The 86,080-nt window shown below is 71.0% G+C and carries 71 protein-coding genes; 46 read left to right on the forward strand and 25 right to left on the reverse strand.

The features are described 5' to 3' along the window. Window positions 1–294: 294 nt before the first annotated feature. The 6 genes from AB0G17_RS30350 (at window position 295) to AB0G17_RS30375 (ending at window position 6,476) form a co-directional block, all read left to right on the forward strand. A complete protein-coding gene (locus AB0G17_RS30350; protein ID WP_361389689.1) occupies window positions 295–1,536 on the forward strand; it encodes a hypothetical protein in 1,242 nt (413 codons plus the stop codon). A 101-nt stretch (window positions 1,537–1,637) separates the two neighbouring features. Then, window positions 1,638–2,246 (forward strand): TlpA disulfide reductase family protein, encoded by a 609-nt coding sequence (locus AB0G17_RS30355; RefSeq protein WP_266982375.1) that lies wholly within the window; start codon window positions 1,638–1,640, stop codon window positions 2,244–2,246. A 16-nt stretch (window positions 2,247–2,262) separates the two neighbouring features. After that, a complete protein-coding gene (locus tag AB0G17_RS30360; protein WP_361389808.1) occupies window positions 2,263–3,051 on the forward strand; it encodes a cytochrome c biogenesis protein CcdA in 789 nt (262 codons plus the stop codon). A 2-nt stretch (window positions 3,052–3,053) separates the two neighbouring features. Next, complete coding sequence (locus AB0G17_RS30365; RefSeq protein WP_361389692.1) at window positions 3,054–4,832, forward strand: cytochrome c biogenesis protein ResB; 1,779 nt, start codon at window positions 3,054–3,056, stop codon at window positions 4,830–4,832. Next, window positions 4,829–5,920 (forward strand): c-type cytochrome biogenesis protein CcsB, encoded by a 1,092-nt coding sequence (gene ccsB, locus AB0G17_RS30370; RefSeq protein WP_361389694.1) that lies wholly within the window; start codon window positions 4,829–4,831, stop codon window positions 5,918–5,920. Before AB0G17_RS30365 ends, ccsB begins: the two co-directional genes overlap by 4 nt. Window positions 5,921–5,960: 40 nt before the next feature. Next, on the forward strand, window positions 5,961–6,476 hold the full coding sequence (locus tag AB0G17_RS30375) for an SRPBCC domain-containing protein (protein ID WP_361389696.1): 516 nt from the start codon (window positions 5,961–5,963) through the stop codon (window positions 6,474–6,476). Window positions 6,477–6,486: 10 nt separating this feature from the next. On the opposite strand, the gene AB0G17_RS30380 is transcribed toward AB0G17_RS30375, so the two are convergent. Then, entirely contained in the window at window positions 6,487–6,768 is a 282-nt protein-coding gene (locus AB0G17_RS30380; RefSeq protein ID WP_361389698.1) for a PLD nuclease N-terminal domain-containing protein, read from the reverse strand. Between the two features lie 89 nt (window positions 6,769–6,857). On the opposite strand from AB0G17_RS30380, the gene AB0G17_RS30385 reads away from it, so the two are divergent. From AB0G17_RS30385 to AB0G17_RS30395, 3 genes are read left to right on the forward strand one after another with little or no spacing between them, the layout of a single operon-like run. Continuing rightward, the gene (locus AB0G17_RS30385) at window positions 6,858–8,312 is read left to right on the forward strand and encodes a menaquinone biosynthesis decarboxylase (protein WP_361389700.1); all 1,455 of its coding nucleotides are present in this window, start codon (window positions 6,858–6,860) and stop codon (window positions 8,310–8,312) included. Further along, entirely contained in the window at window positions 8,309–9,211 is a 903-nt protein-coding gene (gene mqnP / locus AB0G17_RS30390) for a menaquinone biosynthesis prenyltransferase MqnP (protein ID WP_361389702.1), read from the forward strand. Before AB0G17_RS30385 ends, mqnP begins: the two co-directional genes overlap by 4 nt. A 38-nt stretch (window positions 9,212–9,249) precedes the next feature. Continuing rightward, window positions 9,250–9,960: a UbiX family flavin prenyltransferase gene (locus AB0G17_RS30395; RefSeq protein ID WP_361389704.1), complete on the forward strand. Its 711-nt coding sequence runs from the start codon at window positions 9,250–9,252 to the stop codon at window positions 9,958–9,960. On the opposite strand, the gene AB0G17_RS30400 is transcribed toward AB0G17_RS30395, so the two are convergent. Next, window positions 9,957–10,082, reverse strand: a complete 126-nt coding sequence (locus AB0G17_RS30400; RefSeq protein ID WP_361389818.1) for a hypothetical protein — start codon at window positions 10,080–10,082, stop codon at window positions 9,957–9,959. The two genes, AB0G17_RS30395 and AB0G17_RS30400, sit on opposite strands and share 4 nt — an antisense overlap. A 136-nt stretch (window positions 10,083–10,218) precedes the next feature. On the opposite strand from AB0G17_RS30400, the gene AB0G17_RS30405 reads away from it, so the two are divergent. The 4 genes from AB0G17_RS30405 to AB0G17_RS30420 all read left to right on the forward strand — a co-directional run bounded on the left by AB0G17_RS30405 (window position 10,219) and on the right by AB0G17_RS30420 (window position 13,016). Continuing rightward, the gene (locus AB0G17_RS30405) at window positions 10,219–10,671 is read left to right on the forward strand and encodes an Lrp/AsnC family transcriptional regulator (RefSeq protein WP_361389706.1); all 453 of its coding nucleotides are present in this window, start codon (window positions 10,219–10,221) and stop codon (window positions 10,669–10,671) included. Window positions 10,672–10,722: 51 nt separating this feature from the next. Next, complete coding sequence (gene mqnE / locus AB0G17_RS30410; RefSeq protein ID WP_361389708.1) at window positions 10,723–11,901, forward strand: aminofutalosine synthase MqnE; 1,179 nt, start codon at window positions 10,723–10,725, stop codon at window positions 11,899–11,901. A gap of 106 nt (window positions 11,902–12,007) precedes the next feature. Then, window positions 12,008–12,304 (forward strand): DUF4229 domain-containing protein, encoded by a 297-nt coding sequence (locus AB0G17_RS30415; protein ID WP_361389710.1) that lies wholly within the window; start codon window positions 12,008–12,010, stop codon window positions 12,302–12,304. A 58-nt stretch (window positions 12,305–12,362) separates the two neighbouring features. Then, on the forward strand, window positions 12,363–13,016 hold the full coding sequence (locus AB0G17_RS30420; RefSeq protein ID WP_361389712.1) for a TetR/AcrR family transcriptional regulator: 654 nt from the start codon (window positions 12,363–12,365) through the stop codon (window positions 13,014–13,016). A 172-nt stretch (window positions 13,017–13,188) separates the two neighbouring features. On the opposite strand, the gene AB0G17_RS30425 is transcribed toward AB0G17_RS30420, so the two are convergent. Then, entirely contained in the window at window positions 13,189–16,488 is a 3,300-nt protein-coding gene (locus AB0G17_RS30425) for a ricin-type beta-trefoil lectin domain protein (RefSeq protein WP_361389714.1), read from the reverse strand. 670 nt (window positions 16,489–17,158) lie between these two features. Between AB0G17_RS30425 and AB0G17_RS30430 the strand changes: the two genes are divergently transcribed. Further along, the gene (locus AB0G17_RS30430; RefSeq protein ID WP_361389716.1) at window positions 17,159–23,599 is read left to right on the forward strand and encodes an RHS repeat-associated core domain-containing protein; all 6,441 of its coding nucleotides are present in this window, start codon (window positions 17,159–17,161) and stop codon (window positions 23,597–23,599) included. Then, window positions 23,596–23,961: a hypothetical protein gene (locus AB0G17_RS30435; RefSeq protein ID WP_361389718.1), complete on the forward strand. Its 366-nt coding sequence runs from the start codon at window positions 23,596–23,598 to the stop codon at window positions 23,959–23,961. Before AB0G17_RS30430 ends, AB0G17_RS30435 begins: the two co-directional genes overlap by 4 nt. 169 nt (window positions 23,962–24,130) lie before the next feature. On the opposite strand, the gene AB0G17_RS30440 is transcribed toward AB0G17_RS30435, so the two are convergent. Further along, entirely contained in the window at window positions 24,131–24,358 is a 228-nt protein-coding gene (locus tag AB0G17_RS30440; RefSeq protein ID WP_361389720.1) for a DUF397 domain-containing protein, read from the reverse strand. Next, complete coding sequence (locus AB0G17_RS30445) at window positions 24,355–25,188, reverse strand: helix-turn-helix transcriptional regulator (protein ID WP_361389722.1); 834 nt, start codon at window positions 25,186–25,188, stop codon at window positions 24,355–24,357. The genes AB0G17_RS30440 and AB0G17_RS30445 overlap by 4 nt, the downstream gene beginning before the upstream one ends. Window positions 25,189–25,309: 121 nt before the next feature. Here AB0G17_RS30445 and AB0G17_RS30450 point away from each other — a divergent pair, with 121 nt between their 5' ends. After that, window positions 25,310–25,738, forward strand: a complete 429-nt coding sequence (locus tag AB0G17_RS30450; protein WP_361389724.1) for an ATP-binding protein — start codon at window positions 25,310–25,312, stop codon at window positions 25,736–25,738. Here the strand turns inward: AB0G17_RS30450 and AB0G17_RS30455 are convergent. Further along, window positions 25,722–26,630, reverse strand: coding sequence for a helix-turn-helix domain-containing protein (locus AB0G17_RS30455; protein ID WP_361389810.1), 909 nt, complete (start codon window positions 26,628–26,630; stop codon window positions 25,722–25,724). The two genes, AB0G17_RS30450 and AB0G17_RS30455, sit on opposite strands and share 17 nt — an antisense overlap. A gap of 172 nt (window positions 26,631–26,802) precedes the next feature. Here AB0G17_RS30455 and AB0G17_RS30460 point away from each other — a divergent pair, with 172 nt between their 5' ends. Continuing rightward, entirely contained in the window at window positions 26,803–27,396 is a 594-nt protein-coding gene (locus AB0G17_RS30460; protein ID WP_361389726.1) for an MBL fold metallo-hydrolase, read from the forward strand. Window positions 27,397–27,838: 442 nt separating this feature from the next. Here AB0G17_RS30460 and AB0G17_RS30465 read toward each other — a convergent pair whose 3' ends face one another. Further along, window positions 27,839–29,050 (reverse strand): lipase family protein, encoded by a 1,212-nt coding sequence (locus AB0G17_RS30465; protein ID WP_361389728.1) that lies wholly within the window; start codon window positions 29,048–29,050, stop codon window positions 27,839–27,841. An 85-nt stretch (window positions 29,051–29,135) separates the two neighbouring features. Continuing rightward, window positions 29,136–30,158, reverse strand: a complete 1,023-nt coding sequence (locus tag AB0G17_RS30470; RefSeq protein WP_361389730.1) for an AraC family transcriptional regulator — start codon at window positions 30,156–30,158, stop codon at window positions 29,136–29,138. A 95-nt stretch (window positions 30,159–30,253) separates the two neighbouring features. On the opposite strand from AB0G17_RS30470, the gene AB0G17_RS30475 reads away from it, so the two are divergent. After that, complete coding sequence (locus tag AB0G17_RS30475) at window positions 30,254–31,918, forward strand: AMP-dependent synthetase/ligase (protein ID WP_361389732.1); 1,665 nt, start codon at window positions 30,254–30,256, stop codon at window positions 31,916–31,918. An 88-nt stretch (window positions 31,919–32,006) separates the two neighbouring features. Here AB0G17_RS30475 and AB0G17_RS30480 read toward each other — a convergent pair whose 3' ends face one another. After that, entirely contained in the window at window positions 32,007–32,210 is a 204-nt protein-coding gene (locus tag AB0G17_RS30480; protein ID WP_003967102.1) for a cold-shock protein, read from the reverse strand. A gap of 260 nt (window positions 32,211–32,470) precedes the next feature. Between AB0G17_RS30480 and AB0G17_RS30485 the strand changes: the two genes are divergently transcribed. Continuing rightward, complete coding sequence (locus AB0G17_RS30485; RefSeq protein ID WP_361389734.1) at window positions 32,471–33,319, forward strand: menaquinone biosynthesis protein; 849 nt, start codon at window positions 32,471–32,473, stop codon at window positions 33,317–33,319. A gap of 28 nt (window positions 33,320–33,347) precedes the next feature. Here the strand turns inward: AB0G17_RS30485 and AB0G17_RS30490 are convergent, their stop codons facing one another. Further along, the gene (locus AB0G17_RS30490) at window positions 33,348–34,400 is read right to left on the reverse strand and encodes an alpha/beta hydrolase-fold protein (protein ID WP_361389736.1); all 1,053 of its coding nucleotides are present in this window, start codon (window positions 34,398–34,400) and stop codon (window positions 33,348–33,350) included. A gap of 248 nt (window positions 34,401–34,648) precedes the next feature. Here AB0G17_RS30490 and AB0G17_RS30495 point away from each other — a divergent pair, with 248 nt between their 5' ends. The 5 genes from AB0G17_RS30495 (at window position 34,649) to AB0G17_RS30515 (ending at window position 40,838) form a co-directional block, all read left to right on the forward strand. After that, window positions 34,649–36,370 carry a serine/threonine-protein kinase gene (locus AB0G17_RS30495; RefSeq protein ID WP_361389738.1) on the forward strand — a complete coding sequence of 574 codons (1,722 nt, stop codon included), beginning with the start codon at window positions 34,649–34,651 and terminating at the stop codon, window positions 36,368–36,370. A 350-nt stretch (window positions 36,371–36,720) separates the two neighbouring features. Next, a complete protein-coding gene (gene mqnC / locus AB0G17_RS30500; RefSeq protein WP_361389740.1) occupies window positions 36,721–37,920 on the forward strand; it encodes a cyclic dehypoxanthinyl futalosine synthase in 1,200 nt (399 codons plus the stop codon). 16 nt (window positions 37,921–37,936) lie between these two features. After that, complete coding sequence (locus AB0G17_RS30505) at window positions 37,937–38,479, forward strand: hypothetical protein (RefSeq protein WP_361389742.1); 543 nt, start codon at window positions 37,937–37,939, stop codon at window positions 38,477–38,479. Window positions 38,480–39,207: 728 nt separating this feature from the next. Beyond that, complete coding sequence (locus AB0G17_RS30510) at window positions 39,208–39,903, forward strand: demethylmenaquinone methyltransferase (RefSeq protein WP_361389744.1); 696 nt, start codon at window positions 39,208–39,210, stop codon at window positions 39,901–39,903. A 23-nt stretch (window positions 39,904–39,926) separates the two neighbouring features. Further along, a complete protein-coding gene (locus AB0G17_RS30515; protein WP_361389746.1) occupies window positions 39,927–40,838 on the forward strand; it encodes a glutaminase in 912 nt (303 codons plus the stop codon). A 293-nt stretch (window positions 40,839–41,131) separates the two neighbouring features. On the opposite strand, the gene AB0G17_RS30520 is transcribed toward AB0G17_RS30515, so the two are convergent. Then, window positions 41,132–41,632 carry a GNAT family N-acetyltransferase gene (locus tag AB0G17_RS30520; protein WP_361389812.1) on the reverse strand — a complete coding sequence of 167 codons (501 nt, stop codon included), beginning with the start codon at window positions 41,630–41,632 and terminating at the stop codon, window positions 41,132–41,134. 217 nt (window positions 41,633–41,849) lie between these two features. Here AB0G17_RS30520 and AB0G17_RS30525 point away from each other — a divergent pair, with 217 nt between their 5' ends. Further along, entirely contained in the window at window positions 41,850–43,136 is a 1,287-nt protein-coding gene (locus AB0G17_RS30525) for a geranylgeranyl reductase family protein (protein ID WP_361389748.1), read from the forward strand. 196 nt (window positions 43,137–43,332) lie between these two features. Here the strand turns inward: AB0G17_RS30525 and AB0G17_RS30530 are convergent, their stop codons facing one another. Continuing rightward, entirely contained in the window at window positions 43,333–44,154 is an 822-nt protein-coding gene (locus AB0G17_RS30530) for a C40 family peptidase (protein WP_361389750.1), read from the reverse strand. Window positions 44,155–44,981: 827 nt separating this feature from the next. Here AB0G17_RS30530 and AB0G17_RS30535 point away from each other — a divergent pair. The 14 genes from AB0G17_RS30535 to nuoN all read left to right on the forward strand — a co-directional run bounded on the left by AB0G17_RS30535 (window position 44,982) and on the right by nuoN (window position 61,068). Further along, window positions 44,982–45,341, forward strand: coding sequence for an NADH-quinone oxidoreductase subunit A (locus AB0G17_RS30535; protein ID WP_007383963.1), 360 nt, complete (start codon window positions 44,982–44,984; stop codon window positions 45,339–45,341). A gap of 17 nt (window positions 45,342–45,358) precedes the next feature. Then, entirely contained in the window at window positions 45,359–45,913 is a 555-nt protein-coding gene (locus tag AB0G17_RS30540) for an NADH-quinone oxidoreductase subunit B (RefSeq protein WP_067163033.1), read from the forward strand. Then, window positions 45,910–46,635: an NADH-quinone oxidoreductase subunit C gene (locus AB0G17_RS30545; RefSeq protein ID WP_361389752.1), complete on the forward strand. Its 726-nt coding sequence runs from the start codon at window positions 45,910–45,912 to the stop codon at window positions 46,633–46,635. Before AB0G17_RS30540 ends, AB0G17_RS30545 begins: the two co-directional genes overlap by 4 nt. Continuing rightward, window positions 46,635–47,969 (forward strand): NADH-quinone oxidoreductase subunit D, encoded by a 1,335-nt coding sequence (locus AB0G17_RS30550; protein WP_361389754.1) that lies wholly within the window; start codon window positions 46,635–46,637, stop codon window positions 47,967–47,969. Before AB0G17_RS30545 ends, AB0G17_RS30550 begins: the two co-directional genes overlap by 1 nt. 26 nt (window positions 47,970–47,995) lie before the next feature. Then, window positions 47,996–48,808: an NADH-quinone oxidoreductase subunit NuoE gene (gene nuoE / locus AB0G17_RS30555; RefSeq protein ID WP_361389814.1), complete on the forward strand. Its 813-nt coding sequence runs from the start codon at window positions 47,996–47,998 to the stop codon at window positions 48,806–48,808. Continuing rightward, the gene (nuoF, locus tag AB0G17_RS30560; protein ID WP_361389756.1) at window positions 48,808–50,178 is read left to right on the forward strand and encodes an NADH-quinone oxidoreductase subunit NuoF; all 1,371 of its coding nucleotides are present in this window, start codon (window positions 48,808–48,810) and stop codon (window positions 50,176–50,178) included. The genes nuoE and nuoF overlap by 1 nt, the downstream gene beginning before the upstream one ends. Continuing rightward, on the forward strand, window positions 50,175–52,676 hold the full coding sequence (locus AB0G17_RS30565) for an NADH-quinone oxidoreductase subunit G (RefSeq protein ID WP_361389758.1): 2,502 nt from the start codon (window positions 50,175–50,177) through the stop codon (window positions 52,674–52,676). The genes nuoF and AB0G17_RS30565 overlap by 4 nt, the downstream gene beginning before the upstream one ends. A 61-nt stretch (window positions 52,677–52,737) precedes the next feature. Continuing rightward, window positions 52,738–54,096, forward strand: a complete 1,359-nt coding sequence (gene nuoH / locus AB0G17_RS30570) for an NADH-quinone oxidoreductase subunit NuoH (protein ID WP_361389760.1) — start codon at window positions 52,738–52,740, stop codon at window positions 54,094–54,096. After that, window positions 54,089–54,733, forward strand: a complete 645-nt coding sequence (gene nuoI, locus AB0G17_RS30575) for an NADH-quinone oxidoreductase subunit NuoI (RefSeq protein WP_361389762.1) — start codon at window positions 54,089–54,091, stop codon at window positions 54,731–54,733. The genes nuoH and nuoI overlap by 8 nt, the downstream gene beginning before the upstream one ends. Continuing rightward, entirely contained in the window at window positions 54,733–55,545 is an 813-nt protein-coding gene (locus AB0G17_RS30580; protein ID WP_361389816.1) for an NADH-quinone oxidoreductase subunit J, read from the forward strand. The genes nuoI and AB0G17_RS30580 overlap by 1 nt, the downstream gene beginning before the upstream one ends. Next, window positions 55,542–55,841 (forward strand): NADH-quinone oxidoreductase subunit NuoK, encoded by a 300-nt coding sequence (gene nuoK / locus AB0G17_RS30585; protein WP_067163047.1) that lies wholly within the window; start codon window positions 55,542–55,544, stop codon window positions 55,839–55,841. The genes AB0G17_RS30580 and nuoK overlap by 4 nt, the downstream gene beginning before the upstream one ends. 14 nt (window positions 55,842–55,855) lie before the next feature. Then, window positions 55,856–57,802 carry an NADH-quinone oxidoreductase subunit L gene (nuoL, locus tag AB0G17_RS30590; RefSeq protein WP_361389764.1) on the forward strand — a complete coding sequence of 649 codons (1,947 nt, stop codon included), beginning with the start codon at window positions 55,856–55,858 and terminating at the stop codon, window positions 57,800–57,802. Window positions 57,803–57,805: 3 nt separating this feature from the next. Next, window positions 57,806–59,416 (forward strand): NADH-quinone oxidoreductase subunit M, encoded by a 1,611-nt coding sequence (locus tag AB0G17_RS30595; RefSeq protein WP_361389766.1) that lies wholly within the window; start codon window positions 57,806–57,808, stop codon window positions 59,414–59,416. After that, on the forward strand, window positions 59,413–61,068 hold the full coding sequence (nuoN, locus tag AB0G17_RS30600) for an NADH-quinone oxidoreductase subunit NuoN (protein ID WP_361389768.1): 1,656 nt from the start codon (window positions 59,413–59,415) through the stop codon (window positions 61,066–61,068). Before AB0G17_RS30595 ends, nuoN begins: the two co-directional genes overlap by 4 nt. 145 nt (window positions 61,069–61,213) lie before the next feature. Here nuoN and AB0G17_RS30605 read toward each other — a convergent pair whose 3' ends face one another. The 6 genes from AB0G17_RS30605 to AB0G17_RS30630 form a co-directional block, all read right to left on the reverse strand. After that, the gene (locus AB0G17_RS30605) at window positions 61,214–63,889 is read right to left on the reverse strand and encodes a fumarate reductase/succinate dehydrogenase flavoprotein subunit (RefSeq protein ID WP_361389770.1); all 2,676 of its coding nucleotides are present in this window, start codon (window positions 63,887–63,889) and stop codon (window positions 61,214–61,216) included. Between the two features lie 11 nt (window positions 63,890–63,900). Next, window positions 63,901–64,677 carry an ABC transporter ATP-binding protein gene (locus AB0G17_RS30610; RefSeq protein WP_361389772.1) on the reverse strand — a complete coding sequence of 259 codons (777 nt, stop codon included), beginning with the start codon at window positions 64,675–64,677 and terminating at the stop codon, window positions 63,901–63,903. Then, a complete protein-coding gene (locus AB0G17_RS30615; protein ID WP_361389774.1) occupies window positions 64,661–65,521 on the reverse strand; it encodes an ABC transporter permease in 861 nt (286 codons plus the stop codon). The genes AB0G17_RS30610 and AB0G17_RS30615 overlap by 17 nt, the downstream gene beginning before the upstream one ends. After that, on the reverse strand, window positions 65,518–66,876 hold the full coding sequence (locus tag AB0G17_RS30620; RefSeq protein ID WP_361389776.1) for an ABC transporter substrate-binding protein: 1,359 nt from the start codon (window positions 66,874–66,876) through the stop codon (window positions 65,518–65,520). Before AB0G17_RS30620 ends, AB0G17_RS30615 begins: the two co-directional genes overlap by 4 nt. A 14-nt stretch (window positions 66,877–66,890) precedes the next feature. After that, window positions 66,891–67,118, reverse strand: a complete 228-nt coding sequence (locus AB0G17_RS30625; protein WP_329401229.1) for a ferredoxin family protein — start codon at window positions 67,116–67,118, stop codon at window positions 66,891–66,893. A gap of 63 nt (window positions 67,119–67,181) precedes the next feature. Beyond that, a complete protein-coding gene (locus AB0G17_RS30630; protein WP_361389778.1) occupies window positions 67,182–67,952 on the reverse strand; it encodes a GntR family transcriptional regulator in 771 nt (256 codons plus the stop codon). Window positions 67,953–68,154: 202 nt separating this feature from the next. Between AB0G17_RS30630 and recQ the strand changes: the two genes are divergently transcribed. Beyond that, the gene (gene recQ / locus AB0G17_RS30635) at window positions 68,155–70,050 is read left to right on the forward strand and encodes a DNA helicase RecQ (RefSeq protein ID WP_361389780.1); all 1,896 of its coding nucleotides are present in this window, start codon (window positions 68,155–68,157) and stop codon (window positions 70,048–70,050) included. Between the two features lie 172 nt (window positions 70,051–70,222). On the opposite strand, the gene fahA is transcribed toward recQ, so the two are convergent. Further along, window positions 70,223–71,446, reverse strand: coding sequence for a fumarylacetoacetase (gene fahA / locus AB0G17_RS30640; protein WP_361389782.1), 1,224 nt, complete (start codon window positions 71,444–71,446; stop codon window positions 70,223–70,225). Window positions 71,447–71,575: 129 nt separating this feature from the next. Then, the gene (locus tag AB0G17_RS30645) at window positions 71,576–73,573 is read right to left on the reverse strand and encodes a CocE/NonD family hydrolase (RefSeq protein WP_361389784.1); all 1,998 of its coding nucleotides are present in this window, start codon (window positions 73,571–73,573) and stop codon (window positions 71,576–71,578) included. A 270-nt stretch (window positions 73,574–73,843) separates the two neighbouring features. On the opposite strand from AB0G17_RS30645, the gene AB0G17_RS30650 reads away from it, so the two are divergent. Continuing rightward, window positions 73,844–74,854: a polyprenyl synthetase family protein gene (locus AB0G17_RS30650; RefSeq protein ID WP_361389786.1), complete on the forward strand. Its 1,011-nt coding sequence runs from the start codon at window positions 73,844–73,846 to the stop codon at window positions 74,852–74,854. Between the two features lie 11 nt (window positions 74,855–74,865). Here AB0G17_RS30650 and AB0G17_RS30655 read toward each other — a convergent pair whose 3' ends face one another. After that, complete coding sequence (locus tag AB0G17_RS30655) at window positions 74,866–75,540, reverse strand: hypothetical protein (protein WP_361389788.1); 675 nt, start codon at window positions 75,538–75,540, stop codon at window positions 74,866–74,868. Between the two features lie 568 nt (window positions 75,541–76,108). Here AB0G17_RS30655 and AB0G17_RS30660 point away from each other — a divergent pair. The 4 genes from AB0G17_RS30660 to AB0G17_RS30675 all read left to right on the forward strand — a co-directional run bounded on the left by AB0G17_RS30660 (window position 76,109) and on the right by AB0G17_RS30675 (window position 80,380). After that, entirely contained in the window at window positions 76,109–77,359 is a 1,251-nt protein-coding gene (locus AB0G17_RS30660; protein WP_361389790.1) for a DUF2092 domain-containing protein, read from the forward strand. A 226-nt stretch (window positions 77,360–77,585) separates the two neighbouring features. Further along, window positions 77,586–78,533, forward strand: a complete 948-nt coding sequence (locus tag AB0G17_RS30665) for an ABC transporter ATP-binding protein (RefSeq protein WP_361389792.1) — start codon at window positions 77,586–77,588, stop codon at window positions 78,531–78,533. Between the two features lie 106 nt (window positions 78,534–78,639). Beyond that, window positions 78,640–79,626, forward strand: coding sequence for an ABC transporter permease (locus AB0G17_RS30670; RefSeq protein WP_361389794.1), 987 nt, complete (start codon window positions 78,640–78,642; stop codon window positions 79,624–79,626). Between the two features lie 148 nt (window positions 79,627–79,774). Then, window positions 79,775–80,380: a TetR/AcrR family transcriptional regulator gene (locus tag AB0G17_RS30675; RefSeq protein WP_361389796.1), complete on the forward strand. Its 606-nt coding sequence runs from the start codon at window positions 79,775–79,777 to the stop codon at window positions 80,378–80,380. Here AB0G17_RS30675 and AB0G17_RS30680 read toward each other — a convergent pair. The 4 genes from AB0G17_RS30680 to AB0G17_RS30695 all read right to left on the reverse strand — a co-directional run bounded on the left by AB0G17_RS30680 (window position 80,346) and on the right by AB0G17_RS30695 (window position 85,457). After that, a complete protein-coding gene (locus AB0G17_RS30680) occupies window positions 80,346–80,921 on the reverse strand; it encodes an NAD(P)H-dependent oxidoreductase (protein WP_361389798.1) in 576 nt (191 codons plus the stop codon). The two genes, AB0G17_RS30675 and AB0G17_RS30680, sit on opposite strands and share 35 nt — an antisense overlap. 158 nt (window positions 80,922–81,079) lie before the next feature. Next, window positions 81,080–82,483, reverse strand: coding sequence for a M28 family metallopeptidase (locus AB0G17_RS30685; RefSeq protein WP_361389800.1), 1,404 nt, complete (start codon window positions 82,481–82,483; stop codon window positions 81,080–81,082). A gap of 971 nt (window positions 82,484–83,454) precedes the next feature. Next, a complete protein-coding gene (gene rarD, locus AB0G17_RS30690) occupies window positions 83,455–84,444 on the reverse strand; it encodes an EamA family transporter RarD (RefSeq protein ID WP_361389802.1) in 990 nt (329 codons plus the stop codon). Window positions 84,445–84,569: 125 nt separating this feature from the next. Beyond that, window positions 84,570–85,457: an NAD(P)H-binding protein gene (locus AB0G17_RS30695; protein ID WP_361389804.1), complete on the reverse strand. Its 888-nt coding sequence runs from the start codon at window positions 85,455–85,457 to the stop codon at window positions 84,570–84,572. Window positions 85,458–85,582: 125 nt separating this feature from the next. Between AB0G17_RS30695 and AB0G17_RS30700 the strand changes: the two genes are divergently transcribed. Continuing rightward, window positions 85,583–85,990 (forward strand): helix-turn-helix domain-containing protein, encoded by a 408-nt coding sequence (locus AB0G17_RS30700; RefSeq protein WP_361389806.1) that lies wholly within the window; start codon window positions 85,583–85,585, stop codon window positions 85,988–85,990. Window positions 85,991–86,080 lie beyond the last annotated feature (90 nt).

Here is an 86,080-nt window from a genome sequence, read left to right on the forward strand (position 1 = left end):
CCACCGAGATCTACCCCCATAATTCAACACTCTTTCCCTACCCGCCGCTTTCCCTATCTCACGGCGTTCGGCGCCTGAGCCGGTACGGGGTGGTGCGCGCCGGACGGGACCGGCGCGCACCACCCCGCGCCCCCTCGTCGCGCTACGTACACCGGAACTGACGACGCGTACGATTTGCGAAGTTTTGTGCGACTGTACGGAACCATCGCGGGCCCACAGGCATCTCATCTGATGTCCACAGGGGCTGTGGCCGGTGTGGACACCGGGGACGACGATGCGATGGGGACGAACGGTATGCGTGGGATCAGTCGAAGGGGAATGCTCGGGCTCGGACTGGGGGCCGCGGCCGCGGTCGGTGTGGCCGGTTGCGGCGGTGGTGACTCGGGCGGCGGCAAGGCCGCCGGCAGCGGCAGCGGCGACGGCAAGGGCGCCCAGGGCTCCGGCAAGAAGGCCGACGCCAAGCTCATCGGTGACGGCTCCACCGCGGACACCGGCAAGCAGCCGCACCAGCCCCCCAAGCCCGTCCCCCTCGAACCCGGCCAGACCCCGCCGCAGTTCGTGGTCTTCTCCTGGGACGGCGCCGGCGAGGTCGGCAACGGCCTCTTCCCGCGCTTCCTCGACCTCGCCAAGGACCACGGCGCCTCGATGACCTTCTTCCTCTCCGGGCTCTATCTGCTGCCCGAGTCGAAGAAGCGGCTCTACCACCCGCCGAACAACAAGCCCGGCGCCTCCGACATCGACTACCTCAGTGACGACCACGTCAAGGCGACCCTCACCAATGTGCGCCGAGCCTGGAACGAGGGCCACGAGATAGGCACGCACTTCAACGGGCACTTCTGCTCCGGCCACGGCGACGTCGCCAAGTGGACCCCGGCCCAGTGGCAGAGCGAGATCGACCAGGCGATGTCGTTCGTGACCAACTGGAAGACCAACACCGGCTGGACCGACGAGGAACCGCTCCCGTTCGACTACAAGCGCGAGCTCGTGGGCGCCCGCACCCCGTGTCTGCGTGGCCAGGACAACCTGCTGCCGACCGCCCAGAAGCTCGGCTGGCGCTACGACGCCTCCTCGCCCGGCGGCACCCAGGTCTGGCCGGTCAAGCGCCACGGCCTGTGGGACCTCCCGCTCCAGGCGATCCCCTTCCCCGGGCACAAATTCGAGGTCCTCTCGATGGACTACAACATCCTCGCCAACCAGTCGAAGAATTCGACCAAGGCGCCGCCGGCGAACTACCCCGGCTGGCGCAAGCAGGCCACCGAGGCGTATCTCAAGGGATTCACGCGTGCCTACGAGTCGAATCGCGCGCCGTTCTACATAGGCAACCACTTCGAGCAGTGGAACGGCGGCATCTACATGGACGCCGTCGAGGAGGCCCTGAAGGGGATGGCGGGCAAGAAGGATGTCCGCCTGGTCTCCTTCCGGCAGTACTGCGACTGGCTCGACGTACAGGACCCGAAGGTGCTCGCCAAGCTGCGTACGCTGGGCGTCGGCCAGAAGCCCACGGGCGGCTGGAACGCGTTCCTCCAGCAGGCGTGAGGCAGGATCCGCGCGGCTCCTTAGGCGGTCTTGACAAGGGTCTTTACGGGCACTCAGGGGGGTGCCCAAGATCCCCCAAACGGTCATGCGAAACTTTTCACATGTCCGTGAGTCCTGCCCTTCCCCGTCGCCGCGCCTTCCTGCTGGTCACGGCAGTCGCGGCCACCGGTGCGCTGACCCTCACGTCGTGCGGCTCCGGTGGCACGTCCGGCGGCTCGGGCGACACCAAGTTCGTCACCGGAACCGGCGGCATCTCCACCGTCGCCAAGAGCGGCCGGCACGCCGCCCCCAAGCTCTCCGGCGAGACCGTCGACGGCAAGCAGCTCGACGTAGCCGATCTCAAGGGCAAGGTCGTCGTGCTGAATGTGTGGGGCTCGTGGTGCGCGCCCTGCCGGGCCGAGGCGCCGTATCTGAGCAAGGTCGCCAAGGAAACCCGCTCGAAGGGTGTCGAGTTCGTGGGAATCAATACCCGCGACACCGACAAGGGCCCGGCCGTCGCGTTCGAGAAGCAATTCGAGGCGGACTATCCGAGTCTGTACGACCCGATCGGCAAGCTCATTCTCCGCTTCCCGAAGGGAAGCCTGAATCCGCAGGCCATTCCGTCGACGATCGTGCTCGACAAGGACGGAAAGATCGCGGCGCGGGCGCTGATGGCGCTCGACGACAAGAAGCTCCACCAGATGATCGACCCGCTGATCGCGGAGAAGTGATTCCGTGGACGCGTCCCTGACCGTACTCGCCGCGCAGTCGACCATCGCCGCCCAGGCGTCGCCCGGCGTGAACGACACGGTCCTGAGCGGGGCCCTGCTCGTCGCCCTGCCGGTCGCCGTGCTCGGCGGGCTGATCTCGTTCTTCTCGCCCTGCGTCCTGCCGCTGGTGCCCGGCTACCTCAGTTACGTGACGGGGGTCACCGGCACCGACCTCGCGGAGGCCAAGCGCGGCCGGATGGTCGCCGGGGCGAGTCTGTTCGTCCTCGGGTTCACCGCCGTCTTCGTCTCCGGCGGGGCCCTCTTCGGCTTCTTCGGCCAGACGCTCCAGGACCACAACGGCACGCTCTCCAAGATCCTCGGCGTGCTCATGATCCTCATGGGCGTCTTCTTCATGGGCCTGATGCCCTGGCTCACCCAGCGCGAATTCCGGTTCCACAAGCGGCCGGTGACCGGGCTCGCGGGGGCGCCGATACTCGGCGCCCTCTTCGGCGTCGGCTGGACGCCGTGCCTGGGGCCGACGCTCACCTCGGTGAACGTGCTGGCCATGGACCAGGCGAGCGCCGGCCGCGGGGCCATACTGACCGTCGCGTACTGCGCCGGTCTCGGGCTGCCGTTCGTGCTGGCGGCGGTCGCCTTCCGCAAGGCCCTCGGCGCCTTCGGCTGGGTGAAGCGGCACTACGCGTGGGTGATGCGGACCGGAGGCGTGATGATGATCGCGACCGGTCTGCTGCTGCTCACCGGGGCCTGGGCGGAGCTCATCCAGCAGGTGCAGGTGTGGTCCAACGGCTTCCAGGTGGGTGTCTGAACATGAGCAAGACCGAAGCGGCCCCGGAAGAGGCGTCGCAGACGGCGGCGGAACTGGCCGAGGCCGGTGCCCGGGAGCGGGCCGCCGACGAACGGGACCTCGGCGCCGCCGGGTCGCAGCTCTCCACGGCTCCGGCCGAGGACCTCGCCGGCGGCCCCGTCGGCATCGGCGTGCTCGGCTGGGTCCGCTGGTTCTGGCGGCAGCTGACCTCGATGCGGGTCGCCCTCGTCCTGCTGCTGCTGCTCTCCCTCGGCTCGATCCCCGGCTCGCTCATCCCGCAGAGCAATGTGGACGAGCTGAAGGTCGCCGACTTCCAGAAGCGGCACGACACGATCTCGCCGGTCTACGAGAAGCTCGGCATGTTCCACGTCTACAGCTCGGTGTGGTTCTCCGCGATCTACATCCTGCTGTTCGTCTCCCTCATCGGCTGCATCGTCCCGCGCACCTGGCAGTTCATCGGCCAGCTGCGCGGCCGCCCGCCGGGCGCGCCCCGGATGCTGACCCGGCTGCCCGCGTACACCACGTGGCGTACCGAGGCCGAGCCCGAGCAGGTGCGCGCGGCCGCCGCGGCGATGCTGAAGAAGCGCCGCTTCCGTACGCACGTCGTCGGGGACGCCGTCGCCGCGGAGAAGGGCTACCTCCGCGAGGCCGGAAACCTGATCTTCCACGTCTCGCTGATCCTGATCCTGGTGGCGTTCGCCGTCGGCCAGCTCTTCAAGTCCGAGGGCGGCAAGCTGATCGTCCAGGGCGACGGGTTCTCCAACACCCTCACCCAGTACGACGACTTCAAGTCCGGCTCGCTGTTCAAGTCGGACGACCTCGCCCCGTTCAGCTTCACCCTGGACCGCTTCGACGCCACGTACGAGCGCAGCGGGCCCAACCGCGGCACCGCCCGCGAGTTCGTGGCGCACGTCACCTACTCCGAGGGCGCCGACGGCAAGCCGCGGAAGAAGGACATCGAGGTCAACAAGCCGCTGGTGGTCGACGGCTCCAAGGTCTACCTCCTGGCCCACGGCTACGCGCCGAGCGTCACCGTCAAGGACGGCCGCGGCAAGACCGTCTTCCACGGCGCGGTGCCGCTGCTGCCCATCGACAACAACATCTCCTCCAGCGGCGCCATCAAGGTGTACGACGGCTACACCGACGCCAAGGGCAGGTGGGACCAGCTGGGCTTCGCCGCGTTCTTCGTGCCGACCTACGGCGGCAAGGGCAACGGGACGATGTTCTCCCAGTTCCCGGCGCTGGACTTCCCCGTCCTCAACGTCGGCGCGTACCACGGAAGCCTCGGGGTCAACTCCGGGCTGCCGCAGAACGTGTACCAGCTGGACACCGACAAGATGAAGCCGTTCAAGGACGACCAGGGCAAGGTCCTCAAGAAGACCCTGCTGCCCGGCGAGACGCTGGACCTCCCCGAGGGTGCCGGGTCGATCACCTTCGACAAGGACATCAAGCAGTGGGCGAGCTTCCAGGTATCGCAGCAGCCGGGCAACAACCTCGCCCTGACCGGCTCGGTCCTGGCGATCGCGGGCCTGGCCGGCTCGCTGTTCATCCAGCGGCGCCGGGTCTGGGTCCGCGCCGTGCCCGGCAAGGACGGCGTCACCGTCGTCGAGATGGCGGGGCTTGGGCGGAGCGAGTCCGCGAAGCTCCCCGAGGAGCTGGCCGATCTCGCGGTCACGCTCATTCCAGAGGCGCCGACCGCGCCTGATCCCGCACCTGAGCCCGCCCAGGACCAGGTGGCCGATTCCGCCGAACCTGCCGAAGCCGAAGGGGCCGAGAAGTGATCCTCGCCGCCACAACCAACGAGAGCCTGGCGCACACCAGCAACTACCTGATCTATTCGGCGATGGCGGTCTATCTGCTGGCCTTCTTCGCGCACATGGCGGAGTGGATCCTCGGCAGCCGCAGCAAGGTCGCCCGCACCGCCGCCGCGCTCACCGCCGACGCCGCGCAGCAGGACGGCGCGGGCACGGTGAAGGTGCAGGTCGCCAAGAAGGGCGGCGGCACCGCCGTCCTGGAACGCCCCAAGGTCGTCACCCGCTCCTCCTCCGGCAACCGTGACGTGCCGGACGGGCCGGGCGCGGCCGGCGGCGATGTGAAGGGCGACCTCTACGGCCGTATCGCCGTGTCCTTCACCGTCCTCGCGTTCCTCGTCGAGGCCGGCGGGGTGCTCACCCGCGCGCTGTCCGTGCAGCGGGCGCCGTGGGGCAACATGTACGAGTTCAACATCACCTTCTCCACCGTCGCCGTCGGCGTGTACGTCACGCTCCTCGCGCTGAAGAAGAACGTGCGCTGGCTGGGCCTTCCGCTGGTCACCTCGGTCCTCCTCGACCTCGGTCTCGCTGTCACCGTCCTGTACACCGCCAGCGACCAGCTGGTTCCCGCCCTGCACTCGTACTGGCTGTGGATCCACGTCTCCACCGCGATCTTCTGCGGCGCGGTCTTCTACGTCGGCGCGGTCGCCACGCTGCTCTACCTCTTCCGGGACCGGTACGAGGCGAAGCTCGCGGAGGGCGGCAAGCCCGGCAACTTCGCCACCTCGGTGCTTGAGCGGCTGCCGGCCGCGGCCTCCCTGGACAAGTTCGCGTACCGGGTCAACGCGGCGGTCTTCCCGCTCTGGACGTTCACGATCATCGCGGGCGCGATCTGGGCCGGCGACGCGTGGGGCCGCTACTGGGGCTGGGACCCCAAGGAGGTCTGGTCCTTCATCACCTGGGTCGCGTACGCCTGCTACCTGCACGCGCGCGCCACGGCGGGCTGGAAGGGCCGCAAGGCCGCGACGCTGGCGCTGCTGGCCTTCGGTTGCTGGCTCTTCAACTACTACGGCGTCAACATCTTCGTGAACGGCAAGCACTCGTACGCGGGCGTGTAGCCGACGGGCGCCGCGCGTCTGTTCGGGTGAAACTGGTGCCATGACGGATGTGATCCCTCATGGCACCAGTGAGAACCACGACGGCGCCTGGCTCCTCCGCTACGAGCTCCATCTGCCCCACACGCGGACACGGGTCTGGGCGGCCGTCGCCACCCCCGAGGGCCTGCGCGGCTGGCTCTGCGCCGCCGACGTCCTCGAACCGCGCCTCGGCGGCGCGGTGACGCTGCGCTGGCTGAACGCCGGGCCGGAGGGCGTCCACTCCGGGCACGTCACCGCCTGGTTCCCGGAGCGGGTCGCCGAGTACACGGTGGACCTGCACGGCCGTATCCGCTTCCACCTGGAGCCCGACGGCCCCTCGGCGACGGTGCTGCGCTTCACCAACGAGTTCCCCGGCGACGACGCCCTGCGCCTGGACTGCCTGGCTGGCTGGCACCAGCACTTCGACTTCCTCGTGGATGCGCTCGCGGGCCGTCCGAAGGACTGGTCCACGTGGTCGGCGGGGCGGTGGCAGGAGCTGCGGGCCGCGTATACGGGGTCTTCTACGGGGTCTTCTTAGGCCCGGGGCGTTACGGCTGCGGGTCGTCCTTCGGGGGCCGGTTCAGGCTCGCCAGGAACTCCGGGTTGTCGTCCGGGGCCGTCCAGCCGCCCCGGGCCGTGGACACCCGGCGCGGGCGGCCCGCGAACAGCCAGGCCACCGGCCCGACCAGCACCTCGCCGAAGAGCAGGATGACGATGACCCACACCACCTTGGGGAGGCCGCGGACCTCCTCCTCCGGGGTGTTCAGACAGTCGATGAACGCGTAGATCCACAGCGCCAGGACCAGCAGGAACGGCAGATACCTGAGCATGTTCGGGAGGTCCCCCCAGGGAACGGCGGCGGGGCGTCCGGCAGCCCCGGTGACCGGCCCAGGGTAACCGGTGCACGATACTTGACCCCATGGCTTACGACGATCTTCGCTCGCTCCTGAGGGCGCTGGAGCGTGAGGGCGACCTCATCCGCATCAAGGCCGAAGTCGACCCGTACCTGGAGGTCGGGGAGATCGTCGACCGGGTCAACAAGGCCGGCGGGCCCGCGCTCCTCTTCGAGAACGTCAAGGGCGCGTCGATGCCCCTGGCCATGAACGTGTACGGCACCGACCGGCGCCTCCTGAAGGCCCTCGGGCTGAAGTCGTACGAGGAGATCAGCGAGAAGATCGGCGGGCTGCTCAAGCCCGAGCTCCCGCACGGCTTCGTCGGGGTCAGGGAAGCCTTCGGCAAGCTCGGCTCGATGGTCCATGTCCCCCCGAAGAAGGTGAAGGACGCCCCGGTCCAGGAGGTCGTCCTCACCGGTGACGACGTCGACCTGGAGCAGCTGCCCGCGCTGTTCACCTGGCCGGAGGACGGCGGCTCCTTCTTCAACCTGGGGCTCACCCACACCAAGCACCCCGAGACCGGCGTGCGCAACCTCGGGCTCTACCGGCTCCAGCGCCACGACAAGCGCACCATCGGGATGCACTGGCAGATCCACAAGGACAGCCGCAACCACTACGCCGTGGCGGCCAAGAAGGGCGAGCGGCTGCCCGTCGCCATCGCCTTCGGATGCCCGCCCGCCGTCACGTACGCCTCCACCGCGCCGCTGCCCGGCGACATGGACGAGTACATGCTGGCCGGGTTCATCCAGGGCAAGCGCGTCGAGATGGTCGACTGCAAGACCGTGCCGCTCCAGGTCCCGGCGCACGCCGAGGTCGTCATCGAGGGGTGGCTGGAGCCCGGCGAGATGCTGCCCGAGGGGCCGTTCGGGGACCACACCGGCTTCTACACGCCGCAGGAGCCCTTCCCGGCGCTCACCATCGACTGTGTGACGATGCGTCGGCGCCCGCTGCTCCAGTCCATCGTGGTCGGGCGGCCGCCCACCGAGGACGGGCCGCTGGGCCGCGCCACCGAGCGGTTCTTCCTGCCACTCCTCAAGGTCATCGTCCCGGACATCGTCGACTACCACCTGCCGGAGTCCGGCGGTTTCCACAACTGCGCGATCGTCTCGATCGAGAAGAAGTACCCGAAGCACGCGCAGAAGGTGATGCACGCGATCTGGGGAGCGCACATGATGTCGCTCACCAAGCTGATCGTGGTCGTCGACGCCGACTGCGACGTCCACAACCTGCACGAGGTGTCCTGGCGGGCCCTCGGCAACACCGACTACGCCCGTGACCTGACGGTGGTCGAAGGCCCGGTCGACCACCTCGACCACGCCTCGTACCAGCAGTTCTGGGGCGGCAAGGCGGGGATCGACGCGACCGCGAAGTGGCCCGAGGAGGGCTACACCCGGGACGGCGGCTGGCCGCACATGGTCGAGTCGGACCCGGACACGGCGGCGATGGTCGACCGCCGCTGGAAGGAGTACGGCCTCAAGTGAGCGCCTCAGCCGCAGCAGTCCCGCAGCCCGGCCGGACCAGGGCGTTCCTGCGCCTGGTCATGATCGAGCACTCGGTCTTCGCGCTGCCCTTCGCCTACATCGCCGCCCTCACCGCGATGTTCCAGCTCGACAGGGACGTCCACTGGGCCAAGCTGCTCCTGGTCACCATCGCCATGGTGGGGCTGCGGACGTTCGCGATGGCCTGCAACCGGATCATCGACCGCGAGATCGACGCCCGTAATCCGCGTACGGCCTCCCGCGAGCTGGTCACCGGCGCGGTGACCGTGCGCTCCGCCTGGACCGGCGCGCTCGTCGCCGTCGTCGTCTTCCTCGGCGCGGCCGCCCTGCTCAACCCGCTGTGCCTGGCGCTGGCGCCGATCGCCGTGATCCCGATGGTCGTCTATCCGTACGGGAAGCGGTTCACCAACTTCCCGCACGCGATCCTCGGTCTGGCGCAGGCGATGGGCCCGGTCGGCGCCTGGCTGGCCGTCACCGGCGAGTGGTCCGGGGACGCGGTGGTCCTCGGGCTCGCGGTCGGCGTCTGGATCGGCGGGTTCGACCTGATCTTCGGCAGCCAGGACGTCCAGGCCGACCGCGCCCACGGCGTGAAGTCGGTGCCGGCCCGGTTCGGCGTCCCGGCCGCGCTGTACGGGGCGCGCGCCTGTCACGTCGTCACCACGGCCCTGCTGGTCTGGTACGCGCTGGCCACCGACGCCGGGGCGTTCTTCTGGACCGGGCTGGTGATCGTGGCGGTGGCGTTCGTCTACGAGCACACGATCGTCAAGCCGCACGACCTGTCCCGCCTCAACCGGGCGTTCTTCACCACGAACGGGTTCATCGGGATCTCGCTGTTCCTCTGCGCGCTCCTCGACCTGCTGGTGCGCGGGCTCTCGGTGTGAGAGTTCCCGCCCCCGGGTGGCCGGATAGGCTCGGACACGTGGAGCAGGTGAACGTACACAGTCAGCGAGAGACCGCGCGGCCGCGCACGCCCTGGGTCGTCGGCGTCTCCGGCGCGTCCGGGACCCCGTACGCCGCCGCTGTCCTGCGCGGACTGCTGGACGCGGGCGAGAGCGTCGACCTGGTGGTCTCGCGCGCCTCGCGGCTGACCCTGCTCGACGAGACGGGGATCGCCTTCCGTGACGCGCACTGGCGCGAGGATCTCGCGGCGTGGCTGGCGCGGGGGGCGGACGGGAAGCCCGGGACCTTCGGCCTGGACGAGGCTTCCCTCGAAGGCGTACGGCACTGGAGCGCCGGGGATCTCGGCGCCGGGCCGTCGTCCGGTTCGTATCCGGTGAAGGGGATGCTGATCGTGCCCGCCAGCACGGCCTGTGTGGCCGGGGTGGCGCTGGGGCTTTCGAAGGACCTGTTGCAGCGGGCGGCGAGCGTGACGCTCAAGGAGCGGCGCCGGCTGGTGGTCGCGGTGCGGGAGACGCCGCTGAGCGGACAGACCCTCAGGCACCTGGTGACGCTGGACGAGGCGGGCGCCGTGGTGCTGCCCGCCTCTCCGGCGTTCTACGCGGGGGCGACGCACATCCAGGATCTGGTGGACTTCGTCGCGGGGCGGGTGCTGGACGCGGCGGGTGTGCCGCACAGCCTGTACCGCCGTTGGGAGGGAGAGCTGGGAGGAGGCTCCCGCCCTTCCGGTTAGCGCTTCTTGGCGGCGCGCTTGAGGGCGCGGCGCTTCGGCGCGGTGGGCTGGTGGGCACGCGAGCGGTTGGCCAGGTCCTGAAGCTCGCGCATACGGGCGTAGGCCATCTCGATCGTGTACACGGTGTCAACACTCCTGAAAGATCGTCTTTGATCTGCTGAAAGTTCTACTGAAGGATTCACAGGGTGTCGGCCCTGTGTACCTTAGATTCTACACCTAAACTCGCGGTATTGCTGAACAATGGAAGGCTTCAGGCATATGGACGCCGTGGACAGGCAGCTCATCCAGGCTCTGCGGGAGAACGGCAGGGCCTCGTACGCCGAGCTCGGCCGGCTCGTCGGTCTCTCCGGGCCCAGCGTCACCGACCGCATCAACCGGCTTGAGGCGGCGGGCGTCATCACCGGCTACCGCGCCACCGTCGACGCCGCCTCGCTCGGCCTCGGCGTGACCGCCCTCATCGGCATCTCGCTCTCCGACGCCGCCGACCACGAGGACGTGGCCCGCCGGCTGCGCGATCTGGAGGAGATCGAGGACTGCTGGTTCATCGCGGGCGACGACTCGTACATGCTCAAGATCCGCGCCTCGGACGTCGACGGCCTGGAGAAGACCATCCGCCGCCTCGGCTCCACCAAGGGCGTCTCGCGCACCCGGACGACCATCGTGCTCTCCACCAAGTGGGAGAACCGGGTCGGCGAATTGCCCGAGCAGTAAGGGGCGTAACGTGGTGGAGGCTGTGTACGGAGATATTTGGGAGGCCGCCGCATGACCGCGTCCATCGCCGATGTGGGCTTCAAGCGCGAGCTGGAGGCGAAGGTCAGGGCCGGTGAGCGGCTGTCCCGCGAGGACGGCATCGCGCTCTACGAGTCGGACGACCTGGCCTGGCTCGGCGGCCTCGCGCACGAGGTGCGCACCCGCAAGAACGGTGACGTCGTCCACTTCAACGTCAACCGGCACCTCAACATGACGAACGTGTGCACCGCGTCCTGCGCGTACTGCTCGTTCCAGCGCAAGCCGGGCGAGAAGGACGCGTACACGATGCGCATCGAGGAGGCCGTCCGCCTCGCCAAGGCGATGGAGAGCGAGAGCCTCACCGAGCTGCACATCGTCAACGGGCTCCACCCGACGCTGCCCTGGCGCTACTACCCGCGCTCGCTCAAGGCCCTCAAGGAGGCGCTGCCGAACGTCGGCCTCAAGGCGTTTACGGCGACCGAGATCCACCACTTCGAGACGATCTCGGGGCTGACCGCGTCCGAGATCCTCGACGAGCTCATCGAGGCGGGCCTCGAATCGCTCACCGGCGGCGGCGCGGAGATCTTCGACTGGGAGGTCCGGCAGCACATCGTCGACCACGCCACCCACTGGGAGGACTGGTCGCGGATCCACCGCCTCGCCCACGAGAAGGGTCTCAAGACCCCCTCGACGATGCTCTACGGGCACATCGAGGAGCCCCGCCACCGCGTCGATCACGTCCTTCGCCTGCGCGAGCTCCAGGACGAGACCGGCGGCTTCCAGGTCTTCATCCCGCTGCGCTACCAGCACGACTTCGTGGACATGAAGGACGGTAAGGTCCGCAACCGGCTCCAGGCGCGCACCACGATGGCGACCGGCGCGGAGGCCCTGAAGACCTTCGCGGTCTCCCGTCTCCTCTTCGACAACGTGCCGCACGTGAAGTGCTTCTGGGTGATGCACGGCCTCCAGACCACCCAGCTCGCGCTCCAGTTCGGCGCCGACGACATGGACGGCTCGGTCGTCGAGTACAAGATCACGCACGACGCGGACAACTACGGGACGCCGAACAAGCTCACCCGCGACGACCTCCTCGACCTGATCCGGGAGGCCGGGTTCCGTCCGGTGGAGCGCAACACCCGGTACGAGATCATCCGCGAGTACGACGGCCCGGACCCGGAGCTGCGCGAGTCCCCCCAGGCGATGCGCCTCTGAGGTCCGCGCTCTTCGGGCGCTCTTGGGGCGCTCCCCCTGAATTGATCGAATAAGGGGCGTGCTTCACTGGTCGGGCAGGATCGCCGTACAAGAGAGAAGGTCAGCCGTGAACATCGCCAAGCCGAGCGCAACCGTCCGGTACACCGCGATGCGCGTCGCCGTCTTCGTCGCCTGTCTGGTGTTCGTCGCCGCCCTGGTCCACGTCGGGGTCATGCCCGCCGGTCTCGGGGACGCCAACGCGGTCTGGGTCGTCCTGCTCGCGCTGGTCCTCTCCGCGCCGCTCAGCTTCGTGCTGCTGCGCAAGCAGCGCGACGAGATGTCGGCGCAGATCGTCACCAAGGTGGAGTCGGCGAAGGCCCGCCTGGAGGCGAACCGCACCCAGGAGGACGGCGCGGTCCAGTAACCGCGCCGCCGTACCCTTACCCGGGAGCTGGACAGCGGCCCGGGGAGGATGCGGACTGATGGGTGCGGATGGGGGCGCGGGCAGGTCCCGGCGGATGCCGCGGGCCGTGCGCGAACAGCAGATGCTGGACGCGGCCGTACGGACCTTCGGCCGGCTCGGGTACCGGGCCGCCTCCATGGACGAGATCGCCGAACTCGCGGGCGTCTCCAAGCCGCTCGTCTACCTCTACCTCAACTCCAAGGAAGACCTCTTCACCGCCGTGATCCGGCGGGAGGCCCGCGCGCTCGTGGAGGCGGTACGGGCCGGGGTCGAGCCGAGCCTGCCCGCCGACGCCCAGCTGTGGTCCGGGCTGCGGGCCTTCTTCGCGCACGCCGCCGAACACCCGGACGCCTGGGCGGTGTTGCACCGCCAGGCGCGTATCCACGGGGAGCCGTTCGCCGCCGAGGTCGCGGTGATGCGCGAGGAGATCGTGACGTTCGTGACGGCCCTGATAGGCGCGGCGGCCCGCGAGGCCCACGCCACGGACGACCTGCCCACCCGCGACGTGGCGGGCCTGGCCCAGGCCCTGGTGGGCGCGGCCGAGTCCCTGGCGGGCTGGGCCAACGAGACGGAGGGCGTCTCGGCGAAGGAGGCGGCGGCGACGCTGATGAACTTCGCGTGGGCGGGGCTGGGGAACCTGATGCGGGGGGCGCGGTGGTCGCCCCAGGGGTGAGCCCGGCCCCTCGAACGGCGGGCCGTCCCCGCCGTTCACGGGTGCGCGTAGGTCACTCGCCCGCCGCGATGCGCTGGTCGTGACGGCGGCGGCGGGCGGATGCCGCACAGGTGAACAGCGTGCGCCCGCCCCCGGTTCTCCGGGGACGGGCGCACGGCCGTTTCGTTGGGAGCTAGAAGAGCCCCACCACGTCCTGTACCAGCGCCGCGTCGCCCACGACCGTGGACGTGCCGTGCGCCGTCGGTGTGCCGGGGTAGAAGCGCAGGCCGCCAGGGGCCGCCTTGAAGACCGCCCAGAAGTCGGGGGTCTCCTGGCCCGTGGTGGGCACGAACTTCAGGTACGTGCCGGTGTCGACGACCGTGCCCTGCGCGTTGCCCGCGCCCGCGAAGAACGGGATGTTCGTCGACTGCCAGGCGCTCGGGCCGTAGACGGTACGGGCGCCGATGCCGTACGTCGTGTTGCCCGAGGTGTCCGCGGTGCGGGTGCCCGGGTACAGGAACAGCTTGCCGTAGTCGGCGTGGGTCGTGTCCGTCGTGATGTTGCGGCCCAGCAGGTCGGGGATGCCGTCGCCGTTGACGTCACCGGGTGCGGTGAAGTCGAAGCGGTCCCAGGAGGTGAAGCCGAACTGCTTGGCGGGCAGCAGCTTGTACGAGCCGGGCTCCGCCGCGAGCGGGCCCTCGGCGGTGCCGGAGTACAGCCACATCCCCTCGCCCTCCTGGACGATGAGGTCGGCGCCGGGCATGCCGTCCGCGTCGCGCGGGGTGAGGACCTGGCCGGTGCCCGCCCAGGTGCCGGGAACCGCCCAGTCCTGGGTCGCGGCGCCGTCGCAGTTCAGGAGCTGCACGGGCGTGCTCTTGACGACGGCGCCGCCCGCCGTGTCCAGGCAGCGGCCCGAGCCCTGGTTGAGCAGGGAGCCGTCGCCCCGGTCGAGCCACCGCTGGGCCGGGCTGCCGTCGCAGTCGGCCAGCTGGACCGCGGAGGCGAGGTCGGTGCCCGCGGCGGCCGCGCACTTGCCGAGCACCTTCAGGGCGCCGCCGGTGAGCTGGAAGTCCTGGGCGGTGGTGGCGTTGCAGGTGTAGAGCTGGAGCGGGGTGCCGTTGGCGGTGGCCGCCGACTTCACGTCGAGGCAGAGGCCGCCGGGGCCGGTCAGCGGGCCGTTGTCCTTGCCGGTGGGCCGCAGCAGCTCCTTGCGCTGGGTGGTGAGCGGCATCCCGTTGCCGTCGCCGGGGTACAGGTACAGCTTGTTGCCGATCTTGACGAAGAAGTCCTCGTACCCGTCCATCGTCTGGCCGTCGGTGGCGGCGATGAAGTCGCCCCGGTGGGCCAGGCGCGCGCCGTTCCAGCCGCCCGAGGCGAGCGTGCGCGGCGCCTTCAAGGTGCCGTCGCCCTTGCCGGCGAGCAGCCGCAGCGTGCCGTCGGAGGCGGTGGCCAGCAGGTCGACCTGACCGTCGCCGTCGAGGTCTCCGGGCAGGTCGCCCTGGACCCGCCCGGCCGCGTCGTGCACGTACAGGGGCTTGTTGGTGGCGATCAGGGTGGTGTCGGTCGGGGCCGAACCGCCGCTGTACGCCGAGGTGTTGCCCGCCTTGTCGTACGCCTGGACGTGCAGCCTGTTGTTGGGCCACAGGCTGGGCCTGACGGTCACCGTGGCGGTGCCGTCGGCGCCCGCCTTCACATACGTACCGCTGGGGCACTTGAGGGTGGAGACAGACAGCGGCTGGTTGAGCGTGTAGCAGAAGCCGTCCACGCCGCCCTGGTCGGTGGCGGCGAACTTCACCGTACGGTCGGTGCGCGCGGGCACCTCCGCCACGTCCAGCGCGTGCCCGTCGGTGGCGGACACGGTGGGCTGGGAGGGGGCGGCCTTGTCCACGCCGAAGCCGCAGGCCGCCGTCCACGCCGAGGTGTCCAGGCCGTCACGGGACTGGACGGTCCAGGTGTAGCGCTTGCCGGTGGTCAGCAGTGAGGCGTCGATCCGGGCCTGGGCGGTGCCGCCCGCGGTCACGGTCGAGGTGGGCGAGGCGACCACCGCGCCCGTGTCGTACTCCTTCAGCTGGAAGGCGCCGGTGATCTGGCCGCCCTCCGGGTCGGAGATCTTCGCGGTGAGGGTGAGCCCGTCGTTGCCGACGACCGGGAAGGCGGCCGGGTCGGTGGCGCAGGCGATCGGCACCAGCCCGTCGGCGCCCGGCGCCCAGGAGCCCTGGAAGGCGGCCGAGGAGTCCACCTTCGGCGGGCTGTTGTACGTGATCTCCAGGCTCGGGTCGTTCTGGAACTTCTTCCAGCTCTGTTCGTTGCCCTCGAAGTCCTGGCGCGAGCGCAGGCCCAGCGTCATGTCGTTGTCGCCGGCGTCCGCGACCGCCTGCACGGCCGTCTTGATCGTGTCGGCGTCGAAGTCCTCGCCCGCGGCGGCGCACTGGGTCGAGGACCAGCCGTGGGCAAACGTCTTCTCCTGGAGGGTCTGCTTCCAGGCGGGCTGGTTGTTCCAGGTGGTGGCGGAGGAGATGGGGCCGGTGAGGCCGAGCTCCACCGGGGTCTTGGTGCACGACCACGAGTAGCTGTTGAAGACGTTGAACTTGGCCGAGAGAATCTTCGACCCGGCCAGGCCCTTGGTGTTCAGCTGGAAGTACGAGCGGGCGGTGCCGTTGGTCGAGTTCTCGTGGCCCACGCGCGCGAGCTTGTCGCTGAAGGTGCCGCCGTTCCAGTACGCGGTGTTGGCGATCGAGGAGTTGCCCGACTGCTTGTACGCCATGGCCCAGTTGTTGCGGCCGCCGCCGGAGAAGATCGGGTCGATGACGACCGGGAAGACCGTCCCGGGGTCCTTCAGCATCGCCGCGTCCGGGGTGATCCGCAGCCGGTCGGCGGTGACCTTCGTGCCCATCGCGACGAGCTTGGGGGGCGCGGTCTCGGCGCTCGGGCGCCCGCCGCGGACCAGCCCGGCCACCGCCTGCTTCGGCAGGTGCGAGGAGTCCCACATGGTGGGGGCGGGGGCGCTGAACAGGGGGGCGCCGGAGCGGCTGTCGGTGGCCGTCAGATTGCCCTTGGCGTCCGCCTTCAGGCTGGTGCCCGCGGTGTGCAGCGCGAGCGAGAGCTCGGCCAGGCGCGGATGGGCGGCGGCCTCGCGGGTCTTGACGACCAGGTGCTGGGCGAAGCCGTCGACGTCGGCCCGCAGGGTGAGGTCGACGCCGGGCAGCACCTCGGGGTAGAGGGCGGTGTCGCCCTCGACGCGGGGCTGCGGCAGGGCGTCCGGCCAGGAGACCGAGAGGGTCCGGCCGCTCTTCGTCATCGTGGCGAGCGGGCCGGTGCCGCCGCCGGAGAAGGAGATGCCGAAGGTGGCGGCGGCCGGGGCGATACGGCCGTCGGCGCCCTGCTTCAGCGTGGCGTCGGCCGTGCGCCAGGCGCCGCCGACGCGGGCGAAGGCGGGGCGCACGTACTGGCGCATGGTGAGCGACCCGTCCGGGTTGGCCAGCACCTGCGTCATCTCGTCGCGGCGGTCCAGGATCTCGACCTGGCGGCCGGTCTGGCGTGCCTGGGCGAGTGCCTGCGTTGCGGCTTTATCGGAAGCGCTGGTCCCGGAAGAGCCGATTCCGGAAGAGGTGGTTCCGGAAGACGTGGTTCCGGAAGTCTTGGCTCCGGACGTGGTAATTCCGGAAGTGGAGGTTCCGGAATTACCAATTCCGGCCACGGAAGCGTTGGTTCCGGGTGTGCTTGTCCCCGTCTGTGTTGCGTTGTTGGCGCTCTCGTCCGCAAACGCCGTGTGTGCCGCGGCCAGTTGAGCAAGTCCGCCCGCGCCGAGCGCGGCTGCCATCAGCGCGGCCGGCAGCCGTCTGCCCCGGCGCATGTGATGTCCCCTCACCAGTCCCCACCCTCATATCAGTTAATGCTGCTTGCCAGAGCGGGAGCGTAACGCCGGAATAACGTCCGAACTGGCCCCTTCGCACCTTTGGGGGAGCCTTTGAGTGTGTATGTTTCGGCGATCGTTCTCCTCTCGTTACATCCCGTCTCAACTGCGGTGTTCGCGCGGCGAATTGTTCTTCCGCCCGTAAATTCCTTGGTGTTAAGTTCCCCCAGGCGCCCCTCCGTTGGGGCGCCTTTTGAGCTGAATACGCAGAGTTGGAGAGTTCCACGTGACTCGTTCAAGGGTGGGGACATTGAGATACGACGAGGACTCGGGCGGAGGCAGACGCCGCCGCGCCACGGCGGCGCTGGGCGCGCTCACGGCGAGCGCGGTGCTGGTCACACTGCTGCCGAGCGTCGCGGCGGCCGCCGGGAAGGTGGACTTCTCGCTGCGCTCGGTGCAGAAGACGGCGTCGGTGCGGGGCTCCGAGCTGGGGAAGGGCGGTTCCACCGCCACCAGCGAGACGGCTCGGCGTGCCTGGCGGGCGCCCAAGGTGACGTGGCCGAAGGCCGGGGACAGCGAGGTCGACCTCAGTGGGGTCGCGGCCGATGCGTTGGCAAAGAGCGCGGCGGGGCGGAGCGTGGCCGGATCGCGTCATGCGGCCGCGCCGGGGAGCCCGGTGGGGGTCGCGCCGCTCGCGCCGAAGGCGGCCAAGGGGGCGCAGGCCCAGGCCGCCAAGGGGGCGCCCGCCAAGGTTCGGGTGCGGATGGCGGACCGCAAGGCCGCGGACCGGCTGGGCCTGGACGGTGTCGTGCTCGGAGTCGCGCGTGACGACGGCGGGGCCGGGGCCGGTCGGGCGTCCGTACAGCTCGACTACCGGGCGTTCCAGGGCGCGTACGGGGCGGACTGGGCCTCCCGGTTGCGGCTCGTGCAGCTGCCGGCGTGCGCGCTGACGACGCCGGACCGGGCCGAGTGCCGGACGGTTCAGCCGCTGGCTTCCCGGAACGACACGAAGGCCGGCGTCCTGACCGCCGACGTGGGGCTCGGGCCGGACACGGCGGCGGGCACGGGAACGAAGAGCGCGGCCGCGGCAGGGGCCTTCACCGTGCTCGCCGCCACCGCCACCCCCGACGGGGCCAACGGGGACTTCAAGGCGACCTCCCTCTCTCCCTCCGGGAGTTGGACCTCCGGGGGTAACGAAGGCGGGTTCTCCTGGCAGTACCCGCTCCAGGTGCCGCCCGTTCCCGGGGACCTGACCCCCAAGCTCGCCCTCGGGTACTCCTCCTCGTCCGTCGACGGCCGTACCGCCTCCACCAACAACCAGCCCTCCGCGCTCGGCGAGGGCTGGGCGATGGAGATGGGGTTCATCGAGCGGCAGTACATGGCCTGCAAGGACGACAACGGGACGGGAACGAACGCCCCCGCCAAGTCCGGTGACCTGTGCTGGCGTTCCGACAACGCCGTGATGTCCCTGAACGGCGCCTCGACCCCGCTCGTCAAGACCGGCACCGGCGACGTCTGGCGCCCCGCCGACGACGACGGCTCCCGTATCGAGCGGGTCAAGGGCACCGCCACCGACACCAACAACAGTGACGACGACAACGAGTACTGGAAGGTGACCACGCTCGACGGCACCCAGTACTGGTTCGGCAAGAACCGCCTTCCCGGCTGGGCCACCGGCAAGACCGAGACCGGGTCTACGTACACCGTCCCGGTCTACGGAAACCACACCGGCGAGCCCGGTCACGCCACCGCCTTCACGGACTCCGTCCGCAACCAGGCCTGGCGCTGGAACCTGGACTACGTGGTCGACCCGCACGGCAACGCGATGGCGCTCTTCTACACCCAGGAGAAGAACGCGTACGCCAAGAACTCCGGCGGCTCCACGACCACCAAGCCCAAGGCGGACGCGAGCTACACGCGCGGCGGCTACCTCGACCACATCGAGTACGGCCACCGCGCCGGACAGGTCTACGCCGCCCAGCCCGCCGCCAAGGTGAACTTCGCCATGGCCGACCGCTGCCTCGGCACCGCCACCGACTGCGCCTTCGACAAGGCGCACGCCTCCAACTGGCCGGACACCCCGGTCGACGAGGTCTGCACGGTCGGCGCGGACTGCCTCAACGGCTCGCCGTCGTTCTGGTCGAAGAAGCGGCTGACCTCGGTCACCACCCAGGTGCTCAAGGGCACGGGGTACTCCGACATCGACAGCTGGACCTTCGGCCAGAGCTTCCCCGGCACCGGTGACACCGGCGGCAACGGGCTGTGGCTCGACTCGATCACGCGCACCGGCAAGGCGGGCGGAACCGCCCTGTCGAACCCGGCCGTGACGTTCGGCGGCACCCTGATGCCCAACCGCGTGGACGCCTCCGAGGGCCGCCCGCCGCTGAACAAGTACCGCATCACCCGGGTGACGTCGGAGTACGGCGCCGACACCCTCGTCGAGTACTCGCCCACCGAGTGCACCTACGCCGCCCCGCCCGCCGAGGCGACCAACACCAAGCGCTGCTTCCCGACCTGGTGGACCCCCGAGGGCGGCAGCGAGCCGGTCAAGGACTGGTTCCACAAGTACGTGGTGACCAAGGTGACCGAGGACGACAAGGTCGCGGGCACCGACTCGGAGGTGACCGAGTACGAGTACCTGGGCGGCATCGCCTGGGCCAAGGACACCAGCGAGTTCACCCTCGACAAGCATCGCACGTACAGCGACTACCGGGGATACGGGAAGGTCCGCACCCGTACCGGCACCACCAACAAGACGCTGGAGGAGACCACCTACCTCCGGGGCATCGACGGCGCCCAGGTGGCCGACTCCTTCGGCACGCTCTACACCGACGCCGAGCAGTACAGCGGCAAGGAGCTGGAGAACGCCAGTTACGACAAGGACGGCGGCAAGATCGTCGAGTCGTCGGTGGACAAGCCGTGGTCGAAGCTGACCGCGACCCAGACCCGGCCGGGCACCACCGATCTGCACGCCTACCAGTCGGACACCGACACCAGCACGGACCGGACCCTGCTCGACAACGGCAGCTGGCGCACCACCCGCTCGTCGGCCACCTTCGACGCGTACGGCCAGACGCTCACCTTCTCGGACGAGGGCGACCTCGCGGTCTCCGGTGACGAGCAGTGCACCCGCACCACCTACGTCACCCCGGACGCCACCAACCACCTGGTGTCCTACATCGCCGACGAGCAGAAGAGCTCCACGGCCTGCGCCACCCCCGCCTCGCCGTCCACCATCACGGCCGAGACCCGCACCACGTACGACACCAGCGCGTACGGCGCGGCTCCCGTGTCGGGCAAGGCGCTGGCGTCCAAGATCGAGGAGCTGGACCGCTACAACGCGGGCGTCCCGGTCTACGTCACCACCTCCACGGCGCTCTACGACGCCTACGGACGGATGACGTCGACCACCGACGCGGCCAACGCCACGACCACCACCGCCTACACGCCGTCGTCCGGCGCCCAGCCGACGACCGTGAAGACCACCGACAACAAGGGCTTCACGACCAGCGTCGACCTCGACGGTCTGCGCGGGCTGACGGTGAAGGCGACCGACGCCAACGGCCGGGTCACCAGCCAGGAGTACGACGCGCTCGGGCAGCTCACCGCCGCCTGGAAGCCGGGCCGGACCAAGCCCGCCTCGGCCGACGTCACCTTCTCCTACCTGGTGCGCAACGACGGCCCCACGGCCGTCACCTCCAACACGCTGCTGGAGAGCGGCAAGTACCGCAAGGCGGTGACCCTCTACGACGGTCTGCTCCGCAAGCGGCAGACCCAGACCGAGGCGTACGGCGGCACGGGCCGGCTGATCACGGACAGCTTCTTCGACAGCCAGGGCCGCACCTACAAGGACAACGCCGAGTACTACAACGACCAGCCGGTCGCCACGACCCTGTTCGCGGTGGCCGACAGCCAGGTCCCGGCGCAGACCGTGACCGAGTTCGACGGCATGGGCCGCACCACGGCGTCCATCGCGCTCACCAAGGGCACCGAGCGGTGGCGCACGACCACCACGTACGGCGGCGACTGGACGGCGACGGTTCCGCCGAGCGGGGCCACCGCCACCCTGGTGATCAACAACGCCCACGACAAGCCGGTCGAGCTGCGCCAGTACAAGGACGGCAACCCGGTCATCGGCGCGAGCGCCGACAAGTACGAGGCGCTGAAGTACACCTACGACAGCTCCGACCGGCTGACCAAGCTGGTCGACGCGGCGGGCAACACCTGGTCGTCCACGTACGACCTGCGTGGGCGCCAGGTCACCTCGTCCGACCCGGACAAGGGCGCGGTCACCACGACGTTCACGCCCGACGGCAAGACGGCGACGACGAAGGACGCCCGGGGCACGGTCCTCGCCTACACCTACGACGAGATCGGCCGTCCCACCAGCCTGCGCAAGGACAGCGTCACCGGCCCGAAGCTGGCCGAGTGGGCGTACGACTCGCTGGCCGGCGGCAAGAAGATGCTCAGCTCGTCGACCCGCTGGGACAACGGCAACGCCTACACCACGGCCGTGAAGGGCTATGACGCGGCGGGCCGGGCCACCGGTTCGGTGATCACCGTCCCGGCGGCCGAGGGCAAGCTGGCGGGCACCTACGAGTTCGGCTCGACCTACACGCCGAACACGGGCCTCGCCAACACCACGGCCTTCCCGGCCGGCGGCGGGCTGCCCGCCGAGACGGTCCGCCAGGGCTACACGGACTACGGCCTGGCGACCACGGTCGGCAACGGCACGGACGTGTACTCGCTGGGCACCCAGTACTCGCCGTCCGGCGAGATCCTCCAGACCGTGCTCGGCGCGGTCGGCGGCCGCACCGTCCAGACCTTCACCTACGAGGAGGACACCCGCAGGCTCAGCAGCGTGGTCAACGACCGCGAGTCGCAGGGCCCGCAGACCATCGACAGCAAGGTCTACAGCTACGACCCGGCGGGCAACATCACCCGCATCCGCGACGACCGCGACGACAAGTCGGTCACCGACACGCAGTGCTTCACGTACGACTTCGCGGCGCGGCTCTCGCACGCGTGGACGAGCACGGACGACTGCGCGCTGAAGGCATCCACGGACGTGCGCCCGAAGGTGGGCGGCATCGACCCGTACTGGTACTCGTACACGTACGACACGGTCGGCAACCGGGCCTCCGAGGTCCAGCACGACGTCAGCGGCGACGCCGCCAAGGACGTGCGGCGCGGCTACTCCTATCCGCAGCCGGGCGAGACCCGTCCGCACGGCATGGACACGGTCGCCATCACCGGACCGGGGGCGCGCACCGACTCCTTCGAGTACGACGCGTCCGGCAACACCACCCGCCGGGTGACGTCCGCCGGTGACCAGAGCCTGACCTGGGACGCCGAGGGCAACCTGGCCTCCTCGACGATCGACGGCCAGACGTCCACGTTCCTCTACGACGCGGACGGCTCCCGGCTGATCCGCCGCGACCCCGGTGCGGTGACCCTGTACCTGGGCGCCGAGGAGCTGACGCTGACCAAGGCCGGCAACGCGGTGAGCGGTGTCCGCTACTACTCGGCGGGCAACTCGACCGTCGCGCGCGGCTCGGACGGCTCGATCACCTACCTCCTCAGCGACCACCAGGGCACCGACGACGTGGCGGTGGACTCGGTGAGCCTGTCGGTCACCCGGCGCGCCTCCGGCCCGTTCGGCACCCCGCGCGGCACCCAGCCGCAGTCGGGCTGGCCGGGCGACCACGGCTTCGTGGGCGGCACCACCGACAAGTCCACGGGCCTGACCCACATGGGGGCGCGCGAGTACGACGCGGCCAACGGCCGGTTCGCCTCGGTGGACCCGGTCATGGACCTGTCGGACCCGCAGCAGATCAACGGGTACGCGTACGCCAACAACTCGCCGGTCACCGACAGCGACCCGAGCGGCGCGTTCCACATCGGGCACATCTTCAAGAAGATCAAGCACGCGGTGAAGAAGGCGTACCACGCGGTCAAGCGGATCGTGCGCCATGTGGTGCACAAGGTCGCCAAGCGCTACACGCCCTACTACCGCGCCCTGCGCGCCATGTGGTCGCACGGCGAGAAGGGCACCCAGTTCGGCCATTTCAAGGTGGGCAAGGGGCCCGACCGGGGCATCATCATGATGAAGTTCTTCATCCACACGAAGGACGCGATGAAGATCCCGGGCCTGGGCTACCAGCTGCTGGGTGACAACCGCGAGTACTCGACCGACCCGGACGCCGCGTACCGCATGGTCCTGTTCTGGAACACGGCCACCGGCGACGTGACCTTCAAGGTCTCGCCGTCCCACACCAGGCCGTCGACCAAGCACATCTCGTCGTACCTGCTCAGCCAGGCGGGCGGCGGCGCGGGCTACGACATCGAGTCGCCGTCGAGGATGATCCCCGCGGACCCGCTGTCGCTCAACGACTACCCCTCGGAGTCCGTCACCGGCCGCAACATCGTGAACTACAGCTTCCTCGGCCAGTACCACTCGAACTCGTCGAAGCTGGACCTCGGCATAGCCGGGGTGAACAGTCTGATGCCCCTGTTCTCGGTCGACACCCACGTGACGATCGCGGCCAACAAGGGCTCGGTGACGGTGACCAGGAAGGGAGACCATTACCCGGACATGGAGGTCGTCCAGTACCGTCGCACGCAGCCGCCCACGGTGGTGGCCCACGACCGCATGGACCACGTGTCCGGCCTGGACTCGATGCCCTGGTACGGCAACAAGGACATGCGGTACTGGAACTCCGCCCAGTGTCTGAAGGATCCGCCGAAGTGACCCACGCACCCTGGTTCCCGAGATGCGCGGCCCGCTATGTGCCGCTCTGCGCGGCCGGCTGGTTCCTGGCGATGGCACTGACCCCGCGAGGGGCGCTGTCCTTCGGGGAGCAGCTGGCGGACGGCGTGAACCTGATGCTGTTCGTGGCGGCGGTGTCGCTGTTCCTGCTCCTCCTCCTGGGCCTGCTCAAGAGGTACGGGACACCGGGCGGCTTCCGTACGGTCGCGGCCTTCCTCCTGCTCATGCCGGTGCTGCCACTGGCACTGGGCGGCGGGGGAGCGCTGTTCGGGATCATGCTCCTCACCCAGGTGGTCTTCGCGACGGCGGTCATGCCGAAGCCGGAGCTGCTGGTGGTGAGGTAGCTGATGTGGGGGAGGGGCCCGGCGCCGAGGGTGGCGCCGGGCCCCTCCTCGTTTCGGAAGTACGCCCACGGCCGAAGGGGTTCCGGGGCGGGATCGATTCCGTCTCCGGCGCGACAACCTGGCGGCTGCGCCGACTTACAAAGTCGGCGCAGCCGCTTTTTTTGTTGTTCTACTGTGTGGCGTACGTGACGAATTCGGCCCAGGCGGACGGGAGTACGGTGATTTCCGGGCCGGGTGTGTTCTTTGAGTCGCGGATGTGGATGGCGGAGGGGTGAGCCGCGACTTCGACACACTCGCCGCCCTCGCCGCTGCTGTAGCTCGACTTGCGCCAGTCGTAGGCCACTTCTATACAGTCCCCGCCCTCGGCGCCGCTGTATGTGCTCTTGAACCAGTTCATGCGTCTCCCAGCATCTTCTCGATCAGGGCCAGTGACTCCCGGGGCGTGAGAGCCTGCGCCCGGATGATCCCATAGCGAGTGATGATGACGCGGACCTCTTCGGGATCCGTGATCAACCGAGGGTGGCCCTGGATCTCCGTGTACGCAACCTGCCGCCCCTTCTTGGTAGTTAGCAGGTTGAACGGGCCGTCGATGCCAGGGCAGTCCTCACGGTCCGTCGGCATGACCTGGAGCTCGACGGTCCGCAGTTGGGCGATGCGCAGGAGCTGCCCGAGCTGTTCTACCCGGACGGCACGCCCACCAATGGGCTGTTGCAGGACAACCTCTTGGAACACGAAGCTGAACGTCGGTGCGGGCCAGGTCTGAAGCACCTCTTGGCGGGCGAGTCGGTCGGCCACGCGCTTCTCGATGGTCTCGTCGCTGAGCAGGGGCCGCCGCTGGGTGAACAGCGCCCGTGCGTACGCCTCGGTCTGGAGCAGCCCGTGCACGGCCTGGGTGCCGTAGTGGTGCAGTTCGAGGGCCTCGGCCTCCAGGAGGGCGTAGTTCCGGTACCAAGCCGGATGGCGCGTCCGCGCCTTCGCCTGGGCCCGCTCGATCGACTTCTTCGCCGCGATCAACACCCCGCCCGCGTTCAGGATCTTGTCCGCCTTCTCCAGGAAGTCCGGCTGGGTGATCCGTACGCCGCGTTCCATCGCCGAGATCTGGCTCTCGGTGTACCCCACCAGGCGGCCGAACTCCCGCTGGGTCAGCCCGGCCCGGATACGCAGCACCTTCAGCTGTTCGCCCACGGCGGTGAACAGCTCCGAGATGGTGTCTTCTTCGTCCTCCACGCACGTCTCCATGGGTCACGGGCGACGACTCGTACAGGGCGCTCGCCGGACCCGTACAAGAAAGCCGGTGTCGCGCCGACGCCCTTGTTCAGCGTACGCACATCTCGTCACGCTCGGTGACATGAATCCCCAAATCACCACCCCCACAACCGAGTTCGTGCGGCGATTCACCAGTACGCGCCGAGGGGCCCGGCTCGCCCGGGTGCTGTCGCTCGGGCAGCTCGACGCCTGGGGCGTACCGCACGGCAGCGAGGCGTCCGACGCCGCCGCCCTGGTCGTGGCCGAGCTCGCGGCGAACGCCGTGCTCCACGGGCGCGTACCGGGCCGGGACTTCGAACTCCGGCTCGTACTCGGCACCGTACTGCGCATCGAGGTGACCGACACCAGGACCGAGGGGCTTCCGCGCCGCCCGGAGGTCGCCGGGGACGCGGAGGGCGGGCGGGGTCTGCTGCTCGTGGAGGCGCTGGCGAAGGCGTGGGGGGTGGACGAGCGGCCGCCGGGCAAGACGGTGTGGGCGGAACTGGACCTGGGCGCTACGGCGCGTTCGTGAACGAGCGGCGGTACGAGCGGGGCGGCACTCCCCGGCGGCGGACGAACTGCTCACGCAGGACGGCGGCGCTCCCGTAGCCGACCCGGCGGGCGATCTCCTCGACGGGCAGGTCCGTGGTCTCCAGGAGCTCCTCGGCGCTGCTCAGACGCAGACCGCGCAGCCAGGCGTGCGGGGTGGTGCCGGTCGCGGCGGTGAAGCGGCGGGCGAAGGAGCGTTTGCTCATCAGGGCGCGCCGGGCCAGCTCCGCGACGGGAAGCGGCTCGTGGAGATGTGCGCGGGCCCAGGCCAGGACCTCGGAGAGCCGCTCGTCCTGGCCGTCCTCGGGCACGGGGGCGGCCAGGTACTGGGCCTGCCCGCCCTCGCGGTGGGAGGGCAGCACCATGTCCCGGGCGACGGCGTTGGCCGTCGCGGCTCCGCACTCCCGCCGCAGCAGGTGCATGCACAGGTCGAAGCCCGCGGCGGCTCCCGCGCCCGTGATCACCTGTCCCTCGTCGATGTAGAGGGCGTCGGGCTCGACGGTGACGTCCGGGTGGCGGCGGGCCAGCAGGTCGGCGAACCGCCAGTGGGTGGTGGCCCGCCGGCCGTCGAGCAGTCCGGCGGCGGCGAGCGCGAAGGTGCCGACGCAGTGGGCTGCGACGAGTGCGCCGCGGTCGTACGCTTCCGAGAGCGCGTCGAGTACGGCGGGGGCGGGCGGCGTACGGAACTCCGCCCCCGGGAGGGCGATCACGAGATCGGCGGCGGCGAGCCGGTCCAGACCGTGCGCGATGGCGAGGGGGACGCCGAGGTCGGTGGGGACGGGCCCCGGGCGCTCGGCGCACAGGGCGAAGTCGAAGCCGGGCAGCGCCTCCCCGTGTGGGCCGAACACCTCGCTCACGATGCCGACGGCGAGCATGCCGACTCCTGGCGGGACGTACGCGGCGACGGTGGTGAAGGGCGGCACGGGGGCAGTCTGGCAGGTGACAAGTGGTGCGGCAGGCGGGTGGCAGGCGGGGTGGCACGAATCCTGCGATCGGTGGCAGATGTGCCACTCGTGGAGGGTGGGCCCGGCCGGAAAGATCAAAGCCATGACAGACGCACCGCTCGGCCGCAGCGCCGAATACACCGTTCTGACCACCGGTTACGTCGGCTCCACCGGCCCGGGGGTGGCCGCCACCGTCTCGTACGTGAGGGACGGGGACCGGCACGTGGTCTTCGACCCGGGCATGGTGGCGAGCCGCGACGACATCCTCGGGCCGCTCGCGGAACTGGGGCTCGGCCCCGACGACATCACCGACGTGGTGCTCAGCCACCACCACCCGGACAACACCATGAACGTCGGCCTGTTCGGCCGGGCCCGGGTGCACGACCACAAGGTGGAGTACGCGGGCGACCAGTGGCGCAACCGGGACGCGGAGGGCTACGAGCTCACCCCGTCGCTCCGGCTGATCCGCACCCCGGGACACAGCCCCGAGGACATCACGCTGCTGGCGGGCACGGACGCGGGTGTGGTGGCGTTCGCGGGCGACCTGTGGTGGCACGCGGAGGGCCCGGCGGACGACCCGGTGGCCCCGGACCGCGAGGTGCTGCGGGCCTCGCGGGGGCGGGTGCTGGCGGTGGCGTCCCTGATCGTCCCCGGCCACGGCGCGCCGTTCGAGCCGTCCGCCACGGTCCCACGCTAGGTCTTGGCCCGGGGTTCGTCTGCGGCCCGGTGGCGGGTTGCTCGCGACCCTTTTTGCCCGGTGTTCATCTGCGGCCCGGTGGTGGGTTGCTCGCGCCCCTTATCGGCCCGGGGTGTGTCTGCGGCCCGGTGGTGGGCTGGTCGCGCAGTTCCCCGCGCCCCTAACCCCTCTGTACCTGCGGGTCGTGGTCGGTTGCTCGCGCAGTTCCCCGCGCCCCTGAGATGCGCCCCTTCGGGGCGCCCAGGGGATTGCCGCGCAGCGGCATTTTTAGGGGCGCGGGGAACTGCGCGACCAGCCACATACGGTCTGCGGACGAAGGGGGGTTTAGGGGCGCGGGGAACTGCGCGAGCAACCGACCACCGGCCCGCAGACCAACACCGGGCCAAAAAGGGGCGCGGGGAACTGCGCGAGCAACCCACCACCGGGCCGCAGGTGAATGCCCCTAACAGTTGCCCGGGGACGGTTTCCCCGTGAAGCGGTCCGACAGCCAGTCGGCCGCAGGCAGTGCCCCAACCGTCACCCCACCCACGTGGCCCAGCAGCGGCAGCCCGTGCCACGACACCGACGCCCCCCGCCCGCACCAGTCATCCCGCAGGCCACGCCCCACCCCGTACGGGATGAGCTCATCCAGAGTCCCGTGGTACAGGTACACCGGCGCGTCCGGCGCCACCGTACCGAGCCGGGACTCGTTCAGACGGGCCTGCCAGTCCGCCTGCTCCAGCGGGTTCTTGACCGTCAGGTCGGTGACCTTCTTGAAGGAGCCGACGACGGTGTCGACCGCCACGCAGTTCGACTTGAAGTAGTCGACGAGCGCCTTGCCCGCCGTGTTCAGATACGTGTCGAGCTTCAGCTCGGGGAAGGCCGCGTCCTGGCCCGCCGCCGCCATGAAGATCAGGCCGGAGCCGAGCCCGCCGTCGTTGGAGTGCGCGACCGCCATCAGGTCCGCCGGGACACCCCCCGTCGCCGTGCCCTTGACCTTGAGCTCGGGCGCGTACGACTTGTGCAGCTCGGCCGCCCAGCTGCTGGCCTGGCCGCCCTGCGAGTACCCCATGATCCCGACGGGGGAGTCGCCGGAGACGCCGGGAACGCCCAGGCGCTCGGCGGCGCGGGCCGCGTCCAGCATCGCGGTTCCCTCGGCCCGGCCGACTGTGTACGTGTGGTCGCCGGGGGTGCCCAGGCCCTCGTAGTCCGTCACCGCGACCGCCCAGCCGCGCTGCACGATCTGGTTGATGAGGGTGGCCTCGACGGCGGTCCCGTACGGGAAGCCCGCGCTCGGCGCGCAGGAGTCGCCCAGGCCCACCGTGCCGACGGCGTACGTGACGAGCGGGCGCGGGCCGGTCCGGCCGTCGTTGGGCACGATCACCGTGCCGGAGACGGTGTTGGGGGCGCCCGTGGCGGTGGTGGAGCGGTAAGTGATGTGCCAGGCGCTGGTGTTGGTCCACTGGCCGGGCAGCGGATGGAACTCGGTCGGGGCCGAGCTGACGACGTCCCCGGGGCGGACCGAGGGGCCGTCGTCGGTGGAGGCGAACGCGGTGGGGGTGGCCGCGCAGAGGAGGAGTCCGGCGGCGAGCACACCGGCTGCTCGGGTCCGGACGGGCGGGATGGACGGTACGGGCGGGACGGGCGGAACGGGGGGGATGGGCAGGGTGGGCATGACGGCTCTCCCAACGTCCGTGGGGGTGGGGGCAGTTGAGGAGACCGTAGTGACTGACCAGTAGGTACGGCGCTGACCGTATCGCTCACCTTCGCTGGCCCAGCCGATACGCCCCCGGTGTCGTGCCCGTCCAGCGCCGGAACGCCCGGTGGAACGAGGTGTCCTCGGAGAAACCGAGCCGCGCCGCGAGTTCGGCGATCGGCTCGCGCCCCTCGGCCAGCCCCGCGATCGCCGCGTCCCGCCGCACCGCGTCCTTGAGCTGCTGGAACGAGGTGCCCTCCTGCTGGAGGCGGCGCCGCAGGGTGGCCGGGGAGAGGGCGAGCCGGGCCGCCGTCTCGTCCAGCGACGGCAGCCGGGGCGAGGCGAGCAGCGCGCGGCCGAGGTCGCGGTGGACCTGCTCGCCCACGGTCGTCCCGTACGCCCTGCGGCTCAGCAGTTCGAAGGGGGAGCGCCGCAGCATCTGCTCCAGCGCCGCCTCGTCCCGTACGAGCGGCGCGGTCAGCCAGCGCGCGTCGAACACCGCCTCCGTCACCGCTTCCGTACCCGCGTCCGTGAAGCGGACCGGGCAGCCGAACAGCGACGGGTACTCGTCCTGGTGCGGGGGCGGCGGATAGCCGAACGACGCCCGCAGCAGCGGGATGCGGCGGCCCACCAGCCAGCTGCACAGCCGGTGCGAGATGATCAGCAGGCACTCGGTGAGGAACCGGTCCTCGTCCCGCCCGAGCTCGTTGCGTACGGCGAAGACCGCCTCCGGCCCGTCCGCCGTCAGGGCCAGCTCGGGTCCGCCCGGGAAGAGCCGGTAGAACGCGATCCCGCGCCGCATCGCCCCGCCCAGATCGCGGCAGCCCAGCGAGGCGTAACACATCATGGCGAACGTTCCGGGGCGGCTCGGGGCCGGGCCCAGCCCGAGGAACTCGTCCTGGGTCGCCCGGTACAGCGCCCGGAAGAGCAGCGCGAACTGGGCGGGCGTGACCCGCGCCCGGTCGTCGCCGAGCAGCAGCGGCGGGATGCCGGCGGCCTGGAGGAGCGGCACGGTGTCGATGCCGCGCCGCTCGGCGCCGCGCAGCACGGCGCGTACATGGTGCACGGTGATCGTCCCCTTGCCCATGGCCAACGACCGTAGCGGGATTGAGCGGTGCGGTCAGCGGGGGTGACGTTTCCCGTCATCCCCGGTGGCCCACGGGCGTCCCTACCGTCGGGTACATGACGGAACCGAGCGCACTACGCCCCAGGACGCTGGCCCTGTTCGCGGAGTGGACGGCCGAGCGGCACGGCTCCCGCCCGGCCCTGCGGTTCCGCGCGCCGGACGGCGGCTGGACCACCCTGACGTACACGGCCCTGCGCGACGCGGTCCGCCGCACGGCCCGCACCCTGCTCGCCCACGGCCTGCGCCCCGGCGACCGCGTGGCGATCCTCGCCGAGACGAGCCCGAGGTGGACCCTCACCCAGCTGTCCTGCCTGGCGGCGGGCGCGGTGGTGGTCCCGGTGTACCCGACGGCGGGCGACGAGGAGGTGAAGTGGGTCCTGAGGGACTCGGGGGCGAGGTTCGCGGTGTGCGAGACGGAGGAGCAGAGGGGGAGGGTGCGGACCTTGTCGGGGGTGGAGGAGGTGTTCCCGCTACCAGAACTGTCGGCCCGGGAGGCGGGGCGCGGGGCCGTGACATGTGCGGCTCCGCCAAGCCAACCCGTCCCGCCGGACCACCTCCTGGCCACCCAGAAAGCCGTCCGCCCGGAGGACACCGCCACCCTGGTCTACACATCCGGCACCACCGGGCCCCCCAAGGGCTGCCGCCTCACCCACGCCAACCTGGGCGCGATCCAGGACGCCACCCTCCCCCTCCTCGAGGGCGGGCCGGGCGACCGGACGTACCTCTATCTCCCCCTCGCCCACCTGCTCGCCCAGCTCACCCAGTTCTCCACCCTCCTCAACGGCGGCGAACTCTGCTACTTCGGCGGCCGCGTGGAGGACGTCGTGTCCGAGCTGGCCGAGGCGCAGCCCACCCACCTCCCCTCCGTACCGAGGCTCTTCGAGAAGGTGCACCAGGGCGCCCTCGCGCTGGCCGAGAAGCTCCGGATCACCGACGAGCAGGAGCTGTTCGCGCTGGTGCGGGCGGCCTTCGGCGGCAGGCTGCGCTGGGCGCTCACCGGCGGCGCCCCCATCGCCCCCGCCACCCTCGACTTCCTGCGCGCCGCCGGGATCGCCACGTACGAGGGGTACGGCATGACCGAGTCGGCCGGCGTGATCACGCTCAACCACCCCGGCGCCGTCCGGTACGGCACGGTCGGGCGTCCCATCGACGGCTGCGAGGTGAGGATCGCCGAGGACGGCGAGGTGCTGGCGCGCGGCGCGAACGTCTTCTCCGGCTACCACGCCAACCCCGCCGCCACGGCGGAGGCGCTCGACGCGGACGGCTGGCTGCACACCGGCGACCTGGGCGCCCTGGACGCCGACGGCTTCCTGACCATCACCGGCCGCAAGAAGGACCTGATCATCACGTCCGCCGGGAAGAACCTCGCCCCGTCCGAGGTCGAGCTGGCCATCGAGCGGTCGCGGTTCGTCTCGCACGCGGTGATGGTCGGCGACCGCCGCCCCTATCCCGTCGCCCTGATCACCGTGGACGCGGCCGAGGTCGCGGGGAGGGACGCGGCCGCCGTACGGGCCCTGGTCCAGGAGGCCGTGGACGACGCCAACGCCCGCGTCTCGCGCCCCGCCCGTATCCGCGCCTTCGCGGTCCTGGCCGAGGACTTCACGATCGAGAGCGGGGTGCTCACCCCGACCCTGAAGGTCCGCCGCAGGGCGGTGACGGAGCGGTATGCCGAGGAAATAGAACGGCTATACGAAACCAAGGCGTACGAAACCAAGGCGTGAGGAGACAAAGGCAGGAGCCCTTTCCGTACGTCGCCGTACGGAAAGGGCTCCTTGGGTACTGCTAGTCAGCGATCGCCGACCCGGGCAACTAGGCCGGGGTGACGTTCTCCGCCTGCGGGCCCTTCGGACCCTGCGTGACGTCGAAGTTCACGACCTGGTTCTCCTCGAGGGAGCGGAAGCCAGACGCGTTGATCGCGGAGTAGTGGACGAAGACATCCGGGCCGCCGCCGTCCTGGGCGATGAAGCCGAAGCCCTTTTCAGCGTTGAACCACTTGACGGTTCCGGTAGCCATAAGCCCTCCTTGGGCCAAAGGGTTGCCCTGCTCCAGAACCTGCAAACAAGTCTGAAAACTACAAAAGCCTGCGGGTTACATGCTCCGCAGGCTCTGTACTGCAAGGGAAACCAAACTGCAACTTGCGAGGAGCGTAGCACGCGATATCGGGGCTGCGGTAGAGGGAAAGATCACGTCACTCGGACGTTTGGCGGGCCCTCGACGCGGTGACGAACCTACCCGCCGTAGCTGGACAAACCGGACAGGTCTAGTCTCGCGATGTGGACCAAACAACCACCCGGCCACGGGTCGGGCACATCCAGTTCCTCAACTGTCTGCCGCTCTACTGGGGGCTCGCCCGGACGGGCACCCTGCTGGATCTGGAGCTCACCAAGGACAGCCCCGAGAAGCTGAGTGAACAGCTCGTCCGGGGAGACCTGGACATCGCGCCGGTCACCCTCGTGGAGTTCCTGCGCAACGCGGACGATCTGGTGGCCTTTCCCGACCTCGCGGTCGGTTGTGACGGGCCCGTCATGTCCTGCGTGATCGTCTCGCAGCGGCCGCTGGAGGAGCTCGACGGCGCCCGGGTGGCGCTCGGCTCCACCTCGCGCACCTCCGTACGCCTGGCGCAGCTGCTCCTCGCCGAGCGGTACGGGGTCGAGCCCGACTACTACACGTGCCCGCCCGACCTCGGCATGATGATGCAGGAGGCGGAGGCGGCGGTGCTGATCGGGGACGCCGCGCTGCGCGCCTCGCTGCACGAGGCCCCGCGCCTGGGCCTTGAGGTCCACGACCTGGGAGCCATGTGGAAGGAGTGGACGGGTCTGCCGTTCGTCTTCGCCGTGTGGGCGACCCGCAAGGACTACCTGGCCCGCGAGCCCGGGGTCGTCCGCGAGGTCCACGACGCGTTCCTCGCCTCCCGCGACCTCTCCCTGGAGGAGGTCGCCAAGGTCGCCGAGCAGGCCGCCCGCTGGGAGGTCTTCGACGCGGAACTGCTGGAGCGCTACTTCACGACGCTGGATTTCCGGTTCGGCGCCGAGCAGCTCAAGGGCGTACGGGAGTTCGCCCGCCGGACCGGTCCGACCACCGGGTTCCCGGCGGACGTCGCGGTGGAGCTGCTCGCCCGCTAGGCGGAGGCGGGGGCGAGGGCGGGCGCGGTCAGGACGACGGGATCGGGGCCTGCAGCCGGCTGCTGATCCACTGCATGGTCCCGTCGCCCATCCCCTTGATGTAGGTGTGGGCGTTGTGCTTGCCGCCCTGGATCACCTGGAGATGGGTCTTGACCGGACCCTTGCCGTACTTGGCGATGAAGGCGTTCAGGCTCGCCATGCCGCCCTCCTTGGTGCCGATCTGGAAGGCGAGATCGACCTCGGGGCCCTTCTTGTCGATCAGGTCCTGGGCGAGCTTCTCCGGGTTGTTCGCCTGCTTCTCGGCCTCGTGTCCGGCCCACAGCGGGGAGTCCGGCACGGTGTCGGGGCCCGAGGCGATCACGGCCTTGAACTGGTCGGGACGCTTGAGCACGGACTTCAGGCCGACGAAACCGCCGGAGGAGGAGCCCATGAACGCCCAGCCGTCGCGGGACTTGAAGGTGCGGAAGTTCGCCTTCACGAAGTCCGGCACGTCCTCGGTCATCCAGGTGCCCATCTTGGGGTGGCCCGGTATGTCACTGCCGTCGTAGTAGTACTTCGCGTCCGGGTTGAGGACCGGCATCACCACGACGAACGGGACGCTCTTGCCCTCCTTGGACCACTGGGTGATGCTGCTCTGGAGCTTGAGGTCGGTGCCCATCCAGTAGTTCTTGGGGTAGCCGTTGCCGCCGGGCAGGGCTATGAGCACCGGGAAGCCGCTGGCGGCGTACTTGGGGTCGAAGTACTGCTTCGGCGCCCAGACCCACACCTTGCCCGTGAAGCCCGACTTCTTGCCGTGCAGCGTGGTCACGCCGATCTTGGTGCCGTCGTCCAGCGTGTTCTGCGTGGTGAACTGCGCCTTCGGACCGGTCGGCAGCAGGGTCTTCGCGGCGACCTCGGAGACCTTCTCGTCGCGCGCCTTGTCCTGCCCGGGGTCGGCGGCGCCGCTGCCCTTGGGCGCGGGCGTCCGCGAGGCCCCCGGGTTGTCGAAGTTCACCGGCTTGCCCTCGTCGGAACAGCCGGAGACCAGCGCGACCGAGCCGAGGACGGCGGCGGCTATGAGTGCGGTGGTACGGCGATTCATGCGGTGCTCCGAGACGGTTTGGGGCAGTCGGCGGCCGGTTGTGGGGGTTTCCCAGGGGGTTCCCGGCGGGTTCCCGGGGGTTTCCCGTGGAAGTCTCCTGGGCGGACTTCCCAGAGAGAGACGGTCCGGCGTTCGAATCGGTTCGCCGTCGTACGTGCCGGATCGGCTCCGGCCGAGTGATCCGGCGCACGTCACGCTCTACCCTGCTGTGCGACCGTACTTGACGGCATGGGGGAGAGCAGATCGCGATGCAGCCGCTCGAAGCCGGCGAACCACGCACCATCGGCGCCTACCGGCTGCTCGGCAGACTCGGCGCGGGCGGCATGGGCCGGGTCTATCTGGGCCGCAGCGCCGGTGGCCGCACAGTCGCCGTGAAGGTCGTCCACCCGCACTTCGCCCTCGACGAACAGTTCCGCGCCCGGTTCCGCCATGAGGTGGAGGCGGCCCGCCGGGTCGGCGGCGCCTGGACCGCGCCGGTACTGGACGCCGACCCCGAGGCGGCGGTGCCGTGGGTCGCCACCGGCTATGTGGCGGGCCCCTCGCTGACCCAGGCGGTCGCCGCGCACGGCCCGCTGCCCGAGCACGCGGTACGGGCGCTGGGCGCCGGGCTCGCGGAGGCGCTGGCGGCGGTGCACGCGCTCGGCCTCGTCCACCGCGACGTGAAGCCGTCCAACGTGCTGCTCACCCTCGACGGCCCCCGCCTGATCGACTTCGGCATCGCCCGCGCCACGGACGGCACGGCCTCGCTCACCGCGACCGGGGTCTCGGTCGGCTCGCCGGGCTATATGTCGCCCGAGCAGATCCTCGGCAAGGGCGTCACCGGCGCCGCCGACGTCTTCTCGCTGGGCGCGGTGCTGGCGTACGCGGCGACGGGCGAGCCCCCGTTCGCGGGCGACTCCTCGGCCGCGCTGCTCTACAAGGTGGTCCACGAGGAGCCCGAGCTGGACGCCCGCCTCGGCGGCGAGCTGCGGGCGGCGGTGGACGCGTGCCTGGCCAAGACGGCGACGGCCCGCCCCGCCCCCGCCGAACTCGCCCGCCGCCTCGCCCCGTCCGGCGCGGCCGCGCTGGTGGCGGCGGGCTGGCTGCCGGGGGCGCTGGTGGAGGAGGTCAGCCGGTCGGCGGTGCGGCTGCTCGACCTGGAGGCGGAGGCGCCGGACGCGGACGCGTCGGGCCCGGTGGCGTTCACCAGCCCGGCGGTGGGGGTGTTCGGGCCGCCGGACGCGTCGTACGGGTCGGGTGCGCCCGGGGGATGGGGGCCGGAGGCCTCATCCCCCGGGGTGCGGGGAGCTGCGCGACCAGCCACACACAGCCCGCAGACAAACGGGGGCCCGGGGGCGAACCCCGAGGGGAACCAGGGGAGCGGGCTCACCCTCCACACCCGCACGCGCCGCGTGAGCTGCACGGTCACGCTGGCGATCGCGGCGGCGCTGGCGGCGGTGATGGTCGGCGGCGCGTTCGTCTTCGACGTGATGCCGGGGCGCGGTGGCGGCACCCACGACTCGGCCGCGTCGAGCGCCCCGCGCAGCCCGAGCGCGCCGGGGGACTCGGGGGACTCGGGCACGACCCCGGGCGCGACCGGCGGCCCGGCGGTGTCGGAGGTGCCGAAGGCGTTCCTCGGTACCTGGAAGGGCCCGATGACGGAGTCCACGACCGGCCAGCCGCATGGCGACCTGACGGCGGTGTTCACGGCGGGCGGCACCGGCAAGGACGTCCTGCACACCTCCTCCAAGATCAGTGTCCTGGGCACGACCGTGGAGTGCTTCGGGGTGGCCAAGCTGGTCTCCGGCACGGACCGGCGCGTGACGGTCGAGGAGCGCACCGACCCGGCCCGCCAGGGCACGGCGGGCCTGTGCACCAGCGGCACGGCCACCCTGGTCTTCACCCGCAACGCGGACGGCACGCTCAAGTACGAGTCGAAGGAGGCGGGGGCGGGCAACCCGTACGCGACGCTGGTGAAGGAGACGGGCTGAGGGAGCGGGGCGGCCCCCGGGCCCAAGGGGGGCCGGTGGGGGTCCGGCCCGGCGGGGCTCGGCCGGGGTGCCCGGCTGGGCGGGTCGGTGCGCGGGCGGCCCGGACCCGGCCGGGGTGCCCGGCCGGGAGGGGTGCCCGTCCGGGAGGGTCGGTACGTGTGCGGTCCGGACCCGGCCGGGAGGGTCGGTACGTGTGCGGCCCGGACCCGTCCGGGAGGGTCGGTACGTGTGCGGTCCGGACCGGTGTGCGGCCGTCGGCCCCGCCCCGCGGCCCCCGGGCCGAGGAGGGGACACCCCGCTGGCGTAGGCTGGCGCGGTCCGTCCGCAACCCTGCCGAAAGGGACACCCCGGTGACTGAGAAGGCCGACCTCCAGTCCGTCCTCGACCGTGCCGCGGCGGGTGGGCGCATCACCCCCGAAGAGGCGCTCGACCTCTACCGTTCGGCCCCGCTGCACGCGCTGGGCGCCGCCGCCGACGCGGTGCGCCGCCGCCGGTACGCCGGGACCGAGCACATCGCCACGTACATCATCGAGCGCAACATCAACTACACGAACGTGTGTGTCACGGCGTGCAAGTTCTGCGCCTTCTACGCGGCCCCCAAGGACACCAAGAAGGGCTGGACGCGCGACCTCGACGACATCCTGCGCCGCTGCGCGGAGACCGTCGAGCTGGGCGGCACCCAGATCATGTTCCAGGGCGGCCACCACCCGGACTACGGCGTCGAGTACTACGAGAAGCACTTCAGCGCCATCAAGCAGGCCTTCCCGCAGCTGGTCATCCACTCCCTCGGCGCGTCCGAGGTGGACCACATGGCTCGCATCTCCGGCGTCTCGGTGGAGGAGGCGATCGAGCGCATCCACGCCGCCGGTCTCGACTCCTTCGCGGGCGCGGGCGCGGAGCTGCTGCCGGAGCGGCCGCGCAAGGCGATCGCGCCCCTCAAGGAGAGCGGCGAGCGCTGGCTGGAGATCATGGAGACGGCCCACCGCCTGGGCGTGGAGTCCACCTCCACCATGCTCATGGGCACCGGCGAGACCAACGCCGAGCGCATCGAGCACATCCGGATGATCCGCGACGTACAGGACCGCACGGGCGGCTTCCGCGCGTTCATCCCGTACACCTACCAGCCCGAGAACAACCACCTGAAGGGCCGGACGCAGGCGAGCGTCTTCGAGTACCTGCGGATGCTCGCGGTCGCGCGCCTCTTCCTCGACAACATCGCGCACATCCAGGGCTCCTGGCTCACCGTCGGCAAGGAGGCGGGCCAGCTCTCGCTGCACTACGGCGCGGACGACCTCGGCTCGATCATGCTGGAGGAGAACGTCGTCTCCTCGGCGGGCGCCAGGCACCGCTCCAACCGCATGGAGATCATCGACCTGATCCGCAAGGCGGGCCGCGTCCCGGCGCAGCGCGCCACGACGTACGAGCACCTGCTCGTCCACGACGACCCGGCGAACGACCCGGTCGACGAGCGCGTCATGTCGCACATCTCGTCCACGGCGATCGAGGGCGGCACGGCGCATCCGGAGCTGAAGCTGCTCGCGTCGAACTGACGCGACGGTCACGCCTGTGCTGACGATTCACGCCCCCGGGGTGGGGGAGGCGGTCCTGGTCGAGGGCGACCGGGTGGCCGCGATCGGGCCGTACGAGGAGCTGGCGTCGGCCTACCCCGCCGCGCGGGTGCGGCGCTGGCCGGGGGCGCTGGGGCCGGGCCTGGTCAACCCGTACGGCCCGGAGCTGCTGGAGCGCGCCTACCACCCGGACCCGCGCGAGGCGGATGCGCTCGGCACGGAGCCGATCCTGGACCCTTCCTTCCCGGTGGACGACGCCCGCCGGGGCGGGAGCGCGAGGCGCGGGGTGCAGCGGCTGCTGGCGCACGGGGTGGTGGCGGTGGCCGGCGAGCTGCGGTCGCGTCCGGTCCTGGAGGCGGCGCGCCGCTCGGGGCTGACGGTGCTGCCCCGCGCGGCGCTCCCCGCGGCCCCTCCGTCCCTCACGGCGGGCACGCCCCTCCCGCCCCTGCGGGTGGGCGACCCCGCCCGGTTCGCGGTCTTCGACGGGGGTGTGTGCGTGGCGACGGTGGTGGCGGGCCGACTGGTGTACCGGGCACGCTGATTCCCCCACCCCGCCCCTTCCCTAAACTCTCCGAGGGCCGCGGCTCACCTGCGGGCCGGTGGGGGCGGGCCGCGCAGTTCCCCGCGCCCCTTTTTTGGCCCAGTGTGTGTCTGCGGGCCGGTGGGGGCTCGTCGCGCAGTTCCCCGCGCCCCTGGGGGGTTGGGGCGCAGCCTGCCCGGGACCGTCACGCAGGGGGTCAGGTGCGCGGGCCTGTGACACGTGCGGCTCCGCCTCGCGGACGCGACGAGCCCAGGCGGCGCGTCAGGGGCGCGGGGAACTGCGCGACAAGCCCAAGCGGACCCGCACTCGACCACCGGCCGGGTTTTTAGGGGCGCGGGGAACTGCGCGACGAGCCCCCACCGGCCCGCAGACGAACGAGGGTTTTTGGCGGTGCCGGGAACTGCGCGACGAGCCCCCACCGACCGGCGGACGAACGAGGGTTTTTGGGGGCGCGGGGAACTGCGCGACGAGCCCCCACCGGCCCGCGGACGAACGAGGGTTTTTGGGGGCGCGGGGAACTGCGCGACGAGCCCCCACCGGCTCGCGGACGAACTCCGGGCAAGAAGGGGGCGCGGGGAACTGCGCGACAAACCCCCACCGGCTCGCAGACGAACCCCGGGCCAAAACGGCGCGCGCTCAGCCCGAGGCGGCCCGGTCGGGAGGGGGCGTGTTCGGGGACACGGGGGGCGTGGGCGGCAGGGCGGAGCCCCGGGGGCACAATGGGGGACGTGACCCGCGCAACTCTGGACAAGCAGCCGCACGAAGTCGCCACGATGTTCGACGACGTCGCCGCGAACTACGACCTCACCAACGACGTCCTCTCGCTCGGCCAGGCCAGACTGTGGCGCAAGGAGGTCGCGAAGGCCGTCGACGCCCGCCCCGCCCAGAAGGTCCTGGACCTCGCCGCCGGCACGGCGACGTCCTCCCTCCCCTTCGCCGCCACCGGCGCGTACGTCGTCCCGTGCGACTTCTCCATCGGGATGCTGAAGGTCGGCAAGGGACGCCACCCCCACCTGCCGTTCACCGCCGGGGACGCCACCGCGCTCCCGTTCAAGGACGACACCTTCGACGCCGTCACCATCTCCTTCGGCCTGCGCAACGTGCAGGACACGGACGCCGCGCTGCGCGAGCTGTTCCGGGTCACCCGCCCCGGCGGCCGCGTCGTGATCTGCGAGTTCTCGCAGCCGACCTGGAAGCCGTTCCGTACGGTCTACACCGAGTACCTGATGCGCGCGCTCCCGCCGGTCGCCACGGCCGTGTCGTCCAACCCGGACGCGTACGTCTACCTCGCCGAGTCCATCCGCGCCTGGCCCGACCAGCCCGCCCTCGCCGCACGGCTCCAGCAGGCCGGCTGGTCCAAGGTCGCCTGGCGCAACCTCACCGGCGGCGTCGTGGCCCTGCACCGCGGCTACAAGCCCCAGTAACCCGGCGGGCAGGCAGCACCACCGTGGACTACCAGGCCGTCCTCCACCAGATCGCGGACGACATCGCGCCCCTCGTCGGGCGTGGCACCCCCGCCGCGTACATCCCGGCCCTCGCCGACGTCGACCCGTCCCGCTTCGGCATGGCGGTCGCCGACCTCGACGGCAAGGTGTACGGGGTGGGGGACTGGCAGCGGCCGTTCTCCGCGCAGTCGATCACCAAGGTCTTCACGCTCGCGCTGGCCCTCGCGCGCGGCGGCGACAGCCTCTGGGAGCACGTCGGCCGCGAGCCGTCGGGCAACCCGTTCAACTCGCTGGTGCAGCTGGAGTACGAGAACGGGATCCCGCGCAATCCGTTCATCAACGCGGGCGCGCTGGTCGTCACCGACCGGCTCCAGACCCTCACCGGGGACGCGAGCAGCGAGCTGCTGGACTTCCTGCGGGAGGAGACGGGCAACCCGGAGCTCGCCTTCGACGCGGTGGTGGCCGAGTCCGAGTCGGCACACGGCGACCGGAACGCGGCCCTGGCCCACTTCATGGCCTCGTACGGCAACATCTCCAACGACGTGCCCACGCTGCTCGACCACTACTTCTGGCAGTGCGCCATCGAGATGAGCTGTGCCGACCTGGCGCTGGCGGCCCGCTTCCTGGCCCGCCACGGGCTGCGCGCGGACGGCTCCCGCCTGCTCTCGCGCAGCGAGGCCAAGCAGATCAACGCGGTGATGCTGACCTGCGGGACGTACGACGCGGCGGGCGACTTCGCGTACCGCGTCGGTCTGCCGGGCAAGAGCGGCGTCGGCGGCGGAATCGTCGCGGTCGTCCCCGGCCGCTGCACGCTGTGCGTGTGGAGCCCGGGTCTGGACGCGCGGGGCAACTCGGTAGCGGGCGTAGCGGCCCTGGACCGCTTCACCACCCTGACGGGCTTGTCAGTCTTCTGACCACCCCCACCACCACGCCCCGCTTTGGCCCGGTGTGTGTCTGCGGGCCGGTGGGGGGCTGGTCGCGCAGTTCCCCGCGCCCCCGGCGGGGTTGGGCCTCAGCTTGGCCGAAAGACGCTCATCCACGAGGGTTTAGGGGCACGGGGCCGCAACACGTGCGGCTCCGCAGCGCGGGCGGCCTGCTTCAGGGGCGCGGGGCTGTGACATGTGCGGCTCCGCCGCGTGGGGAACTGCGCGACCAGCCACACCGCACCCACCGCACAGGCACCGCACCCCCGCGCCCACCGCCCCCCTCACAGCTCCAGCCGGAAGCAGATCCCCTCCCGCTCACCCCCCGGCGTCCGGAACGTCTCCCCCCGCCGCATCCCCAACCGCCCCGTAACCGCCACAGACCGCTCGTTCCGCGCGTCAACCATCGCCACCACACGTTCCACCCCGGCCGCCCGTACCCGCTCGACCGCGACACGCGCCGCGGCCGTCGCGTACCCCTGGCCCCACGCCCCCCGGGCCAGCCGCCACCCGATCTCCACCTCGCCCACCGGGCCCCACGCATGGGGCCACGGCTGCGCGCCCGTGAAGCCGAGTACCTGGCCGGAGTCCCCGAGGAGCGTCCAGAGACAGAACCCCCTCTCCGCGTCGTGCTTGCGCTGCCGAGCCGTCAGCTCCTCGTACACCGACAGCTCCGCCGCCGCACCCCCGTGGAACTCCATGACCTCCGGGTCGGCGAACACCTCGTGCCACGCGTACGCGTCCTCCTCCGTCGGCACCCGCAGCCGTACGCCGGGGACAGCCAGAGACGCCTCCCCAGCGGACGCCTTCCCGACGGACGCCTCCCCAGCGGACGCCTTCCCGACGGACGACTCCCCGCCGGCGGACTTCTCCCCGACGGACTTCTCCTCGGCCAAGCTCATGGCGCGGCAACCCTTCGCGATAACGATCAACACCCACCCATAGACTGCACACGTCCTGTGCTTTCCGGCATGCAAAATCGAGTCTTCGGGAGAACCCGCTGTGACCGAGCCCCTCTCCGAACACACCGCGGATGTGATCGTCGTCGGGGCCGGCCCCGCCGGATCCACGACCGCGTACTACCTGGCCAAGGCCGGACTCGACGTACTGCTGCTGGAGAAGACCGCCTTCCCGCGCGAGAAGGTGTGCGGCGACGGGCTCACCCCGCGCGCCACCAAGCAACTCGTCGCGATGGGCATCGACATCTCCGAAGAGGCCGGCTGGCTGCGCAACAAGGGCCTGCGCATCATCGGCGGCGGCGTCCGGCTCCAGCTGGACTGGCCGGAGCTCGCCAGCTACCCCGACTACGGACTCGTCCGCAAGCGCGACGACTTCGACGAGCAGCTCGCCCGCCAGGCCCAGAAGGCCGGAGCCCGGCTCCACGAGCGCTGCAACGTCGGCAGCCCGATCATCGACGACCGCACCGGCCGCATCACCGGCGTCAACGCCAAGCTGGGCGAGGAGAAGCGCGAAGTCACCTTCCACGCGCCCCTCGTGGTCGCCGCCGACGGCAACTCCACCCGCCTCTCCCTCGCGATGGGCCTGCACCGCCGCGAGGACCGCCCGATGGGCGTGGCCGTACGGACGTACTTCCACTCGCCCCGCCACGACGACGACTACCTGGAGTCCTGGCTGGAGCTGTGGGACCGGCGCGGGCCCGGCGAGGACCGGCTGCTGCCCGGCTACGGCTGGATCTTCGGCATGGGCGACGGCACCTCCAACGTCGGCCTCGGCGTCCTCAACACCTCCGACTCCTTCAAGGAGCTGGACTGGCGCGAGGTCCTCAAGGCCTGGTGCGCCTCGATGCCCGAGGACTGGGGCTACACCCCCGAGAACATGACCGGCCCGATCCGCGGCGCCGCGCTCCCCATGGCCTTCAACCGCCAGCCGCACTACACCAAGGGCCTGTTGCTGGTGGGCGACGCGGGCGGCCTGGTCAACCCGTTCAACGGCGAGGGCATCGCATACGCCATGGAATCGGGGCAGATCGCCGCGGACGTCATCGTCCAGGCGCACGCCCGCGCGACCCCGGCCCAGCGCGAGCTGGCGCTGCACAACTACCCGAAGATCCTCAAGGACACCTACGGCGGCTACTACACGCTGGGCCGCGCCTTCGTGAAGCTCATCGGCAACCCGAAGGTCATGAAGATCGCGACCCAGCGCGGTCTGACCCACCCGCTGCTGATGAAGTTCACGCTGAAGATGCTCGCGAACCTGACCGACCCCACGGGCGGCGACGCGATGGACCGCATCATCAACGGCCTCTCGAAGGTGGCCCCGAAGGCCTGAGGGCCTTCCGAGGGCCTTCCCAGGACCTTCCGAGGGCCTTACGTCGGCCCTGTACGGGCCCTCTGAGGGCCTCCTGTACGGCGAAGGGCCGGTGCCCTCCCCCTCGGGGAGCACCGGCCCTTCCGCGCGTCTGTGAGCGCCGAGGACTGCTGAAGACGGCCCAAGACTGCTGAAGACCGCCGAAGACCGCCGGGGTCTAGAGAACGCGGACCGCGCCCGTCGGCTGGTCCCAGTCCATGCTGCGCTCGACCACACCGGTCGAGGAGTTCTGCGCGCCGACGAACTTGCCGCCGCCCACGTAGATGGCCACGTGGTACGCCGAGCCCGCGCCGCCCCAGTAGAGGACGTCGCCGGGCTGGAGGTTCGACAGGGAGACCTGGCGGCCCGCCGTCGACTGGTCCTGCGAGACGCGCGGCAGGTCGATGCCCACCTGGCGGTACGCGGCCTGGACGAGGCCCGAGCAGTCGTACGCGCTGGAGCCCGTGGCACCCGACACGTACGCCTTGCCGACCTGCGCCAGCGCGAAGTTCACGATGGTGGCGGCGGAGCCCGTGGCGCTGGAGGAGGTGGTGACGGAGCTGCTGCCACCGGTCGTCGCGCTCAGGGTGGTGCGCGCGGAGGAGCGGGAGGCGCGCTCGGCGGCGTCCGCCTTCGCCTTGGCCTCCGCCTTGGCCTTCTTCTCCGCCTCGGCCTCGGCCTTGGCGTCCGCGTCGGCCTTGGCCTTCTTGGCAAGCTTGGCGGCGCTGGACGCGGCCGCGTTCTGCTGGGCCTTCAGCTGGAGGTCGGCGGCGACCTGCTGGGTTGCCTCGGCGGAAGCGGCGGCGGTGCTCGCGAGCCCGGTCGTGAGCGTGGGCATCTCGATGGTCTCGGTCACCGGCTCGGCGGCGTGCGCCGGACCCGTGGCGCCTGCCACCGCGATGGTGCTGAGGACGCCACCGGCAACTCCGGCACGGAGCGCGAGCTTGGAGGCGCTGCGGCGGGGCTTCCGGTGGCTGGGTATGTGAGCGGTGTGGGACATGAGGACAACCGCTATCAGGGGTTCCCGGTTCCCTTCAAGAAACGTGTGCTGCGCCACAGTTGCGGTCGGAACGGGCGAATCCGCTTCCTCCGCGCCCTTATTGACGCCGTAACGGGCAATCCGGGCATGCGCGATCACGGCTGTGATCATGTGGTTTTTATAAATAGTCCGAATTGCCCGCCGCCTACCATCCGTTCACACCGTTGGCCAAGCCCGGTTTAATCGGTGACGGTTTCCTGTGACGCAGGTCACTCCGTATCCCGTCATCGCCCGTCCCGTGACCGGCTCGTGATCAGTGGGCGCGGCCGGTGGTGCGATCGGCGGTGCTGTCGGTGCCTCCGGTGGCGCGTCGATGGTGCGGTCGGCGGTGCCGCCGGCGGTGCGATCGGTGGTTCGGCCGATGGCCGAGTTCGTGAACGCGTGCACAGGTCCACCCCCCGTACGGGACTTCACCCGCATGAGTGACCCGTCGGCCCTTATCACTCGAAGGTGTCCATCGCCAATTTGCTTGTACGCCCCATGTCTTGATAGTGCCACACCCCTTGCGACCAGCGGTAACAGGAGCGGATGCTACGCCTTGTGATCACTCGGCCGCTTCGGGTGTGAAGATCACTGCTCATCCGACTTCATGATCCTTCGTCAGGTGGTGGAGATCACAAAGACGTTGGCGCACCCCGTGTCGCAGATCACAGACCGCCGGGCATAGGATGCGGTGCAGTCGGGCTTGTGAACTGCCTCACATGTGCGCGATCTTCGCGTGGCGAGGGGGTGGCAGCGGCGCCCGTGTGCGGTCCAACGGTCAAGGACGACTGGAAGGAGCGAGGAGCGTGAATGCCTACGCGCCCATCCTCGTGCTCGGCGCCCTAGGGGCTGGGTTTGCGATCTTCTCCGTGGTCATGGCCACGCTTATCGGCCCAAAGCGGTACAACCGGGCGAAACTTGAGGCGTACGAGTGCGGCATCGAACCGACTCCCACGCCGGCCGGAGGCGGCCGCTTCCCGATCAAGTACTACCTGACGGCGATGCTCTTCATCGTCTTCGACATCGAGATCGTCTTCCTCTACCCCTGGGCCGTCACCTTCGACGCCCTGGGGGTTTTCGGGCTCGTGGAGATGCTGCTCTTCGTGCTCACCGTGTTCGTCGCCTACGCGTACGTATGGCGGCGCGGCGGCCTGGAATGGGACTGAGGGGCTGAGGGGCACCTATGGGACTCGAAGAGAAACTGCCGAGCGGCTTTCTGCTGACCACCGTCGAACAGGCCGCGGGCTGGGTGCGCAAGGCGTCCGTCTTCCCCGCCACCTTCGGTCTGGCCTGCTGCGCCATCGAGATGATGACGACGGGCGCCGGCCGGTACGACCTGGCCCGGTTCGGCATGGAGGTCTTCCGCGGCTCGCCGCGCCAGGCGGACCTGATGATCGTGGCCGGCCGGGTCAGCCAGAAGATGGCCCCGGTCCTGCGGCAGGTCTACGACCAGATGCCCAACCCCAAGTGGGTCATCTCCATGGGGGTTTGCGCGTCCTCGGGCGGAATGTTCAACAATTACGCGATTGTGCAGGGTGTCGACCACATTGTGCCGGTCGACATCTATTTGCCCGGTTGCCCGCCCCGGCCCGAGATGCTGATCGACGCGATCCTCAAGCTCCACCAGAAGATCCAGGGCTCCAAGCTCGGGGTGAACGCGGAGGAAGCCGCCCGCGAGGCCGAGGAGGCCGCCCTCAAGGCGCTGCCCACCATTGAGATGAAGGGGCTGCTGCGGTGAGCGACGACCGTACTCCCGAGCCGCCGGAGAACGGCGGCCTGCCCGCCCAGCGCGACGACACCGGTGACGTCATCGGCGTCCGCAAGGGCATGTTCGGCGCGGCCAACGGCGGCGACACCAGCGGCTACGGCGGCCTGGTGCGCACCGTCACCCTGCCCGGTGCCTCCTCCCGCCCCTACGGCGGCTGGTTCGACGAGGTGGCCGACGAGCTCGAAGGCGCACTGGAGGAGCAGGACCTGCTCCCCGAGAACGTCATCGAGAAGACGGTCGTCGACCGCGGCGAGCTCACCTTCCACATCGCGCGCGAGCACCTCGTCCGCGTCGCGCGGACCCTGCGCGACGACCCGGCCCTGCGCTTCGAGCTCTGTACGGGCGTGAGCGGCGTCCACTTCCCGGGCGACAAGGGCCGCGAGCTGCACGCCGTCTACCACCTGCGCTCGCTGACCCACGGCCGGCTGATCCGCCTGGAGGTCACCGCCCCGGACAGCGACCCGCACATCCCGTCCCTGGTCGGCGTCTATCCGACCAACGACTGGCACGAGCGCGAGACCTACGACTTCTTCGGCCTGGTCTTCGACGGCCACCCCGCCCTCACCCGGATCATGATGCCGGACGACTGGCAGGGCTTCCCGCAGCGCAAGGACTACCCCCTCGGCGGCGTCCCCGTCGAGTACAAGGGCGCCCAGATCCCGGCTCCGGACCAGCGGAGGTCGTACAGCTGATGAACACCGACAGCGCAACTTCGCGCGCTTCCGCGAGGGAGACGACCGAGGGGACCGTATATACGGTCACCGGCGGCGACTGGGACGAGGTCGCCCGCACCGCCGCCCGCGCCGACGACGAGCGCATCGTCGTCAACATGGGCCCCCAGCACCCCTCCACGCACGGCGTGCTCCGCCTCATCCTGGAGATCGACGGCGAGACGGTCACCGAGGCCCGCTGCGGCATCGGCTATCTGCACACCGGCATCGAAAAGAACCTCGAATTCCGCAACTGGACGCAGGGCACCACCTTCGTCACGCGCATGGACTACCTGACGCCGTTCTTCAACGAGACGGCGTACTGCCTGGGCGTGGAGAAGCTGCTCGGCATCACCGACCAGATCCCCGACCGCGCCTCGGTCGTCCGGGTGCTCCTGATGGAGCTGAACCGGATCGCCTCGCACCTGGTCTGCATCGCCACCGGCGGCATGGAGCTCGGCGCCACCACGATCATGATCTACGGCTTCCGGGACCGCGAACTCATCCTCGACATCTTCGAGCTGATCACCGGTCTGCGGATGAACCACGCGTTCGTCCGCCCCGGCGGCCTCGCCCAGGACCTGCCGCCGGGCGCGGTGGACCAGCTGCGCGAGTTCGTGAAGACGATGAAGAAGAACCTGCCGGAGTACGACAAGCTCGCCACCGGCAACCCGATCTTCAAGGCCCGGATGCAGGACGTCGGGTACCTCGACCTGACCGGCTGCATGGCGCTCGGCGCGACAGGGCCGATCCTGCGCTCCGCGGGCCTGCCGCACGACCTGCGCAAGACCGACCCGTACTGCGGCTACGAGACCTACGACTTCGAGGTCCCCACCGCCGACAGCTGCGACGCCTACGGCCGCTTCCTGGTGCGCCTGGAGGAGATGCGCCAGTCGCTGCGGGTCGTCGAGCAGTGCCTGGACCGCCTGGAGCCCGGGCCGGTCATGGTCGCCGACAAGAAGATCGCCTGGCCCGCCCAGCTCGCGCTCGGCCCGGACGGCCTCGGCAACTCCCTCGACCACATCAAGAAGATCATGGGCACCTCGATGGAGTCCCTGATCCACCACTTCAAGCTGGTGACCGAGGGCTTCCGGGTCCCCGTCGGACAGGCGTACGCGGCTGTCGAGTCGCCCAAGGGCGAGCTCGGGGTGCACGTCGTGAGCGACGGAGGCACCCGCCCCTACCGGGTCCACTTCCGCGACCCGTCCTTCACCAATCTCCAGGCCATGGCGGCGATGTGCGAGGGCGGCCAGGTCGCCGACGTCATCGTCGCCGTCGCGTCCATCGACCCCGTGATGGGAGGCGTCGACCGGTGACCGAGACCACGCCGACGAGCCTGGGCATGCCCCAGCTGCCCGCGCCCGATTTCCCGGCCGACGTCCGAGCCCGGCTCGAAGCGGACGCCAAGGAGGTCATTGCCCGCTACCCGGACAGCCGCTCCGCGCTGCTGCCGCTGCTGCACCTCGTGCAGTCGGAGGAGGGCCATGTCTCGCGCACCGGGATGCGCTTCTGCGCCGAGACGCTGGACCTCACGACCGCCGAGGTGACCGCCGTCGCCACCTTCTACTCGATGTACCGGCGCAAGCCCTCCGGTGACTACCAGGTGGGCGTCTGTACCAACACGCTGTGCGCGGTGATGGGCGGCGACGCCATCTTCGACGAGCTCAAGCGCCACCTCGGCGTCGGCAACGAGGAGACCACCGCCGACGGGAAGGTGACCCTCGAACACATCGAGTGCAACGCCGCCTGCGACTTCGCGCCCGTGGTGATGGTCAACTGGGAGTTCTTCGACAACCAGACCCCCGAGTCGGCCAAGCGCCTGGTCGACGACCTGCGCGCGGGCAGGCCGGTGGAACCCACCCGCGGCGCCCCGCTGTGCACCTACAAGGAGACCGCCCGGATCCTGGCCGGCTTCCCCGACGAGCGCCCCGGCGCCGTCGCGGCGAGCGGTGGCGCGGGCCCGGCCTCCCTGACCGGCCTGCGCCTGGCGAAGGGCGAGAGCCCGCAGCCGCGCGTGGTGCACCCACGCGGCGAGGGCCCCCGAGACGAAGCCCAGCCCGGCTCCGAGCACTTGAGCTCGCACGACGCACCGCAGCAGACCTCTGCGTCCGACCCCGCCCACCCGGCGGGCCCGGTCGACGAGGAGGGGGAGTGATGACCTTGGCAGCCGAACTGAGTGGGAACGGGAACGGAAGCAGCCCGGAAAAGCTGCTGGCACCCGTTCTGTCGGCCTTCTGGGACCAGCCCGAATCCTGGACCCTGGAGACCTACCGTCGGCACGACGGCTATGAGGGGCTGCGCAAGGCCCTGGCCATGTCCCCGGACGACCTCATCGCGTACGTGAAGGACTCCGGGCTGCGCGGCCGGGGCGGCGCGGGCTTCCCCACGGGCATGAAGTGGCAGTTCATCCCGCAGGGCGATGGCAAACCGCACTATCTAGTTGTCAACGCCGACGAATCGGAGCCCGGGACCTGCAAGGACATCCCGCTCCTCTTCGCCAACCCGCATAGCCTCATCGAGGGCATTGTGATCGCCTGTTACGCGATCAGGTCGTCGCACGCGTTCATCTATCTGCGCGGGGAGGTCGTCCCCGTACTACGGAGGCTGCACGAGGCCGTGCGGGAGGCCTACGCGGCCGGCTACCTCGGCAAGGACATCCTGGGCAGCGGTCTCGACCTCGAACTCACCGTGCACGCGGGCGCGGGCGCGTACATCTGCGGTGAGGAGACCGCACTACTGGACTCCTTGGAAGGCCGTCGCGGTCAGCCCCGGCTGCGTCCCCCCTTTCCTGCGGTCGCCGGTCTCTACGCGTGCCCCACTGTTGTCAATAACGTCGAGTCCATCGCCAGCGTTCCCGCGATCCTCACTCGCGGAAAAGACTGGTTCAAATCGATGGGAAGCGAGAAGTCACCCGGCTTCACGCTCTATTCGCTCAGCGGGCACGTCGCCCACCCGGGCCAGTTCGAGGCCCCGCTCGGCATCACGCTGCGCCAGCTGCTCGACATGAGCGGCGGCATGCGCCCGGGCCACCGGCTCAAGTTCTGGACCCCGGGCGGCTCCTCGACCCCGATGTTCACCGACGAGCACCTCGACGTCCCGCTGGACTACGAGGGCGTCGGCGCCGCGGGCTCGATGCTGGGCACCAAGGCGCTCCAGTGCTTCGACGAGACCACCTGCGTCGTACGGGCGGTCACCCGCTGGACCGAGTTCTACGCCCACGAGTCCTGCGGCAAGTGCACGCCGTGCCGCGAAGGCACGTACTGGCTCGTCCAGTTGCTCCGCGACATCGAGGCGGGCAAGGGCGCCATGGGCGACCTCGACAAGCTCACCGACATCGCCGACAACATCAACGGCAAGTCGTTCTGCGCGCTCGGCGACGGCGCCGCCGCGCCCATCTTCTCCTCGCTCAAGTACTTCCGCGCGGAGTACGAGCAGCACATCACGGGCCGTGGCTGCCCCTTCGACCCGGCCAAGTCGACCCTGTGGGCCGACAGCCCGCACCGCACCACGGAGGTGAACGCATGACGGTGACGACTGGCGCTCCCTCCGGCGGCGGAGAGGCGGCGGTGCCGCCCCAGGACCTGGTCTCTCTGACCATCGACGGCGTGGAGATCAGCGTCCCCAAGGGCACGCTGGTGATCCGGGCCGCCGAGCTGCTCGGCATCGAGATCCCCCGGTTCTGCGACCACCCGCTGCTCGACCCGGTCGGCGCCTGCCGCCAGTGCATCGTGGAGGTGGAGGGCCAGCGCAAGCCGATGGCGTCCTGCACCATCACCTGCACCGACGGCATGGTGGTCAAGTCGCAGCTGACGTCGCCGGTGGCCGAGAAGTCCCAGCGCGGGGTGATGGAGCTGCTGCTCATCAACCACCCGCTGGACTGCCCGGTCTGCGACAAGGGCGGCGAGTGCCCGCTGCAGAACCAGGCCATGCAGGTAGGCGACCCGGACACCCGCTTCGAGGGCAAGAAGCGCACCTACGAGAAGCCGGTGGCGATCTCGACGCAGGTGCTGCTCGACCGCGAGCGGTGCGTGCTGTGTGCGCGCTGCACCCGCTTCTCCGAGCAGATCGCGGGCGACCCGATGATCGAGCTCCTGGAGCGCGGCGCGCTCCAGCAGGTCGGTACCGGCGAGGGCGACCCGTTCGAGTCGTACTTCTCCGGGAACACCATCCAGATCTGCCCGGTCGGCGCGCTGACCTCGGCGGCGTACCGGTTCCGCGCCCGCCCCTTCGACCTGGTCTCCTCGCCGTCGGTGTGCGAGCACTGCGCGGGCGGCTGCGCCACCCGCACCGACCACCGGCGCGGCAAGGTCATGCGCCGCCTCGCCGCCAACGACCCGGAGGTCAACGAGGAGTGGCTGTGCGACAAGGGCCGGTTCGCCTTCCGGTACGCACAGAAGCCGGACCGGCTGACCACTCCGCTGGTGCGCAACGCGGCCGGTGAGCTGGAGCCCGCTTCCTGGCCCGAGGCGCTGGAGGCGGCCGCGGCCGGGCTCACGGCGGCCCGGGGCCGGGCCGGGGTGCTCACCGGCGGACGCCTGACCGTCGAAGACGCCTACGCGTACGCCAAGTTCGCCCGGATCGCCCTGGACACCAACGACGTCGACTTCCGCGCGCGCGTGCACTCGGCCGAGGAGGCCGACTTCCTGGCGGCGAGGGTCGCCGGGCGCGGCCACCTCACCGGCGAGGGCGTCACGTACGCCTCGCTGGAGAAGGCGCCCGCGGTGCTGCTCGTCGGGTTCGAGGCGGAGGAGGAGGCGCCCGGCGTCTTCCTGCGGCTGCGCAAGGCCTGGCGCAAGCACGGCCAGCGCACCTACTCACTCGCCACGCACCTCACCCGGGGCCTGCGGAAGGCGGGCGGCACGCTGCTGCCCGCCGCGCCCGGCACCGAGACCGAGTGGCTGGACGCGCTGGCGGGCGGGGTCGGCCTGGACGGCGACGGCTCGGCCGCCGCCGAGGCGTTGCGGGCCGACGGATCCGTCATCGTCGTCGGCGAGCGGCTGGCGGCCGTGCCGGGCGCGCTGACCGCGGCCGTACGGGCCGCCACCGCGACCGGCGCCGAACTGGTGTGGATCCCGCGCCGGGCCGGCGAGCGGGGCGCGATCGAGGCGGGCGCCCTGGCGGCGCTACTGCCCGGCGGGCGCCCGGCCACCGATCCACGCGCGCGTGAAGAGGTGGCCGCCGCCTGGGGCGTACGGGAACTGCCGCACCGCTTCGGGCGGGACACCGGCCAGATCGTGGAGGCCGCCGCCACCGGCGAGCTGGGCGCGCTGCTGGTCGCGGGCGTCGACCCGGCCGACCTGCCGGATCCGGCACGCGCGCGTGAAGCACTCTCCGGCGCCTTCGTGGTCTCCCTGGAGCTGCGGCCGAGCGAGGTCACCGAGCGGGCGGACGTGGTCTTCCCGGTCGCGGCCGTCGCCGAGAAGTCCGGCTTCTTCCTCAACTGGGAGGGCCGGGCGCGGATGTTCGAGGCCGCGCTGAAGCCCGAACAGATGACCCGGCGCCTGGCGCCCGCCGACGCGCGCGTGCTGCACATGCTGGCCGACGCGATGGACGTCCACCTGGCCCTGCCGGACAACCGCGCCGCGCGCGCGGAGCTGCGGGGCCTGGGCCACTGGGACGGGCCGCGCGCCTCCGAGCCGCTGGAGACGGCGCACGCGCTGCCCCGGCCCGCCGAGGGCGAGGCGGTCCTCGCCGGCCACCGGCTGCTGCTCGACCTCGGCACCCTCCAGGAGGGCGACGAGGCACTGGCCGGAACCCGGCACGCGGCCCTCGCCAGGCTCTCGGCGGCCACGGCGGCCGAGACCGGCGTCAAGGACGGCGACCTGCTGCAGGTGAGCGGGCCCGCGGGCGCGCTCCGGCTGCCCCTGAAGGTGACCGAGATGCCCGACCGGGTGGTGTGGCTGCCGCTCGACTCGACCGGCGGCGGCGTGTTCGCGGACACCGGCGCCGTCCCGGGCCAGGTCGTCCGTCTCGGCCCGGCGGCTCAGGACGCCGCCACCGCCGCACCGGAGGTGCAGTCGTGACCGACCTCCCCGTCCGCCCCGCGGCACCGGGCGCCGCCGTCCACGTACCGGAGGTGCGAGCGTGACCCCGACCTTCCTCGCGGCCGAGGACCTCTCCCTGTTCGGCCGCGACCCCTGGTGGCTCATCGTCCTCAAGGCCGTGTTCTGCTTCGCGTTCCTGATGGTGACCGTGCTGTTCTCGATCGTCTGGGAGCGCAAGGTCGTCGCCTGGATGCAGCTGCGCATCGGTCCCAACCGGCACGGCCCCTGGGGGATGCTCCAGTCCCTCGCCGACGGCATCAAGCTGATGCTGAAGGAAGACGTCATCGTCAAACGGGCCGACAAGGTCGTCTACGTCCTGGCCCCGATCGTCGCCGCGATCCCGGCCTTCATGGCGATCGCCGTCATCCCCTTCGGGCCGTCCGGCAACGAGGTGTCGATCTTCGGCCACCGCACCACGATGCAGCTCACCGACCTGCCGATCGCGATGCTCTACGTCCTCGCGTGCGCCTCGGTCGGCATCTACGGGATCGTGCTCGCGGGCTGGTCCTCCGGGTCGACGTACCCGCTGCTCGGCGGACTCCGCTCGTGCGCGCAGATGATCTCGTACGAGATCGCGATGGGCGCGGCCTTCGCCTCGGTCTTCCTCTACTCGGGGTCGATGTCGACCTCGGAGATCGTCGCCCAGCAGCACGACCGCTGGTACATCGTGCTGCTGCCGGTCTCCTTCATCATCTACGTGGTCACGATGGTGGGCGAGACCAACCGCGCCCCCTTCGACATGCCCGAGTCCGAGGGCGACCTGGTCGGCGGCTTCAACACCGAGTATTCGTCGATCAAGTTCGCGCTCTTCATGCTGGCCGAGTACGTCAACATGGTCACCGTCTCGGCGGTGTCGACCACCCTCTTCCTGGGCGGCTGGCGGGCCCCGTGGCCCGTGTCCACCTTCTGGGAGGGCGCCAACCACGGCTGGTGGCCGATGCTCTGGTTCGTCATCAAGGTCCAGCTGCTGCTCTTCTTCTTCATCTGGCTGCGCGGCACGCTGCCCCGCGTCCGCTACGACCAGCTGATGAAGCTCGGCTGGAAGGTCCTCATCCCGGTCTCGGTCGTCTGGCTGATGCTGGTGGCGACCGTGCGCGCGCTGCGCAACGACGGCCACGACTTCTCCAAGATCGTGCTGTACGTCGGGGGCGCGGTCGTCGCGGTCCTGCTGATCTCGCTGGTCGCGGACGTCTTCCGGGGCCGCCAGGAGGAGTCGGCGGCCGAGGACGGGCCACCCGCGTTCGACCCGATGGCGGGCGGATTCCCGGTGCCACCGCTGCCCGGCCAGACCCTTCCACCGGTGCCGCGCCGACGCTCCAGGCACGAGCGGGAGTTGGTTGTCAGTGGTGGGTCCGATACTGAGAGTGACCGTGACGGAAGGGAGGACGAGGGTGTCTAAGTCATCGGAACCGGCGGAGACTTCGGGGGAGCCCGGGGCTTCGTCCGAGGCAAAGTTCCTGAACCCGGTGGCCGGCTTCGGCGTGACCTTCAAGGCCATGTTCAAGAAGCGGCTGACCGAGCAGTATCCGGAACAGCAGAAGACCACGGCCCCCCGCTTCCACGGGCGCCACCAGCTCAACCGGCACCCGGACGGCCTGGAGAAGTGCATCGGCTGCGAGCTGTGCGCCTGGGCCTGCCCGGCCGACGCGATCTACGTGGAGGGCGCGGACAACACGGACGAGGAGCGCTACTCGCCGGGCGAGCGGTACGGAATCGTCTACCAGATCAACTACGCCCGCTGCATTCTGTGCGGCCTGTGCATCGAAGCGTGCCCCACGCGCGCGCTGACGATGACCAACGAGTTCGAACTGGCCGACAGCAGCCGCGCCAACCTGATCTACACCAAGGAGCAGCTGCTCGCCGGGCTCGAAGAGGGCATGGTCGACTCGCCGCACGCGATCTACCCGGGCATGACCGAGGGCGACTACTACCGGGGCCTGGTCACCGAGGCCGCGCCCGGCACGGTCCGCCAGGTGGCCGTCTCCAAGGGCGAGCAGCCCGCCGACGGGGAACAGCCCGAGGGGGTGGACGCGTGATGCAGCTCGCCGTCTCCGCCACGACGACCTCCACCGGGGAGGCGTTCCAGTTCTGGGTGCTCGGCACCGTCGCCGTCATCGGCGCGCTGTGCACCGTACTGATGAAGAAGTCCGTGCACAGTGCGCTGTGCCTGGCCGGGACCATGATCATCCTGGCGGTCTTCTACCTCGCCAACGGGGCGTACTTCCTGGGCGTCGTCCAGGTCGTCGTCTACACCGGCGCGATCATGATGCTCTTCCTCTTCGTGGTCATGCTGGTCGGTGTCACCGCGGCCGACTCGCTCAAGGAGACCATCAAGGGCCAGCGCATCTGGGCCGCGGTCTGCGGGATCGGCTTCGGAGTGCTCCTCATCGCGGGCATCGCCAACGCCTCGCTGAAGCACTTCGACGGACTGAAGCAGGCCAACGCCGGGGGCAACGTGGAGGGCCTGGCCGCCCTCATCTTCACCAAGTACGTGTTCGCCTTCGAAATCACCGGCGCCCTGCTGATCACCTCGGCGGTCGGCGCGATGGTGCTCACGCACCGCGAGCGCACCGAGCGCGCCAAGACCCAGCGCGAGCTCTCCGAGCAGCGCGTGCGCGAGGGCAAGCACCTGCCGCCCCTGCCGGCCCCGGGTGTCTACGCCCGGCACAACGCGGTGGACATCGCGGGCCTGCTGCCCGACGGCACGCCGTCCGAGCTCACCGTCAACCAGACGCTGCGCGGCCGCGGCCAGATCCGCGACGTGTCCAGCGAGGCGCTGTCCGACCTGAAGGCGCTGGAGCAGCGCTCCGCCGAGCGGCTCGGCCGGGAAGAGGAGGCCGCGAAGTGAACCCCGTCAACTACCTGTATCTGTCAGCCCTGTTGTTCACGATCGGCGCGGCCGGCGTGCTCATCAGGCGGAACGCGATCGTGGTCTTCATGTGCGTCGAGCTGATGCTCAACGCCTGCAACCTCGCGTTCGTGGTCTTCTCCCGGATGCACGGCAACCTCGACGGCCAGATCATCGCCTTCTTCACGATGGTCGTCGCCGCGGCGGAAGTCGTCGTCGGGCTCGCGATCATCGTGTCGCTCTTCCGTTCCCGCCACTCGGCCTCGGTCGACGACGCCAGCCTGATGAAGCTCTGAGGGGTCGCTGAATCGTGGAGAACCTGATTGCGCTGCTCATCGCGGCGCCTCTGCTCGGAGCGGCCGTCCTGCTGTGCGGCGGGCGGCGGCTCGACGCCGTCGGACACTGGCTGGGCACCCTGCTCGCGGCCGTCTCCTTCGGCCTCGGTGTGGCGCTCTTCGCCGACATGCTCGGCCGCTCGGCCGACAACAGGGCGGTGCACAAGCACCTGTTCAGCTGGGTCCCGGTGGAGGGCTTCCAGGCCGACGTCGGTTTCCAGCTCGACCAGCTGTCGATGACCTTCGTCCTGCTGATCACCGGTGTGGGCACGCTGATCCACATCTACTCGATCGGCTACATGGAGCACGACGAGAACCGCCGCCGCTTCTTCGGCTATCTCAACCTGTTCCTCGCGGCGATGCTGCTCCTGGTCCTCGCCGACAACTACCTGCTCCTGTACGTCGGCTGGGAGGGCGTCGGTCTGGCGTCCTACCTGCTCATCGGCTTCTGGCAGCACAAGCCCAGCGCGGCGACGGCGGCCAAGAAGGCGTTCCTGGTCAACCGGGTCGGCGACATGGGCCTGTCCATCGCCATCATGGTCATGTTCACCACCTGGGGCTCGTTCGCCTTCTCGACCGTCTTCAACGAGGTCGGCGAGACCGGCGACGGCCGCAACACCACCATCGGCCTGATGCTGCTGCTCGCCGCCTGCGGCAAGTCCGCCCAGGTGCCGCTCCAGTCCTGGCTCGGTGACGCGATGGAGGGCCCGACCCCGGTCTCGGCCCTGATCCACGCGGCGACGATGGTGACCGCCGGCGTCTACCTGATCACCCGCTCCGGCGTCATCTTCAACGCGGTGCCCGACGTGCAGACGGCCGTGGTCGTCGTCGGCGCGGTCACGCTCCTGTTCGGTGCGATCGTCGGTTGCGCGAAGGACGACATCAAGAAGGCCCTGGCGGGCTCGACCATGTCGCAGATCGGCTACATGATCCTCGCCACCGGCCTCGGCCCCATCGGCTACGCCTTCGCGATCATGCACCTGGTCACCCACGGCTTCTTCAAGGCCGGGCTCTTCCTCGGCGCGGGCTCCGTGATGCACGGCATGAACGACGAGGTCGACATGCGCAAGTACGGCGGCCTGCGCAAGTACATGCCGGTCACCTTCGTCACCTTCGGCCTCGGCTACCTCGCCATCATCGGCTTCCCGGGCCTGTCCGGCTTCTGGTCCAAGGACAAGATCATCGAGGCGGCGTTCGCCAAGGGCGGCACCGAGGGCTGGATCCTCGGCGCGGTCACCCTGCTCGGCGCGGCCATCACCGCGTACTACATGACGCGCGTGATGCTGATGACGTTCTTCGGCGAGGAGCGCTGGCGCAACGCCCCCACCCCGTCCCCGGCCGAGCCGAGCGTGGAGCCGGCGGCCGAGCACCGCGGCGAGCACGCCGAGCCGCACCCGCACGAGTCGCCCTCCACCATGACGATCCCGATGATCATCCTGGCCTTCGGCTCGGTCCTCGCGGGCGGGCTCTTCAGCATCAACGAGTCGTTCGTGAAGTGGCTGGAGCCGGTCACGAGCCTCTCGCACGGCGACTCGCCGGTGAGCGAGGGAGTGGTCACCGCGGCCACCGTCACTGTGCTGCTGATCGGCGTCGGCCTCGCCTGGGCGCAGTACGGACGCAAGCCGGTCCCGGTCGTCGCCCCGCGCGGCTCGCTGCTCACCCGGGCCGCCCGCCGCGACCTGCTCCAGGACGACTTCAACCACGTGGTCCTGGTCCGTGGCGGCGAGCACCTCACCCGCTCGCTCGTGTACGTCGACCACACCCTGGTCGACGGCGTGGTCAACGGCACCGCGGCGGGGTTCGGCGGGCTCTCCGGCCGGCTGCGCAAGCTGCAGAACGGCTTCGCCCGTTCGTACGCGGTCTCGATGTTCGGAGGTGCGGCGGTGCTCATCGCCGCGACCCTGCTGATGAGGGCGGTGTAAGGCATGTCGTTCCCCCTCCTTACCGCGACGGCGGCGCTCCCGGCGGTCGGCGCGATCGCCACCGCCGCGGTCCCGGCAGAGCGGCGCACCGCCGCCAAGTGGCTGGCGCTGCTGGTCTCGCTGGGCACGCTGGTCCTGGGCGCCGTCCAGCTCGTACGGTTCGAGCCGGGCGGAGACCGGTACCAGCTGACCGAATCGCACGCCTGGATCAAGGACTTCGGCGTCCGCTACGAGCTGGGTGTGGACGGCATCGGGGTGGCGCTGATCGCGCTCACCGCGCTGCTCATCCCGTTCATCATCGTGGCGGGCTGGCACGACGCGGACCCTTCCCCAAGCTCTCAACTTCGTTCGAGCAGGGGAGGCCCCAAGGAGACCGAGAACTATCGATGGCGGCCCACCCAGGGCTTCTTCGCCCTGATCCTCGCCGTCGAGGCGATGGTGGTCCTCTCCTTCGAGGCCACCGACGTCTTCCTCTTCTACATCCTGTTCGAAGCCATGCTGATCCCGATGTACTTCCTGATCGGCGGCTTCGGCGACCGCGCCCACGAGCACGGCGACGAGGCGGCGGCCACCCAACGGTCGTACGCGGCGGTCAAGTTCCTGCTCTACAACCTGGTCGGCGGTCTGCTCATGCTGGCCGCGGTGATCGGGCTGTACGTGGTGGCCGGGACGTTCTCGCTCGACGAGATCGCGGCCGCGCGCGCGAGCGGCTCGCTGGACATGGCGACCAACACCGAGCGGCTGCTGTTCCTCGGCTTCTTCTTCGCCTTCGCGGTGAAGGCCCCGCTCTGGCCGCTGCACACCTGGCTGCCCAACGCGATGGGCGAGGCCACGGCGCCGGTCGCGGTGCTGATCACGGCGGTGGTCGACAAGGTCGGCACCTTCGCGATGCTTCGCTTCTGCCTCCAGCTCTTCCCGGAGGCGTCGAAGTGGGCGACGCCGGTGATCATGGTCCTCGCCGTGATCAGCATCATCTACGGGGCGCTGCTCGCGGTCGGCCAGCGCGACATCAAGCGCCTGGTGGCGTACGCGTCGATCTCGCACTTCGGCTTCATCGTCATGGGCATCTTCGCGATGACCACCCAGGGCCAGTCCGGCGCCACGCTGTACATGGTCAACCACGGGATCTCGACGGCCGCGCTGATGCTGGTGGCCGGCTTCCTGATCTCGCGCCGCGGCTCGCGTCTGATCGCGGACTACGGCGGGGTGCAGAAGGTGGCCCCGCTGCTCGCGGGCACGTTCCTGGTGGGCGGTCTGGCGACCCTGTCGCTGCCCGGCCTCGCACCCTTCATCAGTGAATTCCTGGTCCTGGTGGGCACGTTCAGCCGCTATCCGGCGATCGGCGTGATCGCCACGCTGGGCATCGTGCTGGCCGCGCTGTACGTGCTGGTGCTCTACCAGCGCACGATGACCGGCCCGGTCAAGGCCGGGGTGCAGGGCCTGCCGGACCTCAAGGTCCGCGAGCTCCTGGTGGTCGCCCCGCTGATCGCGCTGCTGGTCTTCCTGGGGGTCTACCCGAAGCCGCTGACCGACATCGTCAACCCGGCGGTGCAGCACACCATGTCCGACGTACACAAGAAGGACCCCAAGCCCGTGGTGGAGGCGGCCCAGTGAGTACAGCAACAGCTGTCCACAGCCTGTGGACGACGGCGGCCGACGGCAAGGTGGACAAGATCCCGGCGCCGCACATCGAGTACGCACAGCTGTCGCCCACGCTGATCGTGGTCGGCGCGGCGGTGGTGGGCGTGCTGATCGAGGCGTTCGTCCCGCGCAAGAGCCGTTACTACGCCCAGGTGTTCCTCTCCGTGATCGCGCTCGCCGCCGCCTTCGCCGCGGTGGTCGCCCTCGCGGCCGACGGGTACGGCACGACGAAGGCGCACATCGCGGCGATGGGCGCGGTGGCCGTCGACGGCCCGGCGCTCTTCCTCCAGGGCACCATTCTCCTCGCCTCGATCGTCGCGATCTTCACCTTCGCCGAGCGCCGCCTGGACCCCGAGGCGCATGGCAACCGGGTCGACTCGTTCGCCGCGCAGGCCGCCTCCGTACCGGGCAGTGACAGCGAGAAGGCCGCGGTCAGGGCCGGTTTCGCGACCACCGAGGTCTTCCCGCTGGCGCTCTTCGCGATCTCCGGGATGCTGGTGTTCCCGGCGGCCAACGACCTGCTGACGCTCTTCGTGGCGCTTGAGGTCTTCTCCCTCCCGCTGTACCTGCTGTGCGCGCTGGCCCGCCGCAAGCGGCTGATGTCGCAGGAAGCGGCGGTGAAGTACTTCCTGCTCGGCGCCTTCTCGTCGGCGTTCCTGCTGTTCGGCATCGCGCTCCTGTACGGCTACGCGGGCTCGGTCCAGTACGCGACGATCGCGGACGTCGTCGACGGCACGGTTCAGACGGTGGACCCGGCGCTGGCGGGCACGATGGGCAACGACGTGCTGCTGCTGATCGGCGGCGCGATGCTGCTGATGGGGCTGCTCTTCAAGGTCGGCGCGGTGCCGTTCCACATGTGGACGCCGGACGTCTACCAGGGCGCGCCCACCCCGGTCACCGGCTTCATGGCGGCCGCCACCAAGGTCGCGGCCTTCGGCGCGCTGCTGCGGCTGCTCTATGTGGTGCTGCCCGGGATGCGGTGGGACTGGCGGCCGGTGATGTGGGGCGTCGCCATCGTCACGATGGTGGGCGGCGCGATCGTCGCGATCACCCAGACCGACATCAAGCGGCTCCTCGCGTACTCGTCGATCGCGCACGCCGGGTTCATCCTCGCGGGTGTGATCGCGACGAACGCGGACGGGATCTCGTCGGTGCTGTTCTACCTCGGCGCGTACTCGTTCGTGACGATCGGGGCGTTCGCGGTCGTCACGCTGGTGCGCGACGCGGGCGGCGAGGCGACCCACCTGTCCAAGTGGGCAGGGCTCGGCCGGCGCTCGCCGCTGGTGGCGGCGGTGTTCGCGGTCTTCCTGCTCGCCTTCGCAGGCATCCCGCTGACCTCCGGCTTCGCCGGGAAGTTCGCCGTGTTCAAGGCGGCGGCGGAGGGCGGCGCGGGGGCGCTGGTCGTGGTCGGTGTGATCTCTTCGGCGATCGCCGCGTTCTTCTACATCCGGGTGATCGTGCTGATGTTCTTCAGCGAGCCGAAGGCCGACGGGCCGACGGTGGCGGTTCCGTCGCCGCTGACGATGACGGCGATCGGGGTCGGCGTCGCGGTGACGCTGGTGCTGGGTGTGGCGCCTCAGTACTTCCTGGATCTGGCGAGCCAGGCGGGAGTGTTCGTGCGCTGACGCTCCACGGGGGCGTGGGTATTCGGCTGCGGACCGTGCTGGGCCGGTCGCGCCCGCGCGGTGTCGCGGCCCCGCGCCCCTGGGGGTGGCCTTGCGGTACTTCCGTCAAGCCCCCGGCACCGTGGCTGGTGCCGGGGGCCTCGTGCTATCTCCGGGCCGCGTACGCCCGTACGTCCGCGTCCGCGTCGTTCACCGCCTCGGCCAGGGCCGCCCGCGCCTCCGGAGTCGCGTGGGACCGCAGGGACAGGACCGCTGCCTTGCGGACGTCCGCGTTGTGGTCGGTCAGCGCGTTGGTCAAGGCTGGGACAGCGATCTGTGCGGGTGCTCCTCCCAGCGCCGTCGCCGCCCCCGCCCGTACCTGCCAGGCCGCGTCCGTCAGGGCCGATATCGCCCGTACGGCCACGTCGTCAGGGCATCCCACCCCGGCGAGTGAGGTGTACGCCGCCGCCCTCACCAGCGCGTCGCCGTCGTCCAGGAGCGGGGTCAGACGGGCGGGGGAGAGCAGAGCGCGGGCCGTCGCGACCCGGACCTCGCGGGCCGGGTCCGTAGCCGCCCGTACCAGGGCGTCCTGCGCGTCCACCGAGACCAGGCCGCGTACCGCCGAGAGCCGCACCTCGATGTCGGGGTCGGTGAGCAGGCCCGCGTAGTGGGACGCGTCGCCCAGGCGCAGGGCGCGCAGGACTTCCAGGGCTCCGGCGCGTACGCCCGCGTCCCCGCTCGTGGATGCCTGAAGCAGTCCCGCCCTCAACTCCTGATCCGGCGGCAGCACTTCGACCAGTTCCAGCAGGCCGCGAGCCGCAGCCGCCCGTACGCCCGCGTCCGTGTCCGCCAGCCGGGCCGCCAGGGCCGGGCCCACGCCGGCCGGGGCCGACTCCGTGAGGGTGGCGACGGCCGCCGAGCGGACCGCAGGGTCGGCGTCGGTCAGGTACCCCGTGAAGGCGTCCAGCCCGGGCTCGCCCTCGGCCAGCGACAGGGCCTCCAGGATGCGGGGGGAGTGGGAAGTGGCCGTCGCCGCCTGTGCGCGTGCGGCCGGGTCCGAACCGATCGGCGCCCTCTCCCGGGACCCCGCCGTCGCCACCTGCTCCGGGTGCACCTCGCCGAGGTGGCGCGGGGTGCCGCCGGTGGGGGCGTAGCCGTCGACGGGGACGAGGTAGGGCTCCACCGGCCGCGCCGTGAACTCCATGGCGCCGGACGCGGACTTGCGCAGGTCCAGGTGGTGCAGCCAGTCCTCGTCGTCGCGCTCGGGGTGGTCGGTCCGCTCGTGGTAGAGGCCCCAGCGCGACTCGGTGCGGGCCAGCGACGAGCGCGCCGCCATCTCCGCGCAGTCCCGGATGAACGTCACTTCCGCGCACCGCATCAGTTCGTGCGGGGTCCGCGCCCCCATTTGTGAGATCTCCGTCCGCATCCGCTCGAAGTGCTCGACGGCCAGGGAGAGCCGGGCGCCCGACTTCGGCGGGGCCACGTAGTCGTTCACGAACCGGCGCAGCTTGTACTCGACCTGGGGCTGGGGCGGCCCTGACGGATGCCGCAGCGGCCGGTAGACCAGCTCGTGGGCCTCGCGCAGCTGATCGGGCGGGAGTTCGCCCTCGTACGCGGTGAACCGGGCCGCGTCCGCGCCCGCCAGGTCGCCGAAGACGAACGCGCCGATCATGTAGTTGTGCGGGACGCACGCCAGGTCGCCCGCCGCGTACAGCCGGGGCACGGTGGTGCGGCCGTGGTCGTCGACGCGGACGCCGGACGCCGAGTGGCCGCCGCACAGGCCGATCTCCGAGATGTGCATCTCGATGTCGTGGGTGCGGTAGTCGTGGCCGCGGTTCGCGTGGAAGGTGCCGCGGGTGGGGCGTTCGGTGGAGTGCAGGATCGTTTCGAGGGCCGACACCGACTCCTCGGGCAGATGGCTGAGCTTGAGGTAGACCGGTCCCCGGTCGCTGGCGACCTCGGCGGCGAACTCGGCCATCATCTGCCCGGACCAGTAGTCCGAGTCGACGAACCGCTCGCCGTGCCGGTTGACCTGGTAGCCGCCGAAGGGATTCGCCACGTAGGCGCAGGCCGGGCCGTTGTAGTCCTTGATCAGCGGGTTGATCTGGAAGCACTCGATGCCGGTGAGCTCGGCGCCCGCGTGGTACGCCATGGCGTAGCCGTCGCCCGCGTTGGTGGGGTTCTCGTAGGTGCCGTAGAGATAGCCGGAGGCGGGCAGGCCGAGGCGGCCGCACGCGCCGGTCGCCAGGACCACCGCGCCGGCGCGCACGGTGACGAACGCGCCGGTCCGGGTGTTGAAGCCCGCCGCCCCGACCGCGCGGCCGCCCGCCGTGAGGATACGTACCGGCATCACCCGGTTCTCGATGCGGATGCGCTCGCGCATCTCGCGCCGTCTGAGCTGCCGGTAGAGGACCTTCTTGACGTCCTTGCCCTCGGGCATGGGCAGCACGTACGACCCGGAGCGGTGCACCTGGCGGACCGCGTACGCGCCGTGCTCGTCCTTCTCGAACTTCACGCCGTACGACTCCAGGCGCCGCACCATCGCGAAGCCGCGGGTCGCGGTCTGGCGGACGGTGGACTGGTCGACGATGCCGTCGTTGGCGCGGGTGATCTCGGCGACATAGTCGTCGGGCTCGGCGCGGCCGGGGATCACCGCGTTGTTGACGCCGTCCATGCCCATGGCGAGGGCGCCGGAGTGGCGGACGTGGGCCTTTTCGAGGAGCAGGACGTGCGCGCCGCGCTCGGCGGCGGTGAGCGCGGCCATCGTGCCCGCCGTGCCACCCCCCACGACGAGGACGTCGCAGGTCAGCTCCTCGGCGTCGGCGAGTGCGGGGATCTGCATGAGGAGGCCTTTCAGGGGCGTTCGGCGGGCAGGGGGGTGTCTCCGAGGGAGGCGAGGACCTCGCGGCGCAGGGCCGTGGTCGCCGGGTCGTCGTGGGCTTCGCGCTCGCGCGGCCGGGGCACCGCGAGGACGCGCCCGGTGCCGATCAGCGCGACCCGGTCGGCCAGGAACAGCGCCTCGTCCACGTCGTGCGTGACGAAGACGACGGTCGCGCCGGTGCCGTCGAGGACCTCGACGAGCAGCCGCTGCATCCCGGCGCGGGTCTGCGCGTCCAGCGCGCCGAACGGCTCGTCCATCAGGACCGCGCGCGGGCGCCCCGCCAGCGCCCGGGCCAGCTGGGCGCGTTGGCGCTGGCCGCCGGAGACGCGGTGGGGCAGCTTCGCGGCGTGCGCGTCGAGCCCGACCCGGCCCAGCCACGCCTGCGCGCGGGCGCGGCGCTCGGCCCGGGGCACCCCTTGGACGGCCAGCGGCAGCTCGACGTTGGCGCGCAGGGAGCGCCACGGCAGCAGGGCGTCCTCCTGGAAGACCAGCGCCCGCTCGGCGCCGGGGCCCAGGACCGGCTCCCCGTCCTGGGTGACCCGGCCCGAGAGCGGCGGCAGCAGCCCGGCCAGGGTCCGCAGCAGGGTGGACTTGCCGCAGCCCGAGGGCCCCACGACGGCGAGCACCTCGCCCGCCGCGACATCGAGGGTGACACCGTCGAGGACGGGGGCGCCGGGGTGGCCGAGCAGGGCGTCGTGGAGCGCGAGGACGGCGCCCGCGGTGCGGTCGGGCTCAGACGAGCTGGTCATGGCGGGCCGCCTCGGTGGGGGTCGGGGGAACGGCGGGGGTGGCGGTGACGGCCCTGCCGGTACGGGGCCGGGCGCCCGGGCCGTACGAGGGGCGCGGCAGCCAGCGGGTCAGGCGCCGGCCGAGGAGCTCCACGGCGCCGGCGGTGAGCCGGCCGAGGACGCCGATGGTGGCCATGCCGACGAGGACGCCGGGGTAGTCCACCACCGTGTAGTCCTGCCAGGTGCGGTAGCCGACGCCGTACTCACCGGAGATCATCTCCGCTGAGATCACACAGATCCACGAGACGCCGATGCCGACCGAGAGGCCACCGAAGACGCCGGGGAGCGCGCCGGGCAGCACCACCGAGCCGAGCACCCGCCAGCGGCCGCCGCCCATCGTGCGGACCGCCTCCTCCCAGACCGGGGTCAGCGCGGCGACCGCGTGCCGCGTGGCCACCACCACCGGGAAGAAGGCGGCGGTGCAGGTGATGAAGACGATGCCCTGCTCGTTGGAGGGGAAGAGCAGGATCGCCACCGGGACCAGCGCGATCGCCGGAATGGGCCGCAGGACTTCGAGCAACGGCCCCAGCAGGTCGGTGGCGAGCCGGGAGCGGGCGAGCGCGACTCCGGTGGCCACGCCGAGGACGGAGGCGAGGGCGAAGCCGGTGAGGATGCGGGTCAGGCTCTGGGTGACGTCCTGCCAGTAGGTGCCCTCGCCCACCCGGTGGCCGAACTCCCGGGCCACGTCGGTGACGGTGGGGAACTGGGCGAAGCGCAGCCAGAGGTCGACGTCGTACGAGGTCAGCAGCTGCCACAGGCCGAGTGCGGCCAGCAGCGACAGGGCCCGGACGAGACGGCGGGTCATGAGGCGGCGGCCGCGGCGAGCGCGGTGGCGTAGGGGACGGTACGGGCGCCGGGATGGGCCGTGACGTACCGGGCGGCGACCGAGGGCGTCACGAACGGCTTGAGCTCGGACCCGTCCCGCACCCAGACCGCCCGGTCCGCGAACCAGGAGGTGCCGGTGGTGGCGTCGGGCACGTAGACGGCGCGCACGGTGTCGCGGTGGGCCGCCGCGAAGCGCAGGGCCGGGCCGGGCGAGTCGAACGCGTCGGTCTTCTCGGCCCCCTTCAGCCAGACCTCGCTGCGGGGCGCGGGGGCGGTGGCCGCGGACTGGCGCCCGTAGTCGGCGCCGTACGCCTTCTTTATGAAGTGGTCGTCGACGAACGCGTCCACGTCCACGTCGCCCACCAGCTTCGCCGCCTTCAGGACCGGCACGTCCTGCTTGAGGGCGTCGACGAGCCGCGGCTTGAGGGTGGGGTCGAAGGCGGCGATGCCGTGGGCGCCGTTGTAGAGGTAGACCACCTCGGCCGGCAGGCCGGTCGCCGCGGCCACCTTCTCGGCGGCCTGGACGGGGTGTTCGCGCAGATACGCGGTCGCGGTGATCTGCGCCCGCAGGAAGGCGTCGAGCACGGCCGGCCTCTTCTTGGCGAAGTCCTCGCGCGCGGTGACGCCGTGGAAGGTCGCCAGGTTCAGCTCGGCGCCGTCGTAGAGCGCCTTCGCCTTGCCCTGGAAGGCGAGCAGTCCCGGCCACGCGACGAACTGCGACAGGGCGTCCACACTGCCCGCGCCGAGCGCGGAAGCGCCGACGGCGGGCTGCTGGTTGACCTTGTGGATGTCCTTGCCGGCGTCGAGCCCCGCGCGCTGGAGGGCCCGTACGAGGGTGCCGTCGGCGGCCGAGCCGATACTGGTCGACACCTTTTTGCCGCGCAGTTCACCCAGATCGGTGAGTGGGGAACCGGGCGTCGTCATCACGGTGTTGAGGCCGCCGCGCAGGTTGTAGCCGGTGACGGAGACCAGGTGGGTGGGCCGTCCCAGCTGCTTGCCGCGCGCCGCGTTGAGCAGCAGCGGGAAGTCGCCCATCGACCCGATGTCGACCTTCCCGGCGGTCATCTGCGCGGTGATGGGCGCGCCCGTCGCGTAGTCCTCCCACTTCACCTTGTAGGTGAGGCCGTCCTGCTCGCCACGCGCCGCCAGCTCCCGCTCGAAGGCGCCGAGCGAGCGCAGCAGGGTGCCCGCGGTCACGGTGTTGATGGTCTTGGACTGGTAGCCGACGGTCACCGTGACCGTACGGGAGCCACCGGCCTCGGCGTCGCCGCCGCAGCCGGTGAGGGGCAGGAGCAGGGCGACGGCCGCGATACCGGCGGTGGTTGTGCGTTTCATCGGGATTCGGCCTCTCACCTGAGCAGATAGGGCATGTTGACCGTGACGGCTCCGGTCGGGCACCGGGCCGCGCAGGGGCCGCAGTACCAGCACTCGTCGACGTGCATGAACGCCTTGCCGCTCGCCGGGTCGATCGCCAGCGAGTCGAGCGGGCACATGTCGACGCAGAGGGTGCAGCCGTCGATGCACTTGGATGCGTCGACGGTCACGGGCACGTCGGCCCGCTGGGGCGCCAGGGGCATGGCTGTCTCCAGGGAAGGGGTAGGGCGGTGAAGGGGGGACGGCGGTGGCCGCCCCGGGGCGGCTCAGGCGGACCGGTGGAGCAGCCCGCTCATGCTGATGCGGTCGCCGCGGAACCGGATGAACTCCAGGTCCACCGGGCGGCCGTCACTGAGGTGGGTGAGCCGTTCCAGCATGAGGACGGCGGCCCCGCGCGGGGCCTGGAGGACGGCGGCGGAGTGCGCGTCGGCGTTGACTGCCTCCAGGGTGATGTCGGCGGCGCCCAGCCGGGTGCCGGTCAGGGACTCGATCAGCCGGAAGACGTCGGTGTTCTCCAGGTCGCAGCCGATCAGCTCGGCGCCGATGTCCATGGGGACGTAGGTGAGGTCGAGGGAGAGCGGCAGGCCGTTCAGCAGGCGCAGCCGCTCGATGTAGAGCACGTCGCTGTGCTCGGGGACGCGCAGCCGTCCGGCGACCGGCGCGGGCGCGGGGACGGGCCCGGCGGTCCGCACCACGTTGGTGACCGTGCCGTGCTCGTGCAGGGTCTCGGCGAGCCCCTGCAGCCGGTCGAGGCCGTGCGCGTACTTCTCGCAGACCACCACCGTGCCGACGCCGGGCTGGCGCTCGACCAGACCCTCCGCCCGTAGCAGGTCGAGCGCCTGGCGGACGGTGTTGCGCGAGACCCGGAAGTCGGCGCCGATGGCGTCTTCGAGGGGCAGGACGCCGCCGGGGAAGGAGCCCGAGAGGGCCTGGCGCCGCAGCAGGTCGGCGAGCTGCCGCGCCTGGTCCGCGCGCAGCCTGCGCCGACGCGCGGCGGAGACCGGCGCGGTGCGCTCACGGGTGCGTTCGGCTGGCATGCGGTGGACCATACCGACGCGGGTGGCGCGGTGGTGTTGCCACAGTGTTGCGCCACCTGTGGATAACTTTGCGCCCGCTCTGACCTGGCGTTTTACCCCCGGTCAGGGAAGATCTGCCACGACCGCGGCGGGCCGTGTCCGCCGGGCCCCCTATCGTGGCAGGGGTGGCGGAGTCAACGGGACGACGGTGGGGGACGGCGGCATGAACGGGACGGAAGGGGCGGTCGAGGTGGCGGACCAGCCGGTGGCCGGGACAACGGTCGCGGCAGCGGTCGAGAGCGAGGCGCTGCGGACGCTGAAGCGCGTCTTCGGCTACGAGACCTTCCGCGGTGACCAGGGCGCGGTCATCGAGCACGTGGTGGCCGGCGGGGACGCCGTGGTGCTCATGCCGACGGGCGCCGGAAAGTCGCTCTGCTACCAGATCCCGGCCATGGTCAGACCCGGCACGGGCGTGGTGGTCTCCCCGCTGATCGCCCTCATGCAGGACCAGGTGGACGCGCTGCGGGCGCTCGGCGTGCGGGCCGGTTTCATCAACTCCACGCAGGACTTCGACGAGCGCCGCACGGTGGAGGCGGAGCTCCTCGCGGGCGAGCTCGACCTGCTCTACCTGGCCCCGGAGCGGCTGCGCGTGGAGGCCACGCTCGATCTGCTCTCCCGGGCCAAGATCTCGGTCTTCGCGATCGACGAGGCGCACTGCGTGGCGCAGTGGGGCCACGACTTCCGCCCGGACTACCTGGCGCTGTCGATGCTGGGGGAGCGCTGGCCGGACGTGCCGCGCATCGCGCTGACGGCGACGGCGACGCGGGTCACCCACCGGGAGATCACCGACCGGCTGGCGATGCCGCACGCGCGCCACTTCGAGGCGAGCTTCGACCGGCCGAACATCCAGTACCGGATCGTGCCGAAGAACGACCCCAAGAAGCAGCTCCTGACCTTCCTGAAGGAGGAGCACGAGGGGGACGCGGGCATCGTCTACTGCCTCTCGCGCGCGTCCGTGGAGAAGACCGCGCGGTATCTGAGCGACAACGGGGTGGAGGCGGTGCCGTACCACGCGGGGCTCGACGCGGCCACGCGCGCGCTGCACCAGTCCCGCTTCCTGCGGGAGGACGGGCTGGTCGTGGTGGCGACCATCGCGTTCGGCATGGGCATCGACAAGCCGGACGTACGGTTCGTGGCCCATCTGGACCTGCCCAAGTCGGTCGAGGGCTACTACCAGGAGACGGGCCGAGCGGGCCGCGACGGCCTGCCGTCCACGGCGTGGATGGCGTACGGCCTGCAGGACGTGGTCCAGCAGCGCAAGCTCATCCAGGGCGGCGAGGGCGACGAGGCGTTCCGGCGCCGCGCGGCCGCGCACCTGGACTCGATGCTGGCGCTCTGCGAGACGGCCGAGTGCCGCCGCGCCCAGCTCCTGCAGTACTTCGGCCAGGACGCCCCGGCCGCCCACTGCGGCAACTGCGACACGTGTCTGAACCCGCCCGAGACCTGGGACGGCACAGTGGCCGCGCAGAAGGTGCTGTCCACGGTCGTACGGCTGGAGCGGGAGCGGCGCCAGAAGTTCGGGGCGGGCCAGATCATCGACATCCTGCTCGGCCGCAAGACGGCGAAGGTGATCCAGTTCGACCACGACGCGCTGTCCGTGTTCGGCATCGGGGAGGAGCTCTCCGAGGCGCAGTGGCGGGGTGTGGTGCGGCAGTTGCTCGCGCAGGGGCTGCTGGCGGTGGAGGGCGAGTACGGGACGCTGGTCCTGACGGAGACGAGCGGGGAGGTCCTCGGGCGCCTGCGCGAGGTCCGGTTGCGCTCGGAGCCGGAGAAGCCGGAGCGCGCGTCCCGCGCACGGGGCGCCGGCAAGGCGAAGGCGGCCCCGGCCGACTTCCCACAGGAGGCGGCGCCGCTGTTCGAGGCCCTGCGGGCATGGCGGGCCGCGCAGGCCCGGGAGCAGGGCGTTCCGGCGTATGTGATCTTCCACGACGCGACCCTGCGGGAGATCGCCGTCACCCGGCCAGGCTCGCTGGAGGAGCTGGGCGCGATCGCCGGGGTGGGCGAGAAGAAACGAGTGACGTACGGGGAGGGCGTGCTGGCGGTGCTGGGGGAGGTTTGAGCCCCACCCCGCCCCTTCCCCAAACCCTCCGGGGGCGGGGTGGGGTAGGTAGGAAGGTTTCCCCGGGGCTTCGCCCCGGACCCCGGGCGGGGCCTGCGGCCCCTGCACCCCGCTCGCGGGGCTTCGCCCCTGCACCCCCTTGCGCCTCCCCCAGCCCCCGGGAGCCGTCTCCCTACCCCTCCACGATCCGCCCCGTGACCTCCCCCAGCCCCACCCGGACCCCGTCCGGGCCGGGGGCCCAGGCCGTCATGGTGACGATGTCGCCGTCCTCCAGGAACGTGCGCTTGCCGGTGGGGAGGTCCATCGGCTCCGTGCCGTTCCAGGTCAGTTCCAGGAAGGAGCCGCGCTGGTCGCGTTCGGGGCCGCTCACCGTCCCGGAGCCGTACACGTCGCCGGTGCGCAGTGACGCGCCGTTCACCGTCATGTGGGCGAGCTGCTGGGCTGCCGTCCAGTACATGCCGGCGAACGGCGGCTCGGCCACGAGCTGGCCGTTGAGGGCGACGGCGATGCGGATGTCGAAGCCGCCCGGGACCTCGGCGTCCGCGTCGTCGAGGTAGGGCAGCAGCGGGAAGTCCCGCGCGGGCGGGGCGACCCGGGCGGCCGTCAGGGCCTCCAGCGGGGTGACCCACGCGGAGACCGAGGTGGCGAAGGACTTGCCCAGGAACGGGCCGAGCGGCACGTACTCCCACGCCTGGATGTCCCGCGCCGACCAGTCGTTCAGGAGGAAGAGGCCGAAGACGTGGTCCTCGAAGGAGGCCAGGTCCACCGGCTTGCCCAGCGGGGACGGGGCGCCCACCACGAAGCCCACCTCCGCCTCGATGTCCAGCTTCACCGAGGGTCCGAACACCGGCGCCGGGTCGGACGGCGCCTTGCGCTGCCCGTGCGGGCGCGCCACGTCCGTACCGGAGACCACGATCGTGCCGGACCGGCCGTGGTAACCGATCGGCAGGTGCTTCCAGTTGGGGGTGAGCGCGTCCCCGTCCGGCCGGAAGATCCGGCCCACGTTGGTGGCGTGGTGTTCGCTCGCGTAGAAGTCGACGTAGTCCGAGACCTCGTACGGCAGATGCAGGGTGACCGTGTCCAGCGGGTGCAGCAGGGGCTCTATGTCGGGCCGGTGGGCGGGGACCGTCACCCACGCCGTCAGCGCGCGCCGCACATCGCGCCAGGCAGTGCGCCCGGCCGCGAGCAGCGGGTTCAGCGTCGGCCGGGCGAGCAGTGCCGCGTACGGGGAGCCGAGTGCGTGCGCGGCGGCCCCCGCGTCCAGGACGTGGTCGCCGATGCGGACGCCGACGCGGCGGTGATCGGGCGCGTCGGGCGTGGAGAAGACGCCGTACGGAAGGTTGTGCGGGCCGAAGGGGTCGCCCTCGGCCAGGTCGAGCGGGCTCTGCTCGGACATCTGTGCCTGCCTCGCTTTCCACGGGTGTGGAGGACACGTTACGTCGGCGATGGTGGCGTCGGCAGGGTCCAAAGAGTGCGCGATGTCCGGAAACTCCGCAGGCGGGCGGCCGAAGGGGCGGGGCCCGGGTCAGCCCGCCGTGCGGGGGACGCGCTTCTCCCACGTCCGGTGGAAGACCACCTCCCCGCCGTCCCGGCACACCACCTCGTCCGAGGTGAGGAAGTCCGCCGCGTCGCAGGCGATCTCGGACCGCGTGGTGATCGTGACGTCCCAGGCCAGCTCCGGCCGGTGCAGCCGGATCGTCCAGTCCGAGCGGGTGCGCGCGGACAGGGGGTCCGCCTCCTCGATCGTGTACGTCTCCCGGGCGTCCTCGGTGTACTCCAGGCCGTCGGGGTGGACCCGCGTACCGCAGTGGCCCGGGTCCACCTCCAGGCGCCACTCGCCCTTGGCGACGTCACGGACGACCAGGCGCTCCGGCCGGGGCTCGTCCAGCGACTCGGGGGAGACCACGCCGAGCGGCGCCGACTGCTCGGGCTCCTCGAAGGCGATCGCGTCGGCCGTCCGCTCCCGCACCGGCAGGCTCAGCGAGCTGCCCTGCGGGTCGACCGTGAAGCCCACCGAGTCCGCCTGCGGCCAGATCCACGGCCAGTACGCGGAGGAGACCGCGAGCCGGACGCGGTGGCCGGGCGGGAAGCTGTGGCCGATGCTGTTGAGGAGAAACGTCACGTCCTGGGTGGAGCCCAGCGGCCAGGCGTCCGCCCTGTCCCGGCCCTCGCGCGCGGAGAGGTTGAGCGCGCCCCGGGTGACCAGGGTGGACGAGCCGTCCGGCGCCACATCGCAGAGGCGCGCGACAGCCTGCCCGAACGGGACGTCCATGCGCAGCCGCAGCGTCACCTCCGGGCGCCCGAGGATCTCAAGGGGCGGCCCGTCGTCCGGCACCGCGAAGTCGAACGCCGCCGAGTACGCGTCCTCGGCGCGCTGGTCCGGCGGCAGGTCGGCGTCGTCGCCGGACGGGAGGAAGCGGCCCGCGTCCAGGCCGGTGTGCTGCGGCGAGTCGACCCGGACCGGGGCGCCCCCGAGCGCGTACGCGACGGGGGTGACGTGCGGCGAGGGCCACGCCGGGTCGCCCACCCAGCGGCCGGGCAGCTCCTCGTACACCGTGGCGGGCCGGTGCGACTCGCCGATCCAGGAGCGCAGCAGCGGCTCGTCCATGATCCCGCTGTCCTCGCCCCTGAGCCAGTGGTCCCACCAGCGCAGGGTCTCCTGGAGGAAGCCGATGGCCGGGCCGGGCGGCAGCCCCCGGTCGGGGTACTGGTGCGCCCATGGGCCGACCAGGCCGCGCACCCGGTCGGCGGGCAGGTGCTCCACCAGGCGCAGCACGGTGTCCCGGTACGGGTCGTGCCAGCCGCCCACCGCGAGCACGGCCGCGCCGATCGCCCCGTAGTCCTCGCCGGCGCCGCCGTGCGTCCAGTACGCGTCGCGGGTCTGGTGCGCCAGCCAGGTGTGGACGGGCGGCTCCATCGACTCCAGGCGCGTCAGCCACATGTCCCGCCACTGGTCGCCGCCGAACACCGGGTCCGGCGGGCGGGCCGTGAATGCCAGCGTCCGCGCCGACCGGGCGTGCATCTCCGCGGCGAGGACGGAACCTCCCAGGTAGGGCCCGTCGTTGTCATAGCGGTCGTCCGACGAGCAGACCGTGACGACCGCCTTGAGCGGCCCGGGCGCGAGGGCCGCGATCCGCAGGGAGGTGGAGCCGCCCCAGGAGATCCCGAACATGCCGACCTTGCCGTCGCACCAGGGCTGTGCGGCGAGCCAGTCGACGACCGCGACCCCGTCCGCGAGCTCCTGCGCGCCATAGGCGTCCCCCGGCAGGCCCTCGCTGTTGCCGTGCCCGCGCACATCGACGCGTACGGAGGCGTAGCCGTGTCCCGCGTACCAGGGATGGCGCTGCCAGTCGCGCGGCGCGGTCCGGTCGGTGAGCCGGTCCGGCAGGTATTCGAGCAGCGCCGGTACGGGCCCGTCGGTCACGGGCCGCCAGATCCGGGCGTACAGCCGCGTCCCGTCGGGAAGCGGAATGCGTACGTCCGCGCGGGTGGTCTCGTACGGGAAGTCGGTTCGGATCCGCATGGCAGCCTCGCAGGACCTCAGTGGACGGGGTGCAGGGTGTGCTCGGCGCCCACGCCGGGGTCGGTAGCGGTGTCGGTGGCCGTTTCGGACAAAAGGTCTACTCCTGATCGTATGAGTCGATCACGAACATACCGGGGTCCTTCGGGCTGTGCGCGGGGGGTGACGGGAAGGCGCCAGCGGTGATCGAACAGCGACCGGATACGCTGACTTGAGTGAAGGCAGCGACACATCGACAATCCGTGTGATCGTCAGCAGACAGGAGTACCCCTCGTGACCGTCGTCGGGCCGTTCGGGCTGAGCGTGCGGGACCAGGCTCTTGAAGCCGATGTCCAGACCGGATTGGCGGCAGTCGAGGCGGGCCTGCTCGACGCCACCAAGAGCGAGGTCCCCTTCATCACGGAGGCCGCGCAGCACCTCGTGCGCGCGGGTGGCAAACGCTTCAGGCCCCTGCTCGTGATGCTCGCCGCGCAGTTCGGCGACCCCTACGCGCCGGGTGTCGTGCCCTCGGCGGTGGTGGTCGAGCTGACCCACCTGGCGACGCTCTACCACGACGACGTCATGGACGAGGCCGAGGTGCGGCGCGGGGTGGCCAGCGCCAACGTCCGCTGGGACAACTCGGTCGCGGTCCTCACCGGCGACTTCTTGTTCGCCCGCGCCTCGCACATCCTGGCCGACCTGGGCCCGGAGGCCGTGCGTATCCAGGCCGAGGCGTTCGAACGGCTGGTCACCGGCCAGATCCTGGAGACCGCGGGCCCGCGCGACGGCCGCGACCCGGTCGACCACTACCTCGACGTGCTCGCGGGCAAGACCGGCTCACTGGTGGCCGTCTCCGGCCGGTTCGGCGCGATGATGTCGGGCGCCGACGAGTCGGTCGTGGACATCCTCACGCAGTACGGCGAGCGGCTCGGCACCGCGTTCCAGCTGGCCGACGACGTCCTGGACATCGCCAGCGACTCGCACGAGTCCGGCAAGACCCCCGGCACCGACCTGCGCGAGGGCATCCCGACGCTGCCGGTCCTGCACCTGCGGGCGCAGGCCGCCCAGTACGGCCGCCCGGAGGACCTGGAGCTGGTCGCGCTGCTCGACGGCGACCTGACGGACGACGCCCGGCACGCCGAGACGCTGCGCCGGCTGCGGGTGCACCCGGCGCTCGAACAGGCCCGCAGGGACACCGTGCGGTACGCGGAGGAGGCCCGCGCCACGCTGGCGCCCCTGCCGGAGTGCTACGCGAAGTCGGCTCTGGAGGAGCTGTGCGACGCGGTGGTGCACCGGGCGGGTTAGGGCCGACTCTCCTAGTAGTCGGATCCGCCGGTGTCGGACCCACCGGTGTCGGACCCACCGGAGTCGGATCCGCCGGAGTCGGCGCCGGAGGTGTCGCCACCGGTCGTGCTGCCGCCGTTGGTGCTGCCGCCGTTGGTGTTGCCACCGGTCGTGTTGGCTCCGCCGGAGGTCGTGCCGCCGCCCGTGTCGGACGTCGCCTTCGCCCCGGTCGGAGTGATCGCGAACCAGGTGCCGCCGGCGCCCTGCCCGTACGCCTCACGGGGCGCGTCGTCCTTGGCGTACCGGTAGAGCGGCCAGCCCGCGAGGGTCAGCTGTTTGGTGCCGTCCGGGCGGGTGACCGTGCCGACCAGGGCCTTGTCGATGCCCTTGACCGTCAGCGCGTCGGTGGCGGGGGCCGGGGGCCAGATCGCGGCACAGGCGGCCAGACAGTTCGAGTGGGACGGCTTCGCGGTGTCCTTGTCGAAGCGGTACAGGACGTACCCCTTGCTGTCGGTGACGACCGTGCCGACCTTGTCGACCTTGGTGGCGCTCAGGGCGGGGGCGGCCGGATTCGGGGTCGCGGGGGCCGTCGTGGTGGTCGACGGCTTCTCGGTCTTGCTGTTGCTGCTTCCGCACCCCGTGGCGGCCAGCGCGAGGACGGCTGTCCCGGCGGCAGCGCCGACGGCGATGCGGCGGACGGTGAGCATGGCGATCCCCTTTGGTGGTGCCGGTTGCTCTCACTCAGGTGTACGGATTCCGGCCCAAAGTGACTCGAACACCCGCATTGTCAATAGTGTGACCCAGGTCACACTATCGGGTGCCCGGTGATGCTGCGTAGACGGTCGCACACGTGGCGAAACAATGGCGAACCGGCGCCGCCGCCTTCGCGGCCCGGGTGCCGGCCTCCCTGCCGGTACAGGCCGGGGTACGGGCCGATGCGGGGTTCGGGGTGCGGATGCGCCTGAAGGCCGCTCAGTTCGGGGTGTGTCGCGGTCCGTTGGTGACGGTGGGCGGCAACCCTGCCTCGCCTCGGCTGAGTTGACGCTTCTGACAGGTACGCGACGTGCAACCCCTACTGGTCGGGGGAGGTTCGCCGTGCCGGTGTCATCCCAGAGAGGTACACCAGGTTGCTCCCGAGGGGTGACGCCTGAAGGCGGCTGATTTGGTCAGATTGAGAACACCACTCCTGACCAATTCGGGTGAGAATGGCGGCGCGGGGTGGACAGAGCGCCAGTACTACGGACGGACGCCGCCGACCACGGAGGTAAGGCACACATGGCACCGAACGACAGCGCACACACCACCGAGGAGGCCAGGGACCTCGTCGCGGGCCGCCGCAAGGCCGCGCGGTATCTGGTCCCGGTCGGGGTGGCGGGGGTGGCGGCCGCGACCATCGGGCTGGTCCCGGCGCTCGCGGCCTCAGGTGACCCCGATCTGCCGAAGATCAGCGCACAGCAGCTCATCGAGAAGATCGCCGCGTCGGACGCGCAGCAGCTTTCCGGCACGATGAAGATCAAGACGGACCTGGGCCTCCCCTCCTTCGGCGGCCTCGGCTCCTTCGCCCCCAAGGGCGGCGCGGGCAAGGGCGGCTCGTCCGCCTCGCCCGACAGCAAGCTGATGGAGCTCGCCTCCGGCTCGCACACCCTGCGGGTCGCGGCCGACGGCCCGGACAAGCAGAAGCTGTCGGTGCTCGACAACGCGTCGGAGTACAGCGTCATCCACAGCGGCGACGACGTGTGGGCGTACGACAGCGCCTCGAACGAGGTGTATCACTCGAAGCGGGCGCCCGGCGGCGTACGCGAGGGGCACCCGGGCAAGGCCCCGGAGGCCCTGCCGGCCACGCCCAAGGCGCTGGCCGAGCAGGCCCTGAAGGCGGTCGACCCGACCACGTCGGTCACGGTCGACGGCACCTCCCACGTGGCGGGCCGGGACGCCTACCAGCTGGTGATCAAGCCGAAGCAGTCCGGCTCGACGATCGGCGCGATCCGGATCGCGGTGGACGCGAAGAACGGGGTGCCGCTGAAGTTCACGCTCGCGCCGTCCGGCGGGGGCAAGGCCGTGATCGACGCGGGCTTCACCAAGGTCGACTTCGGCAAGCCGTCCGCCTCGACGTTCGACTTCACGCCGCCCAAGGGGGCGAAGGTCACCCAGGACGACGGCAAGGGACACGAGGGCAAGGGACACGACGGCAGGGCGCATGGCGGCAAGGACCTGAAGGGCTCGCGGGGCGAGGAGTTCAAGGGCCTGAACGTCATCGGCAAGGGCTGGAACTCCATCGCGCGCCTGGACGTTCCTGGAGGCAAGGGCATCCCGTCCGCACCCTCCGGCAAGGGCGGCAAGGGCGATGTCCCGCCGGAGGCCCGGAAGTTCCTCGACTCCCTGGGCGACAAGGTCACGGGCAAGTTCGGCTCGGGCACGGTCTTCAAGACCCGCCTGATCAACGCGCTGGTGACGGACGACGGGAAGGTGTACGTGGGCGCGGTCAACAAGGACGCGCTGGTGAACGCGGCGAACGCCGCGAAGTAGCGGACGGGAGGGGGGACTTGGGTCTCCCCTCGCGACCCCGGCGGTCCCGGCCCCTCCGGCGTGTGAGGGGCGGGGGCTCCGGGGCAGCGCGCCCGGCAGCGGCGACCGGCCGAGGGGCCGGAGCGGAGCGCCGGTTACGGGAAGCGGCGGGGGTCCGGGGCAGCGCGCCGGGCAGCGGCGACCGGCCGAGGGGCCGGAGCGGAGCACAGTTACGGAAAGGGGCGGGGTGGGGAACTCTCAGGCGGTCATCGAGACGCGCGGTCTCAGCAAGCGCTACCGCGGCGGCCAACTCGCCGTGGACGGCCTGGATCTCACCGTCCCCGGCGGCAGCATCTTCGGATTCCTCGGCCCCAACGGCTCGGGCAAGACGACGACGATCCGCATGCTCATGGGCCTGATCGAGCCGACCTCCGGCACGGCCCGGGTCCTCGGCAGCCCCATGCCCCGCGCGGGGCGTACGGTCCTGCCGCAGGTGGGCGCCCTGATCGAGGGCCCCGCGCTGTACGGATTCCTGTCCGGCCGCGACAACCTCGTACGGTACGACTCGGCCGACCCGACCGCCGACCCCCGCACCCGCGCGAGCCGGGTCGCCCACGCGCTGGACCGGGTCGGGCTCGCCGCCGCCTCGGGCAAGAAGGCGCGGGCGTACTCGCTGGGCATGAAGCAGCGGCTCGGGCTCGCGGCCGCGCTGCTCCAGCCGCGCAAGCTGCTGGTCCTGGACGAGCCGACCAACGGCCTGGACCCGCAGGGCATGCGGGAGATCCGCGCCCTGGTGCGGGAGCTCGCCGCCGACGGCACCACGGTCTTCCTCTCCTCGCACCTTCTGGACGAGATCGAGCAGGTCTGTACGCACGCGGCGGTGATGACCCAGGGCCGTCTGGTCGTCCAGGGCGAGGTGTCCGAGCTCTCGGCAGGCAACCGGGGCCGGCTCGCCGTCACCACCCCGGACCCGGCCGACGCGGCCCGGCTGCTCAAGGAGCGCGGGATCGGGGACGTGACCGTGGACGGAGACCGCGTGACGGGCGAAGTCCCGCCGGACGAGGTGGAGCTGGCGGAACTCAACGCCGCGCTGGTGCACGGTGGCGTACGGGTAAGGGCCTTCGGGGTCGAACGGGCCTCGCTGGAGGACGCGTTCGTGGCGCTGACGGGGGAGGGGTTCGATGTCGCGGGCTGAGGTGAACGCAACGGAGGACGTACCTACGTCGGCGGCCGCGTCGGGAGGGGAGGCGGGAGGGGCTACGGGCGCCACAGGGGCTCCAGAGGTCCGGTCCGCCCTGGAAATGGCGGAAGCCGCAGGAGCCACCCGGGGCGCTGACGCCGCAGGGACCACGCAGGCCACTGACGTCGCCGGGGCCACGGAGGCCGTAGGCGCCCCAGACGCCCAAGCGGCCGTCTCGGGCTCGCCCGTCCCCGAATCACGGCGTCCCGGCGCCCTCTGGGCGCTCGGGCTCTTCCGGTCCGAGCTGGTCACCGTCGTGCGGCGGTGGCGCACCCTCGCGCTGCTCGGGGTGCTCGCGGCCGTCCCGATCCTGATCGGCATCGCCGTGAAGATCGAGACGAGCGACGGCGGCACGGCCGGTCCCAGCGGCGGTGACGGCCCGGCCTTCATCTCGCAGGTCACCAACAACGGGCTCTTCCTCGTCTTCGCGGGCCTCGCGGCGACCCTCCCGGTCTTCCTGCCGATGGCGATCGGCGTGGTCGCGGGCGACGCGATAGCGGGCGAGGCCAACAGTGGCACCCTGCGCTACCTCCTGGTGGCCCCGGCGGGGCGGACCAGACTACTGCTCGCCAAGTACGCGTCGGTGCTCGCGTTCTGCCTGCTGGCGACGCTGGTCGTGGCGGCGTCCGCGCTGGCCGTGGGCGCGCTGCTGTTCCCGCTCGGCGAGGTCACGACGATCTCCGGCACCCAGATATCGTTCGCGGACGGGCTGGTGCGCGCGCTCGCGATCGCCGGGATGGTGGCCCTGTCGCTGACCGGCGTGGCTGCGCTCGGCCTGTTCATCTCCACGCTCACCGGCAGCGGAGTCGCGGCGATGGCGGCGACCGTCGGCCTGCTGATCACCGTGCAGATCCTGGACCAGATCCCCCAGCTGCACGCGATACACCCGTATCTGTTCCCGCACTACTGGCTGTCCTTCGCGGACCTGCTCCGGGTGCCGGTCTACTGGGACCAGCTGGTGAAGAACCTGGAGCTGCAGGCGCTGTACGTGGCGGTGTTCGGCTCGGCCGCCTGGGCGCGCTTCACGGCGAAGGACATCACGGCCTGACATACGGGATGGGGCGCGAGGGACGGGACGGCCGTGCGAGCCGACCCCCGTGGCGGCTCGACACGACACGTACCGTTTCCTCGGCACATTCTTGGAGCAGACCATTCCGCTGTCAATACGCTACGGACCGTCCTCGTAGACTCGCCCCGTGACCGAGCCGCCACGCCCCGCCCCCAACCCCCGGCGTCGGAGCGAGAGATCGCGCCGCGCGATTCTCTCCGCGGCCCTCGAACTCTGCGCGGAAAACGGTTATGGACGCGTCACGATCGAGGGCATCGCCGCCCGTGCGGGGGTGAGCAAGAAGACGATCTACCGATGGTGGCCGACGAAGGGTGCGGTGCTCCTGGAGGCCGTGATCGAGGCCGTGGTCAGCACCTCGCCACTGCCCGACACGGGCGATGTCGACACGGACATGGTGACGCACGTCACCAGCGTGATGCGGGTCTTCACCTCGCCGGTGATCGGCCCCGCGTACACCGGGATCCTCTCCGAGCTGCTCCACGACGAGGCGCTGGCGGGCGCCGTCAACAAGGAGCTGGTCGGTCCGCGGGTCGCGCTCGTGCACGAGCGGCTGCGGGCCGCGCAGCGCCACGGTCAGCTCCCGCCGGACGCCGATCTGGAGCTTGCCGTGGAGATGCTGTACGGGCCGCTGTACTACCGGCACGCGCTGAAGCGGCCGTTCCATGACCCGGACAGGATCGCCTCGCTGGTGGCGTACGTCATGCGGGCGTTGCGAGCACCGGCTCCGAGCTGAAGAAGGTCTTGGCGCGGAGGGTGGCCTCGGTGTCCTGTCCGACGGTGCCGGGCCGGTTGGCGGAGCCGAGCAGGACGCCGCCCCATCGCATGCTCATGTACGCGGCGGTGTGACGCAGGGTCCCCACCAGCGGGTCGGCCACGGACTGGTCGGCGGCGGCGAGCGCCGTCACGCCCCACAGGGTGCGCCCGGCCATCCGTGGCCGGAACTCCAGGCCCGGCACCCGCATCCACCCCGACCAGTGGTCGAGGTAGTGCTTGACCGGGGTCGAGACGGTGTACCAGTACAACGGCGAGGCGATGACGAGGTCGGTCGCCTCCAGGGTCGCTTCGAGCAGGGTCGCTGCGTCCCCGGCCGGGTCGGCGTACAGGCCCTCGCCGTCGTGGCGCCGGTCGGAGAACTCGGGCAGCCGTAGCTGCGAGAGGTCCAGCCAGCGCTGCGAGACGTCACCCGGCAGCTGCTCGGCGGCCAGTCTGGCCAGCGCTTCGGTGTTGCCGCCGGAGCGCGTACTGCCGAGCAGGAAAAGGAAGTTGCGGGACATGATCCCCTCCAGAGATAAGCATGCGCGTGCAGTATATGCACACGCATGCTTATTGCGGGAGGGGCGAATGCCGCCTCCGCCCCCGCCTCCGCCCCCGGACCCGGACCCGGAGGCGGAGACGAAGGGGGGAGACGGGGGCGGGTCCGGGGGTCGGGGTGTCAGAAGGTCAGCTTCCAGCTGTTGATGTAGCCGGTGTCCTGCGGCCCCTTGTCCTGCACCTTCAGCTTCCACGTCCCGTTCGCCGTCTCGGTGGACGCGTTGACGGTGTACGTGGTGTTGATGTTCGGCGTGGAGTCCGACGACGAGTTGTGCAGCCGGTACGCCTTGCCGCTCGGGCCGATCAGGTCGACCACCAGGTCGCCGCTGTAGGTGTGGACGATGTTCACGCCGACCTTGAGCGCGGCGGGCGCGTTGCCCGTACGCCCGGTGACCGGGATCGAGGAGGTCACGGCGGCGCCGGGGGAGTCCGGGATGGTCACGTCGGTGGCGTTCTCGTACGCGTCCCCGGTGGGCGGGGTGGTGGTGCCGGTGGACAGCTGCCACAGCGCGTACGCGATGGCATCGCTGTTGTGGTCGAGCGCGGTGTCGTCGATGTTCGCGCTGGTGTCGCAGGACGAGTGGTAGCAGGCGTCGAACGCGCGGCCCGCCGTGCCGCCCCACTTCTGGGCCTGGGCCGAGGTCTTGGTGTAGTCGGCGCCGGAGAAGAGGCCGCCGACGCGTATGCCGACGTTCTTGAACGGGGCGTGGTCGGAGCGGCCGTCGCCCTCCGTCTCGATCTCGGTGGGTATGGAGAGGGTCGCGAAGTAGTCCTTGAAGACCTTTTCGAGGGCGGGGTCGTCGTCGTAGACGAAGTAACCCGGGTTCGGCGAGCCGATCATGTCGAAGTTGAGGTACGCGGAGATCTTGCCGCGGTCGGCCGAGGAGAGGCTGTTGACGTAGTACTTCGAGCCGACCAGGCCCAGCTCCTCCGCGCCGAACCAGCCGAACCGCAGGTGCTTGTCGGGCTTGAGCTGGGCGCGGGAGACGGCGAGCGCCGTCTCCAGGACGCCGGCCGATCCGGAGCCGTCGTCGTTGATGCCGGGGCCCGCGGTCACCGAGTCGAGGTGCGCGCCGGTCATCACGGTCTGCGAGGTGTCACCGCCCGGCCAGTCGGCGATCAGGTTGTAGCCGGTGGCACCGGAGGAGGTGAACTGCTGGACGGAGGTGGTGAACCCGGCGGCGTCCAGCTTGCCCTTCACGTAGTCGAGCGAGGCCTTGTAGCCGGCCCGGCCGTGGGCGCGGTTGCCGCCGTTGGCGTTGGCTATCTGCTGGAACTGGGCGAGGTGGGCCTTGACGTTGGCGACGGGTATGTCGGGGGCGGCGGCGGCAGCGCGGGCGGGGCCGGGGGTGGTGGGGGCGGGGGTGGTGGGGGCGGCTTGGACTGCCGGTGCGCCGAGGCCGAGACCGAGGGCGAGGCCGAGGCCGAGTGTGACGAGGGTGGTGGCGGCGCCTGCCGCGAGGGTGCCTCTGGGGTTTTTGGGGTGCTTGGGGTGGTTGAGGTGCTTGGTGGGCTTGGTGCGCATGTGGGGGCTCCGTATTCCGTTTGGGGATGAGACGGAAACGCGAGCCTGATGTTCAGGGAGGGTTTGACTCGTCGTCAAGAACGTATTCCGGTCACGGGTGTTCGGGGAGCGGACGGGTGGCGGGATTGTGTCTCTCTCTCCCCGCCCCGCCCCTTCCCGAAAGCCCTCTGGCGGGCGGCCGGGTGGGGGTTGAGGCGCGCTTGCTGGGAGCTGGGCCCCCCGGACCCCGCCGCGGGGCTGCGCCTCGGGCCCGTGTTTTTCCGTGGGGGCGGGTGGGGCTGGTCCCGCAGTTCCCAGCGGGGCCCGTCGGGGTGGCGGGGTTTTGTCCGCGGGCCGGTGGGGGCTGGTCGCGCAGTTCCCCGCGCCCCTGGGGGGACGGGGTCCGGGAGTCAGTCCCGGCAGCGCCCCAGGGGGTGGGGTCCGGAGCACCAGTCCCGTCGGTGCCTCTGGGGGAGGTGCGGGACCGCGGGGCCAGTGTCGTCGGCCCCTGGGGGGACGGCTCGGAGCGCCGGTCCCGGCAGCGCCTCTGGGGGAGGACGGGGTCCGGATCCCCAGCGCTGTCAGCGCCCCCGGGGGGGGATGGGCTACGGAGCGCCAGTGCCGTGAGGGCCTCCACAGAGGCGGGGTCCGGAGCGCCAGCCCGGGCAGCACCTCTACAGAGGCGGGATCCGGAGCGCCAGTCCCGGCGGCGCCCCTACAGAGGCGGGGCCCGGGGTGGCCGGCTGTCGGCGGGGTGCAGGGGGCGTAGCCCCCGCCGGGGTTCCCGGGGCGGAGCCCCGGGGAAACTCCCTCCTCACCCACGCTCACCCCCCTCACCCCCGGAGGGTTTAGGGAAGGGGCGGGAAGGGGCTCAATCCGCCGCCCGCCCACCGCCAGGGAACACCTCTACTCCTCGCCCCCCGGCCCCTCGGGCCCCCGGCGAAGGCCCCTACTCCTCGCCCCCCGGCTCCCCGGGCCCCCGGCGAACGCCCCTACTCCTCGCCCACCCTCACCCCCGGAGGGTTCAGGGAAGGGGCGGGGAGGGGCTCAACGCGCTGGGACGCCGCCGCCAGCGCCGCCCGGCCCCGCCGTGCCGTCCGCAGCGCGTCCCACGTCAGCAGGGTCAGCGCCACCCACACCAGCGAGAAGCCCGCCCACCGTTCCGCCGGCATCGCCTCGTGGAAGTACAGGATGCCGAGGCCGAACTGGAACACCGGCGCCAGGTACTGCAGCAGCCCCAGCGTCGACAGGGGCACCCGTATCGCCGCAGCCCCGAAGCAGACCAGCGGCGCCGCCGTGACCACCCCGGTCGCGGCGAGCAGCGCCCCGTGCCCGGCGCCGTGGGAGGCGAAGGTCGCGTCGCCCTGCGTCCCGAGCCACACCAGATACCCCAGCGCCGGCACGAACTGCATCGCCGTCTCGGCTGCCAGCGACTCCAGCCCGCCGAGGTTCACCTTCTTCTTCACCAGCCCGTACGTGGCGAACGACAGCGCCAGCGTCAGCGAGATCCACGGCGGCCGGCCGGCGCCGACCGCCAGGACGACCACCGCCGTCGCGCCGATCGCCACCGCCGCCCACTGCACCGGCCGCAGTCGCTCCTTGAGCAGCAGCACGCCCATCGCGATCGTGACCAGCGGATTGATGAAGTAGCCGAGGGAAGCCTCGACTACGTGGCCGGAGTTCACCGACCAGATGTAGACGCCCCAGTTGACCGTGATCACGGCGGCCGCGAGGCCGATCAGCCCGAGCCGGCGCGGCTGGCGCAGGAGCTCGCCGATCCACGCCCAGCGGCGCAGTACGAGCAGCGCGACGCCGACGAAGGCGAGGGACCACACCATCCGGTGGGCCAGGATCTCGATCGCGCCGGCCGGTTTCAGGAGCGGCCAGAAGAGCGGGACCAGCCCCCACATCCCGTAGGCACCGATCCCGTAGAGCAGTCCTGCCCGCTGCTCACCGGCAGCGGTCCTCGGTTCCTCGGCCACTGGCCCTCCCTGCGCGCGCGTCGACGGGGTCGACGGTAGCGCCAGGTGGCCGCACCTGTCATGTCCTATATCCGAAAACGGTCCTGACGGCGGGGCGATCAATTCCGCTTACCCGGGGCCAAGGCTCAGACCGCCCCGGCTGCCCCTGCGCCCGCCCCCGCGACCGCCCCAGAGATCGTCTCCGCGATCGGCGTCGTCGGCCGGCCGATCAGCCGGGACAGCTCGCCGGACGTGCCCGCCAGCCGGCCCCGCTCGATCGCGAGGTCCACGTCCACCAGGATCTCGGCGAACGGCGCCGGGACCCCCGCGCCCGTGAGGATGCCGAGGTGCACCTCGGGCGCGACGGCCTGGTACGCGATCTCCTTGCCGGTCGCCCGCGCGACCTCCGCCGCGTACTCGGCGAACGACCAGGCCACGTCGCCGCTCAGCTCGTACGCCCGGCCCAGGTGGCCCTCGCCGGTCAGCACCGCGGCCGCGGCCGCCGCGTAGTCGGCGCGGGCGGCCGAGGCGACCCGGCCCTCGCCCGCGTTGGACACGACCGCCCCGTGCGCCAGGACCGGCTCCAGGTGGGCGGTGTAGTTCTCGGTGTACCAGCCGTTGCGCAGGAAGGTGTACGGCAGCCCCGAGTCCAGGATCAGCTCCTCGGTGGCGCGGTGCTCGTCCGCGAGGCGGAAGTCGGCCTCCGGCCCGCCGAGGATGCCGGTGTACGCGAGCTGCGCCACCCCGGCGTCCTTCGCGGCCGCGACCACGGCGGCGTGCTGGGCGACCCGCTGCCCGACCTCGCTGCCGGAGATCAGCAGTACACGGTCACCGGCGCGGAAGGCCCCGGCCAGCGTCTCGGGCGCGCTGTAGTCGGCCACCCGCAGCTCCACACCGCGCTCGGCGAGCCCGGCGGCCTTCTCCTTGTTCCGTACGACGGCGGCGATCCCGCTCGCGGGCACCCCCGCGGCGAGCAGCTCGTCGATGACGAGACGGCCGAGGGCTCCGGTGGCTCCGGTGACGACGATGCTCATGGCTGCTGACTCCTTGGCTCTCGGTTCCCGTTCGGAACCCGCGGTTCCCGTGCGGAACCCGTGCCACTCACCGTACGGCGGGCGCTAACCTTTCGTAAGTACACACTTTGAAGTAAGGTACTGGTATGGCAGTAAGTGCGAAGCCCGCCGCCGCCCGGCCCGCCGAGGACCTCCGCGAGGCCATGTGTCCGCACCGGCTCGTCCTGGAGCACGTGACCAGCCGATGGGGTGTGCTTGTCCTGCTCGCGCTGATGGAGCGGTCGTTCCGGTTCAGCGAGCTGCGCCGGCACGTCGGCCGGGTCAGCGAGAAGATGCTGGCCCAGACCCTCCAGACACTGGAGCGGGACGGCTTCGTGCTCCGTGACGCCAAGCCGGTCATCCCGCCCCGCGTCGACTATTCGCTGACCCCGCTCGGCCGCGAGGCCGCCGAACGCGTACGGGCCCTCGCCGAGTGGACCGGCGTGCGGATGGAACAGGTGCAAGAGGCACGGGCCGCCTACGACACGGCCCGCGAAGCCAAGCCCGCTTCCTAGGGCCTGTCTGACAAAGGATCTCGGAGGGGTTCGCGGAGCCAGAGGATGAGTGCGGCGAGGTGGACTCCGGCCATGTAGCGGGCGGCGAGT

Origin of the sequence: Streptomyces sp. NPDC023838 (assembly GCF_040639555.1) — a bacterium.
Classification (GTDB): domain Bacteria; phylum Actinomycetota; class Actinomycetes; order Streptomycetales; family Streptomycetaceae; genus Streptomyces.

Excerpts from the sequence above, each read along its gene's own strand:
- AB0G17_RS30350 (WP_361389689.1), top strand. The coding sequence starts at position 295 with ATGCGTGGGATCAGTCGAAGGGGAATGCTCGGGCTCGGACTGGGGGCC.
- AB0G17_RS30355 (WP_266982375.1), top strand. The coding sequence starts at position 1,638 with ATGTCCGTGAGTCCTGCCCTTCCCCGTCGCCGCGCCTTCCTGCTGGTC.
- AB0G17_RS30365 (WP_361389692.1), top strand. The coding sequence starts at position 3,054 with ATGAGCAAGACCGAAGCGGCCCCGGAAGAGGCGTCGCAGACGGCGGCG.
- AB0G17_RS30375 (WP_361389696.1), top strand. The coding sequence starts at position 5,961 with ATGACGGATGTGATCCCTCATGGCACCAGTGAGAACCACGACGGCGCC.
- AB0G17_RS30380 (WP_361389698.1), bottom strand. The coding sequence starts at position 6,768 with ATGCTCAGGTATCTGCCGTTCCTGCTGGTCCTGGCGCTGTGGATCTAC.
- AB0G17_RS30385 (WP_361389700.1), top strand. The coding sequence starts at position 6,858 with ATGGCTTACGACGATCTTCGCTCGCTCCTGAGGGCGCTGGAGCGTGAG.
- AB0G17_RS30405 (WP_361389706.1), top strand. The coding sequence starts at position 10,219 with ATGGACGCCGTGGACAGGCAGCTCATCCAGGCTCTGCGGGAGAACGGC.
- mqnE (WP_361389708.1), top strand. The coding sequence starts at position 10,723 with ATGACCGCGTCCATCGCCGATGTGGGCTTCAAGCGCGAGCTGGAGGCG.
- AB0G17_RS30420 (WP_361389712.1), top strand. The coding sequence starts at position 12,363 with ATGGGTGCGGATGGGGGCGCGGGCAGGTCCCGGCGGATGCCGCGGGCC.
- AB0G17_RS30425 (WP_361389714.1), bottom strand. The coding sequence starts at position 16,488 with ATGACGCAGGTGCTGGCCAACCCGGACGGGTCGCTCACCATGCGCCAG.
- AB0G17_RS30440 (WP_361389720.1), bottom strand. The coding sequence starts at position 24,358 with ATGAACTGGTTCAAGAGCACATACAGCGGCGCCGAGGGCGGGGACTGT.
- AB0G17_RS30450 (WP_361389724.1), top strand. The coding sequence starts at position 25,310 with ATGAATCCCCAAATCACCACCCCCACAACCGAGTTCGTGCGGCGATTC.
- AB0G17_RS30455 (WP_361389810.1), bottom strand. The coding sequence starts at position 26,630 with ATGCTCGCCGTCGGCATCGTGAGCGAGGTGTTCGGCCCACACGGGGAG.
- AB0G17_RS30460 (WP_361389726.1), top strand. The coding sequence starts at position 26,803 with ATGACAGACGCACCGCTCGGCCGCAGCGCCGAATACACCGTTCTGACC.
- AB0G17_RS30465 (WP_361389728.1), bottom strand. The coding sequence starts at position 29,050 with ATGCCCACCCTGCCCATCCCCCCCGTTCCGCCCGTCCCGCCCGTACCG.
- AB0G17_RS30470 (WP_361389730.1), bottom strand. The coding sequence starts at position 30,158 with ATGGGCAAGGGGACGATCACCGTGCACCATGTACGCGCCGTGCTGCGC.
- AB0G17_RS30475 (WP_361389732.1), top strand. The coding sequence starts at position 30,254 with ATGACGGAACCGAGCGCACTACGCCCCAGGACGCTGGCCCTGTTCGCG.
- AB0G17_RS30480 (WP_003967102.1), bottom strand. The coding sequence starts at position 32,210 with ATGGCTACCGGAACCGTCAAGTGGTTCAACGCTGAAAAGGGCTTCGGC.
- AB0G17_RS30490 (WP_361389736.1), bottom strand. The coding sequence starts at position 34,400 with ATGAATCGCCGTACCACCGCACTCATAGCCGCCGCCGTCCTCGGCTCG.
- AB0G17_RS30495 (WP_361389738.1), top strand. The coding sequence starts at position 34,649 with ATGCAGCCGCTCGAAGCCGGCGAACCACGCACCATCGGCGCCTACCGG.
- AB0G17_RS30530 (WP_361389750.1), bottom strand. The coding sequence starts at position 44,154 with ATGTCCCACACCGCTCACATACCCAGCCACCGGAAGCCCCGCCGCAGC.
- AB0G17_RS30540 (WP_067163033.1), top strand. The coding sequence starts at position 45,359 with ATGGGACTCGAAGAGAAACTGCCGAGCGGCTTTCTGCTGACCACCGTC.
- AB0G17_RS30550 (WP_361389754.1), top strand. The coding sequence starts at position 46,635 with ATGAACACCGACAGCGCAACTTCGCGCGCTTCCGCGAGGGAGACGACC.
- nuoE (WP_361389814.1), top strand. The coding sequence starts at position 47,996 with ATGCCCCAGCTGCCCGCGCCCGATTTCCCGGCCGACGTCCGAGCCCGG.
- nuoF (WP_361389756.1), top strand. The coding sequence starts at position 48,808 with ATGACCTTGGCAGCCGAACTGAGTGGGAACGGGAACGGAAGCAGCCCG.
- AB0G17_RS30565 (WP_361389758.1), top strand. The coding sequence starts at position 50,175 with ATGACGGTGACGACTGGCGCTCCCTCCGGCGGCGGAGAGGCGGCGGTG.
- AB0G17_RS30580 (WP_361389816.1), top strand. The coding sequence starts at position 54,733 with ATGCAGCTCGCCGTCTCCGCCACGACGACCTCCACCGGGGAGGCGTTC.
- AB0G17_RS30595 (WP_361389766.1), top strand. The coding sequence starts at position 57,806 with ATGTCGTTCCCCCTCCTTACCGCGACGGCGGCGCTCCCGGCGGTCGGC.
- AB0G17_RS30605 (WP_361389770.1), bottom strand. The coding sequence starts at position 63,889 with ATGCAGATCCCCGCACTCGCCGACGCCGAGGAGCTGACCTGCGACGTC.
- AB0G17_RS30610 (WP_361389772.1), bottom strand. The coding sequence starts at position 64,677 with ATGACCAGCTCGTCTGAGCCCGACCGCACCGCGGGCGCCGTCCTCGCG.
- AB0G17_RS30615 (WP_361389774.1), bottom strand. The coding sequence starts at position 65,521 with ATGACCCGCCGTCTCGTCCGGGCCCTGTCGCTGCTGGCCGCACTCGGC.
- AB0G17_RS30620 (WP_361389776.1), bottom strand. The coding sequence starts at position 66,876 with ATGAAACGCACAACCACCGCCGGTATCGCGGCCGTCGCCCTGCTCCTG.
- AB0G17_RS30625 (WP_329401229.1), bottom strand. The coding sequence starts at position 67,118 with ATGCCCCTGGCGCCCCAGCGGGCCGACGTGCCCGTGACCGTCGACGCA.
- AB0G17_RS30630 (WP_361389778.1), bottom strand. The coding sequence starts at position 67,952 with ATGCCAGCCGAACGCACCCGTGAGCGCACCGCGCCGGTCTCCGCCGCG.
- recQ (WP_361389780.1), top strand. The coding sequence starts at position 68,155 with ATGAACGGGACGGAAGGGGCGGTCGAGGTGGCGGACCAGCCGGTGGCC.
- fahA (WP_361389782.1), bottom strand. The coding sequence starts at position 71,446 with ATGTCCGAGCAGAGCCCGCTCGACCTGGCCGAGGGCGACCCCTTCGGC.
- AB0G17_RS30645 (WP_361389784.1), bottom strand. The coding sequence starts at position 73,573 with ATGCGGATCCGAACCGACTTCCCGTACGAGACCACCCGCGCGGACGTA.
- AB0G17_RS30655 (WP_361389788.1), bottom strand. The coding sequence starts at position 75,540 with ATGCTCACCGTCCGCCGCATCGCCGTCGGCGCTGCCGCCGGGACAGCC.
- AB0G17_RS30660 (WP_361389790.1), top strand. The coding sequence starts at position 76,109 with ATGGCACCGAACGACAGCGCACACACCACCGAGGAGGCCAGGGACCTC.
- AB0G17_RS30670 (WP_361389794.1), top strand. The coding sequence starts at position 78,640 with ATGGCGGAAGCCGCAGGAGCCACCCGGGGCGCTGACGCCGCAGGGACC.
- AB0G17_RS30680 (WP_361389798.1), bottom strand. The coding sequence starts at position 80,921 with ATGTCCCGCAACTTCCTTTTCCTGCTCGGCAGTACGCGCTCCGGCGGC.
- AB0G17_RS30685 (WP_361389800.1), bottom strand. The coding sequence starts at position 82,483 with ATGCGCACCAAGCCCACCAAGCACCTCAACCACCCCAAGCACCCCAAA.
- AB0G17_RS30695 (WP_361389804.1), bottom strand. The coding sequence starts at position 85,457 with ATGAGCATCGTCGTCACCGGAGCCACCGGAGCCCTCGGCCGTCTCGTC.
- AB0G17_RS30700 (WP_361389806.1), top strand. The coding sequence starts at position 85,583 with ATGGCAGTAAGTGCGAAGCCCGCCGCCGCCCGGCCCGCCGAGGACCTC.